Origin of the sequence: Burkholderia reimsis, from assembly GCF_003294055.1 — a bacterium.
Taxonomy (GTDB): domain Bacteria; phylum Pseudomonadota; class Gammaproteobacteria; order Burkholderiales; family Burkholderiaceae; genus Burkholderia; species Burkholderia cepacia.
The window spans coordinates 1-113,252 of sequence record NZ_QMFZ01000005.1 but is presented as its reverse complement, the minus strand read 5'-3'; the positions used below and the strand labels follow the sequence as shown (position 1 = coordinate 113,252).

100 protein-coding genes and 1 pseudogene (1 of these 101 running past the window's edge) are annotated in these 113,252 nt (G+C 67.9%); 49 read left to right on the top strand and 52 right to left on the bottom strand.

Annotated elements, in window-relative coordinates; genetic code table 11:
• Window positions 1-284: the beginning of a LysR family transcriptional regulator gene (locus tag DPV79_RS08615; RefSeq protein WP_205713689.1), read on the bottom strand. The gene continues 691 nt to the left of window position 1, outside the view; 284 of the gene's 975 nt are visible here — the first part of the coding sequence; the start codon lies at window positions 282-284; its stop codon lies beyond the left edge, outside the window.
• Between the two features lie 17 nt (window positions 285-301).
• On the opposite strand from DPV79_RS08615, the gene DPV79_RS08610 reads away from it, so the two are divergent.
• Together DPV79_RS08610 and DPV79_RS08605 are read left to right on the top strand one after the other, a co-directional pair.
• The gene (locus tag DPV79_RS08610; RefSeq protein ID WP_027791458.1) at window positions 302-868 is read left to right on the top strand and encodes a cysteine dioxygenase family protein; all 567 of its coding nucleotides are present in this window, start codon (window positions 302-304) and stop codon (window positions 866-868) included.
• 105 nt (window positions 869-973) lie between these two features.
• Window positions 974-2,599 (top strand): rhodanese-related sulfurtransferase, encoded by a 1,626-nt coding sequence (locus DPV79_RS08605; RefSeq protein WP_113045188.1) that lies wholly within the window; start codon window positions 974-976, stop codon window positions 2,597-2,599.
• 61 nt (window positions 2,600-2,660) lie between these two features.
• On the opposite strand, the gene DPV79_RS08600 is transcribed toward DPV79_RS08605, so the two are convergent.
• Window positions 2,661-3,806 (bottom strand): glycerophosphodiester phosphodiesterase, encoded by a 1,146-nt coding sequence (locus DPV79_RS08600; RefSeq protein WP_048021929.1) that lies wholly within the window; start codon window positions 3,804-3,806, stop codon window positions 2,661-2,663.
• A gap of 375 nt (window positions 3,807-4,181) precedes the next feature.
• On the opposite strand from DPV79_RS08600, the gene DPV79_RS08595 reads away from it, so the two are divergent.
• Complete coding sequence (locus DPV79_RS08595; protein ID WP_021159263.1) at window positions 4,182-5,246, top strand: phytoene/squalene synthase family protein; 1,065 nt, start codon at window positions 4,182-4,184, stop codon at window positions 5,244-5,246.
• Window positions 5,247-5,725: 479 nt separating this feature from the next.
• Window positions 5,726-6,946, top strand: coding sequence for a porin (locus DPV79_RS08590; RefSeq protein WP_021159262.1), 1,221 nt, complete (start codon window positions 5,726-5,728; stop codon window positions 6,944-6,946).
• A 335-nt stretch (window positions 6,947-7,281) separates the two neighbouring features.
• Here the strand turns inward: DPV79_RS08590 and DPV79_RS08585 are convergent, their stop codons facing one another.
• From DPV79_RS08585 to pdxR, 8 genes are all read right to left on the bottom strand, one after another.
• On the bottom strand, window positions 7,282-8,772 hold the full coding sequence (locus DPV79_RS08585; RefSeq protein ID WP_113045187.1) for an efflux transporter outer membrane subunit: 1,491 nt from the start codon (window positions 8,770-8,772) through the stop codon (window positions 7,282-7,284).
• 10 nt (window positions 8,773-8,782) lie between these two features.
• A complete protein-coding gene (locus DPV79_RS08580) occupies window positions 8,783-9,937 on the bottom strand; it encodes an ABC transporter permease (RefSeq protein ID WP_113045186.1) in 1,155 nt (384 codons plus the stop codon).
• On the bottom strand, window positions 9,934-10,893 hold the full coding sequence (locus DPV79_RS08575) for an ABC transporter ATP-binding protein (RefSeq protein ID WP_113045185.1): 960 nt from the start codon (window positions 10,891-10,893) through the stop codon (window positions 9,934-9,936). Before DPV79_RS08575 ends, DPV79_RS08580 begins: the two co-directional genes overlap by 4 nt.
• Window positions 10,890-11,864 carry an HlyD family secretion protein gene (locus tag DPV79_RS08570; RefSeq protein ID WP_113045184.1) on the bottom strand — a complete coding sequence of 325 codons (975 nt, stop codon included), beginning with the start codon at window positions 11,862-11,864 and terminating at the stop codon, window positions 10,890-10,892. The genes DPV79_RS08575 and DPV79_RS08570 overlap by 4 nt, the downstream gene beginning before the upstream one ends.
• Entirely contained in the window at window positions 11,861-12,559 is a 699-nt protein-coding gene (locus DPV79_RS08565; protein ID WP_060324870.1) for a TetR/AcrR family transcriptional regulator, read from the bottom strand. The genes DPV79_RS08570 and DPV79_RS08565 overlap by 4 nt, the downstream gene beginning before the upstream one ends.
• 373 nt (window positions 12,560-12,932) lie before the next feature.
• Window positions 12,933-13,355: a cupin domain-containing protein gene (locus DPV79_RS08560; RefSeq protein WP_113045183.1), complete on the bottom strand. Its 423-nt coding sequence runs from the start codon at window positions 13,353-13,355 to the stop codon at window positions 12,933-12,935.
• Window positions 13,356-13,365: 10 nt separating this feature from the next.
• Complete coding sequence (locus DPV79_RS08555; RefSeq protein WP_021159255.1) at window positions 13,366-13,803, bottom strand: carboxymuconolactone decarboxylase family protein; 438 nt, start codon at window positions 13,801-13,803, stop codon at window positions 13,366-13,368.
• A gap of 94 nt (window positions 13,804-13,897) precedes the next feature.
• Window positions 13,898-15,382 carry a MocR-like pyridoxine biosynthesis transcription factor PdxR gene (gene pdxR, locus DPV79_RS08550; RefSeq protein ID WP_113045182.1) on the bottom strand — a complete coding sequence of 495 codons (1,485 nt, stop codon included), beginning with the start codon at window positions 15,380-15,382 and terminating at the stop codon, window positions 13,898-13,900.
• 249 nt (window positions 15,383-15,631) lie between these two features.
• Here pdxR and DPV79_RS08545 point away from each other — a divergent pair, with 249 nt between their 5' ends.
• Window positions 15,632-16,549 carry a LysR family transcriptional regulator gene (locus tag DPV79_RS08545; RefSeq protein ID WP_113045181.1) on the top strand — a complete coding sequence of 306 codons (918 nt, stop codon included), beginning with the start codon at window positions 15,632-15,634 and terminating at the stop codon, window positions 16,547-16,549.
• A gap of 146 nt (window positions 16,550-16,695) precedes the next feature.
• Window positions 16,696-17,445: an SDR family oxidoreductase gene (locus DPV79_RS08540; protein WP_021159252.1), complete on the top strand. Its 750-nt coding sequence runs from the start codon at window positions 16,696-16,698 to the stop codon at window positions 17,443-17,445.
• 94 nt (window positions 17,446-17,539) lie between these two features.
• On the opposite strand, the gene DPV79_RS08535 is transcribed toward DPV79_RS08540, so the two are convergent.
• Window positions 17,540-19,174 carry a glycoside hydrolase family 32 protein gene (locus DPV79_RS08535; RefSeq protein ID WP_113045180.1) on the bottom strand — a complete coding sequence of 545 codons (1,635 nt, stop codon included), beginning with the start codon at window positions 19,172-19,174 and terminating at the stop codon, window positions 17,540-17,542.
• 175 nt (window positions 19,175-19,349) lie between these two features.
• Window positions 19,350-20,927 (bottom strand): glycoside hydrolase family 68 protein, encoded by a 1,578-nt coding sequence (locus DPV79_RS08530; protein WP_113045179.1) that lies wholly within the window; start codon window positions 20,925-20,927, stop codon window positions 19,350-19,352.
• Window positions 20,928-21,122: 195 nt separating this feature from the next.
• On the opposite strand from DPV79_RS08530, the gene DPV79_RS08525 reads away from it, so the two are divergent.
• The 5 genes from DPV79_RS08525 to DPV79_RS08505 all read left to right on the top strand — a co-directional run bounded on the left by DPV79_RS08525 (window position 21,123) and on the right by DPV79_RS08505 (window position 26,270).
• Complete coding sequence (locus DPV79_RS08525; protein WP_060376128.1) at window positions 21,123-22,163, top strand: substrate-binding domain-containing protein; 1,041 nt, start codon at window positions 21,123-21,125, stop codon at window positions 22,161-22,163.
• A gap of 387 nt (window positions 22,164-22,550) precedes the next feature.
• Window positions 22,551-23,237 (top strand): type 1 glutamine amidotransferase domain-containing protein, encoded by a 687-nt coding sequence (locus DPV79_RS08520; RefSeq protein WP_027791476.1) that lies wholly within the window; start codon window positions 22,551-22,553, stop codon window positions 23,235-23,237.
• Window positions 23,238-23,378: 141 nt separating this feature from the next.
• Window positions 23,379-24,488 (top strand): NADH:flavin oxidoreductase/NADH oxidase, encoded by a 1,110-nt coding sequence (locus tag DPV79_RS08515; protein ID WP_048023142.1) that lies wholly within the window; start codon window positions 23,379-23,381, stop codon window positions 24,486-24,488.
• Window positions 24,489-24,612: 124 nt separating this feature from the next.
• On the top strand, window positions 24,613-25,683 hold the full coding sequence (locus tag DPV79_RS08510; RefSeq protein ID WP_113045178.1) for an AI-2E family transporter: 1,071 nt from the start codon (window positions 24,613-24,615) through the stop codon (window positions 25,681-25,683).
• A gap of 212 nt (window positions 25,684-25,895) precedes the next feature.
• Complete coding sequence (locus tag DPV79_RS08505) at window positions 25,896-26,270, top strand: hypothetical protein (protein WP_059591225.1); 375 nt, start codon at window positions 25,896-25,898, stop codon at window positions 26,268-26,270.
• A gap of 27 nt (window positions 26,271-26,297) precedes the next feature.
• On the opposite strand, the gene DPV79_RS08500 is transcribed toward DPV79_RS08505, so the two are convergent.
• A complete protein-coding gene (locus DPV79_RS08500; protein ID WP_113045177.1) occupies window positions 26,298-27,092 on the bottom strand; it encodes an SDR family NAD(P)-dependent oxidoreductase in 795 nt (264 codons plus the stop codon).
• 170 nt (window positions 27,093-27,262) lie between these two features.
• Here DPV79_RS08500 and DPV79_RS08495 point away from each other — a divergent pair, with 170 nt between their 5' ends.
• Window positions 27,263-28,108 carry a helix-turn-helix transcriptional regulator gene (locus tag DPV79_RS08495; RefSeq protein ID WP_113045176.1) on the top strand — a complete coding sequence of 282 codons (846 nt, stop codon included), beginning with the start codon at window positions 27,263-27,265 and terminating at the stop codon, window positions 28,106-28,108.
• A 48-nt stretch (window positions 28,109-28,156) separates the two neighbouring features.
• Here the strand turns inward: DPV79_RS08495 and DPV79_RS08490 are convergent, their stop codons facing one another.
• The 4 genes from DPV79_RS08490 to nthA form a co-directional block, all read right to left on the bottom strand.
• Window positions 28,157-28,744 (bottom strand): LysE family translocator, encoded by a 588-nt coding sequence (locus DPV79_RS08490; RefSeq protein ID WP_021159242.1) that lies wholly within the window; start codon window positions 28,742-28,744, stop codon window positions 28,157-28,159.
• 184 nt (window positions 28,745-28,928) lie between these two features.
• Window positions 28,929-30,191, bottom strand: coding sequence for a GTP-binding protein (locus DPV79_RS08485; protein ID WP_113045175.1), 1,263 nt, complete (start codon window positions 30,189-30,191; stop codon window positions 28,929-28,931).
• Complete coding sequence (gene nthB, locus DPV79_RS08480) at window positions 30,188-30,841, bottom strand: nitrile hydratase subunit beta (RefSeq protein WP_059853627.1); 654 nt, start codon at window positions 30,839-30,841, stop codon at window positions 30,188-30,190. Before nthB ends, DPV79_RS08485 begins: the two co-directional genes overlap by 4 nt.
• A 44-nt stretch (window positions 30,842-30,885) precedes the next feature.
• Complete coding sequence (gene nthA, locus DPV79_RS08475; RefSeq protein ID WP_048023132.1) at window positions 30,886-31,485, bottom strand: nitrile hydratase subunit alpha; 600 nt, start codon at window positions 31,483-31,485, stop codon at window positions 30,886-30,888.
• 524 nt (window positions 31,486-32,009) lie between these two features.
• Here nthA and DPV79_RS08470 point away from each other — a divergent pair.
• From DPV79_RS08470 to DPV79_RS08455, 4 genes are all read left to right on the top strand, one after another.
• A complete protein-coding gene (locus DPV79_RS08470) occupies window positions 32,010-32,906 on the top strand; it encodes a transporter (protein ID WP_059683398.1) in 897 nt (298 codons plus the stop codon).
• Between the two features lie 92 nt (window positions 32,907-32,998).
• On the top strand, window positions 32,999-34,057 hold the full coding sequence (gene oxdA, locus DPV79_RS08465; protein ID WP_059484990.1) for an aliphatic aldoxime dehydratase: 1,059 nt from the start codon (window positions 32,999-33,001) through the stop codon (window positions 34,055-34,057).
• A gap of 55 nt (window positions 34,058-34,112) precedes the next feature.
• Window positions 34,113-35,639: an amidase gene (locus tag DPV79_RS08460; RefSeq protein WP_113045174.1), complete on the top strand. Its 1,527-nt coding sequence runs from the start codon at window positions 34,113-34,115 to the stop codon at window positions 35,637-35,639.
• Window positions 35,640-35,783: 144 nt separating this feature from the next.
• Complete coding sequence (locus DPV79_RS08455) at window positions 35,784-36,824, top strand: AraC-like ligand-binding domain-containing protein (RefSeq protein ID WP_059683833.1); 1,041 nt, start codon at window positions 35,784-35,786, stop codon at window positions 36,822-36,824.
• Between the two features lie 73 nt (window positions 36,825-36,897).
• On the opposite strand, the gene DPV79_RS08450 is transcribed toward DPV79_RS08455, so the two are convergent.
• From DPV79_RS08450 to DPV79_RS08425, 6 genes are all read right to left on the bottom strand, one after another.
• Window positions 36,898-38,373: a heavy metal sensor histidine kinase gene (locus tag DPV79_RS08450; RefSeq protein ID WP_113045173.1), complete on the bottom strand. Its 1,476-nt coding sequence runs from the start codon at window positions 38,371-38,373 to the stop codon at window positions 36,898-36,900.
• A complete protein-coding gene (locus DPV79_RS08445) occupies window positions 38,370-39,065 on the bottom strand; it encodes a heavy metal response regulator transcription factor (protein WP_021159240.1) in 696 nt (231 codons plus the stop codon). Before DPV79_RS08445 ends, DPV79_RS08450 begins: the two co-directional genes overlap by 4 nt.
• A 28-nt stretch (window positions 39,066-39,093) precedes the next feature.
• Window positions 39,094-40,605 (bottom strand): efflux transporter outer membrane subunit, encoded by a 1,512-nt coding sequence (locus tag DPV79_RS08440; protein WP_113045265.1) that lies wholly within the window; start codon window positions 40,603-40,605, stop codon window positions 39,094-39,096.
• 5 nt (window positions 40,606-40,610) lie between these two features.
• Window positions 40,611-41,840, bottom strand: coding sequence for an efflux RND transporter periplasmic adaptor subunit (locus tag DPV79_RS08435; RefSeq protein ID WP_113045172.1), 1,230 nt, complete (start codon window positions 41,838-41,840; stop codon window positions 40,611-40,613).
• A gap of 39 nt (window positions 41,841-41,879) precedes the next feature.
• On the bottom strand, window positions 41,880-45,047 hold the full coding sequence (locus DPV79_RS08430) for an efflux RND transporter permease subunit (RefSeq protein ID WP_113045171.1): 3,168 nt from the start codon (window positions 45,045-45,047) through the stop codon (window positions 41,880-41,882).
• A gap of 239 nt (window positions 45,048-45,286) precedes the next feature.
• A complete protein-coding gene (locus tag DPV79_RS08425) occupies window positions 45,287-46,042 on the bottom strand; it encodes a Crp/Fnr family transcriptional regulator (RefSeq protein WP_021159235.1) in 756 nt (251 codons plus the stop codon).
• A gap of 168 nt (window positions 46,043-46,210) precedes the next feature.
• Between DPV79_RS08425 and DPV79_RS08420 the strand changes: the two genes are divergently transcribed.
• Window positions 46,211-47,863, top strand: a complete 1,653-nt coding sequence (locus DPV79_RS08420) for an acyl-CoA synthetase (protein WP_113045170.1) — start codon at window positions 46,211-46,213, stop codon at window positions 47,861-47,863.
• Between the two features lie 50 nt (window positions 47,864-47,913).
• Here DPV79_RS08420 and DPV79_RS08415 read toward each other — a convergent pair whose 3' ends face one another.
• The 4 genes from DPV79_RS08415 to DPV79_RS08400 form a co-directional block, all read right to left on the bottom strand.
• The gene (locus DPV79_RS08415) at window positions 47,914-49,905 is read right to left on the bottom strand and encodes a methyl-accepting chemotaxis protein (RefSeq protein ID WP_113045169.1); all 1,992 of its coding nucleotides are present in this window, start codon (window positions 49,903-49,905) and stop codon (window positions 47,914-47,916) included.
• Between the two features lie 139 nt (window positions 49,906-50,044).
• The gene (locus tag DPV79_RS08410) at window positions 50,045-50,476 is read right to left on the bottom strand and encodes a YqaA family protein (protein ID WP_060055839.1); all 432 of its coding nucleotides are present in this window, start codon (window positions 50,474-50,476) and stop codon (window positions 50,045-50,047) included.
• Window positions 50,477-50,601: 125 nt separating this feature from the next.
• Window positions 50,602-51,777 (bottom strand): voltage-gated potassium channel protein, encoded by a 1,176-nt coding sequence (gene kch, locus DPV79_RS08405; RefSeq protein ID WP_113045263.1) that lies wholly within the window; start codon window positions 51,775-51,777, stop codon window positions 50,602-50,604.
• A 120-nt stretch (window positions 51,778-51,897) separates the two neighbouring features.
• A complete protein-coding gene (locus DPV79_RS08400; protein ID WP_113045168.1) occupies window positions 51,898-52,542 on the bottom strand; it encodes a LysE family translocator in 645 nt (214 codons plus the stop codon).
• Window positions 52,543-52,826: 284 nt separating this feature from the next.
• Between DPV79_RS08400 and DPV79_RS08395 the strand changes: the two genes are divergently transcribed.
• A complete protein-coding gene (locus DPV79_RS08395) occupies window positions 52,827-53,309 on the top strand; it encodes an Lrp/AsnC family transcriptional regulator (protein WP_021159229.1) in 483 nt (160 codons plus the stop codon).
• A gap of 830 nt (window positions 53,310-54,139) precedes the next feature.
• Here DPV79_RS08395 and DPV79_RS08385 read toward each other — a convergent pair.
• Window positions 54,140-55,789, bottom strand: coding sequence for an IclR family transcriptional regulator (locus DPV79_RS08385; RefSeq protein WP_113045167.1), 1,650 nt, complete (start codon window positions 55,787-55,789; stop codon window positions 54,140-54,142).
• A gap of 177 nt (window positions 55,790-55,966) precedes the next feature.
• Here DPV79_RS08385 and DPV79_RS08380 point away from each other — a divergent pair, with 177 nt between their 5' ends.
• The 3 genes from DPV79_RS08380 (at window position 55,967) to DPV79_RS08370 (ending at window position 59,910) form a co-directional block, all read left to right on the top strand.
• A complete protein-coding gene (locus DPV79_RS08380; protein WP_059683417.1) occupies window positions 55,967-56,926 on the top strand; it encodes an MBL fold metallo-hydrolase in 960 nt (319 codons plus the stop codon).
• 180 nt (window positions 56,927-57,106) lie between these two features.
• On the top strand, window positions 57,107-58,456 hold the full coding sequence (locus DPV79_RS08375) for an MFS transporter (RefSeq protein WP_113045166.1): 1,350 nt from the start codon (window positions 57,107-57,109) through the stop codon (window positions 58,454-58,456).
• Window positions 58,457-58,542: 86 nt separating this feature from the next.
• Window positions 58,543-59,910 carry an MFS transporter gene (locus DPV79_RS08370; RefSeq protein ID WP_113045165.1) on the top strand — a complete coding sequence of 456 codons (1,368 nt, stop codon included), beginning with the start codon at window positions 58,543-58,545 and terminating at the stop codon, window positions 59,908-59,910.
• A gap of 21 nt (window positions 59,911-59,931) precedes the next feature.
• Here DPV79_RS08370 and DPV79_RS08365 read toward each other — a convergent pair whose 3' ends face one another.
• On the bottom strand, window positions 59,932-60,228 hold the full coding sequence (locus DPV79_RS08365) for a hypothetical protein (protein ID WP_059623082.1): 297 nt from the start codon (window positions 60,226-60,228) through the stop codon (window positions 59,932-59,934).
• A 161-nt stretch (window positions 60,229-60,389) separates the two neighbouring features.
• Window positions 60,390-61,817: a sensor domain-containing diguanylate cyclase gene (locus DPV79_RS08360; RefSeq protein ID WP_425267353.1), complete on the bottom strand. Its 1,428-nt coding sequence runs from the start codon at window positions 61,815-61,817 to the stop codon at window positions 60,390-60,392.
• A gap of 78 nt (window positions 61,818-61,895) precedes the next feature.
• Between DPV79_RS08360 and DPV79_RS43845 the strand changes: the two genes are divergently transcribed.
• Window positions 61,896-62,243, top strand: coding sequence for a hypothetical protein (locus tag DPV79_RS43845; protein WP_425267352.1), 348 nt, complete (start codon window positions 61,896-61,898; stop codon window positions 62,241-62,243).
• Window positions 62,244-62,537: 294 nt separating this feature from the next.
• On the opposite strand, the gene DPV79_RS08355 is transcribed toward DPV79_RS43845, so the two are convergent.
• Window positions 62,538-63,338, bottom strand: a complete 801-nt coding sequence (locus DPV79_RS08355) for an SDR family NAD(P)-dependent oxidoreductase (RefSeq protein WP_113045262.1) — start codon at window positions 63,336-63,338, stop codon at window positions 62,538-62,540.
• A 136-nt stretch (window positions 63,339-63,474) separates the two neighbouring features.
• On the opposite strand from DPV79_RS08355, the gene DPV79_RS08350 reads away from it, so the two are divergent.
• A complete protein-coding gene (locus tag DPV79_RS08350) occupies window positions 63,475-64,446 on the top strand; it encodes a GlxA family transcriptional regulator (RefSeq protein WP_048023102.1) in 972 nt (323 codons plus the stop codon).
• A 77-nt stretch (window positions 64,447-64,523) separates the two neighbouring features.
• Window positions 64,524-65,672: an epoxide hydrolase family protein gene (locus tag DPV79_RS08345; protein ID WP_113045163.1), complete on the top strand. Its 1,149-nt coding sequence runs from the start codon at window positions 64,524-64,526 to the stop codon at window positions 65,670-65,672.
• Window positions 65,673-65,774: 102 nt separating this feature from the next.
• Here the strand turns inward: DPV79_RS08345 and DPV79_RS08340 are convergent, their stop codons facing one another.
• Complete coding sequence (locus DPV79_RS08340; protein ID WP_113045162.1) at window positions 65,775-66,266, bottom strand: 2,4'-dihydroxyacetophenone dioxygenase family protein; 492 nt, start codon at window positions 66,264-66,266, stop codon at window positions 65,775-65,777.
• 168 nt (window positions 66,267-66,434) lie between these two features.
• Between DPV79_RS08340 and DPV79_RS08335 the strand changes: the two genes are divergently transcribed.
• From DPV79_RS08335 to DPV79_RS08325, 3 genes are read left to right on the top strand one after another with little or no spacing between them, the layout of a single operon-like run.
• Entirely contained in the window at window positions 66,435-66,905 is a 471-nt protein-coding gene (locus DPV79_RS08335) for a MarR family winged helix-turn-helix transcriptional regulator (RefSeq protein WP_059484974.1), read from the top strand.
• 37 nt (window positions 66,906-66,942) lie between these two features.
• Complete coding sequence (locus DPV79_RS08330) at window positions 66,943-67,278, top strand: hypothetical protein (protein WP_027791510.1); 336 nt, start codon at window positions 66,943-66,945, stop codon at window positions 67,276-67,278.
• Complete coding sequence (locus tag DPV79_RS08325) at window positions 67,275-68,531, top strand: MFS transporter (protein WP_021159215.1); 1,257 nt, start codon at window positions 67,275-67,277, stop codon at window positions 68,529-68,531. The genes DPV79_RS08330 and DPV79_RS08325 overlap by 4 nt, the downstream gene beginning before the upstream one ends.
• A 112-nt stretch (window positions 68,532-68,643) precedes the next feature.
• Here the strand turns inward: DPV79_RS08325 and DPV79_RS08320 are convergent, their stop codons facing one another.
• Window positions 68,644-69,597: a LysR family transcriptional regulator gene (locus DPV79_RS08320; RefSeq protein WP_021159214.1), complete on the bottom strand. Its 954-nt coding sequence runs from the start codon at window positions 69,595-69,597 to the stop codon at window positions 68,644-68,646.
• 105 nt (window positions 69,598-69,702) lie between these two features.
• On the opposite strand from DPV79_RS08320, the gene aptA reads away from it, so the two are divergent.
• Complete coding sequence (gene aptA, locus DPV79_RS08315; protein WP_021159213.1) at window positions 69,703-71,061, top strand: omega-aminotransferase AptA; 1,359 nt, start codon at window positions 69,703-69,705, stop codon at window positions 71,059-71,061.
• A 49-nt stretch (window positions 71,062-71,110) separates the two neighbouring features.
• Window positions 71,111-72,628, top strand: coding sequence for a CoA-acylating methylmalonate-semialdehyde dehydrogenase (locus DPV79_RS08310; protein WP_021159212.1), 1,518 nt, complete (start codon window positions 71,111-71,113; stop codon window positions 72,626-72,628).
• A 130-nt stretch (window positions 72,629-72,758) separates the two neighbouring features.
• Here DPV79_RS08310 and DPV79_RS08305 read toward each other — a convergent pair whose 3' ends face one another.
• The 4 genes from DPV79_RS08305 to DPV79_RS08285 all read right to left on the bottom strand — a co-directional run bounded on the left by DPV79_RS08305 (window position 72,759) and on the right by DPV79_RS08285 (window position 76,536).
• Window positions 72,759-73,133, bottom strand: a complete 375-nt coding sequence (locus tag DPV79_RS08305; RefSeq protein WP_021159211.1) for a COG4315 family predicted lipoprotein — start codon at window positions 73,131-73,133, stop codon at window positions 72,759-72,761.
• Window positions 73,134-73,464: 331 nt separating this feature from the next.
• Window positions 73,465-74,400: a DMT family transporter gene (locus tag DPV79_RS08295; RefSeq protein WP_113045160.1), complete on the bottom strand. Its 936-nt coding sequence runs from the start codon at window positions 74,398-74,400 to the stop codon at window positions 73,465-73,467.
• Window positions 74,401-74,527: 127 nt separating this feature from the next.
• Window positions 74,528-75,460, bottom strand: coding sequence for an AEC family transporter (locus DPV79_RS08290; protein ID WP_165843495.1), 933 nt, complete (start codon window positions 75,458-75,460; stop codon window positions 74,528-74,530).
• Window positions 75,461-75,651: 191 nt separating this feature from the next.
• Window positions 75,652-76,536 carry a LysR substrate-binding domain-containing protein gene (locus tag DPV79_RS08285; RefSeq protein ID WP_048023088.1) on the bottom strand — a complete coding sequence of 295 codons (885 nt, stop codon included), beginning with the start codon at window positions 76,534-76,536 and terminating at the stop codon, window positions 75,652-75,654.
• A 314-nt stretch (window positions 76,537-76,850) separates the two neighbouring features.
• Here DPV79_RS08285 and DPV79_RS08280 point away from each other — a divergent pair, with 314 nt between their 5' ends.
• Window positions 76,851-78,095 (top strand): serine hydrolase domain-containing protein, encoded by a 1,245-nt coding sequence (locus DPV79_RS08280; protein ID WP_059591197.1) that lies wholly within the window; start codon window positions 76,851-76,853, stop codon window positions 78,093-78,095.
• A 17-nt stretch (window positions 78,096-78,112) separates the two neighbouring features.
• On the opposite strand, the gene DPV79_RS08275 is transcribed toward DPV79_RS08280, so the two are convergent.
• Window positions 78,113-78,943 carry a GntR family transcriptional regulator gene (locus tag DPV79_RS08275; RefSeq protein ID WP_021159205.1) on the bottom strand — a complete coding sequence of 277 codons (831 nt, stop codon included), beginning with the start codon at window positions 78,941-78,943 and terminating at the stop codon, window positions 78,113-78,115.
• 132 nt (window positions 78,944-79,075) lie between these two features.
• A complete protein-coding gene (locus DPV79_RS08270) occupies window positions 79,076-80,011 on the bottom strand; it encodes a helix-turn-helix transcriptional regulator (protein ID WP_113045158.1) in 936 nt (311 codons plus the stop codon).
• Window positions 80,012-80,098: 87 nt separating this feature from the next.
• Here DPV79_RS08270 and DPV79_RS08265 point away from each other — a divergent pair, with 87 nt between their 5' ends.
• The 3 genes from DPV79_RS08265 to DPV79_RS42535 all read left to right on the top strand — a co-directional run bounded on the left by DPV79_RS08265 (window position 80,099) and on the right by DPV79_RS42535 (window position 82,234).
• Window positions 80,099-81,538 (top strand): cytochrome P450, encoded by a 1,440-nt coding sequence (locus DPV79_RS08265; protein ID WP_113045157.1) that lies wholly within the window; start codon window positions 80,099-80,101, stop codon window positions 81,536-81,538.
• Between the two features lie 188 nt (window positions 81,539-81,726).
• Window positions 81,727-82,032, top strand: coding sequence for a Panthothenate synthetase (locus DPV79_RS08260; protein ID WP_021159202.1), 306 nt, complete (start codon window positions 81,727-81,729; stop codon window positions 82,030-82,032).
• Window positions 82,033-82,045: 13 nt separating this feature from the next.
• Window positions 82,046-82,234, top strand: coding sequence for a hypothetical protein (locus DPV79_RS42535; protein WP_165843494.1), 189 nt, complete (start codon window positions 82,046-82,048; stop codon window positions 82,232-82,234).
• A 103-nt stretch (window positions 82,235-82,337) separates the two neighbouring features.
• Here DPV79_RS42535 and DPV79_RS08250 read toward each other — a convergent pair whose 3' ends face one another.
• Entirely contained in the window at window positions 82,338-83,138 is an 801-nt protein-coding gene (locus tag DPV79_RS08250) for a helix-turn-helix transcriptional regulator (protein ID WP_113045156.1), read from the bottom strand.
• A 125-nt stretch (window positions 83,139-83,263) separates the two neighbouring features.
• Between DPV79_RS08250 and DPV79_RS08245 the strand changes: the two genes are divergently transcribed.
• Both DPV79_RS08245 and DPV79_RS08240 read left to right on the top strand, forming a co-directional pair.
• On the top strand, window positions 83,264-84,670 hold the full coding sequence (locus DPV79_RS08245) for an APC family permease (protein ID WP_059853679.1): 1,407 nt from the start codon (window positions 83,264-83,266) through the stop codon (window positions 84,668-84,670).
• Window positions 84,671-84,734: 64 nt separating this feature from the next.
• Complete coding sequence (locus DPV79_RS08240) at window positions 84,735-85,844, top strand: DmpA family aminopeptidase (protein ID WP_113045155.1); 1,110 nt, start codon at window positions 84,735-84,737, stop codon at window positions 85,842-85,844.
• A gap of 144 nt (window positions 85,845-85,988) precedes the next feature.
• Here DPV79_RS08240 and DPV79_RS08235 read toward each other — a convergent pair whose 3' ends face one another.
• Window positions 85,989-86,201, bottom strand: a complete 213-nt coding sequence (locus DPV79_RS08235; RefSeq protein WP_113045154.1) for a hypothetical protein — start codon at window positions 86,199-86,201, stop codon at window positions 85,989-85,991.
• A gap of 164 nt (window positions 86,202-86,365) precedes the next feature.
• Window positions 86,366-88,549 (bottom strand): FUSC family protein, encoded by a 2,184-nt coding sequence (locus DPV79_RS08230; RefSeq protein ID WP_113045153.1) that lies wholly within the window; start codon window positions 88,547-88,549, stop codon window positions 86,366-86,368.
• Between the two features lie 199 nt (window positions 88,550-88,748).
• Between DPV79_RS08230 and DPV79_RS08225 the strand changes: the two genes are divergently transcribed.
• Window positions 88,749-89,696, top strand: a complete 948-nt coding sequence (locus DPV79_RS08225; RefSeq protein ID WP_059814206.1) for a LysR family transcriptional regulator — start codon at window positions 88,749-88,751, stop codon at window positions 89,694-89,696.
• 150 nt (window positions 89,697-89,846) lie between these two features.
• On the opposite strand, the gene DPV79_RS08220 is transcribed toward DPV79_RS08225, so the two are convergent.
• Entirely contained in the window at window positions 89,847-90,149 is a 303-nt protein-coding gene (locus DPV79_RS08220; RefSeq protein ID WP_059650759.1) for a DUF4148 domain-containing protein, read from the bottom strand.
• A gap of 235 nt (window positions 90,150-90,384) precedes the next feature.
• Window positions 90,385-91,527: a porin gene (locus DPV79_RS08215; RefSeq protein WP_059623055.1), complete on the bottom strand. Its 1,143-nt coding sequence runs from the start codon at window positions 91,525-91,527 to the stop codon at window positions 90,385-90,387.
• Window positions 91,528-92,177: 650 nt separating this feature from the next.
• Here DPV79_RS08215 and DPV79_RS08210 point away from each other — a divergent pair.
• Both DPV79_RS08210 and DPV79_RS08205 read left to right on the top strand, forming a co-directional pair.
• Window positions 92,178-93,512, top strand: a complete 1,335-nt coding sequence (locus DPV79_RS08210; RefSeq protein ID WP_113045152.1) for a chloride channel protein — start codon at window positions 92,178-92,180, stop codon at window positions 93,510-93,512.
• Between the two features lie 349 nt (window positions 93,513-93,861).
• The gene (locus DPV79_RS08205) at window positions 93,862-95,184 is read left to right on the top strand and encodes a TIGR00366 family protein (protein ID WP_113045151.1); all 1,323 of its coding nucleotides are present in this window, start codon (window positions 93,862-93,864) and stop codon (window positions 95,182-95,184) included.
• Between the two features lie 58 nt (window positions 95,185-95,242).
• On the opposite strand, the gene DPV79_RS08200 is transcribed toward DPV79_RS08205, so the two are convergent.
• The 4 genes from DPV79_RS08200 to DPV79_RS08185 all read right to left on the bottom strand — a co-directional run bounded on the left by DPV79_RS08200 (window position 95,243) and on the right by DPV79_RS08185 (window position 99,359).
• Entirely contained in the window at window positions 95,243-96,571 is a 1,329-nt protein-coding gene (locus DPV79_RS08200; RefSeq protein WP_059591186.1) for an MFS transporter, read from the bottom strand.
• Between the two features lie 229 nt (window positions 96,572-96,800).
• Entirely contained in the window at window positions 96,801-97,733 is a 933-nt protein-coding gene (kce, locus tag DPV79_RS08195; RefSeq protein WP_021159186.1) for a 3,5-dioxohexanoate:acetyl-CoA acetone transferase, read from the bottom strand.
• 35 nt (window positions 97,734-97,768) lie between these two features.
• Window positions 97,769-98,575: an SDR family oxidoreductase gene (locus DPV79_RS08190; RefSeq protein ID WP_113045150.1), complete on the bottom strand. Its 807-nt coding sequence runs from the start codon at window positions 98,573-98,575 to the stop codon at window positions 97,769-97,771.
• Between the two features lie 73 nt (window positions 98,576-98,648).
• Window positions 98,649-99,359 carry a GntR family transcriptional regulator gene (locus DPV79_RS08185; RefSeq protein WP_048023066.1) on the bottom strand — a complete coding sequence of 237 codons (711 nt, stop codon included), beginning with the start codon at window positions 99,357-99,359 and terminating at the stop codon, window positions 98,649-98,651.
• 294 nt (window positions 99,360-99,653) lie between these two features.
• Between DPV79_RS08185 and DPV79_RS08180 the strand changes: the two genes are divergently transcribed.
• Window positions 99,654-100,106 (top strand): type VI secretion system amidase immunity protein Tai4, encoded by a 453-nt coding sequence (locus tag DPV79_RS08180; RefSeq protein WP_113045149.1) that lies wholly within the window; start codon window positions 99,654-99,656, stop codon window positions 100,104-100,106.
• A 54-nt stretch (window positions 100,107-100,160) separates the two neighbouring features.
• On the opposite strand, the gene DPV79_RS08175 is transcribed toward DPV79_RS08180, so the two are convergent.
• The gene (locus DPV79_RS08175; protein ID WP_113045148.1) at window positions 100,161-100,952 is read right to left on the bottom strand and encodes an IclR family transcriptional regulator; all 792 of its coding nucleotides are present in this window, start codon (window positions 100,950-100,952) and stop codon (window positions 100,161-100,163) included.
• A gap of 159 nt (window positions 100,953-101,111) precedes the next feature.
• Between DPV79_RS08175 and DPV79_RS08170 the strand changes: the two genes are divergently transcribed.
• From DPV79_RS08170 to DPV79_RS08150, 5 genes are all read left to right on the top strand, one after another.
• The gene (locus DPV79_RS08170; RefSeq protein WP_021159180.1) at window positions 101,112-101,888 is read left to right on the top strand and encodes an ABC transporter substrate-binding protein; all 777 of its coding nucleotides are present in this window, start codon (window positions 101,112-101,114) and stop codon (window positions 101,886-101,888) included.
• An 88-nt stretch (window positions 101,889-101,976) separates the two neighbouring features.
• The gene (locus tag DPV79_RS08165) at window positions 101,977-102,633 is read left to right on the top strand and encodes an amino acid ABC transporter permease (RefSeq protein WP_113045147.1); all 657 of its coding nucleotides are present in this window, start codon (window positions 101,977-101,979) and stop codon (window positions 102,631-102,633) included.
• Window positions 102,630-103,385 carry an amino acid ABC transporter ATP-binding protein gene (locus DPV79_RS08160; protein WP_048023059.1) on the top strand — a complete coding sequence of 252 codons (756 nt, stop codon included), beginning with the start codon at window positions 102,630-102,632 and terminating at the stop codon, window positions 103,383-103,385. The genes DPV79_RS08165 and DPV79_RS08160 overlap by 4 nt, the downstream gene beginning before the upstream one ends.
• A complete protein-coding gene (locus DPV79_RS08155; RefSeq protein ID WP_113045146.1) occupies window positions 103,382-104,692 on the top strand; it encodes an NAD(P)/FAD-dependent oxidoreductase in 1,311 nt (436 codons plus the stop codon). Before DPV79_RS08160 ends, DPV79_RS08155 begins: the two co-directional genes overlap by 4 nt.
• A 79-nt stretch (window positions 104,693-104,771) precedes the next feature.
• Window positions 104,772-105,503 (top strand): class I SAM-dependent methyltransferase, encoded by a 732-nt coding sequence (locus DPV79_RS08150; protein ID WP_059683460.1) that lies wholly within the window; start codon window positions 104,772-104,774, stop codon window positions 105,501-105,503.
• A 36-nt stretch (window positions 105,504-105,539) separates the two neighbouring features.
• On the opposite strand, the gene DPV79_RS08145 is transcribed toward DPV79_RS08150, so the two are convergent.
• Both DPV79_RS08145 and DPV79_RS08140 read right to left on the bottom strand, forming a co-directional pair.
• Entirely contained in the window at window positions 105,540-106,958 is a 1,419-nt protein-coding gene (locus DPV79_RS08145; protein WP_113045145.1) for a cytochrome-c peroxidase, read from the bottom strand.
• Window positions 106,959-107,061: 103 nt separating this feature from the next.
• Window positions 107,062-108,735, bottom strand: coding sequence for a phospholipase C (locus tag DPV79_RS08140; RefSeq protein WP_113045144.1), 1,674 nt, complete (start codon window positions 108,733-108,735; stop codon window positions 107,062-107,064).
• A 349-nt stretch (window positions 108,736-109,084) separates the two neighbouring features.
• Between DPV79_RS08140 and DPV79_RS08135 the strand changes: the two genes are divergently transcribed.
• From DPV79_RS08135 to DPV79_RS08115, 5 genes are read left to right on the top strand one after another with little or no spacing between them, the layout of a single operon-like run.
• Entirely contained in the window at window positions 109,085-109,996 is a 912-nt protein-coding gene (locus tag DPV79_RS08135) for an EamA family transporter (protein WP_113045143.1), read from the top strand.
• Between the two features lie 14 nt (window positions 109,997-110,010).
• Window positions 110,011-110,997: a prephenate dehydratase gene (locus tag DPV79_RS08130; RefSeq protein ID WP_133295626.1), complete on the top strand. Its 987-nt coding sequence runs from the start codon at window positions 110,011-110,013 to the stop codon at window positions 110,995-110,997.
• Between the two features lie 4 nt (window positions 110,998-111,001).
• Window positions 111,002-111,310: an SDR family NAD(P)-dependent oxidoreductase gene (locus DPV79_RS43615; RefSeq protein ID WP_165843493.1), complete on the top strand. Its 309-nt coding sequence runs from the start codon at window positions 111,002-111,004 to the stop codon at window positions 111,308-111,310.
• 2 nt (window positions 111,311-111,312) lie between these two features.
• Window positions 111,313-111,786, top strand: coding sequence for an SDR family oxidoreductase (locus DPV79_RS08120; protein WP_165843492.1), 474 nt, complete (start codon window positions 111,313-111,315; stop codon window positions 111,784-111,786).
• Window positions 111,787-111,836: 50 nt separating this feature from the next.
• Complete coding sequence (locus tag DPV79_RS08115; RefSeq protein ID WP_113045139.1) at window positions 111,837-112,874, top strand: LysR family transcriptional regulator; 1,038 nt, start codon at window positions 111,837-111,839, stop codon at window positions 112,872-112,874.
• Between the two features lie 265 nt (window positions 112,875-113,139).
• On the opposite strand, the pseudogene DPV79_RS43840 reads toward DPV79_RS08115, so the two are convergent.
• Window positions 113,140-113,252, bottom strand: a pseudogene (locus DPV79_RS43840) (IS30 family transposase); the annotation flags it as partial.

Sequence of the window (113,252 nt, the reverse complement as noted above, 5' to 3'; positions counted from 1 at the left end):
TCGACTTCGCGCAGGATCGCGCGACACTGCTCGAAGACCTGCCGGCCGATGTCGGTCGGGCGCGGCGGCTTCGTGTTGCGATCGAGCAGGGTCACGCCGAGCGCTTCCTCGAGATTCTGGACGCGCCGCGTGATCGCGGGCTGCGTCATCCCGAGCTCGGCCGCGGCCTGGCTCAGGGTCTGGCAGCGGACAACCGCTGCAAAAGCGTCGATATCGCTAATTTTCATGTTTGTTCTGCATGGTCTTTCAGGTGCATCATGACGATCCATCATATTCGGCATCATATTCGAGGAGCCAGCCGATGAGTACGCTTTCGTTGCATCAGACGCCGCTGCGTCCGTTCGTCGACGGTCTGGGCGCGCTGCTCGCGTCCGGCGCGGACGAGGCGCGCATCCTCGACGAGGGCGGTGCGCTGCTCGCCGCGCTCGTCGAACACGACGACTGGTTGCCCGACGCGTTCGCGCAGCCCGACCCCGCGCGCTATCGGCAATACCTGCTGCATCTCGACCCGGACGAGCGGTTCTCGGTCGTCAGCTTCGTGTGGGGCCCCGGCCAGACGACGCCGATCCACAACCACACGGTGTGGGGGCTGATCGGAATGCTGCGCGGCGGCGAATTCTCGCAGCCGTACCGGTTCGACGCGGCGGGCCGGCCGGTGCCGTCCGGCGAAGCCGTGCGGCTGGCGCCGGGCGAGATCGAGGCCGTGTCGCCGCGCATCGGCGACGTCCATCGCGTGACCAACGCGTTCGCCGACCAGGTATCGATCAGCATCCACGTGTACGGCGCGAACATCGGCAAGGTCGAGCGCGCGGTGTACCTGGACGACGGCACCGTGAAGCCCTTCGTGTCGGGCTATTCGAACGCCTGATGCAACGCCCGCCGATGCGGCCGGTTGCCCGCACGCGCCGGCGGGCCCAGGATTGATCCGTTCCGCTTTCTTCACCGACTTCAACGCATTCAATACAGAGACATCGTGACGCACTCCGCCGATTCCACTTCCCGTTTTCCCGTCGCGTCGTACCAGGATGTGCGCGCGCGCCTGCTTGCCCGCGACGAGATCGCACTGATCGACGTACGCGAGGAAGATCCGTACGCGCAGGGCCACCCGCTGTGGGCCGCCAACTTTCCGCTGTCGAAACTCGAACTCGACGCGTGGACGCGGATTCCGCGCCGCGACACGCCGATCGTCGTATTCGGCGAAGCCGGCGGCGAGGATCTCGCGCCGCGCGCGGCCGAGAAGCTCGCGCAACTCGGCTACACCGACGTGCGGCTGCTCGACGGCGGCCTCGCGGGCTGGCTCGCGGCGGGCGGCGAACTGTTCATCGACGTGAACGTGCCGAGCAAGTCGTTCGGCGAATGGGTCGAGGCCGAGCGGCATACGCCGTCGCTGTCCGCGCAGGAGGTGCAGGCGCTGATCGACGCGCAGGCCGATGTCGTGATCGTCGACGCGCGCCGTTTCGACGAATACCAGACGATGAACATCCCGACCTCGACGAGCGTACCCGGCGCGGAACTCGTGCTGCGCGTGCGCGCGCTCGCGCCGAACCCGGCGACGCAGGTCGTCGTCAACTGCGCGGGACGCACGCGCAGCATCATCGGCACGCAGTCGCTCGTCAACGCGGGGCTGCCGAATCCGGTCGCGGCGCTGCGCAACGGCACGATCGGCTGGACGCTCGCGGGCCAGACGCTCGAGCGGGGGGCCGCGCGGCGCTTTCCGGACGACATCGACGCGACGCAGCGCGACGAAGCGCGCCGCGCTGCGCGCGCGGTGGCCGAACGCGCGGGCGTGCCGCGCATCGCGCTCGCCGACGTCGCCGCGCTCGACGAACCGGGCCGCACGCTGTACCGCTTCGACGTGCGCACGCCGGAGGAATACGAAGCCGGCCATCTGCCGGGTTTCCTGAGCACGCCGGGCGGTCAGCTCGTGCAGGAGACCGACCATCATGCGGCCGTGCGCGGCGCGCGGATCGTGCTCGCCGACGACGACGGCGTGCGCGCCGACATGACCGCGTCGTGGCTCGCGCAGATGGGCTGGGACGTGCGTGTCGTCGAGCCGGCCGGCGCGGCCGCTTTCGGCGAGCGTGGCCAGCCGCCGCGCGACGTGCCGGCGACGCCGGCCGTGGCGGAGGTATCGCCCGCGACGCTCGCGGGCTGGCTGAAGGAGGCGGCGCCCGGCGAGCTGGCGATCGTCGACGTGACGGCCAGCGCGAACTACGTGAAGCGGCATATTCCGGGCGCGTGGTTCGCCGTGCGTGCGCAGCTGCGCGACGCGCTCGCGGCGATTCCGGCCGCGAAGCGTTATGTGTTCACGTGCGGGTCGAGCCTGCTCGCGCGGTTTGCGGCGGACGACGCGCGTGCGCTGCTGCCGGCCTCGGCCGAGATCCGGGTGCTCACCGGCGGCACGGCCGCGTGGATCGACGCCGGGTTGCCGCTCGAAAGCGGCGAGACGCGCCTGGCGTCACCGCGTGTCGACCGCTACCGGCGCCCGTACGAAGGCACCGACAACGCGGCGGCCGCGATGCAGGCGTATCTCGATTGGGAATACGGGCTGGTCGACCAGTTGAAGCGGGACGGCACGCACCACTTCACCGTGATCTGACCGATGCGATGCAACCGGGCGCAACGCGCGTAACGCGCGCCGCGCCCGGTCGACGCGCGTGTCAGCGCTTGAACGTATCGACGGCCGTGCGGCCGACGGCAGGATCGTCGGTGAAGAAACCGTCGATGCCCGCGCGCAGGTACGCCTGGATCTCGCGCACCGAGCCTGCCGTGTTGCGCGTGGCCGGCGTGCCGCCGTCCTTCAGCGACGCGGGCAGGAAGTTGTTCTCCGGGCGGAACGTGTACGGGTGCACGACGAGGCCGGCCTCGTGCGCGTAGCGCACGTACTGCGTCGGCTGCTGCAGCGTGCCGTCCGCGGCGACCGCGATGATCGACGTCTTGTACGGGCCGACGCCGTTCGCATAGGTCGCGACCTCGCGCATGCCGTCGCGCGTCGACAGGTCGCCGTAGGTGCGCTTGTCGTTCGCCTTCACGAAGTCGTACGGGCGCTGGCCGGCTTCGTCCATCAGCTGCACGAGCTTCCAGTTCGGCTGGCTCGACTTGATCCGGTTGCGGATCGCCTTCAGGTTCGCGACCTCGAACGACTGGATGTAGACGGTCGCGGTGCGGGCCGTGTACGAATCCTTCAGCAGCGCATCGACGAGGCGGTCCTCGAGCGGCAGGCCGATCGACTGGAAGTAGGTCGGGTGCTTGGTTTCGGGATACAGGTGGATCGTGCGGCCGGTCTGTGCGGACATCTGCTTCGCGAGCGCGACGATTTCGTCGAACGTCGGAATCTCGAACTGGTCGTTGTACGCGGTGTTCGCGGGGCGGACCTGCGGAATGCGCTCGCGGGCGCGCAGCGTCTTCAGCTCGGCGAGCGTGAAATCCTCGGTGAACCAGCCGGTCAGCTGCGCGCCGTCGATCGTCTTGGTCGCCTTGCGGCTCGCGAACTGCGGCAGCGCGGACACGTTCGTCGTGCCCGAGATCTCGTTCTCGTGCCGCGCGACGAGCACGCCGTCGCGGGTCGACACGAGATCGGGCTCGATCACGTCCGCGCCGTCCTCGATTGCCTTGCGGTACGACGCCAGCGTATGTTCGGGGCGCAGCGCGCTCGCGCCGCGATGGCCGACCACCTGGACCTTCGCGGAAATCGGCTGGGTGGGATCGGACGCGACGTCGTCGTCGCCGCCGCACGCGGCGAGCAGGAACGCGGCGGCACAGGCGAACGGGACGTAGCGCAGGGAGGTCGGGCGCTTGAAGAGCATGTCGGTGAACCTTCGAAACGAGAGTCGGAAAGGGGCGGTCGCTCCGGCGGCGCGGCTGTCGTGCCGTGTCGCACGGAGTCGGATGGGACGCGATCGTCGCACCGAATAATTACATATGTATTACTTCGGCCTTTCTGTTTCCTGTTTTTGGGGCGCGATGTGCGCGGCGGGGCGGTTGATGGCGGCCCGACGGATGACGCATTCCGGCCGTCCCGGGCAGGCCGTGCGCCGGATGCACTAAACTTGCGGGAATTTTGCATCGCTGTGCCGGGCCGGACGCCCGCCTGGCGCGACGATGCGGCGACTCGCGGGCCGGCGCGGGCGCCCGGCGCCCGTGTGCGTCCGGGGCCCGCGCCGGCCGATTTTTCCCGACCCATGACGACTCGAACCGATTCCGCCTACCTGCTCGGCGACCTGCTGAAGAACGTTTCCCGCTCCTTCTACCTGACGCTGCGCGTGCTGCCCGACGGCATGCGCGACCCGGTCGGCCTCGCATACCTGCTTGCGCGCGCGGCCGACACGATCGCCGATACGGCGCTCGTCGCGCCCGATCGCCGGGCGGCCTTGCTGACCGAGCTGCGCGACGAGGTCGAGCAGCTCGGCGACGGCGTCGCGCTGTCGCGTGCGCTCGAGGACGTGACGCGGATGCAGACCGATTCGCACGAGCACGTGCTGCTCGGCTCGATGGAGCCGATGCTCGCGCTGCTGCGCGCGCAGCCGGACGCCGATCGCGCGTCGATCCGCAAGGTCGTCGCAACGCTGACGGCGGGGATGGTATTCGACCTGCGCACGTTCCCCGACGAGCAATCGGGGCGGGTCGCGTCGCTGCGAACGCGCGACGAACTCGACCGCTACACCTATCTCGTCGCCGGCTGCGTGGGCGAGTTCTGGACCGACATGACGGGCATGCACACGCCGGCCGCGCGCGGCTGGAACCTGCCGGACATGGTCGAGAAGGGCATCCGCTTCGGCAAGGCGCTGCAGATGACCAACATCCTGCGCGACTGCGCGAAGGACCTGCGCATCGGCCGCTGCTACCTGCCCGACGATGTGCTGGGCGCACACGGGCTGAGCGTCGCCGACCTGATGTTGCCCGATGCGTCGGCGCGCGCGCGCGGCGTGCTGGTCGACCTGCTGCGCGTGACGCTGGACCAGTATCGCGACGCGTGCCTGTATACCGTTGCGATCCCGCGCCGCTTCGTTCGGCTGCGGCTGGCATGCCTGTGGCCGATCATGATCGGCCTCGAAACGCTCGAGCTGCTGGCCGGCCATGACGCGTGGCTCGATCCGGCGAAGCCGGCCAAGGTGCCGAGAAAGCGCGTCTATCGGATCATGGCGTCGTCGCTCGCGCTGGTCGGCTCGAACACGGCGATTCGCGCGCGCATGACCGCGCTTTCCGATGCCGTGAGCGCGCACCTCGTGCAGCCGGTCACCCGCTGACACCCACCGAACGATGCCGGCGCGACAGGTGCCGGCGCCGCCCCTCGGCCCGCGTTCGCCGGGCCGGTTCTCCCGCATCGTCTAAAAACGTTTTCATTATTTCGTTTCGCGAAACGTGGGTGTCATGAACGTCAGCGATCCTTCGCGGCGGCGTGAATCGTGGCGTCAGTCGCGGTCGCGCATTTGTAAGATGTATTTCGCCGAAGGCATCTGACAACATCCGACGGTCGTGTTGCACCCGTAAAAATGTAAAGCTAGGGTTTTCACCGGGAAATGCCGGAAAGGCCCGCTGCGTAAGCGTTTTCAGGTGTTATGTAACTGCTTGGTGAACCCGTGCGTTGCGTCGATCATACGATGACCGACTGCACATGTTGGGAAATGATTGGTAATCCGTCAGAATCGCGTCGGCATGTACTCGCACATGTGTCAGTCATAAAACCACACCAGAAAAGAAATCATTCTTTGAGGACGGAGAATCAATGAAAAAGCGCGTCGCTTTCGCCATGACGGCAGCGGGCCTTGCAGCCGCTACCGCCGCCCACGCACAGAGCAGCGTGACCCTGTACGGTATCGTCGATAACGGTATCGCATACCAAAACAACTCGTCGGCAGTCGGCGCGACCACGGGTGGTCACTCGAAGGTGCAGATGTCCACCGGCGTGTGGGCAGGCAGCCGCTTCGGCCTGAAGGGCAGCGAAGATCTCGGCGGCGGCACGAAGGCGATTTTCCAGTTGGAAGCCGGCGTCAACACGGCTAACGGTTCGTCGCAATGGACCAACGGCATCTTCACGCGTCAGGCGTGGGTTGGCCTGACCAACAATACGTACGGTACGCTGACGGCCGGCCGCCAGTACACCGCGTACTACACGCTGCTGTCGCCGTACAGCCCGACGACCTGGCTGACCGGTTACTACGGCGCGCACCCGGGCGATATCGATTCGCTGGATACCAGCTACCGCGCGAACAACTCGCTCGTCTACATGTCGCCGAAGTTCTACGGCTTCACGGTCGGCGGTTCGTACTCGTTCGGCGGCGTCGCAGGCGCGACGAACCGCGGCTCGACGTGGAGCGCGGCGATCCAGTACCTGAACGGCCCGGCAGGCATCGCCGTCGGCTACCAGCGAGTCAACAACGCGACGCTCGGCGGCGGCGCGTGGGGCGCGAACTCGACGGTGCAGAACGGCCTGAACGCAGCCGGCACCAACGGTGTCGAGCCGGCAGTTTCGTCGATCAACAATGGCTACCAGTTCGCACAGTCGCAACAGCGCCTGGCCGTCACGGCTGGCTACCAGTTCTCGCCGGCGTGGGACATTTCGGCGTCGTACTCGAACGTTCAATACATTCCGGGCACGGGTTCGGGTTTCAAGAACACGGCGATCTTCAACACGGCTGGCGCCGTGCTGCACTGGAAGCCGGTCGCTCAGTGGGACTTCGCGGCAGGCTACTCGTACACGGCGGCAACGCAGTCGAATGGCATCACGAGCTCGGCCAAGTACCACCAGGTCACGGTGTCGCAGTACTACAGCCTGTCGAAGCGCACGGGCCTGTACGCAGTTGAGGCTTACCAGCACTCCAGCGGTAACACGCTGACCCCGACGGGCGGCATCATCGCCGCAACGACGTCGATCGGCGACGGCGTGGGCGCAGGTTCGAAGCAGAACCAGATCGGCGTCGGCGTCGGCATGATCCACCGCTTCTGATGTCGCGCGGCGCGCAAGCGCTGCTTGCGGCATGCGGTATGAAAACCGGCCTTCGGGCCGGTTTTTTCATGGCTGCGCAATTCGGGCGAATGTCGCGCCGCGATCGCTGCGTCAAACCCTTACCGCGCCATCATTCCGCTTCTATCGCTGCGTCGAGCCTGCATGCGCGATTGCTCTGCTTCGATCGCTGCGTCAAGCCCGCGCACCGCGCGGTCACTGCGCGTCTACCGCTGCGGCGAACCTGCATGCGTGATCGCTCCGTTTCTATCGCTGGGTCAAGCCCGCGTCGCGCGATTGCTCCGTTTCGATCGCCGCATTGAGCCTCCACCGCGCACTCACTCCGCCGCATCATCCATCCAGCTTCCCGCGAGCGCCTGAAACAGCGCCGCCGTATCGGCAAGCCGGTCGGCCTGTGCGCGCGTACGGTCGAGCGCCGTCTGCAGTGCCTGCCGCTGCGCGTCGAGCAGGTCGAACGTGCTGATTCCCCCAGCCGCGTAACGGTTGCCGGCAATCGTATTGCTGGCCGCCGCTTCCTGCGCAGCGGTGTCTCTCGCCCGCAGCTCGGCAGCGTCGTGCTCGACCGCGCGCATCGCGTCGGCCACCTGCTGCAGCGCCTCGAGCACGGTTTCCCGGTAACTCGCGAACGCGGCGTCGTACGCCGCTTCGGCCGCGCGTTTCCTCGCACGCAGTTCACCGCCGTGAAAGAGCGGCTGCGTGAGACCGAGACCGACATTCCATACATTGAGCCCGCTGACGATATCCGCGATACGTGTGCGCTCCGAGCCGATCCCCGCCGAAACCGAAAAGCGCGGATACAGGTTCGCGGTGGCCACGCCGACGTTCGCGCTCGCCTGGTGCAGCACGGCTTCGGCGGCGCGGATATCGGGCCGTTCGCGTGCGAGCGTCGACGGCAGCGCAACGGGCAGCGTGCGAGGCAGCGCGAGCGTATCCAGCGTGAGGTCGGGCAGCATCGCATCGGAGGGCGGCGCGCCGAGCAGGATCGCGAGCCGGTGGCCGGACTGCGCGAGGCGGGCCGCGAGCGGCGGCAGCGACGCCTGCGTCTGCGCGAGCAACGCGCGCTGCGCATGCACATCGGCCTGCGATACGCCACCGGCAGCGAAACGCGCTTCGACGATGCGCAACTGTCGCGTCTGCGCGTCGATCAGCTGCCGCGTGAGCGCGACCTGCTGCGCGAGCGACGCGCGCAGGATCGCGGTGGCGACGACGTTACCCGCGAGCGTCAGGCGCGCGGCGTCGAGCGTATAGGCCTGATAGTCGACCTGCGCGCGCAGCGCCTCGAGCGCGCGCCGGTTGCCGCCGAACACGTCGAGCACGTACGACACGCTCACCGACGCGTCATGAAGCGTGAACGGCCCCGGGCTCGGCACGCTGGCCGGCAGGCCGAACGCGGTCGTGTCGACCTGCTCGCGCGTCGCGGACAGGCTCGCATCGACTTTAGGCAGCATTGTCGCGCCGGCTTCCGCCGCATGGTTCTGGCGCGCTTCGTCGAGCCGCGCGCGGGCTTCGGCAAGCGTCGGGCTGTTGCGCCACGCGGTATCGACGAGCCGGTTCAGCGGTTCGGAGCCGAACTGCGTCCACCAGTGCTGCGGAGTGTGTTCGGCCGATGCGAACGTCTGGCCATCGCCTGCCGGGCCGGCGGCGGCGGCCGTCGTCGCCGGCGGTTCGCCGCGCGTGTAGCGCTGCGTGGCGGGCGCATCCGGCGCGTGGAAATCCGGCCCGACCGCGCATCCGGCGACGAGCAGCACGGCACCGACCAGCGTGCAGCAGCGGGTGGCGTGGAGGGGGCGACGCGAAGCCGGTTTCATCGTGCGGTGCCTAGTCGAGCGTGCGCCGGTAGAAGCGCAACGCGATGCCCATCACGACGACGGTGAACAGCGCGACCGGCCACACGGATGGCCACAGGTCGTTCCAGCCGTTCCCTTTCAGCAGGATGCCGCGCACGAGGCGGTTGAAGTAGGTGAGCGGCAGCAGGTTGCCGATGAACTGCGCCCACTTCGGCATCCCGGCGAACGGGAACATGAAGCCCGACAGCAGGATGTTCGGCAGGAAGTAGAACACCGCGAGCTGCATCGCCTGCAACTGGTTCTGCGCGAGCGACGACAGCGTGATGCCGACGGTCAGGTTCGCGGCGATGAACAGCAGCGCGGACAGGTAGATCGCGAACGCGCCGCCGACGAACGGCACCTCGAACACGAAGCGGGCGGCCGCGAGAATGATCGACACCTGGATCAGCCCGATCAGCACGTACGGGACGATCTTGCCCGTCATCACCTCGAGCGGCCGCACGGGCGTCGCGAGCAGGTTCTCCATCGTGCCGCGCTCGCGTTCGCGCGTGATCGCGAGGCCCGTCATCATCACCATCGTCATCGTCAGGATCACGCCCATCAGGCCCGGCACGACGTTGTACTGCGTGATGCCCTCGGGGTTGTAGAGCCGGTGCAGCACGACGTCGAACGCGGCCGGCCGACCGTTCAGGTGCGCGAGCGGGCCGGTCAGGTCCTTGTCCGCGACCGGCTGCACGAGGCCGGCGAGCGCGCCGATCGCCGAGGCGGTCGCGACGGGATCGGTCGCGTCCGCCTCGACGAGCAGCGACGGACGTTCGCCGCGCAGCAGCCGGCGCGAGAAATCGGCCGGCACGTTCAATACGAACAGCACGTCGCCGCGCGCGAGCGCACGCTGGCCGGCCGCTTCGTCGGGCAGCATCTCGACGATGTCGAAGTACGCGGAGTTGCGCATCGCGGCGACGAAGCTCCGCGCGAACGGGCTCGCGTCGGCGACGATCACCGCGGTCGGCAGGTGCTTCGGATCGGTGTTGATCGCGAAGCCGAACAGCGCGAGCTGGATGATCGGCACGCCGACGATCATCGCGAACGTCACGCGGTCGCGGCGCAACTGCAGGAATTCCTTCAGCACGATGCTCCACCAGCGCGCGACCGAGAACGCGTCGCGCAGGCTCGCCCACGCGTTCATGACGACGCTCCGCCGGGCGGCGCGGATGCGCGGCCCATCATGTAGATGAATACGTCCTCGAGGCCGGTGTCGATCGGCGCGACCTGCAGCGCGGCGGCCCCGCCGGCGTGCGCCGCGACCTGCGCGAGCGTCGCGTCGAGCCGCGCGCGATCGCGGCCGCTCACGTGCAGCGCCGAACCGAACACGACCGTCTGGTCGACGCCCGGCATCGTGCGCAGTCGCGCGGACAGTTCGGCCAGGTGCCCGCCGGTGATCGCGCGGGTCGCGAGCCCCTGCGACGCGACGATCTCCGCCGACGTGCCCTGCGCGAGCAGCTCGCCGTACGCGATGTACGCGAGCTTGTGGCAGCGTTCGGCTTCGTCCATGTAGTGCGTGCTGACGAGCACCGAAATTCCCTGGGCGGCCAGCCGGTGCAGTTCTTCCCAGAAGTCGCGGCGCGCGGCCGGGTCGACGCCGGCCGTGGGCTCGTCGAGCAGCAGCAGGGCCGGCTCGTGCAGCATGCAGGCGGCCAGCGCGAGGCGCTGCTTCCAGCCGCCCGACAGCGCGCCCGTGAGCTGGTCGGCGCGGCTCGCGAGGCCGAGCCCGTCGAGGGCGCGCGCGACGGCCGCCTTGCGGTCGGGCATCCCGTACACGCGCGCGACGAAATCGAGGTTCTCGCGGATCGACAGGTCTTCCCAGTACGAGAAGCGTTGCGTCATGTAGCCGACGCGCCGCTTGATCTGCGCGCTGTCGCGCACGATGTCGTAGCCGAGGCAGGTGCCGCTGCCCGAGTCGGGCGTGAGCAACCCGCACATCATCCGGATCGACGTGGTCTTGCCGCTGCCGTTCGGCCCGAGAAAGCCGAAGATCTCGCCGCGCGCGACGCGCAGCGACACGTCCTTCACGACATGCTTGTCGCCGAAATGCTTGTTCAGGCGATCGACGTCGATCGCGTACGGGGCGGTGGGCGCGTTCACGGCACCCTCACGGCGACGGGCTGGCCCGGATGCAGCTTCGGCGCGTCGGCCACGGCCGGGCGCGCCTCGATCATGAACACGAGCTTGGTCCGGCTCTCGTTGCTGTAGATCACGGGCGGCGTGTATTCGGCCTCGCTCGACACGTAGGTGATGTGCGCGGGCACGTCGGCCGCACAGCCGTCGCAGTGGATCGCGACGGTGCGCCCCGGTGCGAGCGATGCGATGGCGGCCTCGGGTACGAAGAAGCGCACCTTCAGGTTTTGCGGCGGCAGCATCTGCACGACCGGATTGCCTGCCTGCACCCATTCGCCGACACGGTACAGCGTGTCGTACACGCGCCCGGCGGCGGGGGCGGCGACGCGCTTCTGGTCGAGCTTCCACTGCGCTTCGGCCACGGCCGCCTGCGCGGCGTCGACCTGCGCGGCCTGCGCGGCGACCTGCTGCGCGCGGCCCGGCAGGCGCGCGACGTCGACCTGTTTCTGCAGTTCGCGCATCTGCGCGGCGGTGGTTTGCGCGGACGTGCGCGAATCGTCGAGCTGCTGCTTCGACAGGCCGCCGGCCGCGTACTGGCGTTCGTCGCGCGCCAGTTGCGCGGCGGCTCGCGCGGCCTGCGCGGTGGCCTGGGCGAGCTGCGCCTGCGTGACCGCGATTTCCGGCGGGCGCTTGCCCGTCTGCAGGTCGGCAAGCTGCGCGCGGGCGGCTGTGAGCTGGTGCTGCGCTTGCGACAGCGCGGCGGTTTCGCTGACGGCCTCGAGCGAGAAGGCCGGCGCGCCGGCGGCGAGGGTCTGGCCGCGCGCGACCGCCAACTGCGTCAGCGTGCCCGATTGCGACGACGACAGGTACACGAATTCGCCTTCGACGTAGCCCTGGTAAGTCGTGCCGTTGTCGGCCGGGCGCCCGCAGCCGGCGAGCACGGCGACTGCGGCAACCGTGGCAACCGTCGCCAGCGGCCGTGCGCGGAGCGGGTTCATGACGGCCTCCGTGGCGAGCGGGCCCGAGCGCGACGCGCGGGGGCCGGCGGCTGCATTCCCGAACCGAGCAGCGCGCGGACGTGCCGGTGCAGCACGTCGCGATCGATTGGCGGCATGCCGCGCGCGCTTTGCCACAGTTTCGCGGTCGCGAGCGGCAGCATCACCAGCGCGACGATCGAATGGAACAGGAACGCGGGTTCGAGCGCGGGGTTCAGCGTGCCGGCCTGCTGCGCGCCGCGGATGCGTTCGGCGAAGCGCCCGACATGATCGAGCGGAATGCGCCGGACCATCCGTTCGCGCAGCAGCCCGCCTTCGTGGACGATCTCGCGCAGCCAGATCGACGGCAGCCACGGCATGCGGTGCGTGACGTCGAAGAAGCGGTCGACGAGTTCGCCGACAAGTGCGAACGGATCGTCGTCGATCCGCGGCTCGGTCGGTCGCCACACGAACGCGATCGCCTGTGCGAGCCGTTCCTCGACGATCGCGTCGAGCAACCGCTCGCGATTCGTGAAGTAGTAGTGGACCATCGCCGACGTGACGCCTGCTGCGGCGGCGATCTGCGCGACGGTCGTCGCGGCGATGCCGCGCTCGGCGAACAACTGCATCGCGACGTCGAGCATGTGGTCGCGCAGGTCGAAATCGTCGACCGACGGGCGGCGCCCGCGCGGCCTGGCGACGGCGGATTTCTCGTTCATGAAATCGACGCTAATTGATGAGTTAGTTAATTTCAAGGAAGGGTTTGCGACCGGGTTGATCGAGATCAGGCGAGCGTCGAACGGGGGCGCGGGCGGGCAGGGATGTGGCGCGGCGCGGTGCGGCAAGCCGGTAGCGGAGTGTAGGGAGCGGCTAATGCGGAAACGGCGGGGAGCGGCGGAGAAGCGGCAGAGAAACGGCAGAGAAACGGCAGAGAAACGGCAGAGAAACGGCAGAGAAACGGCGGAGAAACGGCGGAGAAGCGCCGAGGGAAAACCGGCGGGGAGCGGCGGGGCTCAGTAAGCGAAACGGTGGCGAACCCGGTCGCGCAGCCGGGGCACGTGCCTCGACAACGGCACGCGCCCCCGCAAGCGCTTACTGATCGATCGGCGACGTCAGCGGCACGTGTTCGCCGGTCAGCCCGAACACGACGAGCTGCGCGGGTTCGGTCGCGCTCGCGTTGCGCGACACCTGGTGGCGCGAACCGGGCGCCTCGTACCAGCCTTCGCCGGCGCGGTAGCGGTGCAGCGGGCCGCCGTTCACCTGCGACAGCACTTCGCCTTTCGACACGACCGCGAACACCGAGCCGAGGTGCCGGTGGGCTTCCGAAGCCTGGCCGGGCGCGTAGTCGACGGTCGCGACGACCGCGAGCTTGCCGGGCGCTTCGGGCACGGCCTGCTGCATGATCGTGTGCACGGTGTCGCCGGTGTCGTGTGCATGGGCGGCGGCCGGCGGCAGCGCGGCCGCGGCCGCGAGCCATGCGCCGAGGGCGGCGCGACGGAGCGTGGCGTACGTCATCGTCGTCTCCTTACTCGGGCATCTTGCGGAACGCGATCGCGAAGCGGTTCCACGTGTTGATCGTCGCGATCAGCATCGACAGGTCGAACAGTTCCTCGTCGGTGAAATGCGGCTTCACGGCCTCCCAGACGGCGTCGGGCACGTGGTTGTCGGCCACCAGCGTCAGCGCCTCGGTCCATTCCAGCGCCGCGCGTTCGCGCTCGGTGAAGAACGGCGTCTCGCGCCACACGACGACGGTCGCGAGACGGCGGTCGGTTTCGCCGTCCTTGCGTGCGTCGGTCGTGTGCATGTCGACGCAGAACGCGCAGCCGTTGATCTGCGACGCGCGCAGGCGGACGAGTTCGGCGAGCGGCTTCTCGATCGAGCTTTTCGCGATGAAGTCCTCGGCGTTGCGCATCACCTTGATGGCGTTCGGGCTGGCGGTATAGAAGTTCAGGCGCGGTTGCATGGCAGGTCCTTTTTCGGTTGGAGCGCACGGTGGCGCGACAGGACCCACTTTAGGACGCAAGCTGGCCTGCTTGAATGGCCAATTTCTGGAAAATTCAGGTAACCAGTGCCGGGCCGCCGATGCCGCCCGAACCCAGCAGGCCGGCGAGCTTCGCAAGCGCCGTGTCGATGCGCAGCGCGTCGATCCCGCCATAGCCGAACAGCAGCCCCGCACTGACCGGCACGGCGACGTGGAATGCCGAGATACCGTACAGGCCGATGCCCAGCTCGCGGGCGGCGCGGACGAGTGCCGCCTCGTCGAGCCCCGGCTTCAGGCGGGCGGCGAGGTGGATGCCGGCGGTCGGCACGATCGCGTCGAACCACGGCGCGAGTTCGCCGCGCAGATGCGCGATCAACATCTTGCGACGCGCGTCGTAGTGCTTCTGCACGCGCTTCAGGTGCCGCGCGAAGTCGCCTTCGAGCATGAAGCGGGCGAGCGCCGCCTGCGTCAGCGTGCAGGTGTGCCAGTCGACGATCTGCTTCGCCTTGGCCAGCGCGCCGCGCAGCGCGCGCGGCGGAATCGCGTAGCCGATCCGCAGCTCCGGAAAGATCGTCTTCGAGAAGGTGCCGACATACGCGACGAGGCCCGTGCGGTCGAGGCTCTTCAGCGACTCCACCGGCCGGCCCTCGAAGCGGAACTCGCCGTCGTAATCGTCCTCGATGATCACGGCGCGGCGGCGCTGCGCCCATTCGAGCAGCGCGACGCGCCGGTCCAGCGTCATCGGCATCCCGAGCGGGAACTGATGCGACGGCGTCACGTAGACGAGGCGCGCGTCGTCGGGCAACCGTTCCGTCACCAGGCCGTGCGCGTCGACCGGCACGCCGATCACCGTCGCACCGAGCGACGAGAACGCGGCACGCGCGGGCGGATAGCCGGGATCCTCGACCGCGACCACATCGCCGGGCCGCACGACGACGCGGGCGATCAGGTCAAGCGCCTGTTGCGCGCCTTGCGTGACGAGCACGTCGTCCCAGCTGCATGCGACCGCACGGCTGAATCCGACGTAGCGCGCGATTGCCCCGCGCAACTGCGGATCGCCGGCCGGGTCGTGATACTGGGCGGGGCCGCGCATCTGCTGGCGCAGCGCGTGATGCAGGCAGCGCCGCCACGCGTCGAACGGGAACAGCGTCTTGTCGGTCACGCCGCCGCGGAAGTCGAAGGCGGGCGCATCCTGCGGGGCGGGCATCGCGAGCGCGTCGGGCAGGTCGTTCCACAGCGCGCGCGCATCGACCGCGTCGATCCGCGGCGTGCCGTCGACGAGCGACGGCGCCGACAGGGACGCGGCGTGCGGCACGCGCGCGAGGCCGTCGGCGACGAACGTGCCGTCGCCCGCGCGGGTATTCAGGTAGCCCTCGGCCACCAGGCGCTCGAACGCGTCGAGCGTCGTCTTGCGCGAGACGCCGAGCTGTTTCGCGAGGTCGCGCGTCGACGGCAGCCGCGCGCCGCCGGCGAGGCGCCCGTCGACGATCGCGGTGCGCAGTTGCCGGAAGATCTGCCCCGTCAGGTCGTGACGGCCTTCGATGCGGATCGCGATGTCCATCGCAGTGGTTACCTCGATTGCCGTGATTTCGAGTCAATCAGCATACCGGAAGGCGGCGTGGTGCGGGCTCCGTGGCGGCGTGACGCGATGCCTGTACCGGCCGCCGGAGCGCAAGGAATCGTGCGGAGGCCGGCCGAACCGACCGGGCGGGACACGCGCGTGACCGGCACGACCGGCCCGCATCGCCCGATTGGACCTTGGCCCGCCGCTGCCTTACGATCCACGACAACCCCACACCGGAGCGATCCCATGCTGTCCGAAGACGAACTTGCGCTGCTCGACGCGATCCGCGCCACCGGCAGCCTGTCGCGGGCGGCCGCGCGGCTCGGCAAGGCGCCGTCGACGGTGTCGCACGCGGCGCGCCAGCTCGAAACGCGTTTCGACGCGCTGCTGTTCGACCGGCGCGGCTACCGGCTGCAGCTCACGCCGGCCGGACAGCTGCTGACCGACGAGGCGGCGCGGCTGGCGCTGGACGTCGCGCGACTGACGCAGCGTGTGCGGCAGGTCGCGAGCGGCTGGGAAGACCGGCTGTGGATCGTCAGCGACGAGGTGCTGGAGTTCGACACGCTGTTGCCCGTCGTCCACGCGTTCGATGCGCTCGATTCGGGCGTATCGTTGCGTTTCACGCACGAAGTGCTCGGCGGTACCTGGGAAGCGCTGCGCGACGGCCGTGCGGACCTGGTGGTCGGCGCGACCAACGAGCCGCCGGCGATTCCCGGCTTCAAGTGGTTCGAGCTGGGGGCGATGGAGTGGGTGTTCGCGGTATCGCCGCGCCATCCGCTGGCCGCCGTGAGCGGCGCGTTGACGCGAGATGCGATCGGCGCGCACCGGGCGGTCGTCGTCGCCGATTCGTCGCGGCGCGCGGCCGGCCGTACGTATGGCCTGCTCGGCGGGCAGGCCGTGCTGGCGGTGCCGTCGATGCGTGCGAAGATCCTCGCGCAGCGCGACGGGCTGGGCGTCGGCTGGGTGCCGCGCCGGCGCGTGGCGTCGCTGCTCGCGCGCGGCGAACTCGTGGAAAGACAGACGGCCGATCCGCGCGAGCCGAACCGGCTGTATGTCGCATGGCACGGCGACCGGGACGGCCGGGCGCTGCAATGGTGGCTCGAGCAATTGCGCGAACCGAGGCTCGCGCAACGGTTGCTCGACGGGATCGACGTGGCCGGCTGACGCGGCGCGGAACAGCGCGACCGATCCCGCCCGCGCAAACACGTTCGACGATTTCGAACGTGTTCGTCGCGCCCGTCGCACGGCAAGGCCGGGCGCGGCGCGCATCCTGTGTCCACGGTCAACTCACCGGTTCACAGGAGAACATCATGCAACGCTTCGAAGGAAAGACGGTCCTCGTCACGGGCGGCAACAGCGGCATCGGCCTGGCGGCCGCGAGGGCATTCGCGGCCGAAGGCGCGCGGGTCATCATCACCGGGCGCGATGCGCAGACGCTCGAGGCCGCGCGGCAAACGCTCGGCGCGGATGCGCTCGCGATCCGCAACGAGGCCGGCAGCGTCGCGTCGGCCCGCGCGCTGGCCGATGCGATCGCGTCGGCGGGAGCGCGGCTCGACGCCGTGTTCATCAACGCGGGCGTCGCGAAACTCGCGCCGTTCGCCGACAGCGACGAGGCCATGTGGGATCTCGTGTTCAACACCAACGTGAAGGGCGCGTATTTCCAGATCCAGTCGCTGGTGCCGCTGCTGAACCGTGGCGCTTCGATCGTGATCAACGGCTCGATCAACGCGCACATCGGGATGCCCGGCTCGTCGGTGTATGCGGCGAGCAAGGCGGCCGTCAATTCGTTCGCGAAGACACTGTCGACGGAACTGCTGCCGCACGGCGTGCGCGTGAACGTCGTGAGCCCGGGGCCCGTGCAGACGCCGCTCTACGGCAAGCTCGGGCTCGACGCGGCCACGCTCGACGAGACGGCCGACAAGATCAAGGGCCTCGTGCCGGTCGGCCGGTTCGGCACGCCGGACGAGATCGCGTCGACGGTGCTGCACCTCAGCGCGCCGGAATCCGCGTTCATCGTCGGCGCGGAGATCATCGCGTCGGGTGGGATGGGCTTGCTCTGATCGGCGAGCCCCCGGCGGGGGCTGCAACCGCCCGGCGTTGCGCCGGGCGGACAGCCTTCGTCACCGGCGGACGGAGCGCGTCCGCGTGCTGCTTCTATCGTGCCGCACAGGCGTCATGCCTGTCGCCACCGGCTTCGAGCTGCGTCACCGTGAGCCCGGAGAACGTCGCGCGGCCGTGCTCGGCGAACACGGCGACGCGGTCCGCGTCGGGCGGCGGGAAGATCAGGTCGGTGAGCGCCACTCGGCCGCCGTTCGCGAACACTTCGACCGAGCCGCGATCGACGACGATCTCGAGCCGCAACCGCCCGTGCTCGAGCGGCAGGTCCACGATGTGTTCGCGGCTGAACGTGCCGGCGAAATTCGCTTCGCCGGAGCGGGAGCGGTCGAGCGTCAGCGTGCGCTTCACGGTGTCGTACACGATCCGGGTGCCGACCGAGCCGTCAGCCGAGCGGCGGACGATCAGGCCGGCACGCGCCGCGTGCCGCGGCTCGATCGTGACCGTGATGCGCTGGACGGTACCGCGCGTCGCGGGCGACAGCGCGCGTGTCGCGGAATCGACCGCGAGGTCGCCTTCGTGCACGGCGGGCCGTCCGTCCGCCCATGCGTCGAACGCGGCGGCCGGCGCGACGACGAGCGTCGGTTCGCCGTCGATCGTTTTCAGCGAGAGTTCACGCGGCAGGGTCGTCGCGCCGCGCCACGGCGCGGTCGGCACTTTCGCCGCGTAATCCCAGTTGCTCATCCACGCGATCGCGACCGGTCGTGAGCCGGGCGCGCCCGAGAAGGTGCCGGCTGCGTAGAAATCCGCGCCATGGTCGACCCAGTGGAATTGCGCGGGATCGGAACCGGCGGGGGCGACGCGATCCGGCGTAAACGTGCGGCCGTCGAAGTGGCCGACGAAATACATCGCGCCCGAGCCGCCGGCGATCGACCACGGGTTGACGTTGACGATCATGACCCACCGTGTTTGTGCGGGGTCGCCGTCGAGCGGCAGCGGCACGAGGTCGGGCATTTCCCACAGCGCGCCGTCGTGCGGCACGCCCGGCCGCGTGAAGTCGCTCAGGAAATTCCAGTGGATCAGGTCGTCCGAGCGATAGAGCTTCACGACGTGCGCATCGGCGACGACCGTCGTCATCAGCCAGTAGCCGCCCGGCGCATACCACGACACTTTCGGATCGCGAAATTGCTTCGATTCCGGGTCGAGCGTCAGCACCGGGTTGTGCGCATACGGCTGCCAGGTCGTGCCCTGATCGAGGCTGTACGCGAGCGACTGCGCCTGTATGCCGGGTGCGTGACCCGAGCCGGGTTTGTAGACACTCGTATAAAGCGCGACGAGCGGCGTGTGGCCCGGTGTGCCGAGACCGGACGTGTTCAGCGTATCGGCGACGATCGAGCCGGAGAAGATTTCCTCCGTCGCGTTCGCGTGCATCGCGACCGGCTGCTCGCGCCAGTGAACGAGATCGGTGCTCGTCGCGTGGCCCCACGACATGTTGCCCCAGTCGTTGCCGAGCGGATTGTATTGGTAGAACAGGTGATAGCGGCCGTTGTCGTAGACGAGCCCGTTCGGGTCGTTCATCCAGTTGCGCTGCGGCGTGTAATGGAGCGCGGGTCGCCATTGCGGGGTGCCGTCGTCAGCCGGCGCGTGGCAAGGCGCGGCAGCGGCCTGGGTGGCCACGCAGGCGAGCAGCAACCGGGCGATCAGGGCGGAAAAGCGAAAAGACGTCGATATCATGCGGGGTGTCGTGCTTCGCCGTGCAAGGCGGGAAAGAAGGGCGCCTGCCGCTTTCGACGGCGGTGCGCGCAATGGATGGAAGGAAAAAAGAGGAGGCGCGCACGCGACACGCGCGATATGCGCCTCCCTAACCCCGTGCCTTTATCGATGATTGTTATGGTTGGTTATCCCGACTTCACTGGCTGCTGCCGTCGTTGTGTCCGGCGCCCGTCGCGGGCAGGTTCGCCGGAATGTCGCCGTAGCCGCCGAGGCCGCCGCGTCCATACGTGCGGTCGACCGCCGTCGACGTGCCGTTGATGTTCACCTTCACCGTCGGCGCGAGCGTGCCGCCGCGACGCGGGCCGATCGCATCGATGAACGACTCGACGAGCCCGCCCGGCATCACGTAGTGCGAATACGACTGGAATTCGCGCGGGTTCTGGTTCGGATCCTGCGAATACGGTGCGCCGGCCGGTGCGGAGAAGTCGGTCGGGTTGCCGAGCACGAGGCCGCTGCCGCCGTTCAGCGGCTGGAAGTCGCTGCGGATGCCGTTGCCGACGAAGCCGTACACGCCGTCCGGGCCGTCGACGCCGGCCGCCATCGTCGTGCGGTGGCTGATCGTGAACAGGTAGTACTTGCCGTCCTTCAGGTAGATCTGCGGGCGCTCGGTCTGGTCGTCGACGCAGTTCGCCGACAGGATCGGCGGCAGGAACTTCCATTCGGTCAATTGCGGGTTCGTCGCGACCGCGAGGCCGACATTGGCCTTTTGATACACTGCGCCCGAATTCATCACCGCGTTGAGATCTTCCTTGTAGGGATCGTTCGGAGCGTAGCCGAGATCGGCCTCGGTGCAGGTGCGTGCGCCGCGCTGGCCGCCCGTATTGCCTTCGAACACCATGTAGGTCTTGCCCGGGTGCGCGGGATCGGTGAACACGAACGGATCGCGGAACGAGAAGTAGGTGTTCTGCTGGCCGGTCTGGTAGTAGTTGCCGTCCGGTTGCAGCAGCGCCTTGTGGTCGTCGAAGCCGGAGAACCACACATGCTTGTCGTCGGCGTGGATGTGGCCGTCGGCGCGCGTGATGATCGCCTGCGGCGGCGTGATGTCCGCGCCCCCGGGCGCCGAGCGGTTGAACGACGTCGCGGTGTAGTACAGGCTGACGTTGCTGCCGTTCGTGAGGCGCGCGGAGCCCGACCATTCGGCGTTGTTGGTCATCGGTGCGGTGCCGAAAACCTTGGCGCTCGCGCCGTCGGGGAACAGGTGGCCGCCCCAGGTCCAGCCGCCGTTCGCGGGGCGCTGCGACGCGGGGATGCCGGCGCGGCGATAGAAGAAGCCGATGCGGGCGTGGACGTGACGGTCGTCGAACGTGTAGCCCGCGTGCGGATCGGCGGTGAGCGAGAAGATCACCTCCCAGCCCTTGTAGCTGAGCTGGTTCGCGCGCAGGTCGGCCAGCGGCCACGTGTCCCACACCCATACGTTCGAGTTGATCAGCGGGAAATCCTGCGGGATGTCCGGCATCGTCAGCGCTTGCGGCAGCGAGTTCTTGTCGGCGCCGGCGGTGTGCGACTGCGCGACGATCTGGCGGATGTCCGCACGCGTCCAGCGCATCGTGAAGTTGCCTTCGGGATCGTAGGCCTGCTGCGTATGGGGTGTGGGCATGGGCGCGCCCGTGCCGCCGGACTGCGCGTGCGCGACGGACGCGAAGGCGGCAAGTGCGCCGCCAGCGAGGAGCAAACGTTTGGTCGTCGTCGGGCGGAAAAGGGGAAAGTATGTCATCTCGTCGTCGTTTCCTGGGAAGGTGAAAGTGAACGGCTGAGTGGGCATCGATGTCCAAACCGGTTTGGATGCTATTTCAAACCGGTTTGGAACGCAAAAGATATTTATTTGACGGTAATCGTTACCAATTGGAAATAATTACCCGGCCGGTGCATCCCGATGTTCGGGCGGCCGGGCGGCCGGGCGGATCGGCGAATGCGAGGAGTGACGGTGAAGGTGAATCTGAAGGCGCTGTCGGACGCGCTCGGGCTGTCGCGGACGACGGTCAGCCGCGCGCTGAACGGTTACGACGACGTCAGCGAGGCGACGCGCGAGCGCGTGGCGCGGGCGGCACGGGAAATGGGCTATGTGGCGGACCCGACCGCGCGCCGGCTGGCGACCGGTCGGGCCGACATGATCGGGATCGTTTATCCGTTCGGCGCGGGCGACCTCGGCGATCCGCGTTTCGGCGAGGTCGTCGCGGGCATCACCGAGCGGCTCGCGGAACGCAATCTCGATTTCATCATCGCGTCGGCGCGGCCGAACGCGGAACTGGACACCTATCGGCGCATCGTCGAAGGCAAACTCGTCGACGGCCTGATCGTCGCGCGCACGCTGGTCGACGATCCGCGCATCGCGTACCTGCAGGCGAGCGCGTTTCCGTACGTGGCCTACGGCCGGACCCGGATGGCCGAGCCGTACGCGTGGTTCGACTTCGACAACGAAGCGGGCGCGCGGGACGCGGTGCGCCGGCTGACGGGTTTCGGGCACCGGCGCATTGCGATGATCAGCGCGCCGCTTGCGCTGAATTTCGCCGCGCAGCGCCGTGCAGGCTATCTGTCGGCCCTGCGCGAAGCCGGCATCGAGCCGGATCCGGCGCTGCTCGTCGAGTGCCCGTTCACGCACGACGGCGGGTTGCAGGCGGTGCGGGCGCTGCTCGCGCGCGCCGAGCGGCCGACGGCGCTGCTGGTCGACAACAATATCGCGGGCGGCGGCGCGTTTCGGGCGCTCGTGGACAGCGGGCTGCGCCTGGGCGAGGACATGTCGCTGATCGTCTACGACGGCGTGCCGCCGGGCCTCGCGCACCCGCATCGCGTGACGGCGGTCGTGCAGCCGACCGGCCACGCGTCGGGGCGCTCGCTCGCGGAACTGATGCTGCGTTTGCTGGGCGACGGCGTGCGCGAGCACCGGCTCGAGGCGCCGGCAATCGAGGCGGGCGACACCGACGGTCCGTTGCGCGACCGGCCGGCGCGATGAAGGCGAGGGGCGCGAGCACCTGCGGACACCGACGGATCGCGCCCCTCGAGAAAGCCCATGACGGCGGCAGGGATGATTACCCAGTTACTAGACGACCGGTCTAATCCGCGACTATCATCCGTCCTTGTGAATGCGGCGACGTCCGTGGCGCATGCAAGCAAGGCGCGAAAATGCCATCTCGCGCTGTGGTGCTGGTAGCGCGGCGAGACGCCGTCGTTTTATTTTCGAATGTTCTAGACGACTGGTCTAATAGGCGCGTGCTGCATTCGGATACGCGGGTCGCACGATGATGCGTCACAACTGACTAACGGACAGGCGCGCCGCGCCGGCCGGTTTTTTGGGTCATTCGGCCCCGTTCCCATCAACTTTTCGAAGGAGTGTCCGATCATGAAGATTCTGGTTGTCCTGACCTCGCACGACACGCTCGGCGACACCGGCAAGAAGACCGGCTTCTGGCTCGAGGAACTGGCCGCGCCGTACTACGTGTTCAAGGATGCGGGCGTCGAGCTGACGCTCGTGTCGCCGAAGGGCGGCCAGCCGCCGCTCGACCCGAAAAGCAGCGATCCGGCGGCCCAGACCGACGCGACGCGCCGCTTCGAAGCCGATGCGGCGGCCAAGGCCGAACTGGCGTCGACGCGCAAGCTGGCCGACGTGTCCGTGGACGATTACGACGCCGTGTTCTACCCGGGCGGCCATGGCCCGCTGTGGGATCTCGCCGAGGATCTGCATTCGATCGGCCTGATCGAGCGCGCGCTGGCGGCCGGCAAGCCGGTGGCGGCCGTCTGCCACGCGCCGGGCGTGCTGCGTCACGTGAAGAATCCGCAGACCGGCGAATCGGTCGTGCGCGGCAAGCGCGTGACGGGCTTCACCAACAGCGAGGAAGCGGCCGTCGAACTGACGGAAGTCGTGCCGTTCCTCGTCGAGGACATGCTGAAGACCAACGGCGCGCAATTCGAACGCAGCGCCGACTGGGCGCCGCATATCGTCACCGACGGGCTGCTGATCACGGGGCAGAACCCCGCGTCGTCGGCGCCCGCCGCCGAGGCGCTGCTCGCGCAACTCGGCCGCCGTTGAGCCGACGGCGCCGGCCGGGCCGGCGCCGCACCGTATCCGTCGCCGGGCGCAAGCCGTCCGGCGACGGCCCGAATCGTTCCGCCGTGCGCACCGCACGGCGCGTTTCCCGTCGTTTTGCAGAACCAAGCAAAGGAGCCGTGGATGTCTGCCCTGTTCGAACCGTTCAAACTCAAGGATGTCACGCTGCGCAACCGTATCGCGGTGCCGCCGATGTGCCAGTACGTCGCCGAGGACGGCGTCGTCAACGACTGGCATCACGTGCATCTGGCCGGCATCGCGCGCGGCGGCGCGGGCCTCGTGATCGCCGAGGCGACGGCCGTGTCGCCGGAAGGGCGCATCACGCCGGGTTGCGCGGGGCTGTGGACCGATGCGCAGGCCGAAGCGTTCGCGCCGTCGGTCGCGGCGATCAAGGCGGCCGGCGCGGTGCCCGGCATCCAGATCGCGCACGCGGGCCGCAAGGCGAGCGCGAACCGTCCGTGGGAAGGCGACGACCATATCGCCGACGGCGATCCGCGCGGCTGGCAGACCATCGCCCCGTCGGCCGTGCCGTTCGGCGCGCACCTGCCGAAAGTGCCGCGTGAAATGACGCACGACGACATCGCCCGCGTGCAGGCCGATTTCGTCGCATCGGCGAAGCGTGCGCGCGATCTCGGCTTCGAATGGCTCGAATTGCACTTTGCGCACGGCTATCTCGGCCAGAGCTTCTTCTCGGTGCATTCGAACCACCGCACCGACGAATACGGCGGCTCGGCCGAGAATCGCGGCCGCTTCCTCGTCGACACGCTCGCGGCCGTGCGCAAGGTCTGGCCCGAGCACCTGCCGCTGACCGCACGCCTGGGCGTGATCGAATACGACGGCCGCGACGAAGAGACGCTCGCCGAGTCGATCGCGCTCACGCAGCGGATGAAGCGGGAAGGGCTCGACATGCTGAGCGTGTCGGTCGGTTTCTCGACGCCCGCCGCGCAGATTCCGTGGGGCCCGGCGTTCCTCGCGCCGATCGCCGAGCGCGTGCGCCGTGAGGCCGGGCTGCCGGTGTCGTCCGCATGGGGGATCGACACGCCGCAACTGGCGAACCGCGTGGTGGCGGAGGCGCAGCTCGATCTCGTGATGGTCGGGCGCGCGCATCTGGCCGATCCGCACTGGCCGTACTACGCGGCCAGGCAGCTCGGCGTCGAGCGTCCGTCGTGGACGCTGCCCGCGCCGTACGCGCACTGGCTCGAGCGCTACCGGATCGCCGACAAGGCGGCCTGAGCCGCGTTGACGACACGGCGCGCGCATCTTGCGCGTCGCCGATCCGGCGCCGATGGATAGAATGGCGGTTCATGCAGGCCGGTTGCCTGCGCGAACCGCCATTTTTCATTTCGACAGAGGTGCCATGGGCGCACATGTCCCGTCGTCTCACGACTCCGCCGCACGGCCGCGCGCGCAGCAGATTGCCCGCGTCGTGCTGTATGCGGCGCTGCTGGTGCTCGCGCTGTGGATCATCCGCGACTTCATTCCCGCCATCGCATGGGCCTGCGTGATCGCCATCGCGATGTGGCCGCTGCTCAAATGCTTCGAATCGCACCGGCTGTTCCGTGACCGGCCGACGCTGATCGCGACCGTCATCACGGCCGCGATCTCATTGCTCGTCGTGCTGCCGGTCGCGGTCGCGACCATCCAGGCGATCGGGCAGGCGCACGACCTGCGCGAGTGGCTGAAGTCGGTCCAGGACAACGGCATTCCGTTGCCGGACGTCGTCAGCCGGCTGCCTTACGGCTCGGCGCAGATCACCGAATGGTGGCAGGCCAATCTCGGCCATCCGCTGCATGCGGCCAGCGCGATGCACAGCGTCAACAGCGAGAAATTCCTCGCGTTCGGGCGGCAGTTCGGCACGAAGGTCGCGCATGTGCTGCTCGAATTCGGCTTCATGCTCGTCACGCTGTTCGTGATCCTGCGCGCGGGCCACAAGCTGTCGGGCGCATTGCTGCAGGGCGCGCGGCGCGCGTTCGGGCACAACGGCGCGGAACTGATCGACCGGATGGTCAAGGCCGTGTACGGCACGGTGACGGGGCTCGTCGTCGTCGGGCTCGGCGAGGGTGCGCTGCTCGGCATCGCGTATGCGCTGGCCGGCGTCCCGCATGCGGCGCTGCTCGGCCTCGTCACGGCGATCGCCGCGATGCTGCCGTTCTGCGCGCCGATCGTGTTCTGCGGTGCGGCGCTCTGGCTGTTCGTGCAGGGTGCGACGGTGTGGGCCGTCGTGGTGGCCGTGCTCGGTTTCGTCGTCGTGTTCGTCGCCGAGCATTTCGTGCGCCCGGTGCTGATCGGCGGCTCCACGCGACTGCCGTTCCTGCTCGTGCTGTTCGGCATCCTCGGCGGTGCCGAGACGTTCGGCCTGATCGGGCTGTTCGTCGGCCCCGCGCTGATGACGGTGCTGACGATGCTGTGGGCCGAGTGGATCGCGTGACGATGCGCGACGTTGTGCCGATTTGACGCATCGGCGCGGCGGGTTCGATGCGCGTACAAGCATCCGCGGGCCGCATCGACCGGGCTGGCGCGCGGGCATGACATGCAGGGATTCGTATAAAGATCTCTACATTTCTTTTCGATCCGGACCCAAAGGTCGAGTAGCATGGGGCTTTCGATCGCGCCGGCGCGGCGCAGCAGATTTCCTCAAGCATGCGATTGATTTCGATGGCCCGTCCCGCAGCGACGCTGTCCCTGGCCGCCAGCTGCCTGATGTTGCACGGCTGCGCGTGGTTCGACTCGTGGCTGCCATTTTCGTATTCACGCACGCCGCTCGCGCGGGCCGCGTCGCGGCACGGCGCGACGCGCGCCGACGTCGTCCGCGCGGCCGGCAACCCGCGCAGCGTGTGGATGGTCCGCAACGGCAGCGGCGTCTGCTACAACTACTTCATCGAGCACGGCAACGATCACCGCGAATATTTCGTCGTGTTCGACAGGGCCGGCATCGTCACGCAACACGGCTTCGATTCGTGCATGAACGCCGACCGCAAGGGCACGCTCCAGACGGGCAAGGCCGCTTCGCGCTAGTGCGCGGCGGCCCGCGGGCGCCGGCCGTTACGCGATCGTATCGACCACCCCGCCATCGACACGCAACGCGGCGCCGGTTGTCGCCGAAGCCTGCGGCGAGCACACGTAGACCACCAGGTTCGCGACTTCCTCGGGCGTCGCCGGCCGCTGGATGATCGAGCTCGAACGATGGCTGCGCACGAACTCCACGGCCACGTCGTCGACACTGCGGCCGGATGCGTCGGCCGTTTCCTTCAGCATCGCGCGCACGCCGTCCGACATCGTCGGCCCCGGCAGTACCGAGTTGACGGTCACGCTGGTGCCGGCCGCGAGCTTCGCGAGGCCGCGTGCGATCGACAGCTGCGCGGTTTTCGTGAATCCGTAATGAATCATGTCGACCGGGATGTTCAAGCCCGATTCCGACGAAATGAACACGACGCGCCCGGCATTGCGTTCGATCATCCCCTTCAGGTAATGCCGTGCGAGCCGCACGCCGGACATCACGTTCATCTGGAAGTAATGTTCCCACTCGGCGTCGTCGATCTCGAAGAACGCCTTCAGGCCGTAGATGCCCGCATTGTTGACGAGGATGTCGGCCTCCGGTGTGTGCTGCGTGATGCGCGCGACGCCGGCCGCGTCGGACAGGTCGGCGGCGACACCCTCGAAGCTTGCGTCGGGCACGGCCGCGCGCAGTTGCGCGAGCGCCGATTGCACCGACGCGTCGCTGCGGCCGTTGACGACGACGCGCGCACCGGCGCGTGCGAGCCCTTCGGCGATCGCGAGCCCGATGCCGGCGGTGGAAGCGGTGACGAGCGCGGTCTTGCCTTTCAGATCGATGTGCATGAGCGTGACGGGAGAGGAGTGAACGAAAACCGCCGCGTGTGCCGCGGCGGCCGGAACACAAAGCTTAGGCGAAACGGCGAGATCCCGCGTCGAAGTGGATGGATCCGGTTGCGCGGCGCCGCACAGTCTTGTACGGTGAGCGTTCGCCGTCCGAACCGGGAGCCCGCCGCGTGAGCCGTACCGCCAACCGATCCATCGATCCGTCGCCGTTCTGGCGTGATGCCGCGCTGCCGTTCATCGAAGCGCGCACCGTCGACGACGGCCGCGCGATCTGCTATGCGAAGCACACGCACGACACGTTTTCGGTGGGCGCGATCGTCGGCGGCACGAGCACCTACGTGAACGGCGCGACGCACGAGCACGTCGGGCGCGGCGTGCTGGTGATCATCGATCCGGAACAGGTGCATGCGTGCAACCCGTACGGCCCCGACGCGTGGGCGTACCGGATGGTCTATGTCGACGTGCCGTGGCTCGCGCGGCTGCAGCATTCGCTGGGCCGCGATCCGAACTGCGATTTTCACGGCTTTTCGCCGAAGTTGACCGAACGGCACGACCTGTTCGCGCAATTTGGCGGTTTCTATCGCACGCTCGTGTCGCCATCGGTCGATCCGCTCGGCAAGGAGAGCGCTGCGGTCGAATTCTTCACGGCGCTGCACGGCGCGCTCGACCGCGAACTGCCCGGCCCGCGCGCCGGGGACGACAACGCGAAGCTCGCGCGCGCGGCCGATTACATCGCCGCGCATTGCCGCGAGGGCGTCACGCTCGATGCGATCTGCGCGGCCGCCGATTTGTCGCCGTCGTACCTGATCCGCGCGTTCAACGCGCGCTACGGCATGACGCCGCATGCGTTCCTGATCGACCGCCGCGTGCAGTACGGCCGCACGGAGCTGCGCCGCGGCCGGCCGATCGCCGACGTTGCACTCGACGCGGGCTTTGCCGACCAGGCCCATTTCCAGCGCGCGTTCCGGCGGATCGCGGCCGCGACGCCCGGCCAATACCGCAGCGCGACGAGTTGAGCGGCGAGCTGAGTGGCGAGTTGAGCGGCGAGCCGGGCGGGGCGCGCCCTACGTGTCGAGCAGAAAGAGTGCGCTGCCCGCGAGCAGCAGCGCCATCAGCCGGTTGAACACGCGCATCCTCCGCGCGTTCGCGAGCCTGTGCCGCAGCGATGCGCCGGCATACCCCCAGCACGCGATCGACGCGAAACAGATCACGAGATACAGCGCGGCGAACTGCCAGACCTGCGCGCGGTCGCCGTCGGCCGCGTATGCGCCCATCGCGGCCACGCACGCGAGCCATGCCTTCGGATTGAGCCACTGCATCGCGGCGCCGGACGCCGCCGACGGGCCGGCCACGTCCGGGTCGGCCGACAGCCGGCCGTCGTCGAGCGCGAGCCGCAGCGCCAGGTAGAGCAGGAACGCGATCCCCGACCATTGCGTGGCCGTCGTCAGCATCGGCCAGCGCGCGAGCGCCGCGTGCAGCCCGAGGCCGATCAGCAGGAACAGCGCGACGAAGCCGAGCGTCGCGCCGGCCGCATACCGCAGGCTTGCGCCGAGACCGTGGCGCGCGCCCGCGCTGAGCGCGACGATGTTGACGGGACCGGGTGTGATCGACGACGCCAGCGCGAACGCGGCCATCGAAACCAGCATGCTCATTGAGTGCCTCCATGCGAATGTCAAAGTCGCATCGAGACTAAAGAAGCCGCGCGTGCCGGTATTGAAGAAAACTGCCCTCGGCGGCGCTGTCCGGATTCAGGCAACGCCGAACCGGGCACAGCGCTCAACGGTGCTCGAAAGTCGTTGGACGCAGGCGTTGCAACCGAAGGCATCGAGTCTCACATCACGGATGAGCGGCCGCCGCGAGCGCGTCGAACGCGTCGGCTTCCGGAAGCCGACGCCATGACTCCGGGCCCGCGTCGATTTCCTCGACCGTCAGCAGGCACGCATCGAGTTCGCGACGCAAGCGATCGTGATCGACCGACTGCCCGATGAACACGATCTCCTGCCGACAATCCCCTGCGGGCTCCTCCCATTTTTTCAGCACGCCGTCGCGGCGATAGTCGTCGTGCGGCCAGTCCGACTGCGGGATGAATCGCCACCATCGCCCAACGTAACCCCACTGGAACGCGCCGCCCGTCTGCACGAGCATGGCGATCTCGGCATGGCGGTGCGCTGCCCAGACATAACCCTTGCAGCGAAGCAGTCGGCCGTTGTCCCACGGACGACGCAGCCATGCGAGCAGGCGCGCCGGATGAAACGGCGCACGTTCGCGATAGGTCCACGACGCGATCCCGTACGCATCCGATTCCGAGGGGCGTTCGTCGACCTGCATGCGCTGCATCCATCCCGGCGATTCGACGAGCGCCGGCAGATCGAAGCGCCGGGTATCGAGCACGTCTGACGGATCGACCTTGCCGTGCTGCATCGGCAGGATTCGCGCAGATGGATTCAGCGACGCAAGAATCGCGCGCAGCCGGTCGAAACCCGCGTGGCCGATCCGGTCGAGACGGCTCACGAGGATCACGTTCGCGTATTCGACTTGCTCGAGCAGCAGGTCCGACAGCTTGCGCGGCGGACCGGAATTGCCGTCGCTCGCGAGCGCCGCGTCGTGCGCGACCGGTTCGGCCGACGCGATCATGTCCTCGAACGTCTCGCCGTCGACCACCGTGACGAGCGTGTCCAGCCGTGCCAGCTCGCTCAGGCTGAAACCGTCCCGATCGAGAAACGCAAACGTCTCCGCGACCGGCATCGGCTCCGAGATGCCGGTCGATTCGATCAGCAGATAATCGAAACGACGCTGCCGCGCGAGCGTGCTGATCTGCTCCAGCAGATCGGCGCGCAGCGTGCAGCAGATGCAGCCGTTGCTCATCTCGACCAGTTCGTCCTCGCCTCGATGCAGCTCGACGTTGCGCCGCACATCGTCGGCGTCGATGTTCACTTCGCTCATGTCGTTGACGATCACGGCGACCTTCAGTCCTGCGCGATTGCGCAGGATGTGGTTCAGCAACGTCGTTTTCCCGGCGCCGAGGAAGCCGGACAGCACGGTGACCGGAATCCTCGGGCCAGGGGCGGCCGGCGCGCCTGGCTTCCCCGGCGTCGTCATGCGCTTTGCCCGGACGCGCGATCCAGGTAGCCTTCGAACAGGTCGACCACGACGTAACCGTCGTCGGCGGCGTCGCCCCACAGATCCTTCACGCGGAACTCGACATGGTAGGTCGGCTGATGGGCGGCGCCGGTGTCGCCGTGGCCGATCGCGTCCGGGAAGGGCCACGATTCGGTCGTCCGGTGCAGCACGACGCCTTCCTTGCCGCGAACGTAGCCAGGCGCGCGGATGTGCCCGCTGACGTATTCGTCGCGAACGACGACACGCTCGCCGACCTCGAACCGCGTCGAGTCGGGCGGTGCCGCCCGGCCGCCGGATGTCGGCGGGTTCGCGAGCCGGAAATGCGAACCGAGCGCGCGGTCTAGTTCGTCCTGCGTGAGCACGCCGGTTTCGACGAGCAATGTCGCCGTCGCGATCACGTAGCGCTCGTAGTAGCGCGTGCCGACATGTTGGCGCACGTCGATGCGTTCGACCGCGTGACGTACCTCGTCGACGCTGAATTTTTTCAGTTGGTCCACGCCGACGAACATCAGGCTGTACGCGAGATGTTCCCAGTCTTCCTTGAAGACCGGCTTGTAGCCGAGACTGTTGATCGTATGCGGCACCGGGCCGAAACCCTGGAATCCGCCGAGGTCGTGAAAGCCGTCCATATGTGATCTCCGAGATGAAGGTCGAGAGCGAAACGGGGTGGGAGTCAGCGCGCGCGCGGCAGCGCCACGCCGATCAGCACGTCCTTCGTGACGAGCGTGCGCAGTTGTTCCTCGGTCATGTGCTCGCTGCCGGCCGGCCGCACGGGCAGCACGAGATAGCGGCTTTCGGCGGTCGTATCCCAGACCTTCACGACGACGTCGTCGGGCAGGTCGGTGCCGAGCTCGCGCAGCACCGTGCGGCCCTCGCGGACGAGCCGCGCACGATATTCGAAGCCCTTGTACCACTCGGGCGGCAGCCCGAGCACCGGCCAGTTCGTGCATGAGCACAGGCTGCAGACGATCACGTTCTTCAGCGTGGGCGTGTCTTCGAGCGCGACGATGTACTCGCCCTGCGGGCCGGTGTAGCCGAACTGCGCGCACGCGGCCGTGCCGTCCTTCAGCAGCAGTTCGCGAAACGCCGGGTCGACCCACGCACGCGCGACGATGCGCGCGCCGTTGGCCGGATCCCAGGTCGTGGACATCAGCTCGGTCAAGCCTTCGATATAGCCGTCGGGGATCAGGTTCTTCTCTTTCATCACGCGAAACAGCGCCCAGGCACGTTCGCCGGGCGTCGAGGCTGTTTCCGCGGAAGGGGTCGCGCTCATCGTGGGGTTCCTTGTCGTGGTTCGGGTTGACCGCCGCCATCGCGGTGGTATTGCCGTGACGGGGCGTGGACGCGTGGTGTCGGTCACGCTCGACGAGCAGGGTAAGAAGAGAAAAAGCGCGGTTCTTTGCCGGCACGGATCGGAAACTGTGCTGAGACGGCCCCGTGGCGCGGCATGGGACCGACGCATCACGGATGCACGGAGACGGGCGGCGATCGGCGGCAATTGGTGGGGCGCCCGGCACGAAAACGGTGGCAGCCGGCGCACGTTTTGCGACCGTTGCATGACATCGGAGGCGCAGGTCCGCCACAGCCAATTTCTTGTTCCGCCGGAAAACAGAACTGCGGATTTTGCCTTCCTATTCTCATCCTCAAGCGACGGCCGTTCGATGTCGCGAATCGCCGGCATCCCCGATGTACCGGCGGAACAACAGTCGGCCAGCATCCCGCGATTCCACCCTCCGGCGACGGTTCCCGTTCGTCGTGCGTCGAGCGTGGCGGTGTCTGCGCAACCAGGTGAGGAGCATGATGGACAACGTCAACAGAATGAAACTGAAGCGAATCGCGCGCTGGATCGGCTTGTCGCTGATCGCCGTCGCATCGCATTACGCGGGCGCGGTCGAGGTCGATCCCGGCGACTATGAGCAGTATCCGGCCGGCGCGACGATCGGCGTGCTGTACTACAACTATTCCGCGACGAACGCCTACTACGCGAACGGCCACCGGACGTCGGATTTCGACCTGCAGTCGAATGTCGGCATCGCCCGCCTGCTGCATGTGTTCCAGCTCACCGACAGGCTCACGATCGATCCGCAGGTGTTGCTGCCGTTCGGTCATATCAGCAGCTTCGGCAACGCCGGCGCGCTTGGCAGTACGAACGGTGTCGGCGACGTGATCCTGACCGCACCGTTGAAATTCCGCCTGAACGAAGCGAAGGACGTCGTTGCCGCGACGGTCTACGTCTACGCGCCGACCGGGAGCTACGACCAGAACCGCGGTCTCAATCTCGGCGCCAACCGCTGGTCGCTCGATTTCCAGGCGGCCTACGTCAAGCACTTTTCGCCGCAGTGGGCACTCGATCTCGTCGGCGACGCGATCTGGTACGGCAACAACACGTCGTATGGCGCGAACGGTGCGACGCTGCATCAGCGGATGAGCTACAGCGCACAGGCGATGGTGCGTTACATGCCCGATCCGGGCACGTCGCTCGGGATCGGCATCACGCAGCTCTGGGGCGGTGAAACGAGCGTGGACGGCGCGGACAACAACGACGCGCTGCGCACGACGCGCCTGCGGATCACCGCGGCGAAGTTCGTGACGAAGGCCGACCAGGTGCAAATCCAGCTCGGCACCGACCTCAGCGTGCGCAACGGTCCGAAGAACAGTGTGCTCGCCGGCCTGCGTTACGCGCACATCTTCTGACCACCCGCCTGCGCCGGGACAAGGCCGGTGCATGTCGCTCCTTCCCCACGTCGATACCTCGACACCCGATTCCCTTTCCAGAGAGGTCATGCATGGAATCCGCCATCGACAAACACCTGGTCTGCCCGCGGACGCTGTCGCGCCGCGTCGCCGATGACTACCAGCCGCCGTTCCCGATGTACGTCGCCCGGGCCGCCGAAGACCTGAGCCAGGTCGTGATGGGCTATTTCGGCGTGCAATACAGCGGCGCCGACAAGCGCGCGGCGGCACTGGCCGCGTTGCGCGGGATCGTCGCCGATTTCGGTGTGCAGGACGGCCCGAACAACTTCGATCTGACGCAACACACCGACGACCAGGGTTACGAGAACCTGATCGCCGTCGGCTACTGGCGCGATCCGGCCGCGTATGCGCGCTGGATTGCGTCGCCAGCCCTCGTCGAATGGTGGACCTCCGACGCACGCCTCGCGGACGGCATCGGCTACTTCCGGGAAATCGTCGCGCCGCGCGCCGAGCAGTTCGAGACGCTCTACGCATTCACGAACGATTTCCCCGGTGTCGGCGCGATCATGGACGGCGTCAGCGGCGAGATCGAGGAGCACGGCTACTGGGGATCGATGCGCGACCGGTTCCCGATCTCGCAGACGGACTGGATGCGCGCGGACGGCGAGTTGCGCATCGTCGAGGGCGATCCGGCCCGCGGCGGCCGCGTGGTCGTGCTGGCGCACGACAACATCGCGCTGATTCGCTCCGGCCAGGACTGGCGCGCGGCCGAGCACGACGAGCGCCGACTGTATCTCGAGGAGATCGAGCCGACGCTGCGCAGCGGAATGGACTTCCTGCGCGACAACGGCACGGACGTCGGCTGCTACAGCAACCGCTACGTGCGCTCGATCGATCTCGACGGCAACGTGCTCGACGAGAGCTACAACATCGGCCACTGGCGCTCGCTCGACCGCCTCGAACGATGGGCCGAATCCCATCCGACGCACCTGCGGATCTTCGTCACGTTCTTCCGCGTCGTTACCGGGCTGTCGAAACTGCGGCTGTATCACGAGGTTTCCGTCTTCGACGCGAAGCATCAGGTCTACGAATACGTGAACTGCCATCCGCGCACCGGGATGATGCGCGACGCCGTCGCCATCGCCCGCTGAATCCCGCCGGCACCGCCGGGGCCGGCGGTGCCGCTTACCGAACTGGAGAACGTCGATGGCCATCAAACGCCCGACCCGCGAACAACTGTCCGATATGGCAGCCGGCTTCGGCTTTCATCTCGATTCCCGGCAACTCGCCGAATACGACGATGCCCTGCAGGCGAACTTCGACGCCTACGATGCGATCGACGCGCTGCCCGACTATTTGCCCGTCGTCGCGTATCCGCGCACGCCCGGCTACCGCCCGGAAGGCGACGAGAACCGCTACGGCGCGTGGGCGCGCAAGAGCACGATCCACGGCGCCGCCGACGGCAAGCTGCGCGGCAGGACGGTGGTCGTGAAAGACAACATCTGCGTCGCCGGCGTACCGATGCGCAATGGCTCGACCACGTTCGAGGGCTACGTGCCCGACGTCGATGCGACCGTCGTCACGCGGGTGCTCGACGCCGGCGGCACGATCGCCGGCAAGTCGACCTGCGAGTACTACTGCTTTTCCGGCGGCTCGCACACGAGCGCGTCGGGGCCGGTGCACAATCCGCGCAAGGCAGGGCACTCGTCCGGCGGCTCGTCGTCGGGCAGCGGCGCGCTGGTCGCGAGCGGCGAGGTCGACATGGCGCTCGGCGGCGACCAGGGCGGCTCGGTGCGGATCCCGTCCGCCTATTGCGGCATCTACGGGATGAAGCCGACGCACGGGCTCGTGCCGTACACCGGCGCGATGCCGATCGAGGCAACCGTCGATCACCTGGGGCCGATGACGGGCAACGTGCTCGACAACGCGCTGCTGCTCGACGTGATCGCGGGCGACGACGGGCTCGATCCGCGCCAACGGACGTTGCCGCCGCGCGCCGACTATCTCGGCGCGATCCGCGACGGCATCGCGGGATTGCGGATCGGCATCCTGCGCGAGGCGTTCGGGCTTGCCAATTCGGAGAAAGTGGTCGACGAGGCCGTGCTGGCCGCCACGCAGCGGTTGCGCAAGCTGGGCGCGCGCGTCGAAGAAGTGTCGGTGCCGCTGCATGCGGCCGGCACCGCGATCTGGCTGCCGATTGCGGCCGAGGGCGCGACGCAGCAGATGATGAAGGGCAACAGCCACGGTTTCAACTGGGGCGGCCTGTACGTGACCGGCATGATCGATCATCACGCGGGCTGGCGCGAGCGCGCCGACGAGTTGCCGGATACCGTGAAGGTGACGATGCTGCTGGGCGAATACTTCACGAGCCGGTATCGCGGGCGTTACTACGCGAAGTGCCAGAACCTCGCACGGCGCTTGCGATCGGCTTACGACGCGGCGCTGCAATCGTATGACGTACTGGTGATGCCGACCGTACCGATGCGCGCGTCGAAGCTGCCGGAGCCCGGTTGCGCGATGTCCGAGTCGCTGACGCGGGCGTTCGAGATGCTCGCGAATACCGCGCCGTTCGACGTGTCCGGGCATCCGGCAATGTCGCTGCCGTGCGGGGTAGCCGACGATCTGCCGATCGGGCTGCAACTGGTCGGGCGCCGTTTCGACGAGGCGACGCTCTACCGCGTTGCGTATGCGTATGAACATTCGTCCGACTGGCGTCGGACGACGTGCGCATGACATGTCCGGAGCGGTAGCATGCCGCCGCTGCGCCGCGTGCCGGTTCGACCGGCCATGCGGCGTACGCGGTCAGCGATTGGACAATGCGCTTTTGAACGGGCACGCTGTCGGCTGCGTGTTTGCTAATCCATGTGGGGCACGACCATGACGATGCGTCCTCTCCCGCGCGCCGCAAGCGGCGACGCGCCCGGTCCGGCGTCCGGCAGCCCGCTGGACGAACGGACGAACGCGGCCATCGAGGTGCCGATCGACGGCTCGGTCAGCCAGCGTATCGAATTCTGGCGCGAGACGATTCTGCGCCTGTTCGCGGACGTGCAGATCGCGGCCGTGCAGAAAGCCGATTTCTTCGGCCGAGTGCGGCAGCGCAAGTGCGAAAAGATGCGAATCTCGGAAATCCACGCGAGCGAGCAGGCCGTGATCCGGCGTTATCGCCAGGCGCGCAGCGAGTACGAAGACAAGTATTTCGGGGTCTTGATGCTCGAGGGCAGCCAGTCGGTCGAACAGGACGGCAAGATCGTCACGCTGCATCCCGGGGATTTCGCGATCTACGACGCGACCCGGCCTCATCACCTGCAGTTCGGCCAGTCGTGGCGCGAGATCGTCGTCAGCATTCCCCGCGCGACGCTGAACCAGCTCGTCGTCGGGATGGAGCACCGCACGGCGTGCCCGACGCAAACCGGAGACGGCGTCGGCAGCGTCATGCGTGCGTTTCTCGAGCAGATGTCGTCGCAGATCCGCAGTGTGACCGAGGACGAGATGCGGCAGTTGTCGGATACCGCGATCACGCTGATCGCGATGACGCTTGGGGGCATGCAACGCAACGACCTCGCGCAATCGAGGATGAAGGCGTTGACACTGACGCGTGTGAAGCGGCATGTGCTCGAGCACCTGCATGATCCGGAGCTGAACCCGATGATGATCGAGCGCTCGATCGGGATTTCGTCGCGGTACATCAACAAGCTCTTCGAGGCCGAGGAGACGTCGCTGATGCGTCACGTGTGGAACCTGCGGCTCGAACGGTGCGCGCAGGATCTCGCGAATCCGCAATGCGCGTCGCTGCGCGTGTCCGACGTCGCATTGCGCTGGGGATTCAACGACATGTCGCATTTCAGTCGCGTGTTTCGCGAGCGGTTTGCGATGTCGCCGCGGGCGTGGCGCGAGCAGGGCGGCAAGCCGCGCGCGTAATGCGTCCCGCGCCGCGTTCGTGGCCGGCAAGCGCCGATCGGAGGCGGCCGGACGTCGACAGGCGCAGCCGCCGTCAGTGCAGCGCCCGCGGCGCGTGCGACGGCCGCGAACCGGTGGAGTCGACCACGCCGGTTGCGTCGGTTGCATCGGTTGCATCTCCCGCGCGCAGCGGTCCGCCCGCGCAGGGTTCCGTCGATACCGAGAAGCCGAACGTGTTGACGCCGCCCGAACACGCGACGAATACGCTGCCGCCGTGCATCTCGGCGACGGCCTTGACGATCGACAGCCCGAGCCCGTGGTTCTCCTTGCTGTTCGCGCGGGCTTCCTCGAGCCGGTAGAAGCGTTCGAACACGTGCGAGCGCTGCACCGGATCGATCGGCTCGCCGGGGTTCGACACGGCCATCTCGACGAGCGTGTCGCGGCGCGTGATCGTCACGTGCAACGTCGCGCCGGGCGCGGAATGCTGGATCGCGTTGATCAGCAGGTTCGTCATCGCGCGGCGGAACAGCGACGGATCGACGGCGGCGCGCGCATCGCCGTGCAGTTCGGCGTGCAACTGCGCCTCGTCGAGCGGGATTTCGAGGAAGTCGAGCATGCGCCGCACCTCGTCGGCGAGCGACACGTCCTTCAGGTCGGTCGCCCGTTCGCCGCGGTCGCTGCGCGACAGGAACAGCATGTCGTTGATGATCACGCGCAGCCGCTCGAATTCCTCGAGGTTCGACTGCAGCGTCTGCCGCATCCGCTCGACGGTGCGGTCGCGGCTGGTCAGCGCGACCTGGGTCTGGCCGATCAGGATGCTGATCGGCGTGCGCAGTTCGTGCGCGACGTCCGCGTTGAACGCCTCGAGCCGCGCGTAGGTCTGCTGGATGCGATCGAGCGCGCCGTTGAACGACGTGGCGAGGTCGCGCAGCTCGGCCGGCAGCGCGTCGGTGTGCAGCCGCTGGCGGCGGTTCGCGAGGCTGATGGCCGATGCATCCTGCGACAGCCGGTCGAGCGGCGCGAGCCCGAAGCGGGCCACCGCGCGGCTCAGCAGCAGCGTGATGATCGTCGCGATCGTGATCAGCCCGGCGAGCGTCCAGCCGAAGCGGCGCAGCATCCGCTGCGTGCGCTCGCACGAGCTGGCGACGATCAGCCTCAGTGTCGGCCGCTCGCCGTTGCCGGCCACCGTGACGGTCTTCGTCATCACGTCGTAGCTGCTGTCGTTCAGCGCGTAGCGCTGGAATGCGCCGAACGGCGCGCCGACGGGCACGCCGTCGACGGGCTTGCCGAACCGGAAATCCGGATTCGTGCTGTCGACCTGGTAGCGCGTCGAGCCGTCGGGCGGTTCGAGATCGGCGAGCTTTTCCTGCATGAGGCGCCCGCGTTCGGACGTGAGCGCGTGCGACACGATCATCTCGGCGACCTTGGTGCGCGTATCGAGCGTCGCGCGCAGCTCGGCGAACAGCTGGCGCTCCATCATCACGAACAGCCCGCAGCCCACCAGCGTGAACACGAGCAGCGACACGATGCCGAACATCGCCGACAGCCGCAGGACGATCGAGCGTTTCATGCCGGCCTCTCGGTATCGCCGTCCTCGCGCGCCTCGAGCACGTAGCCCATCCCGCGGATCGTATGCAGCAGCTTGTCCGCGAACGGGCCGTCGAGTTTCGCGCGCAGCCGCTTGATCGCCGTCTCGACGACGTTCGCGTTGCTGTCGAAGTTCACGTCCCACACGAGTTCGGCGATGGTCGTCTTCGACAGTACCTCGCCGCTGCGCCGCGCGAGCACGCCGAGCAGCTGGAATTCCTGCGCGGTCAGGTCGAGCCGCGTGCCGTCGCGGGTCGCGCGGCGGCCGATCAGGTCGACCCGCAGGTCGCCGATCGAGATCAGCGTCGATTCCTGCACGCGCGCGCGGCGCGTCAGCGCGCGCAGCCGCTCGATCAGCTCGAGGAACGAGAACGGCTTGGTCAGGTAGTCGTCGGCGCCGCCGCGCAAGCCCCGCACGCGGTCGTCGACGCGGTCGCGCGCGGTCAGCATGATGACGGGCGTCTGCTTCTGCGCGCGCAACGCACGCAGCACGCCGAAGCCGTCGAGCTTCGGCAGCATCACGTCGAGCACGACCACGTCGTAGTCGAATTCGACGGCTTTCCACGCGCCGTCCTCGCCGTCGAGCGCGGTATCGACGACCCAGCCTTCCTCGGTCAGGCCGCTCTTCAGGTATTCGACGACTTTCGGTTCGTCTTCGACGATCAGGACTTTCATGTTCGAATCCGTTGTCCGCGTAATCCGGTTAAGGGCCCGGGGGCGCTGGCGCCGGTGCCGGGGCTGCGGCGACCTCGGCCGGCGCCGGGCCGCTTGCCGCCTGGCCGTCCCAGCCGCCGCCGAGCGCCTTCGCGAGAAACACGACGAGCGCCGCGCGCTGGCCCTGGATCTGCACGGCCTGCCGCTCGCTCGTCAGCAACTGCTGCTCGGCCGTCAGCACGTCGATGAACGGCGTCAGGCCGCCCGCGTAACGATCCTGCGCGAGCGACACGAGCTTGCGCGCGTCGTCGACGGCCGAGGAGGCCTGCTGCGCGGCCTCGGCGAGCACCGACAATCCGGTGACCGCATTCTGCACCTCCTGGAACGCGGTGAGCACGGTCTGCCGGTAATTGGCCTGCGCGGCGACATAACCGGCCTGCGCGAAATCGACGCCGGCCTTCAGCTTGCCGCCTTCGAACAGCGGCTGGCTGAGCGACCCGCCGACCGACCACAGCAACGCCGGCACGGTGAACAGGCCGGCGAAGCGCGTCGCGTCCCAGCCGATGTCGGGCGACAGCATGATGCGCGGGAAATACGCGGCGCGCGCGACGCCGATCTGCGCGTTCGCGGCGGCCATCGCGCGCTCGGCCGACGCGACGTCGGGGCGCCGCTGCAGCACGTCGCTCGGCAGGCCGGTCGGCAGCGCGGGCGCGTTGATCGGCACGACGCGCGGCGTGATCGAGAAAGTGGGGGCCGGCGTGCCGACCAGCGTCGCGATCGCGGTTTCGACCTGCACGCGCTGCTGGAGCAGCAGCTGCGCCTGGGTGCGCGTCGCGTCGAGCTGCGCGCGCTGCTGCAGCAGGTCGAGGCCCGACACCGCGCCGAGGTCGTGCCGCGCGCTCACGTAGTCGAGCGCCTTCTGCTGCAGGTCGATCGAGCGCTTGACGACGTCGATCTCGGTGTCGAATTCGCGCAGCGCGAAATAGCTCGACGCGAGATCGGCGGTCAGTACCAGGCGCGCGTTCGCGAAATCGTCGCGCGCCTGTTCGGTGGTGGCCTGCGCCGATTCGACGCTGCGCCGCACGCGGCCGAACAGGTCGAGCTCGTAGCTGACGCTCGCGCCGACCTGGACGTCGTTCTGCACGGTCGACATGCTCTGCGTCGCGTAGTTGGTCTGCGGCCGGTCGGCCGAGATCTTGAAGCGCTGGCCGCTCGCGTTCAGGCCGACGGCCGGATACTGCGCCGAGGCGACCGACGCGAGCGTCGCCTTCGCCTGGTCGTAGCGCGCGGCGACGGCCTTCAGGTTCTGGTTGTTGCGCAGCGCTTCGGCTTCCAGCGCGTCGAGCTGCGGATCGCCGAACGCGGTCCACCATGCCGGGTCGAGCGGCGCGCGGGCCGGCGCGGCCGGGTGCCAGTACCCATCGGCCGGATCGAGCCGCCACGCGGCCGGCGTGGCGACGTCGGGCCGCTGGTAGTCGGGGCCGACCGTGCAGCCGGCGAGGGCGGCGGCGAGCGCAACGGCGGTGGCGGAGACGGCGGTGGGCCGCCGGCGGATGCGCATCGCGATCACGACTTCGCCTCCGCGGCGCTCGATGCCGGCTTCGCGGCCGGCGCCGAGACGATCACCTGATCGCCGTTGGCGAGCGCGTCGCTCGGGTTCGTGACGAGACGGTCGTTCGGCGTGAGCGGGCCGTCGACCTCGAGCGTCTGCCCGATCGTGCGCACGACCGTCACCTGTTTCAGGCGCACCTGGCCGTTCGCATCGACCGTCGCGACCGTCGGGCCTTCGGCGCGGAACAGCAACGTATTGGCCGGCACCTGCAGGCGGCCGACCGGCGTCATCGGCAACGTGGCCTGCACGTAGGCGCCGGGCAGCAGCCGTCCGTCCGGGTTCGGCAGCGTGATCTCGATCTGCAGCGAGCGCGTCGCGACGTCGATCGCCTCGGAGGTGCGCGTGATCGTCCCGTCGAACGTCCGGCCCGGCAGCTCGGCCTGCGCGACGCTCACGCGCTGGCCGACCTTCACCTGCTGCGCGTATGCCTGCGGCACCTGCACGTAGAGGCGCAGCCGGTCGGCCTGCACGACCGTGAACAGCGAACGCCCCGCGTTGCCGGAGCTGACGAGATCGCCGACGTCGACATTGCGCTGCGTGACGATCCCGTCGATCGGCGCGACGATCCGCTGGAAGCCTTTCAGTTCGGTGAGGCGGTGCATGTTCGCGTCGGCCGCGGCGAGGTTTGCGGTGCCCTGGTTGAACGCGCCTTGCCGGTCGTCGAGTTCCTGCTGCGAGACGGCATCGCGCTGGCGCAACTGCTGCGCGCGGTCGAACGACGTCTTCGCGAGCGCGAGCGCGGCTTGTGCCTGCTGGCGCTGCGCGGTGGCCTGCGCGAGTTCCTGGTTCAGCTCGGGCGTGTCGAGTTCGGCGAGCAGCTGGCCCTGCTTCACGTGCGCGCCGATGTCTGCCTGCCAGCGCAGCACGTAGCCGCTCGCGCGTGCGTAGATCGGCGCCTCGACGAAGCCGCGCAGCGTGCCGGGCAGCGACAGCTTGCCGCCGGTGGCCGCATCGACCGGATGCGCGACGGTCACGTACTGGCGCGTGTTCTGCTCGGCGACCGTGTCGAGCCGGTTGCGGTTCAGCACGTTGACGACGATCGTGCGCGCGGCGCCGGCGGCCAGCAGCACGCCGATCACGATCAGGACGATGCGTCCGCGTCGCGACACCGACGTGCGTGTCGGCAGGTGCATGCCGTGTTCGTCCACCTGGATGCCGACGGCGCTGTGATGTTTCTCTTCCATGAATTCAACCAATTCAACCGGGTAGTGGGCGAAAGAAAGTCAGTGTCCGGCGTGGCGCGCGCGCCGGCGGGCCAGCCGCGCATGCACGCCGCCGAACACGAGCGGCACGAACAGCAGCGTCGAAACGGTCGCGAACAGCAGCCCGCCGATCACCGCGCGGCCCAGCGGCGCGTTCTGCTCGGCGCCTTCGCCGAGACCGAGCGCCATCGGCACCATCCCGATGATCATCGCGAGCGCCGTCATCAGCACCGGCCGGATCCGTGTCGCGCCGGCCTCCAGCGCGGCCGTGAGCGGCGGCGCGCCGGCTTCGAGACGCTGGCGCGCGAACGACACGACCAGGATGCTGTTCGCGGTCGCGACGCCCACCGTCATGATCGCGCCCGTCAGCGCGGGCACACTCAGGTGCGTGCCGGTGATGAACAGCATCCACACGATGCCGGCGAGCGCGGCCGGCATCGCGCTGATGATGATCAGCGGGTCGAGCCACGACTGGAAATTGACGACGATCAGCAGGTAGACGAGCACGATCGCCATCGCGACGCCCGCGCCGAGGCCGAGGTACGACGTGCGCATCGTCTCGATCTGGCCGCGCATCGTCAGCTCGGTGCCGCGCGGCAGCGTCGCGCGCGCGTCCGACACGATGCGGTCGATCTCGCCCGCGACCGCGCCGAGGTCGCGGCCCTCGACGCTCACGTACACGTCGATCGCCGGGCGGATGTTGTAGTGCGTGATCACGGCCGGGTTCGCGGTGCTGCGCACCTGCACGAGGTTGCCGAGCAGTTGCAGCGGCATGCCGGTGCGGCCGCTCGCCGAGATCGGCGTGCCGAGCAGGTCGTCGACCGACGAGATGCTGTATTGCGGGGTCTGGATCTGCAGCGGGTACTGGACGCCGGTGCGCGGGTTGATCCAGAACGACGGCGTCGTCTGCGAGCTGCCGGACAGGGAGATCAGCATGTTCTGCGCGACGTTCTGCGCGGAGAGATTGAGCTGCTGCATGCGCGTACGGTCCATGTCGGCCAGCAGGGTCGGCTCGTCGTTGCGTTGCAGCACGTGCACGTCGACGGCGCCGGGGATTTGCCTGAACTTTTTCATCAGGCTGCTCGCGATAGTCATGTTACTCGCGAGATCGTTGCCGAGCACCTGCAGGTCGATCGCGGCCGGTTGGCCGAAGTTGAGGATCTGCGTGATGATGTCCGACGGCTGGAAGAAGAACTCGACGCCCGGGAAGCGCTCGGGCAGCACCGTGCGCAGTGCCTGCACGTAATGCTGGGTCGCGCGGTGGCCCGGTTTCAGCGCGATCAGCAGCTCGCCGTCGAGCGTGCCGATCGTGCCGGCGTTGCTGTACGACAGGTTGATGCCGCTCACCGGCAGGCCGAGGTTGTCGACGATCGCGCCGAGTTCGTCGGGCGGCACGGTTGCGCGGATCACGCGCTCGACCTGGTCGGCGAGGCGCGCGGTTTCCTCGATCCGGTAGCCGGTCGGCGCGCGCATGTGCAGGCGGATGTTGCCCGAATCGGCGTTCGGGAAGAAGTCGCGGCCGAGCACGAACACGAGGCCGGTCGACAGCACGCAGAAGCCGAGGAAGCACGTCGCGTAGAAGCGGCGGCGCACCAGCAGGATGCTGAGCAGCACGATGTACCACGCGCGCAGCCGCTCGAACGCTTCGTTGAACGCGTGATGGAGGCGTGCGAAGCGCGACGTCGAACGATCCGGGCCGGTGCTCGCCTGCTGCGGGCGGAACAGCAGCATCGCGAGCGTCGGCACGAGCGTGCGCGACAGCACGTACGACGCGAGCATCGCGAACACGACGGCTTCCGCGAGCGGCACGAACAGGAAACGCGCGACGCCCGTGAGGAAGAACATGGGCACGAACACGATGCAGATGCACAGCGTCGACACGAACGCGGGCACCGCGATCTCGCCCGCGCCTTCGAGGATCGCGTCGTGCAGGTTGGTGCCGAGATGCAGGTGCCGCTCGATGTTCTCGATCGTGACGGTCGCATCGTCGACGAGAATGCCGACCGCGAGCGCGAGCCCGCCGAGCGTCATGATGTTGATGGTCTCGCCGAGCGCGGACAGCGCGATCAGCGACGTGAAGATCGACAGCGGAATCGAGATCGCGATGATCAGCGTGCTGCGCCAGTTGCCGAGGAACAGCAGGATCATCATCGCGGTCAGCACGGCGGCGATCAGCGCTTCGTGGATCACGCCCTGGACGGCCGCGTCGACGAACACCGACTGGTCGAACAGCGGCGTGATCGTGAGCCCTTCGGGCAGCGTCGGGATCACCTTCGGCAGCAGCGCCTTCAGGTCCGACACGACCTTGAGCGTCGACGCGTCGCCGCTTTTCAGGATCGAGATGAGCACGCCGCGCTGGCCGTTCTGGCGCACGACGTTGGTCTGCGGCGCGAAACCGTCGCGTACCGATGCGACCTCGCGCAGATAGGTCGTCGCGCCGTTGACGGTCTGGACCGGCAGGTTGCTGATGTCGGCGACCGTATCGGCCGACGCGTTGGTGTCGATCCGGTATTCGGTCTGGCCCATCTTCGCGGTGCCGGTCGGCAGCACGAGGTTCTGCGCGTTGACCGCGTTGACGATGTCGGCGGGCGTGAGCCCCTTCGCGAGCAGCGCCTGCGGATCGAGGTCGATCGCGACCACGCGCGTGCGGCCGCCGTACGGGAACGGGATCTGCACGCCCGGCACCGTGATCAGCTGCGGGCGCAGGAAGTTGAGCGCGATGTCGGCGAGCGACTGTTCACTGAGCGTCTTGCTCGACAGCCCGAGCTGGATCACCGGGATGCTCGAGGCCGAATAGGTGATCACGAGCGGCGGCGTCGCGCCCTGCGGCATCTGCCGCACGATCGCCTGCGCGGACGAGACCGTCTGCGCGATCGCCGTCTGCACGTTCGCGCCCGGCTGCAGGAACACCTTCACGACCGCGATGCCGGGCAGCGACGTCGATTCGACGTGCTGGATGTTGTTGACGGTCGTCGTCAGGATGCGCTCATGCACGGACGTGATGCGGTTCGTCATCTCCGTCGCGGAGAAGCCGCTGTAATTCCAGATGACGCTGATCACGGGGATGTTGATCGCGGGCAGCACGTCGACCGGCGTGCGCATCAGCGCAAGCGGGGTGGCCAGCACGATCATGATGGCCATGACGATGAACGTGTAGGGGCGCCTGAGCGCAAGATTGACGATCCACATGGAGGCAGCGGGACAGGCGGTGATCAGGCGTCGGTAAAGGGAACTCGAATGATAGGCGTCGGCGTGGAACGGGTTACTGTCGCGAAACTGGCGGAATTGTCAGGTTGCGGCGGGGCGGCCCGGTGCCGATTCGGCAGAGGAAACGCCGCGCGGCGCGCCGGCCGCAAAACGGTCGGAAAACGGTCGCGATACCGGACGGGCCGGCTGCGCCTGCGGCGGTTCCGCTCATGGGCCCGTGTTCAGATCTGCTCCATCCCGACACGCGCGAGCGCACCGAGGTCGACGACGTCGATCTGGTTGTAGGCGAGCCGCAGCACGCCGAGTTTCTCGAGCTGCTGTAGCGCCTGGTTGATCCGCTGCCGCGACACGCCGACGAGCATCCCCAGTTCCTCCTGCGAGATCGACAGCGACGGGCCGGTGTCCGGGTACAGGTCGGGATTGAACAGCTGCGCGAGCGACTGCGCGACGCGTGCGTCGACGTCCAGCAGCCGGCTGTTCTGGATCGACGCGATGAATTCGCCCATCCGGTTGTTCAGCTGGTGAATCACGAAGCGCGTAAACGGCAGGCTCGTGTCGAGCAGCGCGTGGAACGTGTCGACCGGCACGAACAGCACGGTCGAGCGCTGGATCGCGACGACCTCGTACTTGCGCAGCTCGCGCTTGATCACGCTGCCTTCGCCGAACCAGCCGCCCGACGGTACGCCAGAGAACGTGCAGCCGCGCCCGGACGCATTGAAGATCGCGAGCTTCAGCAGCCCGCGGTGCACGCCGATCCAGTATTCGGACGGCGCGAGCCGATGGGCGATCACGTCGCCGGCCTCGCACTGCTCGACGCGCGATTGCGCGAGCACGAGCGCCTGGTGTTCGGGCGCGAGCGTGCGGAACCACGCGCACTGGCCGAACAGCGTGGACAGCGCCGGCAGCGGGCCCGGTGCGGAAAGGGCGTCGGCCGGGTGGACGGGCGCGTCGGGCGGTGCGGCGAGAGGGTCGTGCATGGGTGCGGGTTTGCGAGGATAGGGATAACGCGCAGCGCGGGAAAGGCACTCTGTCGTTTCGATGACAGACGGCTCACAATAGCGCCCGTTAGGCTGTCGGCAATTGAACCACATCAAAACGATCCGGGGTGGATCCACCCCGGTCGACAGGACACGGGAGACAGGATCATGACGCAGATGTTCGAGGCCGGACTCGGCCGCCGCGACGCCAATTACGTGCCGCTCACCCCGATCGACTTCCTGGTCAGGACGGCCGAAGTCTACGGCGAGCGCCTCGCGATCGTGCACGGCGACGTGCGGCGCACCTGGGGCGAGACCTACACGCGCGCGAAGCAGCTGGCGAGCGCGCTCGCGCGGCTCGGCGTCGGCCGCGGCGACACGGTCGCGGCGATGCTGCCGAACATCCCGGCGATGGTCGAGGCGCACTTCGGCGTGCCGATGGCCGGCGCCGTGCTGAACACGATCAACACGCGGCTCGACGTGTCGTCGGTGCTGTTCATGCTGCGCCATGGCGAGGCGAAGGTGCTGATCGTCGACACGGAATATGCGGAATTCGCGCATCGCGCGGCGCTCGAGGTGCCGGGCCTGAAGATCGTCAGCGTGGCCGAAGCGATGCCGGCGGACCCCGCCCGCTTCGCGGGCGCGACCGACTACGAGGCGCTCGTTGCAAGCGGCGACGCCGGCTACGCGTGGACCCCGCCCGCCGACGAATGGGACGCGATTGCGCTGAACTACACGTCCGGCACGACCGGCGATCCGAAGGGCGTCGTCTACCACCATCGCGGCGCGTATCTCGCGGCGATCAGCAACATCCTCGAATGGGACATGCCGAAGCACGCCGTCTACCTGTGGACGCTGCCGATGTTCCACTGCAACGGCTGGTGCTTCCCGTGGGCCGTCGCGGCACGCGCGGGCGTGAACGTCTGCCTGCGCAAGTTCGATGCGAAGACGGTGTTCGACCTGATTCGCCGCGAACGCATCACACACTACTGCGGTGCGCCGATCGTGCAGAGCGCGATCGCGAACGCGCCGGCCGAATTCCGCGCAGGCATCGACCACACGGTGCACGCGATGGTGGCGGGCGCGGCGCCCGCGCCGGCCGTGATCGCGAAGATGAAGGAGATCGGCTTCGACCTGCTGCACGTGTACGGGCTGACCGAGGTCTATGGCCCGGCGACCGTGTGCGCGAAGCAGGCGCATTGGGAGGAACTGCCCGATGAGGAGCGTGCGCGGCTCAATGCGCGCCAGGGCGTGCGCTACCACCTGGAAGCGGGCGCGACGGTGCTCGATCCCGACACGATGGCGCCGGTGCCGGCCGACGGCGAGACGCTCGGCGAGATCATGTTCCGCGGCAACATCTGCATGAAGGGCTACCTGAAAAACCCGAAGGCGACCGACGACGCGTTCCACGGCGGCTGGTTCCATACCGGCGATCTCGCGGTGCTGACGCCGGACGGCTATATCCGGATCAAGGATCGCAAGAAGGACATCATCATCTCGGGCGGCGAGAACATCTCGAGCATCGAGGTCGAGGATGCGCTGTACCGGCATCCGGCCGTCGCGGTCGCCGCCGTCGTCGCGATGCCCGACCCGAAATGGGGCGAGGTGCCGTGCGCGTTCGTCGAGCTGCGCGAAGGCGCGAGCGCGACCGAAGAGGAGATCGTCGCGCATTGCCGGCAGTTGCTCGCGGGCTTCAAGGTGCCGAAGGTCGTGCGGTTCGGCGAGCTGCCGAAGACGTCCACCGGCAAGATCCAGAAATTCCAGCTGCGCAACGCGGTCGGCTCGGACAAGGCGATCGACCTGGCGGGCGACAAGAAGTAGGCGGGTTGCCCGGCCCTGGCCGATCGTCCGTCGTCCATCGTCCGCTCCGGTCACGCGTCCCGCTCGAGGCGGAACACGCTGACCGCGTCCGCCAGCTGCGCGGCCTGGTCGCGCAGCGCGACGGCCGCGCGTTCGGCGTCCGAGATCAGCGAGGCATTCCGCTGGGTCGCGTCGCCGATCTGCGTGACGGCCAGGTTCACCTGTTCGATGCCGGTCGATTGTTCGCGCGACGCGGCGCTGATCTCGCCGATCAGCGTGCTGACCTGGTCGACGCGCGCGACGATGTCGCGCATGGTGCCGCGCGCGGCGTCCGCGATCCGGTAACCCTGTTCGACGGTCGTCGACGATTCGGCGCTCAGCGCGTCGATCTCCTTCACGGCAGCCGCGCTGCGCTGCGCGAGCGTGCGCACCTCGGCCGCGACCACCGCGAAGCCCTTGCCGTGTTCGCCCGCGCGCGCGGCCTCGACGGCCGCGTTCAGCGCCAGGATGTTGGTCTGGAACGCGATGCCCTCGATCGTGCCCGTGATCTCGGCGATCCGGCGTGTTGCGCGGCCGATGTCGTCCATCGTCGCGACCACGCGCTGCACCGCGGCGTCGCCGTTCGTCGCGGCGGCCGACGCGTGGGCGACCAGCGCGTTGGCCTGCGCCGCGTGCTCGGCGCTCTGCTGCACGGCGGCGGTGATCTGCTCCATGCTGGCCGCGGTCTGTTCGACGCTGCTCGCCTGCGTCGCGATCCGCGCGGCCATGTCACCGCTGCCGGCCGCGATGTCGACCGTGCCGCGCGCGATGTCGGCCGAGCTGTTGCGCACCTGCTCGACGATCCGGGCGAGGCCGTCGCCGATCCCGTCGACGGCCTGCACGAGCCGGCCGATCTCGTCGTTGCCGGCGTGGCCCGCGTTGCCGCGCATGGCTGCGTCATCGCGGATGCGCACGCTGAGATCGCCCGCCGCATAACGCTCGGAGGCGCGTGCCGCCGCATCGAGCGGCCGGCTCACGACACGGCGGACCACGATGACGAACAGCGTCGCGAACGCGGCGACGAGCAACGCGCCGATCATCAGGAAGCGGTTGCGGGTGGCGCGCATGCCGGCGAGCAGTTCGTCGTCGAGCGCGATGCCGCCGACGAGCCATTGCCACTGCGGAATCGTCGTGAACGATACGAATTTCGCGGTGGGCCCGCTGTCGTGCGCGGCCGGGTCGGTCGACGTGTAGGCAAGCCGTCCCGTGCCGGCCGCGAGCATCTGCGCGTAGGGCGCGCGCGTGTCGTCGGCGGGCGCGCCGGCCGCATCGGGATGCACGACGAAGGTGCCGCGCGACGGGCCCTGCGATGCGTCGAGCACGAAGTAGTAGCCGTTGCTGCCGATCTTCAGCGAGCGGATGCCGTCTTCGACGAGCTTGAGCTCGGCGCCGATGTCCAGGCCGACGAACAGCGCGCCGATCACGCGGCCGGTCGCGTCGGTCACCGGCTTGTATTGCGTGATGTACGGCCGCCCGAACAGCTTCGCGAGGCCCGTGTACACGCGTCCGGCGACGAGCGGCGCGTACGCGGGGCCCGCACGGTCGAGCTTCGTGCCGACGGCGCGCGCGCCGTCCTGCTTCTTCAGCGACGTCGTGATGCGCACGAAATCGTCGCCGTCGCGCGCGAAGACCGTCGCGATCGCGCCGCTTTTCCTCAGGAACTGGTCGGGAATCGAATAGTCGAGGTCGAGCGGCTGGCCGCCCGCGACGAGCGTCGGCGCGGCGACGCCGCCGATGTCGACGGTGCGCGCCGGGTCGAGCGAGAACTCGGCCGGCAGGAAGCTCGCGAACAGCGACATCGAGCGATCGGCTTCGGCGGTCAGCGCCTTGTCGAACAGGTCGACCATCGCGCGGATCGACTGCTCGTTGTCGGCGATCCGCAGGTGTGCCTCTTCGGCGAGTTGCCGGCCGGCGAAATGGGCGAGCGTCCATGCGAACACGGTAAACAGCAGGGCGACGAGCGCGCACGCCAGCGCGGCAAGACGCGCGCCGACGCTCACCCGGCCCAATTGGGTCAATCTCATGAAACTTCCTGAGTGGGGAGGGAGAGGGGCGGAACGCACGCGTCACCGCTGATCGACCGTTTAATACGGCAGCAGCGGCGAATTCTTTAGCGGCGCGTCGTCGATGGCGACGCCGACAGGTGCGGCGGGAACGCGGGTGTCAGTGCGCGACGAGCCACGCGACGGCCAGGTAACGGCCGACCTTCGCGATCGTCACGATCGCGAGAAAGCTCGGCAACGGCTCGCGCAGCACGCCGGCGATCATCGTCAGCGGATCGCCGATTACGGGCGCCCAGCTGAGCAGCAGCGACCAGCGGCCGTAGCGCGCATACCAGCGCTCGGCGCGTGCGAGCGCGGCGGGCTTGACGGGAAACCAGCGGCGCTCGCGGAAGTGCTCGATGCCGCGCCCGAGCGCCCAGTTGATCGCGGAGCCGGCGACGTTGCCGATGCTCGCGACGAGCACCAGCGCCCATACGGGTTCGCGCCCGGCAAGCAGCAGGCCGGCGAGCACGGCTTCGGACTGGAGCGGGAACAGGGTCGCGGCGACCATCGACACGGCGAACAGGCCGCCGTAAGTGAGCAATTCGGACATCGCGCGATTGTACCGGGCGCATGCCGGCCGCCGCCGGTCATACGGTCACGAGGTCACGCGGTCACGAGGACATGCGGACATGCGGACATGCGGTCACGCAGTCACGAGATCACGGGCTCGACAGATCATGCGGCATCGGCCGTGCCGAACAGCAGGTGCGAGATCATCGACTTGTCGACCGGTTCGTCGTTGAGCGTGCTCGCGAGCAGTTCGCCCGCGAGCTGCTGCGGCGAAAACACCATGTCGGGCTTCAACAGACGCAGCCGTTCGAGGTTGCGCTGCTGGTTCACGAGCGCGACGGTGCGCACCGACGGCGAGATCTCGCGGATCGCGAGGATGATGAACGCGTTCTCGGCGTCGTCGGAGCGCAGCGCGAGCACCGCGCGCGCGGTCGCTGCGCCGGCGCTTTCGAGCACCGCATGGTCGGTCGCGTCGCCGACGATCAGGTCGGTCGCCGCCGCGTAGTTGTGCTCGACGCCGGCCGGCACGACGACGGTCACCGCGTAGCCGCGCTTGCGCAGCCCGTCGTGTACCGCATGCGCGACGGGCGTTGCGCCGACGATCAGGAAATGATGCTTGCGGATCACGTTCGAAATGCCTCCCTTGACGATCCGTTTCAGATTGCCGCCGATCACGGGGCCGACGACCGCGCTGATCGACGTCGCGAACACCGTGATGCCGAGCACGATCACCGACGCGGTGAACAGCCGCGCGGTCGGCGCGTGCGGAACGATGTCGCCGTAGCCGACCGTCGACATCGACACGATCGAGAAATAGACGGCGGTGGCGAGGTCGTGGACGGGCGGCGTGAATTCGTCGCCGAGATACAGCACGCCGAAGGTGGCGTAGATCAGCAGCGACACGATGCTCAGCAACGCGAACAGGCTGCTGGCGGCGATGCTCGCGCGGTCGAAATGCCGCCAGTAATAAAGCAGCGTGACGACCAGCACGGCCGTGTAGGCGAACACGCCGTGGCTCGGATAGCCGCCGAGCGCGCTGAGCGCGGCAGCCGCGACCAGCAGCAGGATCGACAGTACCCATGCGACGCGCGCGCGCAGCAAGATGCCGATGGCCATGGTCGCGAGGCCGGCCGCGATCACGACCTGCGGCAGCACGACGAGCCCCGCGTTGTCGACGAGGTTCAACGCATCGGCAAGCCACGCACCGTGGCGGCCGAGCTTCGCGTTGTCGACGACCGGGCGCAGCACCATCAGTGCATCGAGCGCGAGGAGAAGGGCGAGATACCAATGCAGGCCGATCGGCGCGAACAGGCGCCGCAGGCGGGTAGTGACGTGCTTCATTCCGTCGCCCGGCAGGCCGGGCATGTCCAACGAACCAGGCGCTACCCTAAAGCATTCCGCGATCGGCTGCTTTTTCGCGGGGCCGTCGGCGGTTGCGACGACGCGCGTAGCGGCCGCCGTTCAGTTCCAGCCGGCCATGATCGCGCCCATCCCGACGAGCAGCCCGCCCGTGACGCGGTTCATCGCGCGCATCCGCGCGGGCCGCTGCAGTGCGCGGCTCAGCCGGTGCGAGAACAGCGCCATCGACGCGACGCCGCCCGCGAACAGCGCCGCGAAGGTCGCCGAGAGCAGCAGGAACTGCTGGTTCAGGCTCCAGTCGGCGTCAGGGACGATGAACTGCGGGAAGAACGACGGGAAGAACAGCAGCGTTTTCGGATTCAGCCCCGAGGTCGCGAGGCCGCGCCAGAACAGCGCGCGGTGCGAGTCGGTCTCCGGCGTTGCAGCCCCGGCAGGCCCGGCCGTAGCGGGCCCGCCGGCCGGCGCGCGGCTGAGCCATTGCTTGCAGCCGAGCCAGACGAGGTAGGCCGCGCCGGCCCAGCGCAGCACGGTCAACGCGCGCTCGTCGAGATGCACGAGCGAATTCAGGCACAGCGCGGTCAGCGCGAGTTGCAGCAGCACGGCGAGCGTGCCGCCCCAGACGCACGGCAGCGCGCGGCGCCAGCCGGCGCGCAGCGCTTGGTTCATGGTGAGGAGGTTGACGGGGCCGGGAGCGTAGACGAGAACGGCGGAAGCAGCGAGAAACGAGAGGTAAAGCCTGAACGACATGACGGGTAGGGCAGGAACAGGAACACGGGCGCCGAAGCCGCGCGGCCGGATAGGCGCGCGGGCGGCGGGGAATCGCATGCCTGCTGGCCGGCACCGCAACTCGTGATTGCGGCCGTGCGTCCCGCTGCGAAGGGGTTGTCGTGGGGAGCGTGCCGGACAACAGGCATGGGGAAAATATATCAAGGGGCCGGATTAAAAGGCTTCCGCATTTCCACACAAACCGACACAAATCCGGAATGTCGTTCAGATAGAATCGCGCTTTTCAGTAGAAGATTCTTCCTGCCATGGCCACACGTGAACGCTCGCCGAAAACGCTCGACAGCCAGGACCGCAAGATCCTGGGTGCACTGCAGAAAAACGCGCGCCTGTCGAACGCCGAACTGGCCGAACAGATCGGCATGTCGACCACCGCGTGCTGGAACCGCACACGGCAACTCGAGGTGGACGGCTACATCGACGGTTATGTCGCGCTCGTCAACCAGCGGAAGCTGGGCTATGCGGACATCGTGATCCTCGAAGTCACGCTCGATCGCCACGAGGACGACGCGCTCGCCCGCTTCGGCGAGGAGCTCGCCGCGCTGCCCGAGGTGCTCGAGGCGTATCTGGTGTCGGGCGAGTACGACTACTGGATCAAGGTCGCGGTGGACGGCACGGCCGGCTACGAGCGCTTCCTGCGCGAAAAGCTGTACAAGATTTCGAGCATCCGTCACAGCCGCTCGATGTTTGCGCTGCGCTGCATGAAGGACGTGCCGTCGATTCAGGTGTGAGGAAGGCAGAGGTGAGAGGCGGCCGTCGTTGAAACGACGGCGCTGGTGGCTGCGCGTATGCGCGCAGAAAGCCGGCGATCGCGCGGGGGAGAAGCCGTGCGGCGCGGTTCGGTACCGCCGCCGGCAACGCGGATGAATCTTCCGTCCGCGATGGTTCAGCCTTCCCACGTGCTGGCTGGATAACGGCTGCCCGCCCGGGCAACCGTCACACAAAACCGCGCCGAAGCCGATTCGATACCGCGTCGATGCGGATTGGCGCCGGCATCGGCGTTAAAGCGGCCTCGACACGCTCCCGACACCGGGAGCGCATTCAGCCGGGGCAACGCTTGCCGGTTTCCACGTTGTTTGCCGCGCCGGGCGTTGCCGGGTGCCGCGGCCTTGCGGCGCGCATCCGGGCAAGCGGATCAGGGCGGTATCGTGCGGCCGGCTGTTGGCCGCTCGTACCGCTCAGTGCGGCAGGCGTGCGTGTGCTTCAGCGATGACTTCGCAGGTCTCGAGGTGGAGTGCCCAAGCTTCTGCAATCAGCTCGCCCATACGTGCGAGCCAGCCAGCGGATTCGGTGGAACGGTCGGAGACATTAGACGTTTGCATGACGAAGCCCCATATAGGTGGCGAGTTAGGGATAACCCTAATCATAGCGAAACGTCTCCGCTTTGTGAAATGCGATTTCGTTATATGAGAATTACTGACAATTTGTGTTGCTGCTTCGCAACATGAATATCGGGCGCCATGGCGCTGCCGTGCTGGCGCGCGACGAGGCCGTGCCGGCACGGCTGAAACAAGAGAGGGGGATTCGGGCGCTGCGGAGGATGGCGGAAGCGGGCGTCGGCTTACCGGCCGATCCACCCGAACCGCCACGACAGCCGCCGCGTCGCGGCGAGCAACGCCTGCGCGAGATCGCTGTCCGGCCCGCGCGGGAAGCCGCGCGACGAGCCGATGATCGCGATCACGAGCCGGATGCTGCCGGTGTGATCGAACACGGGCGCGGCGACCGTCCCGATGCCCGGCACCGGCGCGTCGAACGCGAAATCGAGCGCGTCTGCGCGGATCGTCGCGAGCCGCGCCCGGAATGCGTCGTCGGCCGGCGGGGCGATGCGGCCCGCGAGGCGCACGGGCTCGTCGGCGAGCAGGTCGGCCAGCACGTCGTCGGACATGCCGGCCGCGAAAATCCGGCCGATCGCCGTATTGACGAGCGACATCACGGTGCCGACCTGGAGGCTCACGTGCTGCGGCCGCGCCGATTCCTCGAGGCGGATCACCGTCGGGCCGAGCGGCCCGAGCGTCGCGGCCGCCACGCTCATGTCGGTCGCGCCGGCCAGCGCGACGATCTCGGCTTCCGCGTCGCGCGTCGGCGACACGCGCTGCATCGCGATCAGGCCGAGCGCCTGCCCGAGCGGGCCGCCGCCGAAGCAGCCGGCGTCATCGCGGCTCAGCAGGCCGATCTTCTGCAGGCTGACGAGATGCGGAAAAGCCTTCGCGGCCGGCATGCCGGCCGCCGCCGTGAGATCGCGCAGCGGCAGCGCGCGGCCCGCCGATACCAGCGCGAGCAGCAGCTCGCCGGTGCTGTCGAGCGCGTTGATCCCGCGCTGCGCCTTCGCATCGTCGGCCAGCGCGGGCGGCACGCGCGGAGCGGCCGGGGCTGCGCCGGGTGCGGGCGGCGGGGCATCGTGCGCCGCGCCGAGCGATGCGCTCGCCTGCCGTGCCGCGTCGCGCAGTGCCGCCGCGATCGGGCCGTCCCACGCGACGTCGATCGAGCCCGTCGAACCGATCACCGTCAACGCGAGCTGCAGCGCGCCCGCCGCGTCGAACACCGGCACGCACATCGCGCTGACGCCGGGGCTCGGCAGGTCGACGCCGCGCTCGATCCCGCGTGCGCGGATCGCGTCGAGTTCGGCCTGCGGCACGCCGGTGTCCGGCACGGGCTGCTCGCCGCCTGCAAGCGTGTCGGCCGCGCCGGCCTGGCTGGCGGCCATCGCGCGGAGTTGCGCGGGGTCGCCGAACGCGCGGAACACGCGGCCGGTGGCCGTCGTGTCGAGCGACATCACCGAACCGACATGCAGGTTCACGTGCAGCGGATAACCGCCGTGCTCGATGCGCACGATCGTCGGCCCGAGCGCGCCCGGCACCGACAGCGCGACGCTCAGGCCGACCGCTTCCGCGAGCCGTGCCGCGTGCGGCAGCGTCGCGCGGTAGGCCGGCTGGCGCTCGATCGACATCAGCCCGAGCCGCAGCGACAACGGGCCCGGCTCGTAGTTGCCGGTGAGCGCGTCGCGCTTCACGAGCGCGAGCCGCGTCAGGCTGACGAGATAGGTGTGCGCCTGCGCGGTCGACAGGTCGGCCGCCGCGGCCAGCTCGGACAGCCCGAGCGGCTTGCGCCGGCGCGCGAGCGCGTCGAGCAGCCGGCCGCCGACCTCGACACTCTGGATCCCGCGCTGCGCCTTGGGCGGCGCATCGTCTGCGCTGACTTCGTGGTTCTGCACGCGATGATTCTTCCGTTGACGAAACCCCGCATGGTATCCGACGCCATTTATCGCGCCAGCCCGCAGGTTTACCCGTATTAGACAATAGCAAGCGACTTTGTCATTGACAAATATTCGGCGCAAGAAGATGATCCGCTCACTCCCCTCAACACATGGCTCGCAGCCACGGAACGCAACATGGCCAAAGCATTCGCCTCCCAAGCCGATCTGGAAGAGAAGAAAGTCACCTGGACGAAGCTGTCCGAGAACGCGTACGCGTACACCGCCGAAGGCGATCCGAACTCGGGCGTGATCATCGGCGACGACAGCGTGCTGATCGTCGACACGACCGCGACGCCCGCGATGGCGCAGGACCTGATCGCGAAGATCCGCAGCGTGACCGACAAGCCGATCAAGCACGTCGTGCTGTCGCACTACCACGCGGTGCGCGTGCTCGGCGCGTCCGCGTATTTCGACGAAGGCGCGCAGCACGTGATCGCGAGCCGTGGCACGTACGAGATGATCGTCGAGCGCGGCGAGGCCGACATGAAGTCGGAGATCGAGCGTTTCCCGCGCCTGTTCGCCGGTGTCGAGACGGTGCCCGGCCTGACCTGGCCGACGCTCGTGTTCGAGCGCGAGATCACGCTGTTCCTCGGCAAGCTCGAGGTGAAGATCATGCACGTCGGCTCGGGCCACACGAAGGGCGACACGATCGTCTGGATCCCGTCGCAGAAAGTGCTGTTCTCGGGCGACCTCGTCGAATACGACGCCGCGTGCTACTGCGGCGATGCCCAGCTCGAGCAGTGGCCGGCCACGCTCGAGGCGCTGCGCGCGCTGAACGCCGAGAAGCTGGTGCCGGGCCGTGGCCCCGCGTTGCTGAACCCGGCCGAAGTGAACAAGGGCCTCGACTACACGAAGGATTTCGTCACGACGCTGCTCGCGCAGGGCCGCAAGGCCGTCGAGCAGAAGCTCGACCTGAAGGCGTCGATGGCGCTCACGCGCGAAGCGATGGACCCGAAGTTCGGCCACGTGTTCATCTACGAGCACTGCCTGCCGTTCGACGTGTCGCGTGCGTTCGACGAAGCGAGCGGCATCACGCATCCGCGCATCTGGACCGCGCAGCGCGACAAGGAAATGTGGGCCGCGCTGCAGGACTGAGCGGCTTGCACAGGCGGGGTGTCCGACAGGGCGCTCCGCCTTTTTTCTGAAGCGGCGACCGGCCGCGGCGTTCCGCCGTCTTGCCGTCCGCCGTGATCCGAGCTCACTAGAAAGCAGGGCGCACGTACGCCCTGGGAGACGGCTGCGCGCCCGAATCGCGCAGCCTGTTTGGAGAGAGACATGCCCCAATCGCTTCATGCCGAAGCGACGCTCGCGCACGCGAGCGCTTCGGCTTCCGCATCCGCCGCCACGGACGACGCGCTGCTGTTCCGCAAGATCGCATGGCGGATCGTGCCGTTCCTGTTCCTCTGCTACGTCGTATCGTTCCTCGACCGCATCAACATCGGCTTCGCGCAGTTGCAGATGAAGCACGATCTCGGCTTCAGCGACGCGATGTACGGCCTCGGCGCCGCAGTGTTCTACGTCGGCTACGTGTTCTGCGAAGTGCCGAGCAACATGCTGCTCGCGCGTTTCGGCGCGCGCCGCACCTTCACGCGGATCATGCTGCTGTGGGGCATCGCGTCGACCGGGATGATGTTCGTGTCGCAGCCGTCGCATTTCTATGCGCTGCGGTTCCTGCTCGGCGTGTTCGAAGCCGGCTTCTTTCCCGGCATCGTGCTGTACCTCACTTACTGGTTCCCCGCGAACCGGCGCGCGGCCGCGATCTCGGTGTTCTTCGCGGGCGTCGCGGTGGCCGGCGTGCTCGGCGGCCTGATGTCGGGCTGGATCATGCGCGACATGGGCGGCGTGCTCGGCCTGCACGGCTGGCAGTGGATGTTCGCGATCGAAGGCGCGCCGGCGATCCTGCTCGCGTTCGCCGCGTTCACGTTCCTGGTCGACCGGCCGCAGGATGCCACGTGGCTCACGGCCGATGAAAAGGCGCGGGTCGCCGCGCTGTGCGCCGACGGCCGCGGCCACGGCCACGCGCACGACGGGCGCAGCCTCGTGGCCGCGCTCGCCAATCCGCGCGTGTACCTGTTCGCGTTCATCTATTTCTCGCTGACCTGCGCGTCGCTGACGCTCAACTTCTGGATGCCGCTGATGATCCGCGATTTCGGCGTGACCGACGTCGTGGCCGTGAGCCTGTACACGGTCGTGCCGAACGCGGTCGGCGCGGTGGGGCTGGTCCTGATCGCCCGCCGTTCGGACCGGACCGGCGAGCGCCGCAAGCACTTCGCATGCTGCACGATCGGCGGCGGGATCGCGCTCGCGGCGCTGACGCTGCACCTGCACAGCTTCGCGGCGATGCTCGCGTGCCTGTCGATCGCGGCGACGCTGATCTTCGCCGCGCTGCCGATCTTCTGGGCCGTGCCGACCCGCTACCTGTCGGGCAACGCGGCCGCGGCCGGGATCGCGCTGATCAGCAGCATCGGGATCACGAGCGGCATCGTCAGCCCGTGGGTGATCGGGATGATCCGCACGCGCACCGGCAGCATGGATCTCGCCGTGTATCTGCTGGCCGCGTTGCTGGTGGCGAGCGGCGTCGCGCTGATGCTCGGCGTGAAGGGCGAAGCCGCGCCGCGCGACTGAACGCGCAACGACCGGTCGCCGCGCGCGGGCGGCGGCGACCGGCGCCCATGTTCGCCCCGCACCCGAATCCATCGAGGAGACGATCGATGTCAGCCCCTCTTCAAGCCGACGCCGCGCGTGCCGTTGCGTCCGGCGCCGCTGCACCGGACGACGACGCGCTGTACCGGCGCATCGGCGCGCGGATCGTGCCGTTCCTGTTCATCTGCTACATCGTGTCGATCCTCGATCGCAGCAACATCGGCTTCGCGCAGTTGCAGATGCGGCAGGATCTCGGCCTGACCGACGCGATGTACAGCCTCGGCGCCGTGCTGTTCTTCGTCGGTTACGTGCTGTTCGAGGTGCCGAGCAACGCGTTGCTGCGCCGCTTCGGTGCGCGCCGCACGTTCGCGCGGATCATGTGCCTGTGGGGCGCGGTGTCGGTCGCGATGATCACCGTCGACAGCGCGAAGCACTTCTACGTGCTGCGCTTCCTGCTCGGGCTGTTCGAGGCCGGGTTCTTTCCGGGCGTGGTGTTCTACCTGACGTACTGGTATCCGGCGCGGCGGCGCGCGTCGGTGCTGTCGATCTTCTACGCGGGCGTCGCGGTGGCGGGGATGGTCGGCGGGCTGCTGTCGGGCTGGCTGATGCGCGGGATGTCGGGCGTGCTCGGGCTGCACGGCTGGCAATGGATGTTCGCGATCGAGGGCGCGCCCGCGATCCTGCTCGGCGTGATCGCGTGGTTCTGGCTGTGCGATCGTCCCGAGCAGGCGAGCTGGCTGTCCGACGCCGATCGCCAGCGGCTTGCGGCCGACCTGGCCGCCGACCGCGCCGGTGCCGCCGGCGCCGCCGGTGTCGCCGGTGCCGATGCGCCGGCGCCGCATTCGCTGCGGCAGGTGCTGGCCGAACCGCGCACGTACCTGTTCGCGTTCATCTATTTCTCGCTGACCACCGCGCTCCTGATGCTGCTGTTCTGGATGCCGCTGATGATCCGCGAATTCGGCATCCACGACGTCGTGCAGATCAGCCTGCTGTCGGTCGTGCCGAACGCGATCGGCGCGGCCGGCCTGATCGCGATCGCGCGGCGTTCCGACCGCAAGCGCGAGCGGCGCCGGCACTTCGCGGCATGCGCGTTCGGCGGCGCGGTGGCGCTTGCGCTGCTGACGCTGCACCTGCCGAGCATCGTCGCGATGATGGCGCTGCTGTCGGTCGCGGTGATGCTGATCTTCGCCGCGCATCCGGTGTTCTGGGCCGTGCCGTCCGCGTATTTCTCCGGCGCGGGCGCGGCCGGCGGGATCGCGCTGATCAGCAGCATCGGCGTGTCGAGCGGCATGATCACCCCCTGGCTCGTCGGGCTGATCCGCACGCGAACCGGCAGCATGGATCCGGCGATGCTGATGATCGCCGCGCTGTTGGCCGCGTGCGCGGTCGCGATGCTGCTGGGGGTGCGGGCGGTGCCGCGTGCGGAGGCGGCGTGACGCCGGCGGCTGCGGTGCGATTCAGTGGAAGGACAGAAACAGCCCGGGCAGGACGAGCAGGCCGTGCAGCACCAGCGCCCCGTAGATCACGCCGCCGCGCGCCTGCAGGTCGATCGACAGGCAGGCGATCGCCGCGATGACGCCGATGGCCGAGAGGCCTGCCGCCCAGAACAGCGCGGTAATCAGCACGCGAACGCCGGTGTACGGATCGTCCATCGAACTGGCGAACACGTAGCCGATCAGAAGCGCCAGCAACTCGACGAGCGCGACGACGAGCAGACCAGTCGCGATTCGCGCGGTTCGTTTGGCATTGTCCATGGCAAGTCGGGGTGAGGAGAGCAAGGGGCGCAAGTCTACACGATCGGTTTCGAACCGATCGCGCAACGGGGGCCGGGAAACCGGGCGGCGGACGCGGCGCGGATGTCGCCCGGCGCGATGGTGCGACGTCGCGCCGTCGCGTCGTCGCGTCGTCGCGTCGGCTAAGCCCGATACACCTCGATCCGGTTGCGGCCGCGCTCCTTCGCGAGATAGAGCGCCTTGTCGGCGCGTGACAGCGGCTGGTACGCGCCGAAGTCCGACGCCCGCATCGCGTCGATGCCGATGCTGACGGTCAGCGTGACCTGCTGGTCCTCGTGCATCAGCCGCGCCGCTATCGCGCGTTGCTGCACGCGCTGCGCGAATGCCAGCGCGGTGTCGAGATCCGCCTTCGGCAGCACGACCGCGAATTCCTCGCCGCCGACCCGGCCGACGATCCCGTCTGGCCCGGTTTCCGCGAGCAGCAGCCGCGCGAAATGCCGGAGCGCGCGATCGCCGACCGGGTGGCCCCAGCGGTCGTTCAGCGCCTTGAAGTGATCGAGATCGAGCATCAGCACCGCGGCGGCCAGGCCGGTCGTGCGCACGTTGCGCAGCGCGGCTTCGCTTTGCCGCATGAACGCGTGGCGGTTCGACAGTTGCGTCAGGTGATCGGTCGTGGCCATCCGGTGCAGCTCGGCCTCGATGTGCTTGCGGTCGGTCGCGTCGGTGATGAAGCCGTGCCACACGGTGCCGCCGTCGGCCGTGCGCTGCGGGCGCGCATCGCCTTCGCGCCAGCGCAGGCCCTGGCCCGGCAGCAGCACGCGATATTCGAGGCGCCACGGGGTCAGCCGCACCGACGAGTCGTGCAGCGACAGCCGATAGGCGACCAGGTCGGCCGGATGAATCCGCGTCTCGACCGCCTCCGCACTGTGGGCGACCTGCTCGGGCGTCAGTTCATAGATGTCGCTGACACCCGCGCTCGCGTAGGTAAAGAAGCGGTGCCCGTCGGCCGTTTGCCGCAGCTGGAACACGAGCCCGGGAACCTGGTCGGTGAGATCCGTGACGAGCGCGGCCGAGTCGCGCAACCGCGTGGCGAGCTCGCGCAGCGCGGTGATGTCCGTGGTCGTGCCGACCATGCGGAGCGCGCGGCCGTAGGCGTCGCGGGTGATCACCTTGCCGCGGCTGCAGATCCACTTGTAGGTGCCGTCCTTGCAACGGATGCGGTGCTCGACCGCGTAGCGGTCGGTGCGGCGCTCGAAGTGGGCGAGCATCGCGGCTTTCACGTCGTCGACGTCGTCCGGATGCAGCCGTTCGTACGCATCCTCGATCCGGGTGCCGAGCTCGTGCGGCGCGTAGCCGAGCAACGCCTTCCAGGCCGGCGAGTAATGGATCTCGCCGGTTTCCACGTTGCGATCCCACACACCGGTGCCGCTTTCGGTGAGCGCGAGCGTGGTCAGCGTGCTGTGTTCCTCGACGATGCCGAGCCGTTCGCGCAACGCGGCGGCTTCGATCGCGCGGCAAAGCGCGCTTGCCGCCAGCGTGGCGAGGTCGCGGAGCAGCGTGCGTTGCGTGGCGTCGAGCGTGCGTTGCGCATCGTCGACGACGCACAGCATGCCCAGTGTCGCGCCATCGGGCGCGGCCAGTTCGCAGGCCGCGACGATCCCCGGCGCGTGAGGCGGGCCGCCGTCGCGTTGCCCGTTCGCATTCGCGTTCGCGTTCGTGTCGTCCGGCACGAGCCGAGCATCGGCGGCCGGATCCGGCTCGACCCGGGGTGGCAAGCCATCGGCGAAAAGGGGATCGGGCAGCGCGCCGTCGACGGCGAGCACGCGTGGCGCATCGGCATCCGCGTGCGCAATGAACGCGCCGGCGGCACCGAAATGCGCCCGCGCGACACGACAGACGGTGGCCAGTTCCGGCACGGGCGGGAGCGCGGGCTGAAGGTTGGCCGAACCGCGCGCGGAGGCCGGCGCGTCGCCGGTCTCGGTGATGAACATACGGACCCGCATGGTCGAGTTTGCAACGGACGATTGCCCTCGTGATCGGACGAATGCCGGTCGGACGAGGCCGCTTGGGGACTGCAATCGCAGAGCTTACTGTTGCGCGGAATGCGTGGCAAGCGAACCGGAATCGTCTGTCATTATGCGCGATTTGCGCCGATCGGGAACGAATCCGGTGCATGTTTCGGCAGACGAATCCACCGATCGGCACGTGCCGGGAAACGTGCCGCGGAACCCGGGATGATCGTCAGCGAATTGCTGCCTGTCACCGGGTCCCGCGGCGCGCCCCTGGAGGGCGACGCGCTTGCTGCCTTCGACCTGCGGGACGTCGGGCGGTCAGCGTGCCGTCGCGTAGCGCGGCGCGAGCGTATCGGCCGACAGGTGCGGGGCCATCGTGCGGCGCGCGGCCTCGTAGGCGTCCCATTCGTCACCCGCATGCAGCGACGGGATCGTCACGAGTTCGCCGCGCTCGAAGCCGACCAGCGCCGCGTCGACCAGGTCGGACGCCGACATCACGATTTCCTTCGGCAGATGCTCGAGCGGCAGGCCGGCCGTCTGCCAGAAATCGGTGGCGGTCGCGCCGGGCAGCACGGCCTGCACCTGCACGCCCTTGCCGGCGAGTTCGTGATGCAGCGACTGGCTGAACGCGAGCACGAACGCCTTCGTGCCGCCGTACACGCCGTTCAGCGTTTCCGGCGAGATCGCGACGACCGACGAAATATTGATCACCGCACCGCGGCCGCGGGCGACGAAGCCGGGCACCGCCGCGTAGGTGAGGCGCGTGAGCGACGTCACGTTCAGGTCGATCATCCGGGTCATCGCGTCGACGTCGCTGTCGAGCAGCGGCGCGTGCGTGCCGACGCCCGCATTGTTCACGAGCAGCGTGATGCTCGCATCCTGCTTCAGCTTCGCCTCGACGGCGGCGAGGGCCGCGCGGTCGTTGAGGTCGGCGTCGACGATCTCGACGCTGCGCTGCGTGTCGTTCGTGATGCGCTCGGCGAGGGCGGCCAGCCGGTCGCGGTTGCGGGCGACCAGGATCAGGTCGTAACCGCGGCGCGCGAGGCGGTCCGCGTAGACGGCGCCGATGCCCGACGAGGCGCCGGTAATGAGGGCGGTACCGCGATGTGCTTGCGTCATGATGTGCTCCGTTTCGATGGGATTGGCCGGATGGCGTGAAGCCATTCTGGCCGTGAATCGCTGTGACACAAATGACGTAGATGGGTATGATTCAGGACATCGGGCCAACTCACTGGCCAGGGAAGGGGGAACGCACATGCACCGCATCGGCTTTCTGATCAGCGACGGCTTCCAGATCATGGCGCTCGCCGCGCAGTCGGTGTTCGAGTACGCGAACATGGGCATGAGCGAGCCGTTTTACGTGATGGGCAACTATTCGGTCGACGGTGGCGACGTGCGCTCGTCGCTCGGGCTGCCGGTCGCCACGCACGCGCTGCGCGGGCAGCTTGCCGTCGATACGTGGATCGTCGCGGGCGTCAACGATCCGGTCGCGTCGCCGGCGCCGCCCGGCGTCGTCGCGTTCCTGCGGCGCGCCAACGCGCGCGCGCGGCGGATCGCCGGCATCTGCACGGGCGCGTTCGTGCTGGCCGAGGCCGGGCTGCTCGCGCAGCGTCGCGCGACGACGCACTGGGCGTTCGGCCGCGACCTGCAGCGGGACTACCCGGAGATTCGCGTCGAGGAAGACCGGATCTACATCGTCGACGGCCCGATCTGGACGTCGGCCGGGATGACGGCCGGCCTCGACCTCGCGCTCGCGATGGTGGAAAAGGACCTGGGCGCGGATGCCGCCCGGTCGGTCGCGCACAAGCTCGTGATGCACCAGCGGCGGGCCGGCGGCCAGTCGCAGCATTCGGAAATGCTGGATCTCGCGCCGAAATCCGACCGGATCCAGAACGCGCTGAACTACGCGCGGCAGCATCTGGGCCGCGCGCTGACCGTTGAGGATCTCGCCGAAGCGGTGCACCTGAGCCCGCGCCAGTTCAGCCGCGTGTTCACGCTCGAGACGGGGCAGTCGCCCGCGAAGGCGATCGAGCGGCTGCGGCTGGAGTCCGCGCGGCTGATGATCGAGCAGAGCCGCCATTCGCTCGACGTGATTGCGAAGGAAAACGGCTTTCGCGACCGGCGGCACATGCGCGAGGCGTTCGTGCGCGGGTTCGGCGTGCCGCCGCAGGCGGTGCGGCGCGACGCGCGGGCGGATGAGCGGTCGGGCGAGCGGGAGGCGGGCTGACGCGTGTGCGCGAGCCGCTCTGCGCGCGCCGGAAAAATCGCGCAGAATCTCGTCGACCCGCTTCGCGAGGAGACCCGATGCACACCGCCCCGTTCGACATTGCGATTCCCGATCACGCGCTCGATGACCTGCGCCGGCGCCTGCGCGCCATGCGCGCACCGACGCTGACACCCGCGGAGCCGTGGCAGCAGGGCGTCGACGGCGCCTGGTTGCGCGAGCTGACCGCGTACTGGGCCGAACGCTTCGACTGGCGTGCGGCGGAGCGTGCGCTGAACCGGCTGCCGCAGTTCGTCGCAGACGCGGGCGGGCAGCGCGTGCATTTCATCCATCGACGCGGCGTCGGGCCGAGGCCTTATCCGCTCGTCATCACGCACGGCTGGCCCGGCTCCGTCTTCGAATTCGACGCGCTGATCGATCGCCTCTGCGACCCGGCGGCGTTCGGCGGCGATCCGGACGACGCGTTCGACGTCGTCGTGCCGTCGCTGCCCGGTTTCCTGTTCTCGCCGGCGCCCGCCGCACCCGGCATGTCGGCGTTTCAGGTCGCCGACCGCTGGGCGGCACTGATGTCCGGTCTCGGATATCGCCGCTTCGGCGCGCAAGGCGGCGATCTCGGCGCAGGCGTGTCGATTGCGCTCGGCGCGCGGCATGCCGACGTGGTCGACGGCCTCCATCTGAACTTCCTGCCCGGCAGCTACGAGCCGCCGACCGACGCGGCCTTGCCGCTGACCGACGAGGAACGGGCGTTCGTGACGCAGCGCGGCGAGTGGGCCGCGCTGGAAGGCGGATACGCGCATGTCCACACGACGAAGCCGCAGACGCTCGCCGTCGCGCTCAACGATTCGCCGGCCGGGCTGGCCGCGTGGATCGCCGAGAAATTTCGCGCGTGGAGCGATTGCGACGGCGACCTGGCGCGGCGGTTCTCGCACGACACGCTGCTGACCGGCATCTCGTTGTACTGGTTCACCGGCTGCATCGGCTCGTCGATGCAGATGTATTGGGAAAACCGGCTGCAGCCCATGCGCTTCGCGGCCGGTCAGCGCGTGGCGGTGCCCGTCGCGTTTGCGCGTTTTCCGAAGGAAATCGGCCGCCCGCCGCGCAGCTGGCTCGAACGGGTGTTCGACGTCGTGCAGTGGACCGACATGCCGAGCGGCGGCCATTTTGCCGCGATGGAGGAGCCGGATCTGCTGGCCGACGATGTCCGGCGGTTTTTCCGGCGGTTTCGGTAATGCGCGGGCAGGCCGGGGACGATGCCGAAGGGCGCCGGCCGCCATCCGCACATCGGCGCGAGCCGGCACGACACGGAACGCGACGCGGCGATGCCGCCAGTGTTACCGCGTGACGAACGGCGCGGCGTCGTCCGGCGCGGTGCGCGCATGCTTGCGCTGGCGCAGCAGCGCGACGCGACAGTTCTCGCGCGCGGTTTCGCGGCCTTCGTTGTCGAGCAGCACCAGATCGCCGCGCATCACGTTCAGCGTGATCACGTCCTCGCCCGGCGCGCCGAGCGTTTCCGGCGTATGCACCGAGCCGGCCGGTTCGAGCACCGTCGAGCCGGCGTGCGCGATCCAGTCGTATTCGAGGTAGCGCCACGCCCCCTGCAGCGTATGGACGAATACCTCGCCGTCGTGGCGATGGCGCGGCAGCGTGCCGCCGGCCGGCATCCTCAGCAGCGCGGTGAGCGTATCCTCGGCCGCGTTGATGTGCAGGTACTTGATTGCGAGCCCGGGCAGGTCGGCGCTCATCGGCAGCCACGGCAGCGCGTCGCCGGGCAGGCACGAGATCGGCGGCAGGTCGGTGGAGAGCGGAGCGGACGGCTGCGTCATGGCGGGAAGCGGAGCGGAAATGGGGAGCCCGCATTATCGCAGAGCCGGCCTGCGCGGCCGAACGCGACGTTTCGCATCGGCTCGAGCGCAGGTGAAGGGACGATCCTTACAAGGTGAAATATGCAGCTAAACTGTACAGTTTGACTGTACATCTGCTATCTTGAATTCATGAACCCGCCATTACCTCCCTCCGACGCGCTCCCACTGGCCGGTCTCGCCGGCGAACTCCGCATCTCGGTCGGCAAGCTGATGCGGCGGATGCGGGAGCAGATCCACCCGAACGACCTCACGTCATCGCAGAAGTCGGTGCTGTTGCGGCTCGACCGCGACGGCCCCGCGACCGTATCGGCCCTGGCGCGCGCCGAAAGCGTGCGCCCGCAGTCGATGCGCGTGACGGTCGCGACGCTCGAGACGCTGGGCGCCGTCAGCGGCGAGCCCGATCCGTCCGACGGCCGGCAGACGCTGATCGCGGTCACGCCCGGTTTCCGCAAGGTGCTGCAGGCGAACCGCGCGGCCAAGGACGACTGGCTGTTCCGCGCGCTGCACGCGCAACTGTCCACGGCCGAGCAGGCCGAGCTCGCGTCCGCCGTGAAGCTGCTGCAGCGGCTCGCCGAATTCCAGGAAACGCCGCGCCCTTGAACCGCATCCGCCCGCTTGCCGAAAGGACAACCCGAACATGAACCTCCCGCATCTCGTCGCGTACTTCTTCGGCGGCGCGTTTCTCGCGAACGTCGTGCCGCATCTCGTCAGCGGATTGCGCGGCGAGCCGTTCCAGACCCCGTTCGCGAATCCGCCCGGGCGCGGGTTGTCGTCGTCCACCGTGAATGTCGTGTGGGGCGTCGCGAACCTCGTGATGGCTTATGTGCTGGTGTGCCGAGTGGGCGATTTCGACCTCCGGGTCACGGCCGATGCCGCGGCGTTCGGCCTCGGCATCCTCGCGCTCGGCCTGTTTCTCGCGCGGCACTTCGGCGAACTGCACGGCGGCAACGAGCCCGACCGGGAGCGGCCATGAGCGTGCCGGCGGCGGGCGTGTTCCGTTCGCTTCGCAGTTTCAACTACCGTGTGTGGGCGATCGGTTCGCTGGTGTCGAACATCGGTACGTGGGTCCAGCGCACCGCGCAGGACTGGCTCGTCCTCACGCAGCTCACGCATCACGACGCATCGGCCGTCGGCACGGTGATGGCGTTGCAGTTCGGGCCGCAGTTGCTGCTGTTGCCGTGGACTGGCTACGCGGCCGACCGCTTCGACCAGCGCAAGCTGCTGATGGTGACGCAGGCGCTGATGGGCGTGCTGGCGCTGGTGCTCGGCGCGCTGACGGTCACGGGTGTCGCGCGGCTCGAGCATGTCTACGTGTTCGCGTTCCTGTTCGGCTGCGCGGCGGCGTTCGACGCGCCCGTGCGGCAGACCTTCGTTGCGGAACTGGTCGGCGATCGCGAACTCGCGAACGCGGTCGCGCTCAATTCGACGTCGTTCAACGCCGCGCGGATGATCGGCCCGGCGGCAGCGGGTTTCATGATCGCGTCGGTCGGCACGGGCTGGGCGTTTGTCGCCAACGGGCTCAGCTTCTTCGCGGTGCTGGTGTCGCTGTTGCTGCTCCGCGAGGACGAACTGCGCGCGAACCTGCGGGCGGGCCGCTCGCGCGGCGGCCTGCTAGACGGATTCCGCTACGTGTGGCGGCGCGACGACCTGAAGGCGATCCTCGTGATGCTGTTCCTGATCGGCACGTTCGGGCTCAACTTCCAGCTGTTCATCTCGACGATGGCGGCCAGCGTGTTCCACGTCGATGCGCGCGGGTTCGGCGTGCTGTCGTCGATGATGGCGGTCGGCACGGTGTCGGGCGCGCTGCTCGCCGCGCGCCGCGAGCAGCCGCGCTTCCGGCATCTGTGGTTCGGCGCGGCGCTGTTCGGGCTCGGCTGCACGCTCGCGGCGCTGGCACCGGGCTATTGGCTGTTCGCCGCCGCGCTGGTGCTGACCGGGATCGCCGCGATCACCTTCATGAACTCGACCAACAGCCTGATGCAGTTGTCCACCGAGCCGGCGATGCGCGGCCGCGTGATGGCGCTGCGCCTCGCGGTCGCGCTCGGCGGCACGCCGATCGGCGCGCCGGTGGCCGGCTGGGTCGCGAACCATCTCGGCCCGCGCTGGGCGCTCGGCGTCGGTGCGATGTCCGGTTTTGGCGCGGCGTTGGTCGCGACGCATTTCGTGAAGCGCAGCCGCGCGCAAGCGCAAGCCGACCGCGCGCGCGACCGGTTCGACGGCGTGTGACCGGGGTGACCGGGCGGGGCGCTGGTGCCGCCGCCGCGCTCGTCGGTCCCTTCATCGCCGGCACGCTGCCGCACGACGGGCGGCCGGGAGCCCGATCCTTTGCGTGAGTCGCCTACGCCGCCGGCCGTGCCGTTGCCGCGTGCGCGGCTTCCAGACACGACTGGAACAGCAGCGCGGCCCGCGACGGCCGCGGCGAGCGCCGCAGCAGGCTAACGAACCGGCACCGGTAATTGAACCGGTGTGGCGCGATCGGCTGCATCAGCCCCTTGTTTTCAAAACTTTCCGCGTAATGGTCGGGCAGGAAGCCCAGGTAGCGGCCGGACAGGATCAGCGTCGCGATCGACTCCTGATCCGACGCGGTCGCGCTGCGCGTGAGCTTCGCGCGGTGGCTCAGCTCCATGTTCGGCGAATGGAAGCCGAGCCCCGCGAATGCGTGGTTGCGGATCGTCGTCCACGTGAGCTTGCCGTGCGGCGCGTCGTAAAGCGGATGCTGGCGGCCGCAGTACAGCAGCATCCGTTCGTCGAACAGCTCCGAATACACGAGGCTGCCGGAGTTGCGGTGCGCGGGAATGATCCCGACCTGATAGCTGCCGTCGATGATCCCCCGCTCGACCTCGTTGATCGACGCGACGTGCAGGTTCAGCGCGACGTCGGGCGCTTCGTCGGCGAACTGGCGAATTGCGTCGCCGAGGCGAGCGTTCGCGTTGGTGGCCGTCTTGTCGAACACCGCGACATGCAATTCGCCGCCCATCCGGTCGTGAATGCCGTCTATCCTGCTTCTAAACGCTTCCATCGACGCGAGCAGCCGCAGTGTCTCCTCGTACACGGTCTGCCCCTCGGGCGTCAGCGTGAAACCCGCGCGGCCGCGCCGGCACAGCACGAGGCCGACGCGCGTTTCCAGGTCCTTCACGTGCCGGCTGATCGTCGAGATGCCGATATTCAGTTCCAGTTCGGCCGCCGCCATCCCGCCGCACTGCACGACGCCCTTGAAGACCCGCAGCAGGCGGAGATCCATGTCGCTGAGCTGCCCGAGCAGCGCGCGGCTCTTCGGTTTCTTTGCTTGCATAGTTGCGCAAGTGAACATTGATATTGCGATATTGAAGAGACTAATTGGCCTCCCGACAATGCGCAACATCATCACAAGAAGGAGGGGCGCGCCGCGCCGACCGACATGACCGACATCACCACCGCCGCGCAGCAGGACGACACGACCATCCGCACCGACGCCGCGTGGCTCGACGCGCACTGGATGCCGTTCACGGCCAACCGCCAGTTCAAGGCCGACCCGCGCATGATCGTGTCGGGCAAGGGCGCGTATTACACGGACGCCGAAGGCCGCAAGATCTTCGACGGCCTGTCGGGCCTCTGGTGCACGGGCCTCGGCCACGGTCGCACGGAAATCGTCGAAGCCGTGAGCCGCCAGGTCGCGCAGCTCGACTACGCGCCGGCGTTCCAGTTCGGCCATCCGAAATCGTTCGAGCTCGCCAACAAGATCAAGGAACTGACGCCGGCCGGCCTCGACTACGTGTTCTTCACGGGGTCGGGCTCGGAAGCGGCCGACACCTCGCTGAAGCTGGCCCGTGCGTACTGGCGCGCGAAGGGCAAGGGCACGAAGACGCGCCTGATCGGCCGCGAGAAGGGTTACCACGGCGTGAACTTCGGCGGTATCTCGGTCGGCGGGATCGGGCCGAACCGCAAGCTGTTCGGCCAGGGGATCGACGCCGACTTCCTGCCGCACACGCAACTCGCCGAAAACAAGTTCTCGCGCGGGATGCCCGAGCACGGCGCCGAGCTGGCCGACCGCCTGCTCGACCTGATCGCGCTGCACGACGCGTCGAACATCGCGGCCGTGATCGTCGAGCCGTTCTCCGGTTCGGCGGGCGTGGTCGTGCCGCCGAAGGGTTATCTGAAGCGCCTGCGCGACATCTGCACCGCGCACGACATCCTGCTGATTTTCGACGAAGTCATCACGGGCTTCGGCCGTGCCGGCGCGATGACGGGCGCCGACGCATTCGGCGTGGTGCCGGACATCCTGAACTTCGCGAAGCAGGTGACGAACGGCGTGCAGCCGCTCGGCGGCGTGGTCGCGACGAAGGAAATCTACGACACGTTCATGGCCGCGGGCGGCCCCGAGTACATGCTCGAGTTCCCGCACGGCTACACGTATTCGGCGCATCCAGTCGCGTGCGCGGCCGGCGTCGCGGCGCTCGACCTGCTGGTGAAGGAAGACGCGGTGGCCCGCGTGCGCGATCTCGCGCCGCATTTCGAGGCGGCCGTGCACGGGCTGAAGGGCCAGCGCCATATCGCGGACATCCGCAACTACGGGCTGGCTGCCGGCCTGACGATCGCGGCACTGCCGGGCGAGCCGGCACGGCGCCCGTACGAGATCGCGATGCGCTGCTGGGCGAAGGGCTTCTACGTGCGCTACGGCGGCGACACGATCCAGCTGGCGCCCCCGTTCATCTCGGAGAAGCGCGAGATCGACAACCTGGTCAACGCGCTGTCCGACGCACTGAACGAAGTGGACTGAGCCGCGGCGCGCACCGACCGACAACCGAATTCACGAAAGAGCCTCAACGATGAAACACGACAGCAATGTGACCTCCACCGTCGGCCACCTGATCGACGGCAAGCGCGTCGACGGCGGCAGCCGCGTCCAGCCGGTGTTCGACCCGGCGACCGGCGAATCGCACAAGAGCGTCGCGCTCGCCGACAAGCTGACCGTCGAAGCCGCGATCGCGTCCGCGCAGGCGGCGTTCCCGGCCTGGCGCAACACGCCGCCGCTGAAGCGCGCCCGCGTGATGAGCCGCTTCAAGACGCTGCTCGAGGAACACGCCGACGAACTGTGCGCGCTGATCACGGCCGAGCACGGCAAGGTGCTCGCCGATGCGATGGGCGAACTGCAGCGCGGGATCGAGAACGTCGAATACGCGACCTACGTGCCCGAGCTGCTGAAGGGCGAGCACAGCAAGAACGTCGGCCCCGCGATCGATTCGTGGAGCGAGTTCCAGGCGCTCGGCGTCGCGGCCGGCATCACGCCGTTCAACTTCCCGGTGATGGTGCCGCTGTGGATGTGGCCGATGGCCGTCGCGTGCGGCAACACGTTCGTGCTGAAGCCGTCCGAGCGCACGCCGTCGTCGACGCTGCGCATGGCCGAGCTCGCGCTCGAAGCGGGCCTGCCGCCGGGCGTGCTGAACGTCGTGAACGGCGACAAGGAAGCGGTCGACACGCTGCTGACCGACCCGCGCGTGAAGGCCGTGAGCTTCGTCGGCTCGACGCCGATCGCCGAATACATCTATTCGACCGGCTGCGCGCACGGCAAGCGCGTGCAGGCGCTCGGCGGCGCGAAGAACTTCGCGGTCGTGATGCCGGACGCCGACATCGGCAACGCGGTGAACGCGCTGATGGGCGCCGCGTACGGTTCGTGCGGCGAACGCTGCATGGCGATTCCGCTGGTCGTCGCGATCGGCGACGAGACGGGCGACAAGGTGGTGGCGGGCCTGAAGGCCGAGATCGAGAAGATGAAGGTCGGCCCGGGCAACGGCGCGGGCGTCGACATGGGCCCGCTCGTCACGCAGCAGCATTTCGAGAAGGTGACGGGCTTCGTCGACGCCGGCGTGGCGGCGGGCGCGACGCTCGTCGTCGACGGCCGCGGCGTGAAGGTCGACGGCCACGACGGCGGTTATTACCTCGGCCCGTGCCTGTTCGACAACGTGAAGCCCGGCATGCCGATCTACCAGCACGAGATCTTCGGGCCCGTGCTCGGCGTGATCCGCCTGAAGTCGCTCGACGAGGCGATGGCGCTGATCGACGCGCACGAGTACGGCAACGGCACGTGCCTGTTCACGCGTGACGGCGAGGCCGCGCGCTACTTCAGCGACAACATCCAGATCGGCATGGTCGGCATCAACGTGCCGCTGCCGGTGCCGGTTGCCTACCACTCGTTCGGCGGCTGGAAGCGGTCGCTGTTCGGCGACCTGCATGCGTACGGCCCGGACGCCGTGCGTTTCTACACGAAGCGCAAGACGATCACGCAGCGCTGGCCGTCGGCCGGCGTGCGCGAAGGAACGGTGTTCAGCTTCCCGTCGAACCGCTGATGCGCTACCCGGCCGCATGAACCGGCCGCCTGCGGGCGGACGGTGCAACGCGGCCGGCGCGATCGCGAGCAGGCCCGCCCGGATCGACGATCCGGGCGGGCTTTTTTACGTCCGCGCGGCGGAACGACGCTTACGGCGCAACCACGTGCCACATGTCCTTGAAGTTGTCGCCGTTGCGGTCGCCCTGTTTCATGTCCTTCGAGAAGAAGTACAGCGGCTTGCCCTTGTATGCCCATTGCGGGCTTCCGTCGTCGCGCTTGACGATCGTGTAGGGCCCGACCGGAACGTCGGTCGCGCTGGCCTTGTAGGGCGGCCAGAAGGATTCGCACTGGCCCGTGCACGCGCTGGTGCCGGCGTTGGCCTTGTCCTTGTCGAACGTGTAGACGGTCATCCCGTTCGCGGCGACGAGCGAACCGTTTTCGACTTTCGTGATCGAGCCTTGAGCCGACGCCGATGCGGATGCAATGGCGAGAAGGGCGGAGCTGACGAGCAGCGCGGCTTTCATGAGGGCCTCCTGTAATCCGGTGGGCGGCCGCGATCGCGCACGGGCGAGCGTGCGCCGGGATCGCGATGAATGGTGCCGGAGCGCGGCGCCGTCGCCGGTGCGGGCGACGCAGGGTCGAATGGCGACAAACGGAGCGCTCCATTCACGATAGGCGGTTTTTGGCAGGGCTGCGAGAACATCGGGGGCGTATCGGCGGGCATATCGGGGGCGTATCGTGGGGCGTATCGGTATCGGCCGCCCGTCTGCGTCACGCAATGGGTCGTGATCGCCGCCGCGCGTCGTTCCGGTATTCGACATCCGTCCCCGAGTGCGCGTCGCGCCCGCCCATGGATCAGCGTTTGGCGCGATTGGTGAGCGCGACGCCCGCGATCACGAGCGCACCGCCCCCCAGCATCGACGGCGACAACGGCTCGCCGAGCAGCGCGACCGACAGCAGCACGCCGAACACGGGCACCAGGTTGGTGAACACGGCCGCGCGGGCCGGCCCGAGTTCGCGGATGCCCTGCGAATACCAGACGAACGCGACCACCGTGCCGATCGCGCCGAGATAGAGCATCGACGCGACGGCCTGCCACGTCAGCGGCGTGCCGCTGCCGGCGGGCGAGCCGAACAGGTGCGCGACGACCAGCAGCGCGAGGCCCCACAGAGCCGCATACGTCGTCGCCGCCAGCGGCGACAGCCCGTCGAGCGCGCGCCGGCCGATCACGGTATAGGCGGCCCAGCTCAGCACCGCGCACAGCATGAAGCGTTCGCCGGCACCGAACGTGTTGCCGAGATCGGTCAGCACCCGCAGCAATGCGCCGCGGCTGATCACGACCAGCGCGCCGAACAGCGCGACCGCGATGCCGGCCCAGCGCGACAGCGACAGGCGTTCCCCGCGCACGACGATCGACAGCAGCACGGCGGTGGCGACCGGGTTCAACGCGACGAACAGCGCGGTGCGGCCCGCCGGCATCCGCGCGAGCGCCGCGAAAAAACACACGTTGTACAGGAAGATGCCGGTCGCACCGAGCCCGAAGGTCGTCAAGATCTGGCGGCCGCTCAGCTTCGGCAGCCCGCCTTCGATCTTCCACGTCAGCACGACCAGCATCAGCGCGGCGATCGCGAAGCGGCCGGTGGCTGCCGAGGTCGCGGACATCGTCGCGGCGAGGATCCGGCCCGCGATGAACGTCCCGCCCCAGAACAGCGCGACGAGCGTGAGCTTCACGTAGACGGCCGCGTGCGGCCGGGTGGCGGCGATGGCGGCGGGTGGGGCGGGAGCGTTCATGTGACGGGTTTTTCTCGGTGAGCGCCTGCGGTAACGCGTGAACGAGCGCGCGCGGCCGGTCATGCCGAATCGCGCGATGGCCCGCGTGCAGGCTGGATTCAGGGGGAAATGGGCGGTCGTTGCGTCGTCAGCGAAACGCGGGTGCCGACGCGAGCGCGGTCAGCACGACGGGCATCGCGAGCGCCGCCGCGATCGTCTGGAACGCGGTGATGCCGGCCATCAGCGGCGCGTCGCCGCCGAGCTGGCGCGCCATGATGTACGACGCCGACGACGTCGGCAGCGCCTGGAACAGCAGCGCGACCGTCAGCGCCGCATCGCCGAGCCCGAACAGGCGGCCGGCGGCGAGCGTGATGAGCGGCATCGCCATGAACTTGAACGCCGACGCGACGCAGACCGGCTGCAGCCACGCACGCGCCGCATCGAATTTCAGTGCCGCGCCCACGCACAGCAGGCCGAGCGGCATCGACGCGACGCCGAGCGCGCGCACGGCCGGCTCGACGGCCGCCGGGAACGTGACGCCGCCGGCCTGCATCGCGATCCCGAGCGCGCACGCGACGACGAGCGGATTCGACAGGAGCTGGCGCACGAGGGCCGCCGCGCCGAGCCGCGTGTCGCCGTAGCGCGCGAATACGAGCACGCACATCAGGTTGACGGTCGGGACGATCGCCGCGACGCACACGGCCGCGAGCGCGATGCCTTTTGCGCCGAACAACCCGGCCGCGAGCGCGGTGCCGACATAGTTGTTGAAGCGCACGGCACCCTGGAACACCGACGTGAAGCCGGCGCCGTCGACCCGCACGAACGGGCGAACCAGCAGGAGAAGCGCCGCGGCGAGTGCGGTCGAACCGACCAGCGCCGCCGCAAGCGGTAAAACGGGCAGCGCCTGCAGCTGGGCGTTCGCGAGGCCATCCGCGAACAGCGCGGGCAGCAGCACGTAGTAGCACAGCCGCTCGGCCTGCGGCCAGAAGGCGTCGGCGATGAAGCCCGTGCGCCGCAGGCCGTGGCCGCACGCGACCAGCAGCGCGACCGGCGCCAGCGCGAGCAGGATCGGGCCGATCATCGGGGCGCCTTCACATGAGGCGGCGTGACCGTGCAGGCCGTGCGGGCCGCGGCGAGCGGCTGGCACGCAAAACGGCGGAACGAGGCGGGCATCCATCCGGCGGGCAACATGGCGACACGCAAGCGAAAGAGTGACGATGGCGCCAAGTTAACACGCGCAAACAACAGGAATAATGGTTAATTATCGGGTGTTCAATGAGAAATTCTCATCGATGACGCGGTGACTTCGGCCGCCAGCGCGCGCGCGAAACGTTCGGCCGGACGCGACTGGTGTTCGAGCAGGACGACCGCGCGCCCCATCTGCGGCTGGCCGAACGGCAAGCGCGTGACGGGCGGCAGGCGCGCAAGCGTCGAATCGGGCAGCGCGACGATCGCCGCGCCGAGCCCTCGCGCGACCATGCGCGCGATCGTTTCCGCGCTGTCCAGCACCATCTCCTCACGCACCCGCACGCCGATGCGGCGCAGTTCGGCGGCGATCATGCGGCCGGCCCACGCCTGCGCATCGAAGCGGATGAACGGCAGTGCGCCGAGCAGCGTGCCCGCGTCGCGTTCCGCCTGGTCCGGCGGCGCGAGCAGCCAGAAGCGATCCTCGTACAGTGTGGTCCACGTGAGTTCCGCCGGATGCGGGCGCACGGGGCGTGTCGTGATCGCCGCATCGAGTTCGCCGGCCGCGACGCGGTTCGCCAGTTCGGCCGACATGCCGGCCGACACGTGCACGCGCAGCCCCGGATGCGCAGCGCGCAGCGCGAGCAGCGCGTCGGGCAGCGGGCCCGACAGCGCGGTCTGGATCGCGCCGATCCGCAGGCGGCCGACGAGCTTCTTCTCGTCGCTGAGCGCATCGGGAATCCGGTCGACCAGCGCGAGCACCTGCTCGGCCTGCGCGAGCAGGATGTTGCCGGCCTCGGTGAGTACCGGCTGTCGGCGCGAGCGATCGAACAGCTGCACGTTGTATTCGCTTTCCAGCGTCTTGATCTGCAGGCTCACCGCCGATTGCGTGAGGCCGATGGCTTCGCCGGCGCGCGCGAAAGTCCGGTATCGGGCGATGGCGACCAGCGTTCTGAAGGCGCGGAGTGACATAAGCGGGCTGAGGTGGGAAGAGGCAGCCGTGTGCGAAACGCAGCCCGGCCGGCGCATTCGAAATGCGACGAGGGGAAACGGGGTTCGCAAGGCAGCCGCCAGGGTTCGCGACATCATGCCCGCGCGCCTCGAATCGGGCAACCGGCCCACATGAGACGCGCCGCATGTTGCCGACGCGTCGCGCCGGTTCACGCATTCTTCAAAATGGTATAGTTCTATTTTTAGAATGTTTGGACCGGACAAGCCCGCTGCCCGAAGCGAGGCGGGCGCGGGTTCCGGCGCGTCGAGACCGAAGTGGAAAGAGGAGCAGGGGCATGACCAAGGTGGCATATCCGGGTTTGTCGTCGCAGCGTCTGAAAGCGCTCGACATGCGGCTGAACGAACGGTACGTGGCGTCCGGGCGCTTGCCGGGGGCGGTGACGATGATCCATCGCCGTGGCGAGCTGGCGCACGTGAACGTCGTCGGTTCCATGGATGTCGAGCGCGCGAAGCCGATGCGCGAGGACGCGATTTTCCGCATCTATTCGATGACCAAGCCGATCACGAGCGTCGCGTTCATGACGCTGGTCGAGCAGGGTCGGGTGGCGCTCGACGATCCCGTGTCGAGTGTGATTCCGGCATGGAAGGACCTGGGCGTCGCCGTGGCCGGCGCACGAAGCCTCGGCGGGTTCCAGACCCGGCCGGTCGCGCGCGAGATGCTGATGGTGGATCTGCTGCGCCACACGGCGGGGTTGTCGTATTTCTTCCAGGCCAGGACGAACGTCGATGCCGCGTACCGCGAACTCGCGATCGGCGAACCGGGCAACCCGGGCGGTCTCGACGGCATGATCGCGGATCTGGCCGGGCTGCCGCTCGACTACTCGCCGGGCGATGAGTGGAATTATTCGGTCGCGACGCACGTGCTCGGCTATCTCGTCGAGAAGATCTCCGGGCAGCCGTTTGCCGACTACCTGAAGCATGCGCTGTTCGATCCCATCGGCATGCCCGACACTGGTTTCTTCGTGCCGGACGAGCAGGCCGAGCGCCTGTGCGCGTGTTATTGCCCGGGCCCGGATGGCGCTCTCGTGCTGCAGGACGACCCGGCGGCCAGCGCGTTTCGCCGGCCGCCGGCGCTGGCTTCGGGCGGCAGCGGGCTCGTGTCGACGGCCGGCGATTACCTGCGCTTCTGCCGGATGCTGCTGAACCGCGGTTCGATCGACGGGCACCGGATCCTGAGCCCGAAGACCGTCGAACTTATGACGATCAACCATCTGCCCGGCGGCCGGACGCTCGACCGGATGTCGCGCTCCACGTTCAGCGAGGCCGTGTATCCGGGGCTCGGGTTCGGGCTCGGCTTCGCCGTGACGCAGGACCTTGCCGCGACGATGCAGCCAGGCAGCGTCGGCGATTACTTCTGGGGCGGTGGCGCCAGCACGGCTTTCTGGATCGATCCGGCCGAAGACCTGATCGTGGTGTTCATGACGCAGCTTCTGCCGTCGACGACATACCGGATTCGCCGCGACCTGCGGCATTGGGTCTACGGGGCGATGTGCGACGACGATGGCGACGCGGCGGCTTGAAGGGCGGGGCAGGCGGGTCAGGCCGCCGGCTTGCGCGTGCCTTTCCGGGTTCCGGCACGCGGTGACGGGATCAAGTCGGCGCTCCGGTCGTTACCGTCGAGATCGTGCGTGATGTCGAGCACGAAACGGTCGGCGCGATACAGGTAGAGCCCCGCATGGACGATGCAGCCGTCGCCGTCGGTCCACCAGCGGCGCATGCGGATCAGCATGTCGGCCATGCTGAAGTCGGCACCGTCCGACGCGAGCAGGTCGGCCGTCTCCTGGTCCGCATAGGCGGCCGTGATTTCCTGGCGTGCCTTCGCGAGCGGAAGACGGTTGTATTGACGGACGAGATAACCGACCTTGCGCCGCGCGTCGCTGCCCTTCGGAAACCGGTCGTAGGTTTCCCGCGCGACGTAGCTGTCCATCACGCCGTAAGGCGCGCCGTCGTGCAGCTGAAGCGTGCGGATCCGCATGTAGGCGGCGCGCATGGGTTGGCCCGTCTGCAACGCGGCGGGCAGCGCGGTCACGGCTTCGCGCAGCAGCACGCGCAGGGTCTGGCCGGGTGCGAGTTGCAGCGGATCGTTGATCGCGGCGCGCAGCGCCGGGTTATCCGGGGGAGAGAGGACATCGGCCGTGACGAACGTGCCGCGCCCGCGGGCACTGCTCACGAGCCCTTCGGCGCTCAGTTCGGCCAGCGCCTGGCGCACCGTGATCGTGCCCGCCCGATAGAACGCGCACAGCTCGGGAATCGGCGGCAACTGGTCGCCGCGCTTCCACTCGCCTTGATGGATTCGTCCGCGAAGCAGGCTGGCAATCCGCGCATAAAGGGCGACCCCTTTGCGTTCGGCGGGCGACGACGGGTTCAATCACGGGCTCCTGGAATCGTGCGGGTGGCGGGGTGACCGGGCGGGGCAGGCATGGCGCCTGTCAATGCCCAACATTCTACTCTTGGAATGTATGGCGCCATTCGCGAGGCAGGGCCGTGACGCCGCCGTGCGTCACACCCACAGCCGGTACATCCAGAACGATTCGTCTTCGATGAAGCGCTGCGTGAATTCGCTCGGCGAGAATCCCGTGATGCGCTTGACCTCGCGGCTCAGGTGCGCCTGGTCGGCGAATCCTTCGTCGAGCGCGAGCGTCGCCCAGTTGAACGCGGTGCCGGCTTCGAACCGGTCGCGCGCCGCGAAGAACGCGCTTTCCGTCCTGACGAGCGCCTGCCATTCGCGCAGCGATCGGCCGCTGTAGGTCTTGATGCGCCGTTCGACCTGGCGCGGGCTGTGTGTGCCGCGCCACTCGCGCGCCTGCAGCGCGAGACGCTCGACCCAGCTGCGCCCCGCATTGCGAAGCGAAGACAGCGGCGTCGCGGGCCGCAGCGCCCGCCAGCGAGGCGCGAGATGACGATCGATCGCCGCCAGCACCTCCGCGTCGCCATCCGCGCCGAGCAGTGCATCGAGCAGCGGGTGCCAGTCGCGGCCGAGGCACGCGTGTGCATCGAGCACGCGGTCGTGGATGTCCGGCAGCGCGATGCCGAACAACGTCCGCGCGGCGTCGGCGGTGAAACAGATCATGCCGATCAGCCCGCCCGTCGGCGCCCACGCGACGGTGGGAGACGAATGGCTGCCCGACAGCGTCGCCGCCGCGCCGAAGGGGCGCCACCGCGGGCCGTCGGGGGCGGGCTCGATGAAGCCCACGTCGAGATCCCGGTACCACGACACGCAGACGAGCGGCGTGGCCGGAAAATGCGAAAGCCGCTGCGCGTCGCTCGACGCGACGCCGCGCGAGTCGCACAGAACGATCGCGACCACCGCGCCCTGCAGCGCGGCAGGCGCGGGATGCAGCCGCGCATGCGGCAGCCGCCCGCCGCCCGCGACGCGAGGCGCGCGGGCAAGCGGATCGGGACATGACAGCGGAATCGATGGCGGGCCGGAGAACATGACGCCGCAGTATAGGGACGGGGCCAACGCGTGTCGATGTCGTTTGCGTTCAAGACCGCCGCCGCACCGATGCGGAGAATCCGGCACATGAACACACGATCCTCTTCCCAATGTCCATTCCACGCGGGCACCGCTGCGGCGGCGCCCGTGCTTCACCCGCCCGGCGTATGGCCGCCGGGGCCGCCCGCCGGCCTGACGGGTTGGGGGTTGCTGCGCACGATGTCGCGCGACCTGATCGGCGCGCTTGGCGACTGGCAGCGCACCTACGGCGACGTCGTGCACTTGCGCGTGCGGCCCGAGCATGCCGTGGTCGTGACCGATCCGGCGCTCGTGCGCGAGCTGCTGGTCACGCACCACGATGCGCTCGGGCGCTGGGAGCGCGCCATCCGTGTCTTCGCGGAGGTCCACGGCCAAAGCGTGCTGGTCGCCGAGGGCGATGCGTGGCGCGACAAGCGGCAGGCGCTGCAGCCCGGCTTCATGCCGAAGCCGGTTCAGGCGTTCGTTCCGGCGATCGCGGCGACGGCCGGTCATGCGCTCGCGCAATGGCCCGCGCATGATCCGGAGTGGCCGATCGAAAGCGCGCTGACGTCGCTGGCGATGGACGTGATCATGCGCACGATGTTCTCCGATACGATCGGCGGCGATGCGCGCGCGGCCGAAGAGGCGGTGCGCGTGGTGAGCGCCGCGGCGAACGCGGCGTTTTACCAGCCGGTGAGCACGCCGAGCTGGGTGCCGTGGAAGCGCCGCACGGCACGCGCGATGGCGGTGCTGAAAGGGGTGATCGACCGGCAGCTGCATGCGCGCCTCGACCGGCCCGAGCGTACCTGGCCCGACGATCTGCTGTCACGCCTGTTGCGGCTGCATCGGGCCGATGCGCGGAAATGGCCGCTGCGGGCCGTGCACGACGAATGCGTGACCGCGTTCCTGGCCGGCCACGAGACGACCGCCGGGGCGCTGACCTGGTGGGCATGGTGCATGGCCGCGAATCCGGCCGTGCAAGCCGCCGCGCGCGACGAGGTGTCCCGCGTGCTGGGCGGTCGTGCGCCGTCGGCCGAGACGCGCACGTCGTTGCGTTACCTGTCGCAGACGCTCGACGAAACGCTGCGCCTGTACCCGTCCGCGCCGATCCTGATCAGCCGTCGCGCAGCGCGGCCGATCGCGCTGGGCGCGTGGCAGTTTCCCGCGCGCACGCTGTTCATGCTGCCGCTGCAACTGATGCAGCGCGATCCTCGATGGTTCCCCGAGCCCGATACGTTCCGCCCCGAACGCTTCGCCGACGATGCGCCGGCGCTGCCGCGCGGCGCCTGGATGCCGTTCGGCACGGGCCCGCGCGTGTGCCTCGGGCAGCATCTGGCGATGACGGAGATGACGGTCGTGGCCGCCATGGTCCTGCAGCGCTACGTGCTGTCGGTGCCGCCCGGCATGGCGCCGCCGCGCGCGGTGCTGAACGTCACGCTGCGACCGCAGCAGGCGTTGCATCTGGCGATCACGCCGACGGAGCTGGCGGCCGCTACGGTCTCGGAATGACGGGGGCATGAGCGGCCGATTCGACGGGGCCGGCATCGCGCCAGCGCATGCCGTTCGCGCGATGCGGTGTCGTCGAATCGTCGGAATGTGAAGGCGTGCCGGCAATCGCTTTCGGCGCCACTGGCGCGGCATCGCGCAGCACCTATGCTTGAAGGGCCCAGGCCGGGTGGCGCCCAAGGAGGATGGTCATGCGCATGCTTCTCAACATACGAATCCCTCACGAGCCGTTCAACACGCTGGTGCGGGACGGCAGCGTCGGCGACGTGATCTCGCGAATACTCGAAGCGGTCAAGCCGGAGGCCGTGTATTTCACGGAGCAGGGCGGCGGTCGCGGGGCGGTCGCGATCGTCAACGTGGATGACCCGTCGCAGATCCCCGCGCTCGCGGAGCCGTGGTTCCTGATGTTGAATGCCGACTGCGAGTTCCGCGTGGTGATGTTGCCGGACGATCTCCGGAACGCCGGGCTCGCGCAACTCGGCGCGAAGTGGCGGTAGCGGGGAGCCGCGCATGCGTGTGCCGCTGCCCGAAAACCGGGTGAGCGGCATCGCGCGGCGTTCGCGCGCCGGCTATCGCGCAGCCGGTGGCGGCTCGACGTTCGCCGCCTGCCTGTCCTTCGGTCGCAACGGCAGCAGCAACAGCAGGCCGCTCAGCGCCGCCGCGGCAAAGCATACGAAAAAGAACCGTTCGTTCCATTGAATCTCGCATGTCGGACGCTGCGCCGCCGGCATTCCCCGTCGTGGCGCCGGGTTCCGGCAGGAACGTGAAGACCGCCGGTTGCCATCCGTCCGGATCGGGGTGGTCATCCGGCCGCGTCTTCCCCCAGCGCCTGGATGAAGCGCGAGAACAGCTCGGGCTGCGAAGAAATCCCGAGCTTCGCGTACAGGTGCCGCCGGTGCACCTTCACCGTTTCCGGCGAAATCGCGAGCCGCTCGGCGATCGCCTTCGACGAGTTGCCGCGCAGCACCATTCTCGCGATCGACATCTCGCGATCGGTCAGCACGCCCGCGCCGAAGCGGGCGAGTGCCTGCTCGACCCGCGCGCCGAGATCGGCGTCGGGCGTCGCGCGTGCCGCGTCGCCCACCAGCCGCCAGTGCTGCCGGATCGCCGCGAGCACCCACGGCATCGCGGCCGTCAGCTTGCCGAGCGGCTCGACGTCGAAACGCGTGCCCGCGCCGAGCGACAGCGACAGCAGCATGTCGGCGCTCGGCCGCACGAGGATCTGGATCTCGTCGTCGCCCACCGCGTCGCGGAAATAGCTCAGGAAATACTCGCTCTGCCGGAACAGGTCGGGCGCGACTTCCTCGAGCCGGTAACAGCCATCGGCGAGCCCGTCGTGCGCGGCCTGCAGGAACGGGTCGAGCAGATACACGCCGTTCAGGTAAAGCGGCACGGGCGACGCGGCATCGGTGCCGCCCGTGTCGTATTCCTCGAGCACGAGCGGCACCCCGTCGGGGCCGATCGCGGTCGCGAGCGCGTTGTCGAACGGCGCCATTTCATTGAGCAGCAGCACCAGGAAGCGCCAGAAGCGCGGCTGGCCGAGGTGATCGATTGTGCGGCCGAGCGCCTGGTGCATCGCGATTTCGGAAAAGAGACGATCCATACCACCACCGGAAGGGCGTAACACGAAGGGGGAATAGCAGTCCTGAAATTGGCTTCCTAGACTGCCACGCAATCAGTCGGGCCCGAGTATGGGCGTTCAAAAAAGCGCGGAACAGGAGAAACGAAATGGCGATGATGTCGGAATCGACGGGCACGCTGCAAGCGGCGCCTGCAACGGAGGACGCGCCGCGCGCGCTGTCGCAGACGCTCAGCGTGCGCGATGCGGTGATGATCACCGTATCGGGCGTGACCCCGGCCAGCTCGATCTTCGTGATCGCGCCGTTCGCGATCCAGCAGGCCGGCAGCGGCGCCGTGCTGTCGTTCGTGCTCGGCGGCGTGCTCGCGCTCGCGTTCGCGCTCTGCTACGCGGAACTCAGCGCCGCGCACCGCAGCGCGGGCGGCGAGTACGTGATGGCCAAGCGCGTGTTCGGCACGCTGCCCGGCTACCTGACCTTCATCACGGTGCTGTCCGTCAGCGTGTTCATCCCGGCCGTGCTCGCGAGCGGCGCCGCGCCTTACCTGAACAATGCGCTCGGCACGCACTTCAGCAACCAGTCGGTCGCGTTGACGATCGTGCTGCTCAGCTACGTGCTCGGCATGCTGAACATCAAGACGAACGCGTGGATCACGGGTGCGTTCCTGGTGGTCGAGATCGGCGTGCTGATGCTGATCGCGGGGCTCGGCTTCGGTTCCCCGCATCGCGGCGCCGACGCGCTGGTCGCGCCGGTCGTCGCGAGCGGCAACGCGCTCGTGCCCGCGACGCTGGCCGCGATCGTTCCGGCGATCGGCACGGCGATCTTCTGCTACAACGGCTTCGGATCGGCCGCGTATCTCGCGGAAGACCTGCGCGGCGGCAACCGCAACGTCGCGAAGGCGGTGATCTACTCGCTGCTCGTGATCCTCGTCGTCGAACTGATTCCGCTCACCGCGATCGTGCTCGGCGCGCCGTCGCTGACCGAGCTGACGAAGAGTGCCGACCCGATCGGCTATGTCGTGCGTTCGCTCAGCAACCCGGCCGTGTCACGCGTGGTCAGCGGCGGGATCTTCCTGTCGGTGTTCAACGCGATCATCGCGATCGTGATCACGATGGGCCGGCTGCTGTACAGCAGCGGCCGGCACGCGCTCTGGTCGCGCACCTGCAACCGTGCCTTCTCGACGATCCACCCGCGTCTCGAATCGCCGTGGCTCGCGACGATCGCGCTGGCGGTGCCGTCGGCGGGGCTCGTGTTCGTGTCGAGCCTCGACGAGCTGACCGCGTTCACGGTCGACCTGCTGCTGCTGATCTACCTGGTCGTCGGGCTGGCCGCGCTCGCGAGCCGGTTCGTGCGCCGCGACGTCGAGCATCATTACCGGATGCCGTTGTGGCCCGTGACGCCGCTCGTCGCGGTGGCGGGCGCCGCGTACACGCTCTACACGACGCTGGCCACAGCCACGAAACCGACCGACCTCATCATCATCGGAGGGCTGCTGGTCGCCGCACTCGTGATGTACGGGGTGTGGGCGCGACACAGCGAGGCATTCCGCGCGCTCTGAGCGACGGATCGACACCATGCAACACCGATATAGCGAACCACTGAAAGACTGGAGGAACTGCATCATGCGCACGAGGGATCTCGGCATCCGCATCGGACTCGGCACACCGGGCCGCTTCAACGCGATCACGGACGTTCCGGGCGTGCGGGTCGGACATTGCACGCTGAACGAGGAGAACGGCGACGCATCGATCCGCACCGGCGTCACCGTCATCGAGCCGCGCGCGGGCGCCGCGCACGATTCGCCCTGTTTCGCGGGCGTGCACGTGCTGAACGGCAACGGCGATGCAACAGGGCTCGAATGGATCCGCGAAGCCGGGCTGCTCACCACGCCGATCGCCTATACGAACACGCACAGCGTCGGCGCGGTGCGCGATGCACTCGTCGCGAACGAACGCGAAGCGGCGGCGGGCCGCGTGTACTGGTGCATGCCGGTCGTGATGGAAACCTATGACGGCCTGCTGAACGACATCTGGGGGCAGCACGTGAGCGCCGCGCATGTGCAGCGCGCGCTGGCCGCCGCGCAGACGGGCCCGGTTGCCGAAGGCGGCGTGGGCGGCGGCACGGGCATGATCTGCCACGAGTTCAAGGGCGGCATCGGCACCGCGTCGCGCGTGCTCGCGGCCGATGCGGGCGGCTGGACCGTCGGCGCGCTCGTCCAGGCGAACTACGGCGTGCGCGAGATGCTGCGCGTGGCCGGCTATCCGGTCGGCGAAGTGCTGCGGCACGTGCCTTCGCCGTTCCGCGCGCCGGACGCGCAGGGCGAGGCCGGGATGGGCTCGATCGTCGTGACGATCGCGACCGACGCGCCGTTGTTGCCTCATCAATGCACGCGGCTCGCGCAGCGTGCCAGTGTCGGGCTCGCGCGGGTCGGCGGCGGCACGGAGGATTCGAGCGGCGACATCTTCCTTGCGTTCGCCACGGGCAACAACGGCCTGCCGGCGGCGAACTACGGCAGCAAGGGGGCGCCGACCACCGGCGTGAAGATGGTCAACAACGACCATATTTCCGCGCTGTTCGTCGCGGCGGCGGAAGCGGTGGAGGAAGCGATCGTGAACGCGCTCGTCGCGGGCGGCGACGTCGAGTCGCGCGGTGCGCGGGTCGAAGGGCTGGGGCAGGCGCGCTTGCTGGATGCGTTGCGCGAGGTGGGCTGGCGGCCGGGGCGCGGCGCCTGAAACGGCATGCGCCGCTTCAATCGAAGCGGCGTGGGGTGGAGCGGCGATGCGGCGATCGGCCGGGCCGCGATCGGCCGGGCCGCCGCTCGCCCGCGCAGGTCATGCGGGCGGTGCGGGCCTGGCCGTGACGACGCGGCGTCATGCTCAGCTGCCGAAGTAGATGTTGCAGAAGCTGACGGGGCCGACGCAGGCGTTCGGGTCGTCCTGCTTCGATTGCGTACGATCGACGCGGCCGGCGGCCTTCACGGCTTCGACGCGGTTCGCCTGTTGCTGTGCGTCGTCTGCCGGTGCCGGCTGTGCGTGAGCGACAGCAGCGGTGAGCGACAGGGCAACGAGGGCGAGGTGCAGCGGCTTCATTTCGGTTTCTCCTGGGTGAGTGCCAGTCTCGCTGGCAGTGAGGAAACTATAGGCTCGCACTGCTTAAAGATTAATCACCGCGCCTGTAGAGCATATTTCCATCCGGAACAAGGATCCCGTTGCGCACGCACCGATCGTCAAGGGCGTCGACGGCATCGATGGCATCAATGGCGATGCCGGTTGAACGGCGCGTCCTTGTCCAGCAGCGCGCTGCGCATGAAGTGCAGGCAGCCGACGATGCGCTGCATGCGATGCCGTTCGTTGGGCACCGCATACCACGCCTGCAGCGCGTGCTGCGCGGCGCGGATCGCGAGATTCACCGATTTCAGCGTGCGTGCGTGATGGCCGGGCGTCGGATCGTCGAAGAAGCGCGGCAGCTCGTGCAGCACCGCGTCGACCGAGCCGGTCCAGCGCAGCGTCTGCGGCGGTTTCGATGCGCGGAACGCGTTCATTTCGTCGCGCAGGTCGATCACCGCGTGGCCGACTTCGAGCGTCGACAGCATCCAGCGCAGCGCGTCGCGATGCTGCCGCGTGCGCCGCACGAGCAGCGTGCGCAGTTGCGCCATCAGGTCGTGGGTGCTCGACTGGAAGCGCTGCGCGAGGCCGTCCGGCGCGCCGTCGCACGCCAGCGTGACCTGGCGGCGCAGGTCGTGCGCGATGCGGCCCGTGAGCCACGGCATGTGAGTCGGGAACACGACCGCGAACACGAGCGAGCACGCGAGCATCGCGATGACGACGGCCAGGCCGTTGTTGATCAGCACCTCGGGCGTATACGCGATCGCGTTGTCGGGGCCGGCGAGCAGGCAGAAGAACACCGCGAAGCCGATCCCGTAGCCGGACAGTCCCGGCCGCATCGCGAGAAACGCGCCGACGCCGAGCACCGGCGCGAGCGCCGCGCACAGCAGCGGAAAGCCGTCGATGTTCGGATACACGTAGCACAGGAACAGGTAGCCGACGGCGGTCGCGAATGCCGCGCCGACGCTCATCTGCGCCACGAACTTCGGCGCGCGCGGCGACGTCGAGCTGAGCGCGCACGCGATCGCGGTGGCGGTCACGGCAAGCGGGCCGCTTGGCCATTCGGAGGCGATCCAGAACACGCTCATCGCACCGACGGCGACGACCGTGCGCAGGAACGCGAAGCCGACGAAAAACGTATTGGTCTTCACCGCGTAATGCGTGACCGAGCGCTCGAACGCATGGTCGTCCTGATCGAGCGACGCATAGGTGTCGGCGTAGCCGAGGTATTCGCCGATGAAGCGGTACAGCAGCTCGATCGCGGTATCGAAGTCGAGCAGGCCGCCGGGCGCATGTTCCTCGATGTTTCGCCGCGAGGCGCGCGCGGCTTTCGGCAACGCGCTGTGGAAGCGGCGCAGATCGAGCAGTGCACCGGCGGCCGGCGCGATGCCGCGCTGCCGCTCGTCGCGCAGCGCGGCGAAACGCTGCGCGAGCGCATCGACATGCGGCGCGAGCGCATCGAGCACCGCGTCCGAGCCGTTCGCGCGCAGCCGCTTGACGAGCTGGTGCAGCGCATGCAGCCGCGTGCACGCGTTCATGAACTCGCTGTTCAGCCGCGCGAGCCGGCGGCTGCGCGCGCGAATGTGCGGATCCTCGAACGACGCGAACGCGCGATTGGCCTCGAAGCCGACGATGTCGTCGACGAAATCCGCGAAGCGCCGCTCGAAATCGCCGCGCGCGACGTCGCCCGCGAGTGCGCCGGCCGTGAACGCCGCGAACGTCGCATGGCGGGTGCCCAGCGAGCGCATCAGCGCCTTCGCGGAGCTGAGCGGCAGGATCAGCGCGCTGACCGCGCCCGAGCAGGCGATGCCGAGCGCGACTTCCGCGGCGCGCGTGAGCGCGGACTGGAACAGCGTCTGCGGCGTCATCACGGCCGGCAGGCCGATCAGCGCGGCCGTATAGCCGGCGAGCACGAAGCCGTACCAGCGGAAGTGGCGGTTGCGCACCGCGAGCGCGATGCAGCTGCCGATCCACAGCGTGATGCCGGCCATGTACAGCTCGGGCTGCTGCGCGAACAGCCCGCCGAGCGCGAGCGCGGCGACGAGGCCGGCCGCCGTGCCGAGCACGCGGTAGAAACTCTTCGCGAACACCATCCCCGACAGCGGCTGCATCAGCACGAACACGGTCGTCATCGCGGTGCGCGGCTGCGACATCTCCAGGCGCATCGCGATGCCCATCGCAAGCAGCGCCGCGAACACGGTTTTCGCGAGGTGCAGCCAGATCAGCCCGTCGCTCGCGGCCCAGTCGCGTGCCGCGTCGCCGAGTGGATCGAGCCATGCTCTCCATCGTGCCGGTTCGATGGAAGGTTGCTCGATCGCAGGTTGTGGCTTCATGAAAAGAGGGGGCCGGTACGGGGCCGGCGAGGTGCACGGCACGTCCGAACGGGTCCGTTCGACTGATGAGGCGCCGATTGTAGGAGCGCGGCGCCCGCGCATTAACGCAGCTGCGGGGAAACGATAGTTGCAGCCGGAGTAACAATCTGTCGCATCCAGTGGAGGAAAATAGCGGCTCCGCTACAGGTTGCTCACAGGAATGGATACCCTACAAAACATGCGGGTGTTTTCGCGTGTCGTCGAGACGGGCAGTTTCACTGCCGCCGCGCAATCGCTGAATTCGACGACGGGTGCGATGTCGCGCGCGGTGTCGGAGCTCGAGGCGCGCTTGCGTACCCGTCTGATGAATCGTTCGACGCGCCGCCTCGCGCTCACGTCGGCCGGCGAAAGCTATCTGCGGCGCTGCCGCCAGATCCTCGCCGACGTCGACCGCGCGGAAGAAGAGGCGAGCTGCGCGCACGAACGGCCGGCCGGCGTGCTGCGCATGCACAGCTTCGCGAGCGTCGGCCATCACTATGTATTGCCCGCACTGACGCGCTATCACGCGCAGTTTCCGGACGTGTCGATCGAACTGTCGCTATCGCAGCGCATGCCCGACCTGTTCGACGGGACGAGCGACATGGCCGTCGTGACCGCGTCGTCGCTTCCCGATTCGGAGCTCGTGTCGCACCTGCTCGGCTCGACCTTCAGCATCCTGTGCGCGTCGCCCGACTACGTGAAACGCCACGGCGCGCCGACCCGTCCGCAGGATCTCGCCGCGCACGCGTGCCTGACGCTGTGCACGCCGGCGTTCCCGACGCACGAATGGGTGCTCGAAGGGCCCGAGGGCGTCGAGCAGATCCACGTCGCGGGGCCGGTGCAGACCAATACGGCCGAGTCGCTCGCGCTCGCGATCCGCGACGGCATCGGGATCGGCATGCTGCCGCTTTACTCGGCGATCGACGCGCTGCGCGACGGCACGCTCGTGCGCGTGCTGCCCGCGCACATCCTGCAGAAGATGAACGTGTACGCGCTGTATCCGTCGCGCCGCTTCGTCGATGCGAAGGTGCGGACGTGGGTCGAGATGCTGCGTGCCCAGGTGCCGGGGATGATCGCGCGCGACGTCGAGATGCTGAACGCGATCGACCGCGAACCGCAGGCCGCCTGAGCGGCCGACGCATATCGGCGCATCGCCGTATCGCCGGTTTCTTCTCTTCAGCCGGCTTCTCCTCTTCACGCGAATTTCGCCAATCACGCCAACGCGACGCGCCGCGCCCACGGTACATCCTCTCCGTGGGCGCGGCGCATCGTCATGTCGTTACAGCGCGGGCTTTGCCGCCGCGCCCGATTCCGTTGCCGGCTCGCCGGCAGGGCCGTATGCGGCGCGCGCGGCCTTCTGTTGCGCGAGGCGTTTTTCGTGGAGCCGCTCCTGTGCCGCCAGGATGTCGTCCGGATAGTTGATGGATTCGCCGCGCGCCGGGTTGTAGCCGACCGATTCGAGGTCGATCAGCTCCTGCAGCACTTGCGCGCGCGTGACGGGCGACTTTGCCGACTGGGCGAACGACAGGGCCGGTGCAGCGAGCAGGACGGCAGCGGCGGCGGTAACGACGAGCGATTTCACGAGGTTCTCCTGGGTACGGGGTAGGTGGCCGGCGCGACGCGCGATGCGTGCCCCCGACCTTCGCTGGCAGTCTACGCAGCGCCCGAGCGCGTAAAAACCCCGATTCCAGGCAGGCTGCCTTCCAGATGGAACAACATTGATGCGCCGGCCGCCGGCCGCCGGCCGCCACCCGCCGCACACGAACCCGCATGCGAACGCAGGTGCGTGAGCGTCGGGCGGCGATGCATTGCGTCGATCAGAAGCGCGTGCGCATGCCGATCGTGCCGACGATCTGGTTCGCGGTGCTCGATGCGCCGCCCGAGCCGTCGATGAACGCCTGGTAGCCGCGGCCCGATGCATGCTGATACATCGCTTCCGCGTAGACATCCGTGCGGCGCGACAGCTTGTAGACGGCCTGCAGGTCGACCTGGTGCCACTTCGGATCGGTGCCGTGCCTGCTGTCGGGGTTCGACACGCTGGCGTCCGTGTACACGTAGGCCGCGCCGAGGCTGACGGCCGGCGTCACCGCATAGCGCACGTTCACGTCGTAGTTGTTGAACGCGACCTGGCCGGTCGAGCCGAACGAGCCCGTGTTGTCGTACTGCGAGCGCGTATAGACGAAGCCGACGGTGGCCGGGCCGAACCCGTAGCTGATGCCGCCGCCGTACGAACGCATGCGGTCCGAGCCGATCGACCAGCCGCCCTGGTTCAGGCTCTTCGCTTCGGCCGCGTCGGTCGCGCCCGGGCTCGCGCTCGTCGAGCCTTTCGTGCCGTTCATCTGCAGGTACGCGCCGGCCAGCTTCAGCGGGCCGTTCGTGTAGCTCGCCGCGACGCTGTATGCACGGTTCGCGCCGAAGCTGGTCGCGTTCGAGAACGCGTACATCGCGCCGACCTTGAAGCCCGCATACGTCTCGCTCGTGTACTTGACCGCGTTGTTGATGCGCAGCGAGTGGTTCAGGTTGTCGTTGTCGAACGGATGCGCGAAGCTCGTGTCGCCGAGGTCGCCGGCCGTGGCGGACAGCGGCGCGACGAAATCGACCATCGTGTCGTACTGGCGGCCGAGCGTCAGCGTGCCATAGCCGTTCTGGCTCAGGCCGACGTACGCGTGGCGGCCGAACAGCTTGCCGTCCTGCCCGAGCCCGCCGTTGTTCACGTTGAAGCCGTTCTCGAGCACGAACAGCGCCTTCAGGCCGCCGCCGAGATCCTCGGTGCCGCGAAACCCGAGGCGGCTGCCGTTGACGGTGCCGCTGTTCAGGCGCCACAGCGACGCGCCGTTGGCGTTGTTGGTGTAGACGATGCCGGCATCGATCAGGCCGTACAGCGTGACCGAGCTCTGTGCGTGAGCGAGCGGGGCGAACAGCGTGGCGGTGCATGCGCCGGCGACGAGGGTTTTTTTCAAGTGAGGCTCCTGCGTGTGGGAAGGGGAACAAAAGTTCGGCGCAAGTATAGGAACGCAACCCGCGCGCAAGGCCGCCGGGGGCCGCGAGGGCACCTTTCCGGATCGGGCAAGAGTCGTTCACAAAACTGACACGACGCGCGGTGCGCGCGTGACAGTGGTGGTTTTTGCACGGTCGCACGCGGGCGGTATGCCTCCGTCGCGGGCGTGCTGTCGCGTCGGTGCAACATGAGCGGGGCGGGGCGCCGCGGTGGATCGGTGCGACTGGCGCGCGGAGAACGGCTCGCCTGTGCCCACGCCCACGACCGGCAGCACCCGCGTTCAAAGGCGGGCGCGTGCACGCGTCGACGTGCTTCATCCAGGTTCGTCAACCGGATCGCGCGACCTGCCGATTCGAAGCACGCGGCCGTTCTCGCGAATACGCCGCAACGGGAAGGCGATCGTGCGGCGTGAACCGGAACGCATCACGTATCCGCATTGAAGCGGGCGGTGAACTTCGGGCTGCCTCGGGCCGCCGGCCCTCGTGTATTCATCAAACGCATGAGTCGATTCGAAAAATACGTTTGTCTCATGATTGTCGCCGGCCTACGATGCGGACCTGACGACGGCGTGCGTGTTGCGCGCCGTCTTTTTCGATCCCATTCGCGAACCTCATGCGCCCCGATCTCCCGTCCGCTCCCGCATCCCCTTCGCCGGCCGCCAGCCCGTTCGCGCGCATGGCCGTCGTCACGATCCTGACCGGCGTCGGCGCGGGTCTCGGCGGCATGCTGCTCGCGCTGCTGCTGCATGCGATCCAGCACGTCGCGTTCGGCTACAGCATCGCGCACGTGATCGGCACCGAAAGCTTTCTCACCGGCGTGACCGGCGCCGATCCGCTGCGCCGGCTCGCGGTGCTGATCGTCTGCGGGATCGTCGCCGGCGGCGGCTGGTGGGCGCTGTACCGGTATGGCCGGCCGCTCGTCAGCATCCGCCGCGCGGTGCGCGCGGCCGATCCGCGGATGCCGGTCGTCAGCACGACGATTCACGCGCTGCTGCAGATCGTCACCGTCGCGCTCGGCTCGCCGCTAGGCCGCGAAGTCGCTCCGCGCGAGATCGGATCGCTGCTGGCGGGGCAGCTTGCGCATCGTGCGGGGCTCACTCCCGACGATTGCCGGCTGATGGTCGCGTGCGGTGCGGGCGCGGGCCTCGCGGCCGTCTATAACGTGCCGCTCGGCGGCGCGATCTTCGTGCTCGAAGTGCTGCTCGGCACGTTCGAACTGCGTGCGCTGGTCGTGGCGGTCGCGACGTCGGCGATCGCGGCGGCCGTTGCGTGGATCGGCCTCGGCAACGAACACCAGTACACGGTGCCGCCGTTCATGCTGAGCATGCCGCTGGTGGCATGGTCGATCGTCTGCGGGCCGCTGTTCGGCTTCGCCGCATATGGTTTCGTGCGGCTCACGACGCGCGCCCGGGCGAACGCGCCGAAAGACGGGCGGCTGCCCGTGCTCGCGCTGCTCAACTTCGCGGTGATCGGCGTGCTCGCGATGCGTTTGCCGCAACTGCTCGGCAATGGCAAGGGCCCGGCGTCGCTGGGTTTCGACGGCACGCTGACGATCGGCCTCGCCGCTGCGCTGCTTGTGCTGAAGGTGCTGATCGAGGCCGGCAGCCTGCGGGCCGGCGCGGAAGGCGGCCTGCTGACGCCGGGCCTCGCGAACGGTGCGCTGCTCGGCGTCGTGCTCGGCGGGCTTTGGAGCCTCGTGTGGCCGGGTGCATCGATCGGTGCCTGCGCGCTCGTCGGTGCAACCGCGTTTCTCGCCGCGTCGATGCAGATGCCGATCACGGCGGTCGTGCTGCTGCTCGAGTTCACCCGCGCGGATCACGACAGTCTCGTGCCGATGCTGCTTGCCGTGGCCGGGTCGCTTGTCGCGTATCGGGTGGCGCAGCGGTGGAGTGAGGGGCGGGCGAAGGCGATGGAGGTGGTCAAGGAGCGTGCGGCGGCGATGCGTTAATGCGCACATGCAGCCAGGAAGCGAACGACGTTTGCGCTTTTGTCGCCAACGGGTCACCGAGAATTGACGATTTGTATCCGTGCCGGTCGCTCACACTCGGCATGATGGTCGAGGCGATGGAGCGCGGGCGCTGGACGACATGACGAACGCGATGCACTGATCACGGCTGCGAAGCGGCTCAAGCCCGTCCCGCCATTTGTTCCTGTTTCCCTGTCGGTACCGCCGCGCGATCGCGGCCCCGCGCATCCCAAAGCGCGCCCGCCGGTTCTATGCAAGAATCCGCGCGTTTCCGCGCATCAACCCACAATCACACGCGCGGACGTCCTTATCAGGAAACGAGGAGCTCAAGTTGATCCAGCGCATTTCCCGCTTTTTCACGCAGGTGGTTCACCGCGTGTTGCCCGACCCGTTGATTTTCGCGATCCTGCTGACGATCGTCACGTTCGCGCTCGCGTTCGGCCTCACGCCGAATACGCCTGCCCAACTCACGACGATGTGGGGTTCGGGTTTCTGGAACCTGCTCGCGTTCTCGATGCAGATGGTGATGATTCTCGTCACCGGTCACGCACTCGCGAGTTCGCCGCCCGTGAAGCGCATGCTCGTCGCGCTCGCGAGCACCGCGCGCACGCCGGGGCAGGGCGTGATGCTCGTCGCGTTCGTCGGCGCGCTCGCGTGCGCGATCAACTGGGGCTTCGGCCTCGTGCTCGGCGCGATGCTCGCGCGCGAAGTGGCGCGTCGCGTGGCCGGCAGCGATTACCGGCTGCTCGTCGCGTCCGCGTACATGGGCTTCCTGAGCTGGCACGGCGGATTGTCGGGTTCGGTCCCGCTCGTCGCGGCGACGAAGGGCAACCCGATGGAAAAGACCATCGGGCTGATTCCCGTGTCGCAGACGATCTTCACCGGTTACAACGCGTTCATCACGATCGGCCTGATCGTGATGCTGCCGTTCCTCGCGCGCCTGATGATGCCGAAGCCGGGCGACGTGGTCAGCGTCGATCCGGCGCTGCTGGCCGAACCGCCGAGCGTCGAGCGCCAGCTCGGGCCCGACGCGACGTTCGCGGAGCGGATGGAGGAGAGCCGTGCGTTGTCGGTGTTCGTCGCGGCGCTGTGTGCGGCGTTCCTCGTGCTGAAGTTCGTGCAGAAGGGCTTCGCACTCGACATCGACACCGTGAACCTCGCGTTCCTCGCGGCCGGCATCCTGCTGCACCGTACGCCGATGGCCTATGCGCGTGCGGTGGCCGGTGCGGCGCGCGGCGCGTCGGGGATCATGATCCAGTTCCCGTTCTACGCGGGCATCCAGGCGCTGATGGATCACTCGGGGCTCGCGGGCGTGATCACGAAGTGGTTCGTCGATATCGCGAACGTGCATACGTTCCCGCTGCTCGCGTTCCTGAGTTCGGCCGTGATCAATTTCGCGGTGCCGTCGGGCGGCGGCCACTGGGTCGTGCAGGGCCCGTTCGTGATGCCGGCGGCTCAGGCGCTCGGTGCCGATCTCGGCAAGGCGGCGATGGCGATTGCGTACGGCGAGGCCTGGACCAACATGGCGCAGCCGTTCTGGGCGCTGCCCGCGCTGGCGATTGCCGGGCTCGGGGTGCGCGACATCATGGGGTACTGCGTGACGACGCTGCTGTTCTCGGGTGTCGTGTTCATCGCGGGGATGTATCTGTTCTGACGGCGTGAGGCGGGCGGGGCGGAGCCCGTCTCACGCCGGTCTGATTCCGGCCTGCCTTTCAGCCGCGCGACCGCACGTCGGCGCGCTCGTGCCCGTGACGCAACGCGAGGCTCGCGAATGCCGCGACGACGAGCGCGGCCGCCAGCAGCGTCAGCCCGTTCTTTGCATTGCCGGTCGCCTGTTCGATCGCGCCGACGACGGTGGGCCCGACGAAGCCGCCGAGCAACCCGCACGTATTCACGAGCCCGAGCCCGCCGGCCAGCGCACTGCCGGCGAGCCGCGACGCCGGAAACGTGAACACGATCGACTGCACGACGAAGAACATCGACGCGGACACGCACACGCAGAGCAGGCCCGCCAACGGTGACGCATGCGCGGCGCCGACCATCCCGGCCGCCATGATCGCGAGCCCTGCGCACAGCATCCGCCGCGAATGACGCGACTCGCGTGCGAAGCGAGGCAGCGTGCCGGCCCCGAGTGCGGCGGCGAGCCAGGGCAGCGACGTCAGCAATCCGACCGCGACCGGCGACAGGCGTCCCGACGCGCCGATGATCCCCGGCAGGAAGAAGATCACCGTGTAGATGGTCAACTGGTGGCAGAAGTACACGAAGATCGCGAGCCAGATCTGCGGGTCGCGCAATGCGGCGCCGAACGCGTGGCCGCCGTGCGCGGCGACGCCCGCGTCCTGTTCGGCGGCCAGCTTGCGCTCGAGCGCGCGGCCGGTTTCCGGGGCGAGCCACGGCGCGGCGCTCGGACGGTCCGGCAATCGTGTCCACACGACGAACGCGAGCAGGATCGCCGGAATGCCTTCGACGACGAACAGCCATTGCCAGCCGTGGAAACCGAGCGTGCCGTCGAGTTCGATCAGCGCACCGGCCAGCGGCCCGCCGACGATATTCGCAATGCACACGCCGAGCAGGAAATAGCCGGTGGCGCGCGCACGCTCCTCCCGGCCGAACCAGTACGTCAGATACAGCATCACGCCGGGAAACAGGCCGGCTTCGGCCACGCCGAGCAGCAGGCGCATCACGTAGAACGACGTCTCGCCGCGGACGAACGCCATCGCGACCGACAGCGCGCCCCACGTGATCATGATCCGCGTGATCCAGAAGCGTGCGCCGACGCGATGCATGATCAGGTTGCTCGGGATCTCGAAGAGCGCGTAGGTGAGAAAGAACAGCCCTGCGCCGAGCCCGTACGCGGCCGATGAGATGCCGAGATCGACGCCCATCGAATGTTTGGCGAACGCGATGTTGGTGCGGTCGAGAAAACTGATCACGTACGCGGCGATCAGCAGCGGCATGAGTTTGCGGAACAGCAGCCGGTTCAGCGACGCGTTCGCGTCGGTCGCGGCGGACGACAGGGCCTGAGCGTGATGAGTGGACATGCGGACGACTCCGGTAAGGGCGAACCGGCGCGCACGGCAAGCACGGCGCGCCGCGTTCGGCAAATGCCGCTGCGCGGCAGGCAGCGGATGGGCAGTCGACGGAGCCGCGCCGGCGGCGCTCGAACGGAGCGGGGCGATCAAGGGCGTCCTGGCGCCGGCCGGTTCGTGCCGGCGCCTTGTCACTGCGCTTGCGGATGCGGATGCGGGTGTTCGGGTGGCGACCCGGCGATCAGAAATTCACCGCGTCGCCGCCCTTGAGCGCGAGCATCGCGCGCGCCTCGGCCGGTGTCGCGATCTCGAGCGACAGGCCTTCGAGCACCTGCCGCATTTTCAGGACTTGCGCGGCGCTCGATTCCGCGAGCTTGCCGGGCGCGATCCACAGCGAATCCTCGAGCCCGACGCGCACGTTCGCGCCTTGCGCGGCGCCGATCGTCGCGAGCGGAATCTGGTTGCGGCCCGCGCCGAGGATCGACCACACGTAATCGCTGCCGAACAGGCGGTCAGCCGTCCGGCGCATGTGCATCAGGTCTTCCGGGTGCGCGCCGATCCCGCCGAGCAGGCCGAACACGCTTTGCACGAAGAACGGTGGTTTCGCGAGCCCGCGATCGACGAAGTGCGCGAGGTTGTACAGATGCGAGATGTCGTAGCACTCGAATTCGAACCGCGTGCCGTTCGCGCCGCAGCGCGTGAGGATCGTCTCGATGTCCGCGAACGTGTTCTTGAACACGAGATCGCGGCTTTTCTCGAGATGTTCGCGCTCCCACGGATGCTTCAGCTCGCGGAAGCGCTCGAGCATCGGGTACAGCCCGAAGTTCATCGAGCCCATGTTCAACGACGCGACCTCGGGCTGGAAATGCAGCGCGGGCTGCAGCCGTTCGTCGACCGTCATGTGCGGGCTGCCGCCCGACGTGAGGTTGATCACCGCGTCGGTCTGCGCCTTGATGCGCGGCAGGAATTCGGCGAACACGGCTGGATCCTGGGTCGGCTTGCCGTCGGACGGGTTGCGTGCGTGCAGGTGCAGGATCGCCGCGCCGGCCCGTGCGGCCGCGACCGCGGCGGTTTCGATTTCGTGCGGTGTGACGGGCAGGTACGGCGACATCGACGGCGTATGGATCGCGCCGGTCGGCGCACAGGTGATGATGACTTTGCGAGCGTTTGCCACGGGTGGATTCCTTTCGATGAACGATGCAGGACGCGTCAGAGCACTTCGACGTTGCCGCAGACGGAGATCGCCTGCCCGGTGATGCCATGCCCGCCCGGCGAGCACAGGAACAGCGCGGTCGCGGCGATCTCGGCCGGATCGGTCATGCGCCGCAGCGAGATCTTCTCGAGATAGCGCTTCTCCATGTCGTCGTAGCCGATGCCGAGCTGCTGCGCGCGCGCCTCGATCACGCGGCGCATCCGCGGGCCGCGCACGATGCCGGGCTGGATCGCGTTCACGCGGATGCCGAGCGGCCCGAGTTCGATCGCGAGGCTCTTCACGAGGCCGACCACCGCCCATTTGGTCGCCGCATACGGCGTGCGGAACGCATAACCGAGCCGGCCGGCGACCGACGACAGCGCAATGATCGCGCCGCCGTGTTTCGACTCGCGCAGCAGCGGCACCGCGCGGCGCGCGAACTGGAATTGCGCGTTCAGGTTGATCGCGACGGTTTGTTCCCACTGCACGGGGTCGATTTCGTCGATGCCGCCGGTCGGGCCGGCGATACCCGCGTTGTTGACCAGCACGTCGAGGCCGCCGAGCCCGGTCGACACGTCGGCGAACACGCGCTCGACGGCGGCCGGGTCGGATACGTCGGCCAGCGTCGCGCTGATCGCGCCGGCCGCGGCGCGCGGCGGCCGGTCGGCGAGCGCCGAGATCGCGGCCTGCGACGCGTCGCACACGTGCACGCGCGCGCCGCATTCGGCGAACGCGTCGGCGATTTCGAGGCCGATACCCGACGCGCCGCCCGTCACGAGGACGCGCAGGCCGTCATAGGGTTTCAGCAGGGCGGAAGCTGTCATGCCGGGTTGTCTCCATCGTTGGTGTAGTCGGATTGCGGCCGCTCGCGATTCGGCGGGTCGAGGCGGGCGGCGGCTACGGTTTCGCGTTCACGGTCCGCGGTGTCTGCTCGGCCCGCAGCGTCTCGGCGAGATCGTGCGCGGCGCCGCCGATGTCGAGCGCGATGCCGGCCCGCACGCCCGCGCCGTCGCGCCGTTCGAGCGCATCGACGATCGCGCGGTGCGCATCCATCGAGCGCCGCATGTGCGGGATGTCGAGCGCGACCATGTTGAGGAACGGGCCGACGCGCATCCACAGGTTCTCGACGATCGCGAGCGTGCTTTCGCCGGCGCCGTGCGCGTAGATCGCGCTGTGGAACGCGAAATTGCTTTGCAGGTAGGCGCGCGAGCGGCCGGCCTCGACGTGTGCCTGCATCGTCTCGCAGGTCTTGCGCACGACCGCGATCTGCGCGTCGGTCATCCGGGCGCACGCGCGCTCGGCGATGCAGCCTTCGAGGGCGATCCGCACGTCGCGCAGTTCGTCGAGCATGTCGAGCGTCATCGGCGGAACGACGAGCGCGCGATTCGGGCCGTCGACGAGCGCGCGCTCGGCGCGCAGCCGTGTGAGTGCGGCACGCACGGGCATCGTCGACGAGCCGACTGCCTCGGCGACGCTGCGCAGGCTCAACGCCTGACCGGGCGCGAAACGGCCGCTCATCAGCGCTTCGCGCAGTTGCTGGTAGACCTTGTCGGCCATCGTTTCCTGTTCGATGGCTTTTAGTGCGGGCGGGACGATACGAGGCGCCAAGGCGGGGTTCTCCTGGGATTGATCTGCGATCTGTGATCACACTTGCGATGTGCGAAGTTTTGTCGATCGGTGCGGCGGAGTCAAGATGAACGGGATCGGGGAAAACGAGGGGGTGGGTGGACGAAGAGGCTGTCGGCGACAGTCGGCCATACTTTTCCCCGTCGGGGTTTGATCCGATCCTCGAGGTCCGGCCGCGGAGGGCGACGGACGCGAGCATCCGGGGCGCGACCATGGTTACTTCAACGAACCGGGCGCGCGGTATCGTTCCGATCGCGCAAATTTTTGGAGTCTGTCATGAGGGGAGTCCGGATCGCTGCCGCGTTAGTGTGCATCGCGTTTCAACCGGCGATGGTCGTGGCGAAGGACGCCGCACAAGCGGCGCCTGAGGCAGGCTCACGAACTTATCTCCAGAACTTCAAGGACATGGTGCTCGCGGAATGTCTGGCTACCGCATACAAGCAGGCGCCCGGCGCGAGCAAGGACATCGGCAGCAGCACCAGCGCGTTGCGTGACTGGACCTACTACGACATGGAACGTGCGCCGGACGTGATCCACGCGCTGGTCGCGAAGTATCTGGCTCGAGACTATCGGAATCCGGTTGTCGAATCGGAAGTCGGGGACGTGAAGTTCGACTTCCTGAAGTGCATCGATCTGTATCACGGCAAGGAACTGGACACTGCAACGAAGCAACTCGTATCGCGCCCGAACCGTACCTACCGGACCGAGCATTCGCCCAAGCCGCGGTAGCGATCGAACGCCGTTGCGCAACGCCACGGCGCGCCGTATGCCATTTCGCCGACGCTATTCAAGCGTCCGGATCGAGTTACTGATCCCGCGCGCGCAGTCGATCACCGCCGGCGCGAGCTTGCGGCGCGCGTCGTCGAACGTCCAGCGGCTCGTCGGCGCGACCACGTGCACGGCCGCGACCGGCTGCCCCTGGCTGCCGAGCACGGGCGCCGCGATCGACATGTCCCCGATGAACAGTTCTTCCTGGTTGGTCGCGTAGCCTTCCCGCCGCGCGCTGTCGAGCAGCGCGACGAGATCGTCGAGTGCCGTGACCGTGCGCGGCGTATGCGGCGTGCGCGCCATGCCGTCGAGCCGTGCGCGTGCGTCGCCCGGCGGCAACGCGCTCAGGAACGCGCGGCCGCTGCCGGTGCAGTACATCGGGATGCGGCTGCCGATCGGCATGTGGATCGGCACGAACTTGGTCGACACGAATCGCGCGACGTACACCATTTCGTCCTCGTCCGGCTCGGTGAGGTTGGTGGTTTCGCCGGTCAGGTTCGTGAGCTCGGACAGGAACGGATTCGCGACGTCGATCAACGTGTCGGCGGCGAGATAGTTGAAGCCGATCCGCATCACGTGCGGCGTGAGCTGGTAGCGCCGCGTGACCGGATGCTTGCGGATGTAGCCGAGCTTCTCGAGCGTATAGACCATCCGCTGCGCGGAGCTTTTCGTCATCCCCGCCGCGTCGGCCACCTCCGCCAGCGTCATCGTGCGCCGTTTCGCGCTGAACGCGCGCAGCACGTTCAGCCCTTTTTCCAGCGACTGGTTGAACAGCAGATCGTTTGTTTGGTCGGGCGACGTTTCCATGGCGAGGAGCGGAATCGATTCGATATCGCATCATATCGTATCGAATATCGATACGCAAAAATCTATTTGCGATGTTTTTGATTCGTTTTAAGATCGGGCCATCGTCGCAGTGTCGATCAGCGACCGGCCGGCGCCCGGATTATTCGAGAAGGAGTCACCATGGTTCCGTTCATCAAGCGGTTCGGCGCACTGGCCGCCGGTTTCGCCGCCTGTATCGCCCTCTCCACGGCTTCGGCGAGCGCCGTTGCTGCCGAGCCGACGCTGAAGGTCGGCGCGACGGCCACCGGCGTGCCGTTCACGTTTCTCGACGTCAAGAGCAATTCGATCCAGGGGATGATGGTCGACGCGATCACGGCGGCCGGGAAGTCGGCCGGGTTTCGCGTCGACGTGCAGCAGACCGTGTTCTCGGCGCTGATCCCGTCGCTCACCACGCAGAAGATCGACATCATCTCGGCCGCGATGCTGAAGACGCCGGCGCGCCAGCAGGTCGTCGATTTCTCCGACACCGTCTACTCGTTCGGCGAAGGCCTGATCGTGAAGGCCGACGACCCGGGCCGCTATACGTCGATGGACGATTTCAAGGACCAGGTGGTCGGCGCGCAGGTCGGCACGGCGTTCGTCGATGCGCTCAACAAGAAGGGCATCTTCAAGGAAGTCCGGACCTACGACTCGATCGCGGACATCATGCGCGACGTCGCGCTCGGGCGCATCAAGGCCGGCTTCGCCGACCAGCCGATCGTCGCGTACCAGATCGAGCACGGCGTCAATCGCCAGGTGCGGCTCGTGCCGGAATACCAGAGCGTCGTGAAGGGGCAGGTGTGCTTCATCGTGCGCAAGGGTGACACCGCGACACTCGAACAGCTCAACGGCGCGATCCGCAAGATGAAGAGCGACGGCACGCTGCAGCAGATCCTGCAGAAGTGGCACATGAGCTGAGCGTCGGCATTCGATTCCCGACCGGCATCGCCCGCGCGTCGCGGGCATTCCCGGCGGCAGGCCGTCCTGCCGTCGCATAGGAGACCTCATGTTTTTTCAGAATGCGATCGATTTCCTGCCGATCCTGCTGAAGGGCGCGGTGGTCACGATCGAGATCACCGCATGCGCGTTCGTGCTCAGCTCGGTGCTCGGGCTGATCCTGGCGCTGCTGAAGGTGTCGCACAATCGTGCCGTCTCGACGGCCGGCAGCACGATCGTCAACGTGATCCGCGGGCTGCCGATCATCGTGCAGCTGTTTTACATGTACTTCGTGCTGCCTGATCTCGGCGTGCAACTGTCGGCGTTCCAGGCCGGCGTGCTCGGCCTCGGCATCGCGTATTCGGCGTATCAGGCGGAGAACTTCCGCGCGGGGATCGAGGCGATCGACCACGGCCAGATCGAAGCCGCGCACGCGATCGGCATGCGTGGGCCGATGATCATGCGGCGCGTGGTGCTGCCGCAGGCGTTCCGCATCGCGCTGCCGCCGTACGGCAACACGCTGGTGATGCTGCTGAAGGATTCGTCGGTCGCGTCGACGATCACGGTCGCCGAGATCACGCGCGCCGGCCAGCTGATCGCGTCGTCGACGTTCCAGAACATGAGCGTCTACACGCTCGTCGCGCTGCTGTATCTCGCGCTTGGCCTGCCGCTGATGTTCGGCGTGAACCGGCTCGGCAAGCGGCTCGCACTGAGGAGAGGCGCATGATCCGGATCGATTCCATCCATAAACGGTTTCAGCAGCACGCGGTGCTGAAGGGCGTGAGCCTCGACGTGCAGCAGGGGGAAGTCGTGTGCCTGATCGGGCCGTCCGGTTCCGGCAAGTCGACCGTGCTGCGCTGTATCAACGGCTTCGAGACCTACGACGAAGGGTCGATCACGATCGACGGCGTGAAGGTCGACGCGCATTCGAAGCGGATCCACGAACTGCGGATGCGGGTCGGCATGGTGTTCCAGCGCTTCAACCTGTTCGCGCACCGCACGGCGCTCGAGAACGTGATGGAAGGGCCCGTCCACGTGCGGCGCATGCCGGCCGCGCAGGCGCGCGAGCAGGCCCGCGCGCTGCTCGACAAGGTCGGGCTTTCGCACCGGATGAATGCGTATCCGTCGGAGCTGTCGGGCGGGCAGCAGCAGCGCGTCGCGATCGCACGCGCGCTTGCGATGGAGCCGCAGGCCATCCTGTTCGACGAGCCGACGTCGGCGCTCGACCCCGAACTCGTCGGCGAAGTGCTCGGCGTGATGCGCGGGCTCGCCCGCGACGGGATGACCATGGTGGTCGTCACGCACGAAATGGCATTCGCACGCGAGGTGGCAGATCGCGTGTGCTTCCTGCACGACGGCACGATCTGCGAAAGCGGACCGGCGCGCGACGTGCTCACGCAGCCGACCCATCCCCGCACGCAGGAATTCCTGCGCCGCTTGCTGGCGTCGGACGGCGCCGACCACCCGGATCGATCATGAGCGCAACGAACGCGGCACCCGGATGGCCCGACGCGCAGTGGCCGGATTCGCTGTGGGCGGCAACCGCCGCGCCGGCGCCCGATACGCCCGCGCTCGACGCGTCCGTGTCGTGCGATGTGGCGATCGTCGGCGCGGGTTTCACGGGCCTGTCGACCGCACTTCATCTGGCCGAACGCGGCGTCAACGTCCGCGTGATCGACGGCGCGCAGCCGGGCTGGGGCGCATCGGGCCGCAACGGCGGGCAGGTGATTCCCGGGCTGAAATACGACCCCGACGAACTGGTCCGCCGGTTCGGCGACGAGGCCGGCGAACAGCTTGCCGGCATCGTCGGCGGCGCGGCCGACACGGTATTCGACCTGATCGCGCGACACGCGATCGACTGCGATGCGCGCCGCCACGGCTGGATCCAGCCGGCCCCGACCGCGGCGATGCTCGACACGGTCGCACGTCGCGCGCAGCAATGGGCCGCGCGCGGCGCGCCGGTCGACGTGCTTGGCCGCGACGAAGTCGCGCGTCAACTCGGCACGCATGCCTACGCGGGCGGCTGGATCGATCGCCGCGCGGGCAGCGTGCAACCGCTCAGCTATACGCGCGGCCTCGTGCGCGCGGCGCAGGCGAGCGGGGCGGTCGTGCATGGGTCGACGCGCGCCGTCGGGCTGACGCGCGCCGACGGCCGCTGGCAGGTTGCGACGGCCAGCGGCGCGACGGTGTCGGCGGACCGCGTGGTGATCGCGACCAACGGCTATACCGACGGGCTGTGGCCCGGCTTGCGCCAGTCGGTGATCGCCGCGAACAGCTTCATCGTCGCGACGGAACCGCTCGCGCCGGAACTCGGTCGCGACATCCTCGCCGGCGGCGAGGTCGCATCGGACGCACGGCGCCTGCTGCTGTACTTCCGGCGCGATGCGGCCGGGCGCCTGCTGATGGGCGGCCGCGGCCCGTTCGCCGACCCGCGCGCGCCGAGCGACTGGCGCCACCTCGAACGCGCGACGACGCTGCTGTATCCGCAACTGAAGGGCGTCCGGTTCGAATACCGCTGGGCGGGGCGCGTCGCGATCACCGCGGATTTCCTGCCGCACGTGCACGAGCCCGCGCCGGGCGTGACGATCGCGCTCGGCTACAACGGCCGCGGCATCGCGATGGCGACGACGCTCGGCAAGCATCTGGCCGCGCATCTGTCGGGCGATGCGCAACTGCCGCTGCCGTTCCGGGTCACGCCGATCCGCCCGATCCCGTTGCACGGGTTGCAGCGCTTCTATATCGCGGCCGGGGTCGCGTGGTATCGGCTGCTCGACAGCCTGTCCTGACGCCGGCGCGAGGGCGGCTCGCCAGCCGCCGTCGGATCGGGCAGAATCGGCCTGCCCAGTCTCCACCGACGGATGCCGCATGACCGACCCGAACGAACCGTCCGCCCGCCGCGTGTACGCGAGCTTCGCGCAACGCTACGCGGACATCGCGCCGACCAAGGCGCACAACGCGCTGTACGAACGGCCGGCCGCGATGGCGCTGCTGGGCGACGTCGACGGCCTGACGGTGCTCGACGCCGGCTGCGGGCCCGGCATCTGCAGCGAGCACCTCGCGCGCCACGGTGCGACCGTGCACGCGTTCGACATCACGCCCGAGATGGTCGCGCTCGCGAAGGCGCGTTGCGCGGGGCTCGCGGTCGACGTCGCGGAAGGCGATCTCGCGACGCCGCTCGACTGGCTGCCCGACCACGCTTTCGACAAGATCCTGTGCTCGCTCGCGTTCGACTACGTGCGCGATCTGACGCCGACGCTGCGCGAATTCAGACGCGTCGCGCGGCCGGGCGCGACGCTGGTGTTCTCGATGGCGCATCCGATGCGAGACTGGATGGACGAGCGCACGCGCGGGGACGGCACGTACTTCGATACGAGCCGTTTCGGCTTCCATTGGTCGGGCTTCGGCGAACCGAAACCCTACGTCGAGGCCTGGCGCCGGCCGCTCGCCGACATCCTGAATGCGCTCGCCGACGCCGGCTGGCATCTCGACCGTTTCGTCGAACCGACACCGCTACCCGAGATGAAGGCCGTATCGGAGCGGCTCCATGCGGAACTGTCGCTGGCGCCGGCCTTCCTGTGCATCCGCGCGCGCCGCTGACGAACACGGCGCGCACGGCAACCGATAGCCGGCCGTTCAGCGCGCCGGCTCGTCGTTCAGCGTGCCCAGAAACGCTTCGATATCCTTGATGTCCTGCGCCGTCATCGCAGGCTTGTCGCCCGGCTTGCGATCGAACGGCGCATCGGTCACGTCGACGTTCGCGCGGTATTTCGGCGGAATGTCGTCGTACTCGTCGACCTTGCCGTCCGCGCCGCGCGAATAGAACTTCTGCGGCGAGATGTTGCGCTCGTTGTAGAACGCCATCACCTGGTCGAGCGTGTGGAACACGCCGTTGTGGAAGAACACATGGCGCGTCGCCGAGTTGCGCAGCGTCGGCGTGAGAAACATCCCGCAATACTGCGTCTGGTCCTTCAAGTCGTCGCGGAACGGCCCGCATACGCCGAGATCGTAGAACGCCGGGTTGCGGTTCTGCGCGAGTTGCCGGTTGCGCGGCGCACCGAGCGCCTCGTACTGGTAATCGGTAAACATCGGCGGCAACCCGTCCTTGCCGGGCTTCGACAGGTGGCAGCCCGCGCAATTCGCCTTGTCCGGGTCGTTGAACAGGCGCAGCCCGCGCAGTTCGGCCTGCGAGAGACGCGCGCGGCCTTCGAGCCAGCGATCGTACTTGCTGTTGTACGGGTGGAACGACGGATCCTCCACCTGGTAGCGCGCGATCGCGAACATCGCTTCCGACACCGCGAGCTGCGGGCTGTCGAACACGCGCGCGCCGAACAGTTTCTCGAACTGCGCGCGGTGCGACGACTGCGCGAGCTTGCGCGCGACGTCGTCGACGCTCGCGTTCGCCATCTCGACCGGATTCAGCAGCGGGCCGAACGCCTGCTGCTGCAGCGTATCGGCGCGGCCGTCCCAGAACATCCCGCCCTGCGGCACGAGTTGCGGTGCGGCCGACGTGCCGGCCACCTTCTGCGCCTTCACCACGCCGGCGGCCGAAGCGGCCTGCTGCGCGACGCTCGGTGCGGCGTCGTTTTCACCGGCGTCGGGGCCGATGCTGAAGTTCGGCTGGCGGTACAGGTACATCAATGACGGCGGCGGGCGATACCCCTGCTGCGTCATCGCGAGGCCGCCCGGCTGCACGTCGAGCGCGTTCGGCGGGCCGTACGCGTGATCGGGGCTGTGGCACGACGCGCACGACTGCTTGCCCGACGCGGACAGCGACGGGTCGGCGAACAGCGCGCGCCCGAGCTGCGCGACCGCCGACAGCGGCTGCGCGGCGGGCCGCTGCAGCACGACCGGATGCGGGTTCGCACCCGTCCAGTCGGCGACGACGGTGCCGATCGCCGCCGGTACCTGCGCGGGAAACGCGATCGCGAACGCACCGTAGCCGAGCACGGCGGCGCCGATCGCGAATGCCGCGCGGCGCAGCAGGCGGGAAGGGGCGCGCGGCGCGGTGGTGCCGGAGGCGTCGGGAGACGGGAACGCGGGGCGAGCTGTCATGCTGTCGGTCGGAAATCGGGCGTCGCACGAAGCGGCGCGTTGAACGGAACAAACGGAAACGGCCGGCGCGTGAGGCGCCGGCCATGCGGTCATGCAATACCGGTCAGATTGCCGGTGCCGCGCTCAATACGGTGCCGAGCGTCGGGTCGAGGTACAGCGGCGTCGTGTTCGGCTTCGACGTGAAGTCGAACAGCGCGCGCAGGTCGCCGGCCGTCGCATCGAACGAACCGCCGCCGATGCGCTGACCGCCGAGCCAGTTGTCCTCGATGAAACGCACGACGGACGACTGGTCGAGCATCGTGTGATCGACGTAGTTCTGCTTCGCGTACGGCGAGATCACGATCAGCGGAATGCGCACGCCCGGGCCGCAGCGGCCGTTCACGGTCGCGCCGTTCACGCCGGTGGTGCCGCCCGTGCCGCACTTGCCGTTGCCGTTGACCTGGTCGACCGGGTCGGACGACGCGTGGGTCGGCGCCGTGTACACGTGGTCGTACCAGCCGTCCGAGTCGTCATAGGTGACGATCACGGCCGTGTTCTGCCAGTCCGGCTGCTGCTGCAGGAAGTTGACGACCTTCGTCACGAACGCCTGCTCGTCGAGCGGATCCGAATAGCCTGCGTGCGCATCCTGTGCGGCCGGGGCCTTCAGGTAGCTGACCGACGGGAAGTTGCCGGCCTTCACGGCGGCGAAGAAGTCGTCCGTGTCGTACTGGTGGTTCGCGGGTTCGGCGGTCTTGCCGTCGGCCTGGAAGCTCGAGCCGATCGCCGCGACCGAGCTCGGGCGCGTGTGCTGCGGGTTCGCGGTCGACGCGTAGTACTGGAACCAGTTGTGGTGCGGGATGTAGTCGGCCGTCGCGGCGTTCACGGCGGTGGCGACCGTGCTGCGCGCGCAGCCCGTCGTGCCGTTGCCGTTCGTCGTCGACAGGTTGAAGCCGCCCATGAAGCCGCCCCACGTGATCTTCGCGGCGTTCAGCAGGTCGCCGATGTTCTTGCCCGTCATCATCGCCTGGTCGGTCGTGCTCGAACACACGTCGAAGCCCGGGTCGACGTCGTTGATCATCGTGAGGCCGCCCTGGCCGTCATTGATGTAGTAAGACGAGGCTGCGAGCGTCGAAGGCTGCTTCGACGTCTTCACGATCTGCATCCCGTTGGTCTGGCCCGACACGACGTTCAGCGCGCCCGGCGTCGACGGCCCATAGACCGTCGTGTACGTGTTGTCGCTCATCGCGAAGCGCTGCGCGTAGTTCCACAGTGCGGTCACGGTGTTGCCGTCGAAGTAGCCCATCACCTGGCCCTTCGTGCCGAACGCGCCGGCGCCGCCGGACGAGCCCTTGCCGGTGTATTTCGGGAACAGGTCGGCGAGGCCGTTGTCCTCGGCCTGCTGTTCGGCCGTGTACGCGTGGTTCTGGTCGGCGGTCGCGGCCTGCGTGCGATCGAGGCGGAACGGGTTCGCCGCGTCGGTACCGTTGGCCGTGTTCGTGAAGTTCGGGTTCGCGGTCAGCAGCGTGCCCGTCAGGCCGTTCGGCGTCGGCGTGCCGGCTTTCGCGGTGAACGCCGGTTCGCCCGACGGGTTCGTCGCGTTCGGGTAGGTGCCGAAGTAGTGGTCGAACGAGATGTTTTCGCCATAGATCACGACGACGTGCTTGATCGGCGTGGCGGTCTGCAGCGCATCCTGCGACGACACGGCAGGCGTCGACGTGGGATCGTCGCTGCCGCCGCAGGCGAACAGCGCCAGCGCCGCGGCTGCGCAGGCGGTGACGAGCAAGGCTTGACGGAACATCGGGAAACTCCAGGTAAGGTCTTCGATGGTGGAGAGCGGCTTCGTCGCCGTGTCGGTTCGGCGCGGAGCTCGTGAGAGAGCACGCGCATTGGAACAGCCGCGTATGAAGATATGGGGACGGAGTGGTTTCGCGCCGATTGCGCTGCGGTATCGATTTCATTACGCCGGGACGCAAGGCGAAAGAGAACGGAAAGGGGCAGACCGCCTGCCACCTTTGCGTCACATTCCGCGGCGGGCGGGGCGATTGCCGCGGATGCCGCGCCGGGCGGACGAAAGGGCATCGCTGCCCGGTTCGCGCAACGTGCTGCATCGCGCAAGCTTTTTGACAATCGGATGACGTATTCATACGATGAACGCCCTGCGGCGACGATTTCGCGTGGCCGACCGTCAGCGAGTACTCGTCGTGCCGATCCCCGTCCTGTTTGCCGTTCTGTGTGCCGCATTCCTGCATGCGTCATGGAACGCGCTCGTGCGCAGCAGCGGCGACCGGCTGCGCTCGGCCACCGTGCTGCAGATCGCGATCGGGCTGTTTGCGCTGCTGTTCCTGCCGGCAGCGGCGCCGATCACGCCCGTGAGCTGGCTCTGCGTCGTCGCATCGGCGGTGATCCACGTCGTCTATACGTTGCTGCTGGTGCGTGCGTACGAGCACGGCGACCTGACCGTCGCGTATCCGGTCGCGCGCGGCACCGCGCCGCTGCTCGTCACGCTCGGCGCGGCGGCGTTTGCGGGCGAGCACCTGAATGCCGGCGCGCAATGCGGGCTCGTGCTGATCTGCGCGGGCATCCTGGCGATCGGCCTGGAGCGCGGGCGCGACGCGAAGCACCGGATGATGCAGGTCCTGCCGACCGCGTTCGCGACCGGCGTGTCGATCGCGGCGTACAGCGTGGTCGACGGAATCGGCGTGCGGGAAAGCGGCAACACGGTCGGCTATACCGCGTGGATGTTCGTGCTGACGGGCGCGATGATGGCCGCGTACTACCGGCTGCGGGCGGGGCCGTTACGGCTGACGCAGGATGTCGGCGAGACGGCGAAGGCCGCGTGCGGCGGCGTGTTCGCGGCGCTCGCGTACGGCATCGTGATCTGGGCGATGGATCGCGCGCCGATGGGGCCGGTGTCGGCGCTGCGGGAAACGAGCGTGGTGTTCGCGGCGCTGATCGCTCGCGTATATCTCGGCGAGCGGCTGACGCCGCGCCGGGCGGCCGGTTGCCTGGTGATCGCGGCGGGGGCGTTGCTGATCAGTGCGTTCGAGGCGGTGGGCTGAACAGCAGCGCCTGGTTGCACAATGACAATGTCGCAAACACTCGTCTGCGCTGTCGTCAAGATGTGGCCAGAAAAGGACTTTTGACCCGAATAGGTGCAACGGGTTCGGAGCTTGAAACCTTTATTGACAATCACTTTGGCATGAGTCAAAAAATCATCACTTTGGGGCCTCGCGGGACGTTTTCCGAGGCGGCATCAAGAATCTTCGCTTCGGAGCAGGAAGGTGCCTTCGAAATCGAATATCAACCTTCAATCGACGAAGTTTTCGCTGCATTTGACGAAAGTGCCGCCTACTGCGTCGTCCCGATCGAGAATCTTTCAGAAGGCTGTATACCTTTGGTGCTCGGAAACATTGAGCGCCATGATCTGACTATCGTATGGGAACACTTGTTGCCTGTACGATTTTCATTCATCTCTAAATGCTCAGATCTTTCTGAGGTAAGCGAGGTGTACGTCCAGTTTGTCGCACACGGACAATGCTCCAGATTTATAAATTCATTGAAAAATGTTCATATCACGACCACGCAAAGCAATAGTGAATCTATGAATCGCTTAATGGAAAGTTCACAGCCCTGCGGCGCGATAGTCCCCAGCATTTCTTACGAACCGGGAAGCACCGAGATAGAGATACAGAATGTAACGGATCGTCTCAACAATACCACGCGGTTCATCGCGCTGTCGCGCGATGATTTGAGTAGTTTGCACGCGGGGCGGATCTACAAGACATCAATACTCATCAAAGACGCGAAGAATCGTCCAGGCTCGTTGAGCGAAATACTGAATTGCTTTGCATCCAGGGGCATCAATCTAGTGTCCATCGTCTCCAGACCAACGGGCAATATTTTTGGTGAGTACAGCTTTTACGTCGACGCCGATGGGCACGCCGCGGACGCCGACCTCAAGGCAGCCTTGGACGAGTTGGGTAATCACAATTTCGTTCGATGTCTTGGGTCATACGTCAAATCACGAGATCCATGGGATGACAATGCCTCGTCGAAATGACGCGATGAGCACCGAATCGGATAGCTACTTCGTGGACGAAACACTGGCGGGGCGCACCGCCCTGATCACGGGTGGCGGCGGAGGCATGGGGAAAGCGATGATCGATGCATTTCTCCAACAGGGATGCACGATAATCGTTGCACAACGGCGAGAGATTGTGACGCGGTATCGAGATGTTCATTTCATTTCATGTGATCTAGGGGACCGTGCATCTATTCAATCGTTGATCGAAGACGCAACGAAAATCAACGGAGGTGTCGACATATTGATTAATAATGCGGCAACAATTTCAATGCCGATCTGCGCTCGGTAGACTTGGATGCGTGGGACCGGCTTTTGCAAGTAAATCTAACTGCGCCGTTGCAGTTGGCCGTGGGCTTGTTGGGGGGCATGAAGGAGAAAAAGTGGGGGCGCGTTATAAACATCTCTTCGATTTCCGTTTACGACAATACCCCGTTCAACATGCTGTACGCAGCTACCAAGTCGGCGTTGCAGAGTTTTACAAGGGCCTGGGCTCGTCAAATGGCCTCCTCTGGCGTGACGGTCAACGCGGTGACGCCAGGATTTACGGAAACGCCTTTTACGGAAGCGTTGTCCAGTCATGCGAGCCGTGAAGCCATCACGGCCTTTGAAGCCTATGAACGTGTGTTCAGAACCTATGTTCCAACGAGGAGATCCGTTCTGCCGGCAGAAATTGCTTCTGCGGTATTGTTTTTGTGCTCCAAGTACAGCGGGAGTATTACCGGGGATGTAATCAATGTCTCGGGCGGACAATTCATGACGGCCTAAGCGATCTATCGGGTTTTATGCCACGTCGCTGGCAATTCGAAAAGGATAGAATGGACCGCGTTCAGGCAATGAAGGTCTTTACCCGCGTGGTCGATGCCAACAGCTTCACGCGAGCTGCCGAGCAGCTCGCGATGCCGCGCTCGACAGTCACGACCATTATCAAGAACCTCGAGGAATGGATCGGTGTGCGATTGATCCATCGGACCACGCGGAGATTGTCGATAACGCAAGAAGGCGCCGAATACTACGAACACTGTATTCGGATCATCACTGACGTTACGGAGCTGGATGCGAGCTTCCAGGCGGGCAACCGGAATCCAAGCGGTGCGCTGCGGGTGTATATGCCGAATTGGCTCGGCCGCCAACTGGTGATTCCCGCATTGCGGGTGTTCCATGAGCGCTATCCTGACATTACTCTCGATCTGGGTTTGTCGGACAGGCCGGTGGATCCGATCGAGGAGGGTATCGACTGCATGATCGGAACCGGCGAACTGGATGGCTCGTCAATGCTGGTGCGCCGGATCGGAATGCTCAAACGGGTGACCTGCGCGTCGCCAAGTTATCTGAAACACCATGGAGAGCCTGGCGACATCGGCGAATTGACAATGCACCACGCAGTGAATTTCCGTGTGGGTCGCGGTACTCGGCCGGCACCGTGGACATTCTTGGTCGACGGAAAGAAGCGGGAAGTCAGAATGAGAGGCATTATCACGGTCAATGATTCGGAAGCCTATATAAGGTGTGGTGTCGATGGTTTCGGACTGATCCAGCCGATGCATTTCGTGGCGTCGCAGCGACTTCGTGATGGATCGCTGCAGGAGGTGCTTCCGGCCTTCAGGCCGAAGCCCAAGCCGATCTCGATCGTTTATCCGAGCAGTCGTCATCTTTCGGCGAAGGTTCGTGTGTTCACGGACTGGCTCGCGGAGTTGTTCGATTCGACGTCTGTGCTTACGGGTAACGATGGCGCTGTAACGTTAGAGGGCTGTTTTCGTACGATGCAATTACGAAAACGAAATAACTTAGTCACGAGCTGCGTTGAAGAAGGCGATTCATCCTCTCGGCTGCAGCAGAACTGTAGCCGGAATTGAGATCCCCTCTGCTTTACGTTTTCCAGGATGCGTGCGTCATTGGGGTAATCGATCGAATCGTGCGGAATCTGGCAGCAGTCGCTTGTTGATCCGCTTTCAGCAAAGCTCGGTGGCTCCACGGTTTTCGCGCAATTGAATGATGCGCAAGTTTTTGATCAGTATCGATTGCCAGGTTCAAACCACCAAAAAATTCATGGAAGGTACGAATGCCCTGCATAAATTTGTCGTGAGGCCTGTTCGTGGTGTAAGTGGGCGGTCTCAAGAATCAAGTGCAACGTTTAGCCAACCCGGCGGTAGCTAATTCCGTCGCCATGGCCTCTTCGGGGGTTTTCCAGTTGAGGGTTTGACGAGGGCGTCCGTTCATCAGCTTGGCAATAT

Bases quoted from the DNA above. Each gene is read 5' to 3' on its own strand.
- DPV79_RS08565 (WP_060324870.1), bottom strand. From the start codon at position 12,559: ATGAACGAGAAATCCGCCGTCGCCAGGCCGCGCGGGCGCCGCCCGTCG.
- DPV79_RS08355 (WP_113045262.1), bottom strand. From the start codon at position 63,338: ATGACGCAAGCACATCGCGGTACCGCCCTCATTACCGGCGCCTCGTCG.
- nthA (WP_048023132.1), bottom strand. From the start codon at position 31,485: ATGAGCGCGACCCCTTCCGCGGAAACAGCCTCGACGCCCGGCGAACGT.
- DPV79_RS08555 (WP_021159255.1), bottom strand. From the start codon at position 13,803: ATGCAACCGCGCCTGAACTTCTATACCGCCAGCCCGAACGCCATCAAG.
- DPV79_RS08305 (WP_021159211.1), bottom strand. From the start codon at position 73,133: ATGAAAGCCGCGCTGCTCGTCAGCTCCGCCCTTCTCGCCATTGCATCC.
- DPV79_RS08235 (WP_113045154.1), bottom strand. From the start codon at position 86,201: ATGAAGCCGCTGCACCTCGCCCTCGTTGCCCTGTCGCTCACCGCTGCT.
- DPV79_RS08455 (WP_059683833.1), top strand. From the start codon at position 35,784: ATGACGATGCGTCCTCTCCCGCGCGCCGCAAGCGGCGACGCGCCCGGT.
- DPV79_RS08520 (WP_027791476.1), top strand. From the start codon at position 22,551: ATGAAGATTCTGGTTGTCCTGACCTCGCACGACACGCTCGGCGACACC.
- DPV79_RS08230 (WP_113045153.1), bottom strand. From the start codon at position 88,549: ATGAAGCCACAACCTGCGATCGAGCAACCTTCCATCGAACCGGCACGA.
- DPV79_RS08340 (WP_113045162.1), bottom strand. From the start codon at position 66,266: ATGACGCAGCCGTCCGCTCCGCTCTCCACCGACCTGCCGCCGATCTCG.
- aptA (WP_021159213.1), top strand. From the start codon at position 69,703: ATGACCGACATCACCACCGCCGCGCAGCAGGACGACACGACCATCCGC.
- DPV79_RS08530 (WP_113045179.1), bottom strand. From the start codon at position 20,927: ATGACATACTTTCCCCTTTTCCGCCCGACGACGACCAAACGTTTGCTC.
- DPV79_RS08210 (WP_113045152.1), top strand. From the start codon at position 92,178: ATGCGCCCCGATCTCCCGTCCGCTCCCGCATCCCCTTCGCCGGCCGCC.
- DPV79_RS08240 (WP_113045155.1), top strand. From the start codon at position 84,735: ATGCGCACGAGGGATCTCGGCATCCGCATCGGACTCGGCACACCGGGC.
- DPV79_RS08560 (WP_113045183.1), bottom strand. From the start codon at position 13,355: ATGACGTACGCCACGCTCCGTCGCGCCGCCCTCGGCGCATGGCTCGCG.
- DPV79_RS08410 (WP_060055839.1), bottom strand. From the start codon at position 50,476: ATGTCCGAATTGCTCACTTACGGCGGCCTGTTCGCCGTGTCGATGGTC.
- DPV79_RS08470 (WP_059683398.1), top strand. From the start codon at position 32,010: ATGATGGACAACGTCAACAGAATGAAACTGAAGCGAATCGCGCGCTGG.
- nthB (WP_059853627.1), bottom strand. From the start codon at position 30,841: ATGGACGGCTTTCACGACCTCGGCGGATTCCAGGGTTTCGGCCCGGTG.
- DPV79_RS08295 (WP_113045160.1), bottom strand. From the start codon at position 74,400: ATGAACGCTCCCGCCCCACCCGCCGCCATCGCCGCCACCCGGCCGCAC.
- DPV79_RS08175 (WP_113045148.1), bottom strand. From the start codon at position 100,952: ATGGAAACGTCGCCCGACCAAACAAACGATCTGCTGTTCAACCAGTCG.
- DPV79_RS08155 (WP_113045146.1), top strand. From the start codon at position 103,382: ATGAGCGCAACGAACGCGGCACCCGGATGGCCCGACGCGCAGTGGCCG.
- DPV79_RS08140 (WP_113045144.1), bottom strand. From the start codon at position 108,735: ATGTTCCGTCAAGCCTTGCTCGTCACCGCCTGCGCAGCCGCGGCGCTG.
- DPV79_RS08265 (WP_113045157.1), top strand. From the start codon at position 80,099: ATGAACACACGATCCTCTTCCCAATGTCCATTCCACGCGGGCACCGCT.
- DPV79_RS08245 (WP_059853679.1), top strand. From the start codon at position 83,264: ATGGCGATGATGTCGGAATCGACGGGCACGCTGCAAGCGGCGCCTGCA.
- DPV79_RS08440 (WP_113045265.1), bottom strand. From the start codon at position 40,605: ATGCGCATCCGCCGGCGGCCCACCGCCGTCTCCGCCACCGCCGTTGCG.
- DPV79_RS08590 (WP_021159262.1), top strand. From the start codon at position 5,726: ATGAAAAAGCGCGTCGCTTTCGCCATGACGGCAGCGGGCCTTGCAGCC.
- DPV79_RS08160 (WP_048023059.1), top strand. From the start codon at position 102,630: ATGATCCGGATCGATTCCATCCATAAACGGTTTCAGCAGCACGCGGTG.
- DPV79_RS08485 (WP_113045175.1), bottom strand. From the start codon at position 30,191: ATGACGACGCCGGGGAAGCCAGGCGCGCCGGCCGCCCCTGGCCCGAGG.
- kch (WP_113045263.1), bottom strand. From the start codon at position 51,777: ATGAAGCACGTCACTACCCGCCTGCGGCGCCTGTTCGCGCCGATCGGC.
- DPV79_RS08395 (WP_021159229.1), top strand. From the start codon at position 52,827: ATGGCCACACGTGAACGCTCGCCGAAAACGCTCGACAGCCAGGACCGC.
- DPV79_RS08270 (WP_113045158.1), bottom strand. From the start codon at position 80,011: ATGTTCTCCGGCCCGCCATCGATTCCGCTGTCATGTCCCGATCCGCTT.
- DPV79_RS08460 (WP_113045174.1), top strand. From the start codon at position 34,113: ATGGCCATCAAACGCCCGACCCGCGAACAACTGTCCGATATGGCAGCC.
- DPV79_RS08595 (WP_021159263.1), top strand. From the start codon at position 4,182: ATGACGACTCGAACCGATTCCGCCTACCTGCTCGGCGACCTGCTGAAG.
- DPV79_RS08370 (WP_113045165.1), top strand. From the start codon at position 58,543: ATGTCAGCCCCTCTTCAAGCCGACGCCGCGCGTGCCGTTGCGTCCGGC.
- DPV79_RS08280 (WP_059591197.1), top strand. From the start codon at position 76,851: ATGACCAAGGTGGCATATCCGGGTTTGTCGTCGCAGCGTCTGAAAGCG.
- pdxR (WP_113045182.1), bottom strand. From the start codon at position 15,382: ATGGACATCGCGATCCGCATCGAAGGCCGTCACGACCTGACGGGGCAG.
- DPV79_RS08450 (WP_113045173.1), bottom strand. From the start codon at position 38,373: ATGAAACGCTCGATCGTCCTGCGGCTGTCGGCGATGTTCGGCATCGTG.
- DPV79_RS08260 (WP_021159202.1), top strand. From the start codon at position 81,727: ATGCGCATGCTTCTCAACATACGAATCCCTCACGAGCCGTTCAACACG.
- DPV79_RS42535 (WP_165843494.1), top strand. From the start codon at position 82,046: ATGCGTGTGCCGCTGCCCGAAAACCGGGTGAGCGGCATCGCGCGGCGT.
- DPV79_RS08170 (WP_021159180.1), top strand. From the start codon at position 101,112: ATGGTTCCGTTCATCAAGCGGTTCGGCGCACTGGCCGCCGGTTTCGCC.
- DPV79_RS08490 (WP_021159242.1), bottom strand. From the start codon at position 28,744: ATGAGCATGCTGGTTTCGATGGCCGCGTTCGCGCTGGCGTCGTCGATC.
- DPV79_RS08540 (WP_021159252.1), top strand. From the start codon at position 16,696: ATGCAACGCTTCGAAGGAAAGACGGTCCTCGTCACGGGCGGCAACAGC.
- DPV79_RS08545 (WP_113045181.1), top strand. From the start codon at position 15,632: ATGCTGTCCGAAGACGAACTTGCGCTGCTCGACGCGATCCGCGCCACC.
- DPV79_RS08525 (WP_060376128.1), top strand. From the start codon at position 21,123: ATGCGAGGAGTGACGGTGAAGGTGAATCTGAAGGCGCTGTCGGACGCG.
- DPV79_RS08285 (WP_048023088.1), bottom strand. From the start codon at position 76,536: ATGTCACTCCGCGCCTTCAGAACGCTGGTCGCCATCGCCCGATACCGG.
- DPV79_RS08535 (WP_113045180.1), bottom strand. From the start codon at position 19,174: ATGATATCGACGTCTTTTCGCTTTTCCGCCCTGATCGCCCGGTTGCTG.
- oxdA (WP_059484990.1), top strand. From the start codon at position 32,999: ATGGAATCCGCCATCGACAAACACCTGGTCTGCCCGCGGACGCTGTCG.
- DPV79_RS08135 (WP_113045143.1), top strand. From the start codon at position 109,085: ATGAACGCCCTGCGGCGACGATTTCGCGTGGCCGACCGTCAGCGAGTA.
- DPV79_RS08515 (WP_048023142.1), top strand. From the start codon at position 23,379: ATGTCTGCCCTGTTCGAACCGTTCAAACTCAAGGATGTCACGCTGCGC.
- DPV79_RS08435 (WP_113045172.1), bottom strand. From the start codon at position 41,840: ATGGAAGAGAAACATCACAGCGCCGTCGGCATCCAGGTGGACGAACAC.
- DPV79_RS08510 (WP_113045178.1), top strand. From the start codon at position 24,613: ATGGGCGCACATGTCCCGTCGTCTCACGACTCCGCCGCACGGCCGCGC.
- DPV79_RS08360 (WP_425267353.1), bottom strand. From the start codon at position 61,817: ATGCTGTGCGTCGTCGACGATGCGCAACGCACGCTCGACGCCACGCAA.
- DPV79_RS08415 (WP_113045169.1), bottom strand. From the start codon at position 49,905: ATGAGATTGACCCAATTGGGCCGGGTGAGCGTCGGCGCGCGTCTTGCC.
- DPV79_RS08145 (WP_113045145.1), bottom strand. From the start codon at position 106,958: ATGACAGCTCGCCCCGCGTTCCCGTCTCCCGACGCCTCCGGCACCACC.
- DPV79_RS08325 (WP_021159215.1), top strand. From the start codon at position 67,275: ATGAGCGTGCCGGCGGCGGGCGTGTTCCGTTCGCTTCGCAGTTTCAAC.
- DPV79_RS08420 (WP_113045170.1), top strand. From the start codon at position 46,211: ATGACGCAGATGTTCGAGGCCGGACTCGGCCGCCGCGACGCCAATTAC.
- DPV79_RS08150 (WP_059683460.1), top strand. From the start codon at position 104,772: ATGACCGACCCGAACGAACCGTCCGCCCGCCGCGTGTACGCGAGCTTC.
- DPV79_RS08585 (WP_113045187.1), bottom strand. From the start codon at position 8,772: ATGAAACCGGCTTCGCGTCGCCCCCTCCACGCCACCCGCTGCTGCACG.
- DPV79_RS08330 (WP_027791510.1), top strand. From the start codon at position 66,943: ATGAACCTCCCGCATCTCGTCGCGTACTTCTTCGGCGGCGCGTTTCTC.
- DPV79_RS08165 (WP_113045147.1), top strand. From the start codon at position 101,977: ATGTTTTTTCAGAATGCGATCGATTTCCTGCCGATCCTGCTGAAGGGC.
- DPV79_RS08400 (WP_113045168.1), bottom strand. From the start codon at position 52,542: ATGTCGTTCAGGCTTTACCTCTCGTTTCTCGCTGCTTCCGCCGTTCTC.
- DPV79_RS08180 (WP_113045149.1), top strand. From the start codon at position 99,654: ATGAGGGGAGTCCGGATCGCTGCCGCGTTAGTGTGCATCGCGTTTCAA.
- DPV79_RS08505 (WP_059591225.1), top strand. From the start codon at position 25,896: ATGCGATTGATTTCGATGGCCCGTCCCGCAGCGACGCTGTCCCTGGCC.
- DPV79_RS08500 (WP_113045177.1), bottom strand. From the start codon at position 27,092: ATGCACATCGATCTGAAAGGCAAGACCGCGCTCGTCACCGCTTCCACC.
- DPV79_RS08425 (WP_021159235.1), bottom strand. From the start codon at position 46,042: ATGCACGACCCTCTCGCCGCACCGCCCGACGCGCCCGTCCACCCGGCC.
- DPV79_RS08380 (WP_059683417.1), top strand. From the start codon at position 55,967: ATGGCCAAAGCATTCGCCTCCCAAGCCGATCTGGAAGAGAAGAAAGTC.
- DPV79_RS08190 (WP_113045150.1), bottom strand. From the start codon at position 98,575: ATGACAGCTTCCGCCCTGCTGAAACCCTATGACGGCCTGCGCGTCCTC.
- DPV79_RS08580 (WP_113045186.1), bottom strand. From the start codon at position 9,937: ATGAACGCGTGGGCGAGCCTGCGCGACGCGTTCTCGGTCGCGCGCTGG.
- DPV79_RS08445 (WP_021159240.1), bottom strand. From the start codon at position 39,065: ATGAAAGTCCTGATCGTCGAAGACGAACCGAAAGTCGTCGAATACCTG.
- DPV79_RS08290 (WP_165843495.1), bottom strand. From the start codon at position 75,460: ATGATCGGCCCGATCCTGCTCGCGCTGGCGCCGGTCGCGCTGCTGGTC.
- DPV79_RS08115 (WP_113045139.1), top strand. From the start codon at position 111,837: ATGGACCGCGTTCAGGCAATGAAGGTCTTTACCCGCGTGGTCGATGCC.
- DPV79_RS08320 (WP_021159214.1), bottom strand. From the start codon at position 69,597: ATGCAAGCAAAGAAACCGAAGAGCCGCGCGCTGCTCGGGCAGCTCAGC.
- DPV79_RS43615 (WP_165843493.1), top strand. From the start codon at position 111,002: ATGAGCACCGAATCGGATAGCTACTTCGTGGACGAAACACTGGCGGGG.
- DPV79_RS08365 (WP_059623082.1), bottom strand. From the start codon at position 60,228: ATGGACAATGCCAAACGAACCGCGCGAATCGCGACTGGTCTGCTCGTC.
- DPV79_RS08375 (WP_113045166.1), top strand. From the start codon at position 57,107: ATGCCCCAATCGCTTCATGCCGAAGCGACGCTCGCGCACGCGAGCGCT.
- DPV79_RS08430 (WP_113045171.1), bottom strand. From the start codon at position 45,047: ATGTGGATCGTCAATCTTGCGCTCAGGCGCCCCTACACGTTCATCGTC.
- DPV79_RS08345 (WP_113045163.1), top strand. From the start codon at position 64,524: ATGCACACCGCCCCGTTCGACATTGCGATTCCCGATCACGCGCTCGAT.
- DPV79_RS08335 (WP_059484974.1), top strand. From the start codon at position 66,435: ATGAACCCGCCATTACCTCCCTCCGACGCGCTCCCACTGGCCGGTCTC.
- DPV79_RS08350 (WP_048023102.1), top strand. From the start codon at position 63,475: ATGCACCGCATCGGCTTTCTGATCAGCGACGGCTTCCAGATCATGGCG.
- DPV79_RS08570 (WP_113045184.1), bottom strand. From the start codon at position 11,864: ATGAACCCGCTCCGCGCACGGCCGCTGGCGACGGTTGCCACGGTTGCC.
- DPV79_RS08225 (WP_059814206.1), top strand. From the start codon at position 88,749: ATGGATACCCTACAAAACATGCGGGTGTTTTCGCGTGTCGTCGAGACG.
- DPV79_RS08610 (WP_027791458.1), top strand. From the start codon at position 302: ATGAGTACGCTTTCGTTGCATCAGACGCCGCTGCGTCCGTTCGTCGAC.
- DPV79_RS08200 (WP_059591186.1), bottom strand. From the start codon at position 96,571: ATGTCCACTCATCACGCTCAGGCCCTGTCGTCCGCCGCGACCGACGCG.
- DPV79_RS08250 (WP_113045156.1), bottom strand. From the start codon at position 83,138: ATGGATCGTCTCTTTTCCGAAATCGCGATGCACCAGGCGCTCGGCCGC.
- DPV79_RS08310 (WP_021159212.1), top strand. From the start codon at position 71,111: ATGAAACACGACAGCAATGTGACCTCCACCGTCGGCCACCTGATCGAC.
- DPV79_RS08600 (WP_048021929.1), bottom strand. From the start codon at position 3,806: ATGCTCTTCAAGCGCCCGACCTCCCTGCGCTACGTCCCGTTCGCCTGT.